79 protein-coding genes, 6 tRNA genes, 4 rRNA genes and 6 pseudogenes (1 of these 95 cut by a window edge) are annotated in these 115,343 nt (G+C 49.7%); 64 read left to right on the top strand and 31 right to left on the bottom strand.

All coding sequences use genetic code 11. The features are described 5' to 3' along the window. Nucleotides 1-201 carry the 5' portion of a formate dehydrogenase accessory sulfurtransferase FdhD gene (fdhD, locus tag PT300_01695; GenBank protein MDF7679393.1) on the bottom strand. It extends 603 nt beyond the left edge of the window, so 201 of the gene's 804 nt are visible here — the first part of the coding sequence; its start codon is at nt 199-201; its stop codon lies beyond the left edge, outside the window. Nucleotides 202-380: 179 nt separating this feature from the next. Between fdhD and fdnG the strand changes: the two genes are divergently transcribed. Beyond that, nucleotides 381-3,431: a formate dehydrogenase-N subunit alpha gene (gene fdnG / locus PT300_01690; protein MDF7679392.1), complete on the top strand. Its 3,051-nt coding sequence runs from the start codon at nt 381-383 to the stop codon at nt 3,429-3,431. Nucleotides 3,432-3,468: 37 nt separating this feature from the next. Beyond that, on the top strand, nt 3,469-4,398 hold the full coding sequence (fdhE, locus tag PT300_01685) for a formate dehydrogenase accessory protein FdhE (protein ID MDF7679391.1): 930 nt from the start codon (nt 3,469-3,471) through the stop codon (nt 4,396-4,398). A 481-nt stretch (nt 4,399-4,879) separates the two neighbouring features. Here the strand turns inward: fdhE and PT300_01680 are convergent. The 3 genes and pseudogenes from PT300_01680 to PT300_01670 form a co-directional block, all read right to left on the bottom strand. Next, nucleotides 4,880-5,215 (bottom strand): annotated as a pseudogene (locus PT300_01680) (transposase). A 364-nt stretch (nt 5,216-5,579) separates the two neighbouring features. Beyond that, a pseudogene (locus PT300_01675) lies at nt 5,580-5,890 on the bottom strand (hypothetical protein). A gap of 130 nt (nt 5,891-6,020) precedes the next feature. After that, the gene (locus PT300_01670) at nt 6,021-7,004 is read right to left on the bottom strand and encodes an oxidoreductase (protein ID MDF7679390.1); all 984 of its coding nucleotides are present in this window, start codon (nt 7,002-7,004) and stop codon (nt 6,021-6,023) included. 403 nt (nt 7,005-7,407) lie between these two features. Here PT300_01670 and metF point away from each other — a divergent pair, with 403 nt between their 5' ends. Together metF and PT300_01660 are read left to right on the top strand one after the other, a co-directional pair. Continuing rightward, a complete protein-coding gene (gene metF / locus PT300_01665; GenBank protein MDF7679389.1) occupies nt 7,408-8,298 on the top strand; it encodes a methylenetetrahydrofolate reductase in 891 nt (296 codons plus the stop codon). Nucleotides 8,299-8,442: 144 nt separating this feature from the next. Further along, nucleotides 8,443-9,354 carry a DMT family transporter gene (locus PT300_01660; protein ID MDF7679388.1) on the top strand — a complete coding sequence of 304 codons (912 nt, stop codon included), beginning with the start codon at nt 8,443-8,445 and terminating at the stop codon, nt 9,352-9,354. 117 nt (nt 9,355-9,471) lie between these two features. On the opposite strand, the gene murI is transcribed toward PT300_01660, so the two are convergent. Beyond that, nucleotides 9,472-10,323, bottom strand: coding sequence for a glutamate racemase (gene murI, locus PT300_01655; GenBank protein MDF7679387.1), 852 nt, complete (start codon nt 10,321-10,323; stop codon nt 9,472-9,474). After that, on the bottom strand, nt 10,268-12,121 hold the full coding sequence (btuB, locus tag PT300_01650) for a TonB-dependent vitamin B12 receptor BtuB (protein ID MDF7679386.1): 1,854 nt from the start codon (nt 12,119-12,121) through the stop codon (nt 10,268-10,270). Before btuB ends, murI begins: the two co-directional genes overlap by 56 nt. 323 nt (nt 12,122-12,444) lie before the next feature. On the opposite strand from btuB, the gene trmA reads away from it, so the two are divergent. Continuing rightward, nucleotides 12,445-13,545, top strand: a complete 1,101-nt coding sequence (gene trmA / locus PT300_01645) for a tRNA (uridine(54)-C5)-methyltransferase TrmA (protein ID MDF7679385.1) — start codon at nt 12,445-12,447, stop codon at nt 13,543-13,545. 43 nt (nt 13,546-13,588) lie between these two features. On the opposite strand, the gene PT300_01640 is transcribed toward trmA, so the two are convergent. From PT300_01640 to argC, 6 genes are all read right to left on the bottom strand, one after another. Beyond that, nucleotides 13,589-13,951 carry a YijD family membrane protein gene (locus PT300_01640; protein MDF7679384.1) on the bottom strand — a complete coding sequence of 121 codons (363 nt, stop codon included), beginning with the start codon at nt 13,949-13,951 and terminating at the stop codon, nt 13,589-13,591. A 12-nt stretch (nt 13,952-13,963) separates the two neighbouring features. Then, nucleotides 13,964-14,599, bottom strand: a complete 636-nt coding sequence (gene fabR / locus PT300_01635; GenBank protein ID MDF7679383.1) for an HTH-type transcriptional repressor FabR — start codon at nt 14,597-14,599, stop codon at nt 13,964-13,966. A 160-nt stretch (nt 14,600-14,759) separates the two neighbouring features. Then, entirely contained in the window at nt 14,760-15,689 is a 930-nt protein-coding gene (gene oxyR, locus PT300_01630; protein ID MDF7679382.1) for a DNA-binding transcriptional regulator OxyR, read from the bottom strand. Between the two features lie 129 nt (nt 15,690-15,818). Then, complete coding sequence (gene argH / locus PT300_01625) at nt 15,819-17,192, bottom strand: argininosuccinate lyase (protein MDF7679381.1); 1,374 nt, start codon at nt 17,190-17,192, stop codon at nt 15,819-15,821. 43 nt (nt 17,193-17,235) lie between these two features. Then, nucleotides 17,236-18,012, bottom strand: coding sequence for an acetylglutamate kinase (gene argB, locus PT300_01620; protein ID MDF7679380.1), 777 nt, complete (start codon nt 18,010-18,012; stop codon nt 17,236-17,238). Nucleotide 18,013: 1 nt separating this feature from the next. Then, complete coding sequence (gene argC / locus PT300_01615) at nt 18,014-19,024, bottom strand: N-acetyl-gamma-glutamyl-phosphate reductase (GenBank protein ID MDF7679379.1); 1,011 nt, start codon at nt 19,022-19,024, stop codon at nt 18,014-18,016. A 180-nt stretch (nt 19,025-19,204) separates the two neighbouring features. On the opposite strand from argC, the gene argE reads away from it, so the two are divergent. From argE to birA, 4 genes are all read left to right on the top strand, one after another. Beyond that, nucleotides 19,205-20,356 (top strand): acetylornithine deacetylase, encoded by a 1,152-nt coding sequence (gene argE / locus PT300_01610; protein MDF7679378.1) that lies wholly within the window; start codon nt 19,205-19,207, stop codon nt 20,354-20,356. A gap of 309 nt (nt 20,357-20,665) precedes the next feature. Beyond that, a complete protein-coding gene (gene ppc / locus PT300_01605; GenBank protein ID MDF7679377.1) occupies nt 20,666-23,317 on the top strand; it encodes a phosphoenolpyruvate carboxylase in 2,652 nt (883 codons plus the stop codon). A 212-nt stretch (nt 23,318-23,529) separates the two neighbouring features. Further along, nucleotides 23,530-24,558 carry a UDP-N-acetylmuramate dehydrogenase gene (murB, locus tag PT300_01600; protein ID MDF7679376.1) on the top strand — a complete coding sequence of 343 codons (1,029 nt, stop codon included), beginning with the start codon at nt 23,530-23,532 and terminating at the stop codon, nt 24,556-24,558. Beyond that, complete coding sequence (gene birA, locus PT300_01595; GenBank protein ID MDF7679375.1) at nt 24,555-25,514, top strand: bifunctional biotin--[acetyl-CoA-carboxylase] ligase/biotin operon repressor BirA; 960 nt, start codon at nt 24,555-24,557, stop codon at nt 25,512-25,514. Before murB ends, birA begins: the two co-directional genes overlap by 4 nt. Before the next feature lie 201 nt (nt 25,515-25,715). Here birA and coaA read toward each other — a convergent pair whose 3' ends face one another. Continuing rightward, nucleotides 25,716-26,642 carry a type I pantothenate kinase gene (coaA, locus tag PT300_01590; protein ID MDF7679374.1) on the bottom strand — a complete coding sequence of 309 codons (927 nt, stop codon included), beginning with the start codon at nt 26,640-26,642 and terminating at the stop codon, nt 25,716-25,718. 395 nt (nt 26,643-27,037) lie between these two features. On the opposite strand from coaA, the gene PT300_01585 reads away from it, so the two are divergent. From PT300_01585 to PT300_01520, 14 genes are all read left to right on the top strand, one after another. After that, a tRNA-Thr gene (locus PT300_01585) sits at nt 27,038-27,113 on the top strand. Nucleotides 27,114-27,123: 10 nt separating this feature from the next. Next, nucleotides 27,124-27,208: transfer RNA gene (locus PT300_01580), tRNA-Tyr, on the top strand. Between the two features lie 119 nt (nt 27,209-27,327). Further along, nucleotides 27,328-27,402: transfer RNA gene (locus PT300_01575), tRNA-Gly, on the top strand. A 5-nt stretch (nt 27,403-27,407) separates the two neighbouring features. Then, nucleotides 27,408-27,483: transfer RNA gene (locus tag PT300_01570), tRNA-Thr, on the top strand. 111 nt (nt 27,484-27,594) lie between these two features. Next, on the top strand, nt 27,595-28,779 hold the full coding sequence (gene tuf / locus PT300_01565; GenBank protein MDF7679373.1) for an elongation factor Tu: 1,185 nt from the start codon (nt 27,595-27,597) through the stop codon (nt 28,777-28,779). 221 nt (nt 28,780-29,000) lie between these two features. Then, entirely contained in the window at nt 29,001-29,384 is a 384-nt protein-coding gene (gene secE / locus PT300_01560) for a preprotein translocase subunit SecE (protein MDF7679372.1), read from the top strand. A gap of 1 nt (nt 29,385) precedes the next feature. Next, the gene (nusG, locus tag PT300_01555; protein ID MDF7679371.1) at nt 29,386-29,931 is read left to right on the top strand and encodes a transcription termination/antitermination protein NusG; all 546 of its coding nucleotides are present in this window, start codon (nt 29,386-29,388) and stop codon (nt 29,929-29,931) included. Between the two features lie 155 nt (nt 29,932-30,086). Next, nucleotides 30,087-30,515 carry a 50S ribosomal protein L11 gene (gene rplK, locus PT300_01550; GenBank protein ID MDF7679370.1) on the top strand — a complete coding sequence of 143 codons (429 nt, stop codon included), beginning with the start codon at nt 30,087-30,089 and terminating at the stop codon, nt 30,513-30,515. Between the two features lie 3 nt (nt 30,516-30,518). After that, nucleotides 30,519-31,223: a 50S ribosomal protein L1 gene (gene rplA / locus PT300_01545; protein ID MDF7679369.1), complete on the top strand. Its 705-nt coding sequence runs from the start codon at nt 30,519-30,521 to the stop codon at nt 31,221-31,223. A 317-nt stretch (nt 31,224-31,540) separates the two neighbouring features. Further along, nucleotides 31,541-32,038: a 50S ribosomal protein L10 gene (gene rplJ / locus PT300_01540; GenBank protein MDF7679368.1), complete on the top strand. Its 498-nt coding sequence runs from the start codon at nt 31,541-31,543 to the stop codon at nt 32,036-32,038. Between the two features lie 66 nt (nt 32,039-32,104). Beyond that, nucleotides 32,105-32,470 carry a 50S ribosomal protein L7/L12 gene (rplL, locus tag PT300_01535; protein ID MDF7679367.1) on the top strand — a complete coding sequence of 122 codons (366 nt, stop codon included), beginning with the start codon at nt 32,105-32,107 and terminating at the stop codon, nt 32,468-32,470. 323 nt (nt 32,471-32,793) lie between these two features. Then, nucleotides 32,794-36,822: a DNA-directed RNA polymerase subunit beta gene (gene rpoB / locus PT300_01530; protein ID MDF7679366.1), complete on the top strand. Its 4,029-nt coding sequence runs from the start codon at nt 32,794-32,796 to the stop codon at nt 36,820-36,822. A gap of 76 nt (nt 36,823-36,898) precedes the next feature. Further along, the gene (gene rpoC, locus PT300_01525; protein MDF7679365.1) at nt 36,899-41,119 is read left to right on the top strand and encodes a DNA-directed RNA polymerase subunit beta'; all 4,221 of its coding nucleotides are present in this window, start codon (nt 36,899-36,901) and stop codon (nt 41,117-41,119) included. A gap of 423 nt (nt 41,120-41,542) precedes the next feature. Continuing rightward, the gene (locus tag PT300_01520) at nt 41,543-42,883 is read left to right on the top strand and encodes an anaerobic C4-dicarboxylate transporter (protein MDF7679364.1); all 1,341 of its coding nucleotides are present in this window, start codon (nt 41,543-41,545) and stop codon (nt 42,881-42,883) included. A 75-nt stretch (nt 42,884-42,958) separates the two neighbouring features. Here PT300_01520 and rsd read toward each other — a convergent pair whose 3' ends face one another. After that, entirely contained in the window at nt 42,959-43,456 is a 498-nt protein-coding gene (gene rsd / locus PT300_01515) for a sigma D regulator (protein MDF7679363.1), read from the bottom strand. Nucleotides 43,457-43,526: 70 nt separating this feature from the next. On the opposite strand from rsd, the gene nudC reads away from it, so the two are divergent. The 6 genes from nudC (at nt 43,527) to PT300_01485 (ending at nt 47,891) form a co-directional block, all read left to right on the top strand. Continuing rightward, entirely contained in the window at nt 43,527-44,300 is a 774-nt protein-coding gene (nudC, locus tag PT300_01510) for an NAD(+) diphosphatase (protein MDF7679362.1), read from the top strand. 40 nt (nt 44,301-44,340) lie between these two features. Next, nucleotides 44,341-45,405, top strand: a complete 1,065-nt coding sequence (gene hemE, locus PT300_01505; GenBank protein MDF7679361.1) for a uroporphyrinogen decarboxylase — start codon at nt 44,341-44,343, stop codon at nt 45,403-45,405. Nucleotides 45,406-45,414: 9 nt separating this feature from the next. Beyond that, nucleotides 45,415-46,086, top strand: a complete 672-nt coding sequence (gene nfi / locus PT300_01500; GenBank protein MDF7679360.1) for a deoxyribonuclease V — start codon at nt 45,415-45,417, stop codon at nt 46,084-46,086. A 44-nt stretch (nt 46,087-46,130) separates the two neighbouring features. After that, entirely contained in the window at nt 46,131-46,721 is a 591-nt protein-coding gene (locus PT300_01495; GenBank protein ID MDF7679359.1) for a YjaG family protein, read from the top strand. Between the two features lie 189 nt (nt 46,722-46,910). Then, nucleotides 46,911-47,183: a DNA-binding protein HU-alpha gene (gene hupA / locus PT300_01490; protein ID MDF7679358.1), complete on the top strand. Its 273-nt coding sequence runs from the start codon at nt 46,911-46,913 to the stop codon at nt 47,181-47,183. A gap of 12 nt (nt 47,184-47,195) precedes the next feature. Then, nucleotides 47,196-47,891 (top strand): DUF1481 domain-containing protein, encoded by a 696-nt coding sequence (locus tag PT300_01485; GenBank protein MDF7679357.1) that lies wholly within the window; start codon nt 47,196-47,198, stop codon nt 47,889-47,891. A gap of 29 nt (nt 47,892-47,920) precedes the next feature. Here the strand turns inward: PT300_01485 and purD are convergent, their stop codons facing one another. Next, a complete protein-coding gene (purD, locus tag PT300_01480; protein ID MDF7679356.1) occupies nt 47,921-49,216 on the bottom strand; it encodes a phosphoribosylamine--glycine ligase in 1,296 nt (431 codons plus the stop codon). A gap of 15 nt (nt 49,217-49,231) precedes the next feature. After that, the gene (purH, locus tag PT300_01475; GenBank protein ID MDF7679355.1) at nt 49,232-50,821 is read right to left on the bottom strand and encodes a bifunctional phosphoribosylaminoimidazolecarboxamide formyltransferase/IMP cyclohydrolase; all 1,590 of its coding nucleotides are present in this window, start codon (nt 50,819-50,821) and stop codon (nt 49,232-49,234) included. Between the two features lie 550 nt (nt 50,822-51,371). Here purH and PT300_01470 point away from each other — a divergent pair. The 8 genes from PT300_01470 (at nt 51,372) to metH (ending at nt 61,688) form a co-directional block, all read left to right on the top strand. Then, a 16S ribosomal RNA gene (locus tag PT300_01470) occupies nt 51,372-52,914 on the top strand. A gap of 84 nt (nt 52,915-52,998) precedes the next feature. Next, nucleotides 52,999-53,074, top strand: a tRNA-Glu gene (locus tag PT300_01465). 182 nt (nt 53,075-53,256) lie between these two features. Next, nucleotides 53,257-56,260: ribosomal RNA gene (locus PT300_01460) — 23S ribosomal RNA — on the top strand. Nucleotides 56,261-56,361: 101 nt separating this feature from the next. Then, nucleotides 56,362-56,477, top strand: a 5S ribosomal RNA gene (gene rrf / locus PT300_01455). Between the two features lie 15 nt (nt 56,478-56,492). Continuing rightward, nucleotides 56,493-56,568, top strand: a tRNA-Thr gene (locus PT300_01450). 32 nt (nt 56,569-56,600) lie between these two features. After that, a 5S ribosomal RNA gene (gene rrf / locus PT300_01445) occupies nt 56,601-56,716 on the top strand. Together the 16S, 23S and 5S rRNA genes with 2 tRNA genes alongside form the textbook arrangement of a ribosomal RNA operon. Before the next feature lie 197 nt (nt 56,717-56,913). Next, complete coding sequence (gene metA / locus PT300_01440; GenBank protein ID MDF7679354.1) at nt 56,914-57,843, top strand: homoserine O-succinyltransferase; 930 nt, start codon at nt 56,914-56,916, stop codon at nt 57,841-57,843. 161 nt (nt 57,844-58,004) lie between these two features. Next, on the top strand, nt 58,005-61,688 hold the full coding sequence (metH, locus tag PT300_01435) for a methionine synthase (protein MDF7679353.1): 3,684 nt from the start codon (nt 58,005-58,007) through the stop codon (nt 61,686-61,688). A 249-nt stretch (nt 61,689-61,937) separates the two neighbouring features. Here the strand turns inward: metH and lysC are convergent, their stop codons facing one another. Next, nucleotides 61,938-63,287, bottom strand: a complete 1,350-nt coding sequence (gene lysC / locus PT300_01430) for a lysine-sensitive aspartokinase 3 (protein ID MDF7679352.1) — start codon at nt 63,285-63,287, stop codon at nt 61,938-61,940. Nucleotides 63,288-64,036: 749 nt separating this feature from the next. On the opposite strand from lysC, the gene pgi reads away from it, so the two are divergent. Next, nucleotides 64,037-65,686 carry a glucose-6-phosphate isomerase gene (pgi, locus tag PT300_01425; protein MDF7679351.1) on the top strand — a complete coding sequence of 550 codons (1,650 nt, stop codon included), beginning with the start codon at nt 64,037-64,039 and terminating at the stop codon, nt 65,684-65,686. Nucleotides 65,687-65,859: 173 nt separating this feature from the next. Here pgi and PT300_01420 read toward each other — a convergent pair whose 3' ends face one another. Beyond that, on the bottom strand, nt 65,860-66,018 hold the full coding sequence (locus PT300_01420) for a hypothetical protein (protein ID MDF7679350.1): 159 nt from the start codon (nt 66,016-66,018) through the stop codon (nt 65,860-65,862). 126 nt (nt 66,019-66,144) lie between these two features. Between PT300_01420 and ubiA the strand changes: the two genes are divergently transcribed. After that, complete coding sequence (gene ubiA, locus PT300_01415) at nt 66,145-67,008, top strand: 4-hydroxybenzoate octaprenyltransferase (GenBank protein MDF7679349.1); 864 nt, start codon at nt 66,145-66,147, stop codon at nt 67,006-67,008. Nucleotides 67,009-67,072: 64 nt separating this feature from the next. On the opposite strand, the gene plsB is transcribed toward ubiA, so the two are convergent. Then, complete coding sequence (gene plsB, locus PT300_01410) at nt 67,073-69,496, bottom strand: glycerol-3-phosphate 1-O-acyltransferase PlsB (GenBank protein ID MDF7679348.1); 2,424 nt, start codon at nt 69,494-69,496, stop codon at nt 67,073-67,075. Between the two features lie 129 nt (nt 69,497-69,625). Here plsB and PT300_01405 point away from each other — a divergent pair, with 129 nt between their 5' ends. Both PT300_01405 and lexA read left to right on the top strand, forming a co-directional pair. Further along, on the top strand, nt 69,626-69,994 hold the full coding sequence (locus tag PT300_01405) for a diacylglycerol kinase (GenBank protein MDF7679347.1): 369 nt from the start codon (nt 69,626-69,628) through the stop codon (nt 69,992-69,994). A 125-nt stretch (nt 69,995-70,119) separates the two neighbouring features. Next, nucleotides 70,120-70,728, top strand: coding sequence for a transcriptional repressor LexA (gene lexA, locus PT300_01400; GenBank protein ID MDF7679346.1), 609 nt, complete (start codon nt 70,120-70,122; stop codon nt 70,726-70,728). Between the two features lie 37 nt (nt 70,729-70,765). Here lexA and zur read toward each other — a convergent pair whose 3' ends face one another. The 3 genes and pseudogenes from zur to PT300_01385 all read right to left on the bottom strand — a co-directional run bounded on the left by zur (nt 70,766) and on the right by PT300_01385 (nt 72,196). Further along, nucleotides 70,766-71,281 (bottom strand): zinc uptake transcriptional repressor Zur, encoded by a 516-nt coding sequence (gene zur / locus PT300_01395; GenBank protein ID MDF7679345.1) that lies wholly within the window; start codon nt 71,279-71,281, stop codon nt 70,766-70,768. Between the two features lie 509 nt (nt 71,282-71,790). Further along, a complete protein-coding gene (locus PT300_01390) occupies nt 71,791-72,033 on the bottom strand; it encodes a hypothetical protein (GenBank protein MDF7679344.1) in 243 nt (80 codons plus the stop codon). 49 nt (nt 72,034-72,082) lie between these two features. Continuing rightward, nucleotides 72,083-72,196, bottom strand: a pseudogene (locus PT300_01385) (site-specific integrase). 55 nt (nt 72,197-72,251) lie between these two features. Here PT300_01385 and dusA point away from each other — a divergent pair. The 4 genes from dusA to PT300_01365 all read left to right on the top strand — a co-directional run bounded on the left by dusA (nt 72,252) and on the right by PT300_01365 (nt 77,436). Next, a complete protein-coding gene (gene dusA / locus PT300_01380) occupies nt 72,252-73,289 on the top strand; it encodes a tRNA dihydrouridine(20/20a) synthase DusA (protein ID MDF7679343.1) in 1,038 nt (345 codons plus the stop codon). A 212-nt stretch (nt 73,290-73,501) separates the two neighbouring features. Continuing rightward, on the top strand, nt 73,502-74,917 hold the full coding sequence (gene dnaB / locus PT300_01375; GenBank protein MDF7679342.1) for a replicative DNA helicase: 1,416 nt from the start codon (nt 73,502-73,504) through the stop codon (nt 74,915-74,917). Nucleotides 74,918-74,933: 16 nt separating this feature from the next. Next, complete coding sequence (gene alr / locus PT300_01370; protein MDF7679341.1) at nt 74,934-76,013, top strand: alanine racemase; 1,080 nt, start codon at nt 74,934-74,936, stop codon at nt 76,011-76,013. A 229-nt stretch (nt 76,014-76,242) separates the two neighbouring features. After that, nucleotides 76,243-77,436, top strand: coding sequence for an aspartate/tyrosine/aromatic aminotransferase (locus PT300_01365; GenBank protein MDF7679340.1), 1,194 nt, complete (start codon nt 76,243-76,245; stop codon nt 77,434-77,436). Nucleotides 77,437-77,492: 56 nt separating this feature from the next. Here PT300_01365 and uvrA read toward each other — a convergent pair whose 3' ends face one another. Beyond that, the gene (gene uvrA, locus PT300_01360; protein ID MDF7679339.1) at nt 77,493-80,318 is read right to left on the bottom strand and encodes an excinuclease ABC subunit UvrA; all 2,826 of its coding nucleotides are present in this window, start codon (nt 80,316-80,318) and stop codon (nt 77,493-77,495) included. A gap of 282 nt (nt 80,319-80,600) precedes the next feature. Here uvrA and ssb1 point away from each other — a divergent pair, with 282 nt between their 5' ends. Continuing rightward, nucleotides 80,601-81,128 (top strand): single-stranded DNA-binding protein SSB1, encoded by a 528-nt coding sequence (gene ssb1 / locus PT300_01355; protein ID MDF7679338.1) that lies wholly within the window; start codon nt 80,601-80,603, stop codon nt 81,126-81,128. Between the two features lie 623 nt (nt 81,129-81,751). Here ssb1 and PT300_01350 read toward each other — a convergent pair. Beyond that, nucleotides 81,752-81,844: pseudogene (locus PT300_01350) on the bottom strand (hypothetical protein). 93 nt (nt 81,845-81,937) lie between these two features. On the opposite strand from PT300_01350, the pseudogene PT300_01345 reads away from it, so the two are divergent. The 3 genes and pseudogenes from PT300_01345 (at nt 81,938) to PT300_01335 (ending at nt 83,800) form a co-directional block, all read left to right on the top strand. Further along, nucleotides 81,938-82,246: pseudogene (locus PT300_01345) on the top strand (IS66 family insertion sequence element accessory protein TnpB). Next, nucleotides 82,233-82,592: an IS66 family insertion sequence element accessory protein TnpB gene (gene tnpB, locus PT300_01340; protein MDF7679337.1), complete on the top strand. Its 360-nt coding sequence runs from the start codon at nt 82,233-82,235 to the stop codon at nt 82,590-82,592. Before PT300_01345 ends, tnpB begins: the two are co-directional and overlap by 14 nt. 71 nt (nt 82,593-82,663) lie before the next feature. Beyond that, nucleotides 82,664-83,800, top strand: a pseudogene (locus PT300_01335) (IS66 family transposase). Nucleotides 83,801-84,162: 362 nt separating this feature from the next. Here the strand turns inward: PT300_01335 and soxS are convergent. Beyond that, the gene (gene soxS, locus PT300_01330) at nt 84,163-84,492 is read right to left on the bottom strand and encodes a superoxide response transcriptional regulator SoxS (protein ID MDF7679336.1); all 330 of its coding nucleotides are present in this window, start codon (nt 84,490-84,492) and stop codon (nt 84,163-84,165) included. Nucleotides 84,493-84,569: 77 nt separating this feature from the next. Between soxS and soxR the strand changes: the two genes are divergently transcribed. The 12 genes from soxR (at nt 84,570) to PT300_01270 (ending at nt 102,603) form a co-directional block, all read left to right on the top strand. Continuing rightward, complete coding sequence (soxR, locus tag PT300_01325; GenBank protein MDF7679335.1) at nt 84,570-85,055, top strand: redox-sensitive transcriptional activator SoxR; 486 nt, start codon at nt 84,570-84,572, stop codon at nt 85,053-85,055. A gap of 753 nt (nt 85,056-85,808) precedes the next feature. Further along, nucleotides 85,809-86,546: a YMGG-like glycine zipper-containing protein gene (locus PT300_01320; GenBank protein MDF7679334.1), complete on the top strand. Its 738-nt coding sequence runs from the start codon at nt 85,809-85,811 to the stop codon at nt 86,544-86,546. 229 nt (nt 86,547-86,775) lie between these two features. Then, nucleotides 86,776-87,213: a hypothetical protein gene (locus tag PT300_01315; GenBank protein ID MDF7679333.1), complete on the top strand. Its 438-nt coding sequence runs from the start codon at nt 86,776-86,778 to the stop codon at nt 87,211-87,213. Nucleotides 87,214-87,329: 116 nt separating this feature from the next. Continuing rightward, nucleotides 87,330-88,724 carry a tellurite resistance domain protein gene (locus tag PT300_01310; GenBank protein MDF7679332.1) on the top strand — a complete coding sequence of 465 codons (1,395 nt, stop codon included), beginning with the start codon at nt 87,330-87,332 and terminating at the stop codon, nt 88,722-88,724. A 51-nt stretch (nt 88,725-88,775) separates the two neighbouring features. Beyond that, a complete protein-coding gene (locus PT300_01305) occupies nt 88,776-90,290 on the top strand; it encodes an SrfA family protein (protein MDF7679331.1) in 1,515 nt (504 codons plus the stop codon). A 4-nt stretch (nt 90,291-90,294) separates the two neighbouring features. Continuing rightward, the gene (locus tag PT300_01300; GenBank protein MDF7679330.1) at nt 90,295-93,366 is read left to right on the top strand and encodes a virulence factor SrfB; all 3,072 of its coding nucleotides are present in this window, start codon (nt 90,295-90,297) and stop codon (nt 93,364-93,366) included. Further along, a complete protein-coding gene (locus PT300_01295) occupies nt 93,366-96,065 on the top strand; it encodes a virulence factor SrfC family protein (protein MDF7679329.1) in 2,700 nt (899 codons plus the stop codon). The genes PT300_01300 and PT300_01295 overlap by 1 nt, the downstream gene beginning before the upstream one ends. After that, entirely contained in the window at nt 96,059-97,108 is a 1,050-nt protein-coding gene (locus PT300_01290) for a hypothetical protein (GenBank protein MDF7679328.1), read from the top strand. Before PT300_01295 ends, PT300_01290 begins: the two co-directional genes overlap by 7 nt. Further along, a complete protein-coding gene (locus PT300_01285) occupies nt 97,108-99,069 on the top strand; it encodes a VWA domain-containing protein (protein MDF7679327.1) in 1,962 nt (653 codons plus the stop codon). Before PT300_01290 ends, PT300_01285 begins: the two co-directional genes overlap by 1 nt. Next, a complete protein-coding gene (locus PT300_01280) occupies nt 99,069-99,782 on the top strand; it encodes an ATP-binding cassette domain-containing protein (GenBank protein MDF7679326.1) in 714 nt (237 codons plus the stop codon). The genes PT300_01285 and PT300_01280 overlap by 1 nt, the downstream gene beginning before the upstream one ends. Beyond that, nucleotides 99,772-100,986, top strand: a complete 1,215-nt coding sequence (locus PT300_01275) for an FtsX-like permease family protein (GenBank protein MDF7679325.1) — start codon at nt 99,772-99,774, stop codon at nt 100,984-100,986. The genes PT300_01280 and PT300_01275 overlap by 11 nt, the downstream gene beginning before the upstream one ends. 48 nt (nt 100,987-101,034) lie before the next feature. Continuing rightward, nucleotides 101,035-102,603 (top strand): SUMF1/EgtB/PvdO family nonheme iron enzyme, encoded by a 1,569-nt coding sequence (locus PT300_01270; protein ID MDF7679324.1) that lies wholly within the window; start codon nt 101,035-101,037, stop codon nt 102,601-102,603. A gap of 50 nt (nt 102,604-102,653) precedes the next feature. Here the strand turns inward: PT300_01270 and PT300_01265 are convergent, their stop codons facing one another. The 3 genes from PT300_01265 to PT300_01255 form a co-directional block, all read right to left on the bottom strand. Further along, complete coding sequence (locus PT300_01265; GenBank protein ID MDF7679323.1) at nt 102,654-103,355, bottom strand: response regulator; 702 nt, start codon at nt 103,353-103,355, stop codon at nt 102,654-102,656. Continuing rightward, nucleotides 103,339-103,635, bottom strand: a complete 297-nt coding sequence (locus PT300_01260; GenBank protein ID MDF7679322.1) for a hypothetical protein — start codon at nt 103,633-103,635, stop codon at nt 103,339-103,341. The genes PT300_01265 and PT300_01260 overlap by 17 nt, the downstream gene beginning before the upstream one ends. Before the next feature lie 479 nt (nt 103,636-104,114). Next, nucleotides 104,115-105,419 (bottom strand): sugar-specific permease SgaT/UlaA, encoded by a 1,305-nt coding sequence (locus tag PT300_01255; GenBank protein MDF7679321.1) that lies wholly within the window; start codon nt 105,417-105,419, stop codon nt 104,115-104,117. A gap of 421 nt (nt 105,420-105,840) precedes the next feature. Between PT300_01255 and acnB the strand changes: the two genes are divergently transcribed. From acnB to cbpM, 3 genes are all read left to right on the top strand, one after another. Further along, a complete protein-coding gene (acnB, locus tag PT300_01250; GenBank protein MDF7679320.1) occupies nt 105,841-108,444 on the top strand; it encodes a bifunctional aconitate hydratase 2/2-methylisocitrate dehydratase in 2,604 nt (867 codons plus the stop codon). A gap of 237 nt (nt 108,445-108,681) precedes the next feature. Further along, entirely contained in the window at nt 108,682-109,611 is a 930-nt protein-coding gene (cbpA, locus tag PT300_01245; GenBank protein ID MDF7679319.1) for a curved DNA-binding protein, read from the top strand. After that, nucleotides 109,604-109,909, top strand: a complete 306-nt coding sequence (gene cbpM, locus PT300_01240) for a chaperone modulator CbpM (protein MDF7679318.1) — start codon at nt 109,604-109,606, stop codon at nt 109,907-109,909. The genes cbpA and cbpM overlap by 8 nt, the downstream gene beginning before the upstream one ends. 59 nt (nt 109,910-109,968) lie before the next feature. Here the strand turns inward: cbpM and gltP are convergent, their stop codons facing one another. The 3 genes from gltP to PT300_01225 form a co-directional block, all read right to left on the bottom strand. Beyond that, nucleotides 109,969-111,270 (bottom strand): glutamate/aspartate:proton symporter GltP, encoded by a 1,302-nt coding sequence (gltP, locus tag PT300_01235; GenBank protein MDF7679317.1) that lies wholly within the window; start codon nt 111,268-111,270, stop codon nt 109,969-109,971. 508 nt (nt 111,271-111,778) lie between these two features. Then, nucleotides 111,779-113,425: a Na+/H+ antiporter gene (locus PT300_01230; GenBank protein MDF7679316.1), complete on the bottom strand. Its 1,647-nt coding sequence runs from the start codon at nt 113,423-113,425 to the stop codon at nt 111,779-111,781. A 293-nt stretch (nt 113,426-113,718) separates the two neighbouring features. Then, on the bottom strand, nt 113,719-115,068 hold the full coding sequence (locus tag PT300_01225) for an NCS2 family permease (GenBank protein MDF7679315.1): 1,350 nt from the start codon (nt 115,066-115,068) through the stop codon (nt 113,719-113,721). Nucleotides 115,069-115,343 lie beyond the last annotated feature (275 nt).

Raw genomic sequence — 115,343 nt, 5'->3', positions numbered from 1 at the left:
GTTTTCGATAATGCCCTCCGAGAGCGAAAAACCGATGGCAAATTGCTGTAAATCCTTCGGTGTGGTCATCATGACGACATGCGAGATACCGTTATAAACCAGCGCTACTGGCACCTCTTCTGCCAGCTCATCCGGCTGAGGATGTTGTAAATCATCGCGCTTCCAGAGCATTATCTGACGATAACCCTTAATGTTTTTCATTGTTTCAGAAGTGCTTTTATCCACTTTGTCTCATCCATTCCACAACCGGCACGCGGCTAATATGGTATTATCTCTTTTTCCCTCCAAATCAAAGGGAACTTTTCACGATTGTGAACTTTTGCGGACTTTAGCGCAAAATAAATCAGTTAATGTGACAATGTTGATACAAGGAGTAACGTATGCAGGTCAGCAGAAGGCAGTTCTTCAGGATCTGCGCTGGCGGAATGGCAGGAACAACGGTAGCAGCACTGGGATTCGCCCCGGCCACTGCCCTTGCGGAAACCCGGCAATATAAACTGTTGCGCACCCGCGAAACCCGCAATACCTGTACCTACTGTTCCGTGGGCTGTGGCTTATTAATGTATAGCCTCGGTGATGGCGCAAAAAACGCGAAAGCTTCTATCATTCATATCGAAGGCGATCCAGACCACCCGGTTAACCGTGGCGCACTGTGTCCCAAAGGGGCAGGATTAATCGACTTCATTCATTCAGAAGGTCGGCTGAAATTCCCGCAATACCGGGCACCCGGCACTGATAAATGGCAGCAAATCAGCTGGGACGAAGCCTTTGATCGCATCGCGAAACTGATCAAAGAAGACCGCGATGCTAACTTTGTGGTTAAAAATGACGCCGGAACCACCGTTAACCGTTGGTTAACCACCGGGATGCTATGTGCCTCTGCGGCCAGCAACGAAAACGGCTATTTAACCCAGAAATTTACCCGGGCGCTCGGCATGCTCGCGGTTGATAACCAGGCGCGTGTCTGACACGGACCAACGGTAGCAAGTCTTGCTCCATCATTTGGTCGCGGTGCGATGACAAACCACTGGGTAGACATTAAAAATGCCAATCTGATTGTCGTTATGGGCGGGAATGCAGCAGAAGCACATCCTGTCGGCTTTCGCTGGGCGATAGAAGCCAAAATTCATAATGATGCCAAAATTATTGTTATCGATCCGCGCTTTACGCGCACCGCATCGGTAGCCGATTTCTATGCGCCTATCCGTTCCGGTACAGATATTGCTTTCCTGTCTGGCGTGATTCTGTATCTGTTGAATAACGAAAAATTCAACCGTGAATATACCGAAGCCTATACCAATGCCAGCCTGATTGTGCGCGAAGACTACCACTTCGAAGAAGGGCTGTTCAGTGGCTATGACGCAGAGAAACATCAGTACGATAAGACCAGCTGGAATTACGAGCTGGATGAAAACGGTTTTGCGAAACGCGATACCACCCTGCAACATCCACGCTGTGTCTGGAATTTGCTGAAACAACACGTCTCCCGCTACACCCCGGATGTGGTGGAAAACATCTGTGGTACGCCGCAAGCAGACTTCCTGAAAGTCTGCGAATACATCGCCGAAACCAGTCAGGCCGATAAAACGGCCTCCTTCCTCTATGCGCTGGGCTGGACCCAACACTCTATCGGGGCACAGAATATCCGCACCATGGCGATGATCCAGTTACTGCTGGGTAATATTGGTATGGCGGGCGGCGGGGTGAATGCCTTGCGTGGCCACTCCAATATTCAGGGACTGACCGATCTTGGCTTATTGTCACAAAGCCTGCCGGGTTATATGACGTTGCCGAGTGAGCACCAGACCGACCTGCAAACTTATCTCGCGGCTAACACCCCCAAACCGTTGCTGAAAGGTCAGGTGAACTACTGGGGAAACTACCCGAAATTCTTTGTCTCAATGATGAAATCCTTCTTTGGCGATAAAGCGACAGCGGAAAACAGCTGGGGCTTTGACTGGCTGCCAAAATGGGATAAAGGCTATGATGTTTTACAGTATTTCGAAATGATGCATCAGGGTAAAGTCAATGGTTATATTTGCCAGGGCTTTAATCCGGTCGCCTCATTCCCGGATAAAAACAAAGTGGTCGCATCCCTGTCGAAACTGAAATTCCTGATCACTATCGATCCGCTGAATACCGAAACGGCCACCTTCTGGCAAAATCACGGTGAAGCCAACGATGTTGACCCGGCGACCATTCAGACAGAAGTCTTCCGTCTGCCATCAACCTGCTTTGCGGAAGAAAATGGCTCCATCGTCAACTCCGGACGCTGGTTGCAATGGCACTGGAAAGGCGCCGATGCCCCAGGGGACGCGATAACTGACGGCGAAATACTGGCTGGCATTTTTATGCGGCTACGTAAAATGTATGCCGAAGATGGCGGCCCGGCACCAGAACCGGTGCTGAACATGAGCTGGAATTATGCCACACCTCACGAACCTGCGGCAGAAGAAGTGGCGATGGAGACCAACGGTAAAGCGCTGGCGGATATTATCGATCCGACAACCGGGGCGGTTATCGTCAAAAAAGGGCAGCAGCTGAGCTCCTTTGCGCAACTCCGTGATGATGGCACCACCGCCAGCGGTTGCTGGATCTTTGCCGGTAGCTGGACACCGGAGGGCAACCAGATGGCGCGCCGCGATAACGCTGATCCTTCAGGCTTAGGCAATACCTTAGGCTGGGCGTGGGCATGGCCGCTCAATCGTCGCATCCTGTATAATCGCGCCTCCGCTGATCCGCAAGGTAAACCGTGGGACCCGAAACGCCAGCTTCTGAAATGGAACGGCACAAAGTGGGCGGGTGTGGATATCCCGGACTACAGTACTGCCGCACCCGATACCGACGTCGGGCCCTTTATCATGCAACCGGAAGGCATGGGGCGCTTGTTTGCGATTAATAAGATGGCAGAAGGTCCATTTCCGGAACATTATGAGCCGTTCGAAACACCGCTGGGCACGAACCCATTGCATCCGAATGTGGTGTCCAACCCGGCCGCGCGTATCTTCAGCGATGATCAGCGGCAGCTGGGGAAAGCGGATCAATTCCCGTATGTCGGCACAACGTATCGCCTCACCGAACATTTCCACTTCTGGACTAAGCACTCACGGCTTAACGCGATTGCGCAACCAGAACAGTTCGTGGAAATCGGCGAAACCCTGGCGAATAAGCTCAACATTGCCCAGGGGGATACGGTAAAAGTCTCCTCGCATCGCGGATACATTAAAGCCAAAGCGGTGGTGACCAAGCGCATCCGGACGCTGAAAGTGGATGGTAAAGATATCGATACTATCGGTATCCCTATCCACTGGGGTTATGAAGGGGTCGCGAAGAAAGGCTTCCTGGCGAATACACTGACGCCGTTTGTCGGTGATGCGAATACGCAAACGCCAGAGTTTAAAACCTTTCTGGTCAACATAGAAAAAGTGTAGGGTATAAGGCTGGTAACACAATGGAAAACTAACTGTAATGAGTATTCGTATTATCCCGCAAGATGAGCTGGAAAAACAGGAAACCCAGGCGGCGGAATATATTCCGCCACTCCTGTTCCCACGGCTCAAAACGCTGTATAACCGTCGCAGTGAACGGCTGCGCGAACTGGCGGAAAATAATCCGTTAGCGGATTATCTGCGCTTCGCGGCGCAGCTGGCTCAGGCCCAGGCGATGGTGCTCTCGAAGCACCCGCTGCAGGTCGATCTGACCGCACATCTGAAAGCGGCGAACAGCCAGGGTCGGCCACCACTGGATATTCATGTCCTGCCACGTGATAAACACTGGCATAAATTATTACATGCGCTGATCGCCGAACTAAAACCGGCGATCAGCGGCTCGGCGCTGGCGGTGATCGAAAATCTGGAGAAAACGTCGGCACAGGATCTGGAAGCAATGGCCAGTGCGCTGTTTGCTGCTGACTTTAGCCAGGTCAGCAGTGATAAGGCGATCTTTATCTGGGCAGCATTGTCACTCTACTGGGCACAGATGGCCAGCCAGATCCCCGGTAAAGCGCGTGACGAATATGGTGAACAGCGGCAATACTGTCCGGTTTGTGGCGCGATGCCGGTGGCCAGTGTGGTACAAATTGGTACTACACAGGGGCTACGCTATCTTCACTGTAACTTGTGCGAAACGGAATGGCACATGGTACGCGTGAAATGCAGTAACTGTGAGCAAAGCCGGGATTTGCACTACTGGTCACTGGATGATCAACAGGCGGCTATTAAAGCTGAAAGTTGTGGCGACTGTGGCTCTTACCTGAAGATTATGTATCAGGAAAAAGATCCTCAAATCGACCCTGTTGCCGATGACCTTGCCTCTCTGATGCTGGATGCGCATATGGAGCAGGAGGGCTTTGCCAGAAGCTCGATTAATCCATTGATGTTCCCGGGTGGCGAGGCGTAGTGCCACCCGCTTTCCGGGCGGTTCCGATCGCCCGGATCACTTTCTGATCCGCTGTCTGTTGATCCTTCGCGATCACGCTTTCTCTTAGAACACTTCTGTCTGCCACAGATCTCGCCTCCCGCCGGTTGCGCAACGTTATAATATGCTACCGTATCTTTTCCATGCTCTATAACCTGTTGTCAGATAATAAAAAAACGCGACGATATCGTGACCATAAAACGATATTCTGTTATCACGCTAATACTGTCTGAGAAAAGCTATTGCAGAATGGTGGCGCGTATCAGACAGCTAAAACAAAAATGACAACTTGCTATCGATCATGCGCAACAGGCGCTGATAAGGCACGGTCATTGATAATATATTTCAGCACAGGGAACGGTCATGCGCAAAGGCAACACCATCGGTAAGCTGCAGTATGTGCCGCCGCCGCTCGGCACGGTCGATGGCGGCAGCGCTAATCCGCCGGTAAAAAACGACTGGTGGCATACAGGGACAAAATCTGGCTGTCCATCTGTGTGATACGGGTCTGGTTCTTCTTAATAAGCTGAGGTTCAAAGGTATTTTCGCGGTCACGTGGCGTACTGATTTCAATCTGGCCATCGTCGCAAAGCAGGGTTTTAGACGAGTAGCCATTGCGGGTATTTGTGCCTGATTTTCTGGTGTTTTTATCATACCCGAGGTGCTCAGTTAACTCCGCATTGAGCGCTGTTTCGACGGTCAGCTTCGTTAGCATCCGGGTAAACTGACTGAGGTCAGCTTCAGTTTTCAGGTTTTTGGCCAGTTCAGTTGCCAGTGCCCTGAGTTTTTTTTCGTCCATAATTTACCTGCCTCTGTTGTTGCAGTGAAGATATCAAAAACAGGCAGATACACAATTTAAATTACAGGCTCGCTGCTGAATGAAATCAGCGACCAGCACAGCCATCTGTGGATTTACGAAGACGAGCACGGCTTCGCCCCGCTGGCTCAGGTCACCTACCGGGCAGGCGAGGACAAACAAGCGGCGCGGATATACTGGTATCACAACGATGCCTCCGGCCTGCCGCGTGAACTGACCGATGCCCAGGGCAATATCGTCTGGTGGGCCGACTACCACGGCTGGCGCCGCGCCGCGCAGGTGAGAGCCCGCAGCGGAGAGGAAATCCACCAGCCGCTGCGTTATCAGGGACAATACCATGACACTGAGGGAACAGGACTGGACGGAATCCACGATTTTTATGGGAGCCGATAGCACCATAGTAGTCCCGGCGGCGGCATAGCTCACAGGCTTGACACGATAACCATACCGACCCGGTATGATAGCCCGATAGAACACGAACAGGTCAGACACCAAATCCTCACCGCTAAAGCCGCTGTCGGTATACCAAGAGAATACCCTCAAACTTTGCAGCCCTTCGAATCTGGATGCGGTGTTCATCATCGCAAGCATGATTCTGTTAATGTCTTCTGTGCTCCGACCACACTGAATTTCCTGGCGAGAAAACTTCTCGACACCAGGCATCCCGGGCTTTTTCTTCGCTACAGTGGCAGGGGAAAGACAATGGCTGTTGTAACCGAAAACGACGTGCCCGTCCATCAACTGCTACATTTTTCATGTAACGATAACCATCATCACGCGATCAGATTCAGGCACATTGAATGATGGCGCGTCCACGGATCTCGCCATTCAGTAATTTTTCAGCCACACTGATTGCCTCGTTAAGAGGATAAACGGTGATCATATTTTCCAGTTTTTCCATTGGCAAATAGTGTAACGCTTTCTGCCAGATAGCGGCTCTTTTCTCTTTCGGGAACATGACACTGTCAATACCTTTCAGGGTTATGCCACGCAGGATAAATGGTGCGATATGTCCCGCCAGATCCATACCCTGAGCCATACCGCAGGCAGCAACAATGCCGCCATATCGAACCCCTGCACAGGCGTTACAGAGTGTGTGACTGCCCACCGTATCAATCACCGCTGCCCAGCGCTCTTTCTGCAACGGTTTGCCCGGACTGGCGAGTTCGCTGCGAGGAATAATCTCGCTTACGCCAATGATATTATAAAGCCAGGTGTCTTCTGTTGCCCGACCGGTGGAGGCCGTAACAGCGTATCCCATAGATGAAAGGATCATCGCGGCCAGGCTACCTACACCACCGCTGGCACCAGTGACCAGGATCGAACCGTCTTCAGGTTTAATGCCATGCTCCAGTAGTGCTTCAACACACAACATCGCGGTAAAACCGGCGGTGCCGATAGCCATAACATGCTTGCTGCTGACTCCTGCCGGAACAGGTATCAGCCAGTCACCCTTTACCTGGGCTGTTGTGGCAAGTCCACCCCAGTGTTTTTCTCCTGCCCCCCAACCGGTCAGCAGGACATGATCCCCTGGCTGATAGCCCGGGTGTAAGCTGGCAGAAACAGTGCCGGCAAAATCAATGCCGGGCACCATAGGGAAGTGACGGACAATGGGACCGCGCCCGGTGATAGCCAGCGCATCTTTGTAGTTGATGGATGAGTAGTCAATCCTGACCGTGACATCACCTTCAGGCAGTTCACTTTCAGCGATCTCGGTAAAAAGTGTTGTATAATTATCATCTATTTTATTGATTAATAATGATTTAAACATATTTTCCTCAGTATCATCTGATAAAAATACTCACGGCCTGAACAGCCTGCGAAAAATATTGACTGATAATCTGTAACAAGAGAAATATCGTGATATTTCTGCTCTTTTTCATGATATTACGAGCTTTGTTGAATAAAGCAAACTTTCAGGCGATGATCGGATTCTGATGGTGATAGTCGCTTCAGTTTCAGCGTCAGGTGGCTATCGTTAATAACAGGATGTGATCTCGCTAGCCAATGAGATGAAATATTTTCATTCTGCCCTGAATATTCCTCTCTTTTTGCCGAAATTTTTCTATTGACGGCTCTTTATTTTTCCGTCATCTTGCATTTGGACGTCTAAACGTATAGAAGTTCACAACACAATATATAATTAATACAGCATACGATTAATGAGGTAAGGTATGAGTCTTTTTCACGCGAGTCAGTGGGAAGCCCTGAATCAGGAGCTGGCAGAAGAAATACAGGGTCAGATTGGCGTTTCTTTTGAATTTTTTCCACCGCGCACGAGTGAAATGGAACACACCTTATGGCAGTCTATCGATCGTTTAAGCAGTCTGAAACCTGATTTTGTTTCCGTGACATATGGCGCTAACGCCAGCGAGCGTGATCGTACCCATGTTATCATCAAGGCGATTAAAGAAAGCACTGGTCTGGAAGCCGCTCCTCATCTTACCTGTATCGATACCAGCCGTGATGAATTGCGTGCTATCGCTCAGGATTACTGGGATAACGGTATTCGTCATATTGTGGCTCTGCGTGGCGATTTGCCGCCGGGCAGTAACAAGCCCAATATGTACGCCCGCGACCTGGTGGCGCTACTGAGAGAAGTGGCCGATTTTGATATTTCTGTTGCGGCCTATCCCGATGTACATCCAGAGGCAAAAAACGCCCAGGCCGACCTGTTAAATCTGAAGCATAAAATTGAGGCCGGTGCTAACCGTGTGATCACGCAGTTCTTTTTTGATGTTGAAAGTTACCTGCACTTTCGTGACCGTTGTGTGGCTATTGGTATCGATGCCGATATTATTCCAGGTATTCTTCCGGTCTCTAACTTTAAACAGGCGCAAAAATTTGCCAGCATGACCAATGTGCATATTCCCCGCTGGTTATCGAATATGTTTGAAGGACTGGATAATGATGCGGAAACCCGTCAGCTGGTGGGCGCTAATATCGCAATGGATATGGTGAAAGTATTAAGCCACGAGGGCGTGAAAAATTTTCACTTCTACACATTAAATCGTGCTGAATTAAGCTACGCCATTTGTCATACCCTGGGGGTTCGCCCTTCCTGACATTATCCTGGATAGATAATCGCGGGCGGCAATATCTGATCTGTCGCCCTGGGTTCGAGCGCGCCAAAAATAGCGACTAATCTCAGTTCTAAAATCATTAAAGCGAGTATAATATCGCCAAAAATAAACATGGCGAAATAGGTTATGGCTGTCGTAAGGAAAAGTGGTTTTCTGGCCGGGGGTGGGCTGGTGCTACTGACGCTGATCTGGAGTTATAGCTGGATTATCATGAAACAGGTCACCCTGTATGTCGGTGCCTTCGATTTTACCGCATTGCGTTGTTTCTTCGGCGCAGTGGTCATGATGGTCGTACTGCTGTTGCGTGGACGTGGTATACACCCCACTCCTTTTGGCTATACCCTGGCCATTGCTCTGTTGCAGACATGTGGCATGACCGGGCTGGCACAGTGGGCGCTGGTGAGTGGCGGGGCAGGTAAAGTCGCTATTTTGAGTTATACCATGCCATTCTGGGTGGTTATTATGGCCGCCCTGTTTTTAAACGAGAAGATGCGACGCTTGCAGTATGCCGCGATTATGCTGGCAGCATTGGGTTTATTGCTGGTGTTGCAGCCGTGGCAACTCGATTTTTCGTCCATGAAAAGTGCTCTGCTGGCAATCCTTTCCGGTGTCAGCTGGGGGGCCAGCGCCATTGTCGCTAAACGTATGTATTTGCGTTATCCGCATGTTGATTTACTGGCGTTAACCACCTGGCAGATGCTGTATGCCTCCCTGGTGATGGGCATGGTTGCCTGGCTGGTGCCGCAGCGTGATATTGACTGGCAACCTACGATCTTTTGGGCGCTCGCTTATAGCGCGATTTTAGCGATGGCTGTCGGCTGGAGTTTGTGGTTGTTTATCCTGCATAATCTACCTGCCAGCATTGCCGGGTTAAGTACCCTGGCGGTGCCTGTTTGTGGCGTGCTGTTTTCCTGGTGGTTATTAGGTGAAGATCCAGGCGCGACAGAAATGGGGGGGATTATACTGATCATTCTGGCGCTGATACTGGTCAGCCTCAAGCCGCGTGAAGGTAAAACGCATCGTCATCGTGTTCCGTAATCACGCTGATAGCATGACAGATTGTTTTCATCTTATCCCGCTATCGCGGGCGCGATAAGCGGTGCCGCTTCATCCGATAACCAGGCATACATCGACATGTGTCTGGTTATCTGTGGCTTAAAGCGGCAATCTTTCCAGTGTCGCAAAGCCATAACGCTGTAAAACAGCGAAAAGCCGTTCGGCTTCCGTCGTCAGCGCCATGCAGTATGCGCGGTTAGGATCACAGCTTTTCACATCCGGTGCTTCATGATCCAGCAGCCAGGCAGCACGACAAGCGATAGCGGCGCCGGAATCAACCAGTCTCGTCCCGGCGGGTAAAATCTGTTGTAGTTCTGTGCGAATTAAAGGGAAATGTGTGCAACCCAGGATAACGGTATCGGGGGGTTCTGCCATACGTAACCACGGACGTAAAACACGGGATAATACCTCCAGCGATACAGGCTCGCCATGCAGTTTTGCCTCGGCCAGTTCCACCAGTTCTGATGAGCCCAGCATCTCTATCCGGCATTCGTGTGCAAAACGATTTATTAATTCATGGGTATAGGCGCGTTTAACCGTGCCCCGTGTTGCCAATAGTCCAACAATGCCATTTGCTGTTAAACGGGCCGCAGGTTTAATCGCCGGAACCACGCCGACCACAGGAAATGCAAACCGGCTACGAAGCGCGGGAAGAGAAACGGTACTGGCCGTATTGCAGGCAATGACAGCCAGTGCCAGTGGATAACGTTGCTGCACGGCAGTGACAATACTTAGCACACGTTCAACGATAAACGTTTCACTCTTTTCACCGTAGGGAAAAGCAACATTATCAAAAGAGTAAATATAATGCAGATTGGGCAGTAACTGCCGGATCTCGTCATAAACCGACAACCCACCGACACCGGAGTCAAATACCAGTACGGTGGGACGAGGTTCAGAAGGTATAGCTGCCAGACAGGCTGTATTCCCGTCCTGCAGTGTGGTAGCCATAAACTGTCTCGTAATCTTTATCGAATAAGTTAGCTATTTTACCACGAACTGTAAGATGTGAGGTGACTGGATATGAAACCGCGAGATCCCATAGGCTGACGCCGCCCATTTTCACTTTTTGCGGCGCATAAGTGACCGGATCGTAGACACGGTCATAGCGCGTACCGAGATAGTGATAGGCGACATTCCAGTCGAAATCATAAACCTGCCAGTCAAGCTGATATTTGAGCTGTTGTTTTGCCCGGCGTACCAGTATTTCATTGGTGTTTGCATCGCGCGAATCAATATAGTCATAACTTATCTGATGGGCTAAAAATCCGGTATCGAATGAGGCGGTTGCTTCGATACCTTTAATATTTGCCCTGCCGACATTGTAATATTTCATTAATACCGCATCGTAGTCGATCAGATGATCAATCTCATTACGATAGCCTGACAGACGCCAGTTGACGTTAGCGGTTAACCCTTCGAAGGCACCTTCCCACTGCTTGCTCTGTTCGGGTTTGAGGTTGGGGTTACCGAAGAAATCGCTGTAAAGCTGTCCGAGATTAGGGGCTTTATAGGCGGTTCCGTAAGAAGCGATAAAACGATAACCGTTGATGAACTCCCATCCGGCGCTGCTCTGCCAGGTGCTATGCTGACCAAACTGCGAGTTGTCATCACTACGCACCGCGCCTTCTAAGGTCACGTCTCCCCATTTTTGCAGTCCGGTAACAAAAAAACCGCTATTACGGATTTGATAACCATTTACCACATGGCCGGTGCCCGGCTCGGTGGTTTGTTTCTGCCAGTCAATACCACCACCCAGATGACCCTGCCCGACATCGACCGTATTCGCCCACTGTACGTTATATTGTTTCACATCATCCAGTGAGGCGGATGTGTCATAACGTCCCCGTTGTGGGCTGTAGTTATAATCTTTGCTGTGGCTATAGCTGGAGGTGAGTTGTGAATGGAATATCTCGTGATTCAGGCGCAGGCCCGCATCCCAGTTCTGACTATACAGCTGCCGAGTATCGGCGATGACACCGTTGAAATCAGGTGAGCCGTCATAGGCGGTACGATTATCATAGCCATAGCCACGGATAAAGCCGCTCCATTCACTGGAAAAGTGATGGGTCAGCGCACCATAAAGCGTTTTACTCATAAAACCATCGCGATCGGGCTGGCGAACTCCACCAGTATTGCCATCGGCGACCACATCGAATCCTCTGGTATAAGTGTAATCCCCCAGCAGTGTGACCTGGGTATTATCATTGATTGTCTGTTGCGTGCTGACACCGTAATTTTGATAGCCATTTGATGCTATACCGGCATTCAATGTGCTGCCATCCTGTGCATGGCGGGTAATAATGTTGATCACCCCACCGATTGCATCGGAGCCATAGACAGCCGAACGTGGCCCACGAATATATTCTACCCGTTGTACCAGCGAAACAGGGAACTGACTTAAGTCAGAAGAACCACTGATTCCGGCCTGATTCAGACGAATACCATCAATAAGAATCAATACATGGCTGGAGTTAGTACCACGCACAAACAGCGCGCTGTTTTGTCCCAGGCCGCCATTTTTCGCAATATCTATTCCGGGTAAACGGCGCATGACATCGATGAGCGAACGCGCCTGCCAGCGATCAATATCCTGGCGCGTTACGGTACTCACCGGTGCCAGAACGGTCTCGATCGGTTGTGCGGTACGGTTGGCAGTTACCACAAGGTTACTGGTGTTGTCGTCCTGTGCCCAGGCTGAGAAGGCGACAGCAGAAAGTGTCGTAATCAGAGAAACTTTTTTTATCATTGAAAAAATATCCATTATCAACAAAGCGTATTGCCGGTTTTATCATAAGAGATTAGCCTGTAGTGCCAGGCGTTTACGCGAAAAATCCATCCGTTTTGGGCTGGCGTAAAAAGGGTGTTCATGTCAGGCTTTCTGTCGGGCTATGTCCGCCCACTGTTTGCATGAAATCTCCTTTTTATTCACACAGTTGAACGCGCGATGCTATAATTTTTGCCTTATCGGTGTCCAGACGCTTATGGCTGGATTGTGATCCGACATCCATACTGGACTTCTCTGGCGCTTTCCCTACAATCCCCGGCAACCTATTTTACTCAGGATGTATCATGACCCCCGAGCCTCTTTCAGCCGAACATTATGAAGCGCAGTTAGCGGAAAAAATCGCTGGTTTACAACGCATGATGGTGCCTTTTTCGGCACCGGCTGCCGAAGTGTTTCGCTCACCGGTCAGTCACTATCGTATGCGGGCAGAATTTCGCCTCTGGCACGATGGTGATGATTTGTACCATATTATGTTTGATCCAGAGACAAAATCGCGCATTCGTGTAGATAGCTTTCCTGCCGCCAGTCAGCTGATTAATCAGTTGATGACGGTGATACTGGAGGGGGTGCGCAATAATCCGGTGCTACGCGATAAGTTGTTTCAGGTCGACTATCTGACCACCCTGAGCAATCAGGCTATTGTCTCGTTGCTTTATCATAAAAAACTGGATGATAGCTGGTATCAGCAGGCAGCTCTGCTACGCGATGCCTTGCGACAACAACATTTCAATGTGCATCTGATTGGTCGGGCGGCCAAAACTAAAATCGTGCTTGATCAGGACTATATTGATGAGCGCCTGCCGGTTGCGGGACGGGAGATGGTTTATCGGCAGGTAGAAAATAGTTTCACTCAGCCTAATGCGGCGATGAATATTCAGATGCTGGAGTGGGCGCTGGATGTGACCGCAGGATCGAGCGGTGATTTACTGGAGCTGTATTGTGGCAACGGAAATTTTTCGCTGGCGCTGGCGCGTCATTTTGATCGGGTACTGGCCACCGAAATTGCCAAGCCCTCCGTCGCAGCAGCACAATATAATATCGCAACCAATCATATTGATAATGTACAAATTATTCGTATGGCGGCCGAAGAGTTTACCGAGGCGATGAATAATGTGCGTCCATTTCATCGTCTGCGTGATATTGACCTGCACAGTTATCGATGTGAGACGATCCTCGTCGATCCGCCACGCAGTGGGCTGGACAGCGAAACAGTAAAAATGGTCCAGGCTTATCCCCGGATTTTGTATATTTCCTGTAATCCGCAAACGCTGTGTCACAATCTGGATGTTTTAACCCAATCTCATGCGATAACACGTCTGGCGCTGTTTGATCAGTTCCCTTACACTCATCATATGGAGTGTGGGGTACTGTTAACCCGCAGATAGCGGATCTGCTCTCCCGGCAGCGTGCCGGGAGAGCGTAGTCAAATTATTCCGCCTGTTGAGCGTTCCGGTAATGACGCAAGCGAGGGCCAATCCATAACAGGATGATGCCAGACAGTAAAACTGGCAGGAAATTAGAACCGATTTCAGGATATTCCACCCGTACTACGGCGCTATAAAGTAGCACTCCGAAGATAAAACAGGCCGCCGCCAGTCCCGGTAACCCCGCGGGCATACTCTGGTTCTGATAACGCTGATGCAGGCAATAAATTGTCAACAGTAAAGATAATATAGGAAAAATAGAAAACTGAATAAATGAACTGAATAGAGCAGAAAAAGTACCATTAACTGATAAACCTGCACTCAATGCCAGTAGCAGCGTATATTTATCCTGATCTAAATTTTTCATTTTGCATCCTTATTATTCTGAATGATTTAATATTTTTTCTTGTTCGCGCCGATACCAGTAATAGGCACCCTTTGAGATCATCCGCAGCTGCAATACTAATCGCTCTTCCAGTTGTCGACGTTGTTCAGCGCCGATATCCAGTGCTTCAGCACCGGCGCTAAAAACGATGGTCACCATCGCTTCAGCCTGTGCTTCGATAAAGGTACGCGGCATATGATTTTCTATTTCCAGATAGTCAGCCAGCTCTGCGATGAAATGCTGTATTTCACGGGCGACAGCAGCACGAAATGCGGCAGAAGTGCCAGAACGTTCCCGTAATAATAAACGAAAAGCATTGGGGTTATGGTCAATGAATTCCATAAACGTGGATACCGAGGTACGTATTACGCTGCCGCCTTTGGCAATGCGCTGACGTGCCTTGCGCATCAACTGACGCAACATCAGGCCACTTTCATCGACCATCGTCAGACCCAGTTCATCAACGTCACGAAAATGGCGATAAAAAGAGGTCGGAGCAATCCCGGCTTCGCGTGCCACTTCACGCAAGCTCAGACTGGCGAAACTACGTTCAGCGCTCAGCTGGCTGAATGCCGCTTCCACCAGTGAAAGACGGGTTTTCTCTTTCTGTTGCGCTCTTACGCCTGCCACGTTGTCTGAGTCCTTCCTGTCGCTTTGTGAGTACTTACCCAAAATTAAAATTTAATGGATGACGCCAGCTTATTGATGATTGTCACGATATCACAACGCGATAATCGTCGCGCGTCACAAGGGTCGTTAGCCAGTAATCTATTCTCTTGCCCGATAGATATTACTGACCCGCACCATTTGCCTGTTTCAGGTTACTGTTGAAATAATCATTCATCGTGTTACGAATAGATTCTGCCAGATGTTCATAGCGGTTTCGTAGTGGTGAACCTGGGCGGTAAACTAAGCAGATCGTCCGTTTCGGTTCCGGGTTAATGCACGGAATATAGACCACACCGTCGCGTTCTCTTTCTGCCGGAACCGCTAATGCCGGTAATAGTGTGATGCCACTGCCTGCCGATACCATATTGCGCAATGTTTCAAGACTGGTAGCCCGAAAATGGGTGTCTTCATCTGCGCCAGCCTGAAAACAGTAACCCAGGGTTTGATCACGCAGACAGTGACCATCTGCCAGCATTAACAGTTTTTCGCCATTTAAATCTGACATCTGGATGTGATCGCGCCGGGCCCATGGGTGGTTGTCATAGACAGCCAGTATCATGGCTTCATCATATAATGGCACTTCGATAAAATCCTCACACTCTTTGACCTGGGCGAGGATCGCACAATCCAGTTTGCCACTATCCAGTTGAGCTAATAGCTGATGGGTTTGCGCTTCGTGGAGATACATCTCCAGTTTGGGAAAGGTGCGGTGCAGCATTGGGATAATATGGGGTAACAGATAGGGGCTCACTGTTGGGATCAGGCCAATATGCAGCGGGCCTGACATGTTTTCCCCTTGCTGGCTGGCCATTTCTTTGAGTATTTTGACTTCACGTAAGATAGTACGTGCTTGATTTACCAGTAATAACCCAGCCTGGGTAAATAAAACTTTACGGCTGGTACGTTCCAGCAGCATGACCTTAAGTTCATCTTCCAGTTTACGAATTTGTCCACTGAGGGTGGGCTGGCTAACGTGACAGGCATCCGCCGCACGGCGAAAATGGCGATGCTCAGCGAGTGCAACCAGATATTCAAGATCGCGAATATTCATTAATTCCTTCTCCGTCCCCATGATAGTCCATTTCGATAAATAGAATAGCAATGAGTGATAATATCTATCAAATTTTCTATAATACTACAACAGAAAGCCTCTTCTGTTCACCCGGCAGTGATAAAATGATCATATCAGGCGCTTTCTGGCGTCAGTGATGGCCTGTGCCACCTGTTGGGGAGCAACACCGCCTTTCGCGGCGCGTTTCTCAAGGCAGGATTGTAGCGACAGGATCGAATAAACATCATCCGCAATGACGTGGCTGAATTTTTGCAGATCAGCCAGCGCCAGGGCTTCCAGCGGTTTCCCCTGTGCGATAGCAGCCACCACTACCTCACCGACAATATGGTGTGCTTCGCGGAAAGGTACACCTCTGGCGACCAGATAATCGGCCAGTTCAGTCGCATTGGCATAGCCTTGTTGCGCGGCTTGTACACAACGCGGACGTTTGATCTGGATACCATCCAGTACCAGTGCTGCCATATGCAGGCAATCCAGCCATGTGTCGAGGGCGTCAAATAATCCCTCTTTATCTTCCTGCATATCTTTATTATACGCCAGTGGCAGTCCTTTTAATGTGACCACTATCGCCGTGAGGGCACCTTGCACACGACCACATTTACCCCGAATAAGTTCGAGGGCGTCCGGGTTTTTCTTTTGTGGCATCAGGGAAGAGCCGGAAGTCACCCGGTCAGAGAGTTCAATAAAGCCAGCCTCGCCGCTATTAAAGAAAATCAGATCTTCAGCAAAGCGTGATAAGTGCACCATGCTGATGGCGGCGGCAGAGAGCAGTTCTACCACATGATCGCGATCAGAAACGCTGTCGAGGCTATTGCGGGTTGCCGAAGCGAAACCCAGCCAGCCCGCCAGTTGTTCACGATCAATGGGATAAGCGGTGCCCGCTAATGCCCCACATCCCAGCGGACTGACATCGAGGCGTTTGAGTGCATCCTGCAGACGACTTTGGTCACGCATCAGCATTTCAACATAAGCCAGACACCAGTGAGCAAAGGTGATCGGTTGCGCGCGTTGCAGATGTGTATACCCCGGCATGACAGCATCCTGATGGTGATGTGCTGTCTCCAGCAGCCTGTTTTGCAACTGACCGATCGCCGTCAGGAGCTGTGCGATCATCTCCTTGCACCACAGTTTTAAATCGGTGGCGACCTGATCGTTACGACTGCGGCCGGTATGGAGTTTCTTGCCCAGTTCGCCGACTTTATCGATCAGTTTACTTTCCACCCAACTGTGAATATCTTCCGCGTCGCTCTCCAGCAATTGCTGTGGCTGGGTGCGAACCTCTTCCAGCAAGGTGGTTAGCGCTTCCGTCAGCTGTTGTTGTTCCGTAGCGCTCAACACGCCCACCGTCACGAGTGCTTTAGACCAGGCGATAGATCCGATAATGTCCTGTTCTGCCAGGCGATAGTCGAAGCGTAAAGAGTCATTGAATTGTTTAAATCGCTGATCGGCTGCCTGAGTAAATCGTCCGCCCCAAAGTGCCATAGTGTGTATCCTTCCATTTAATTTAATTATAAATTTTTTAATATTACGCCAGAATGCGTGTCCCGACAGGTGTGCCGTTAAACAATGCGGGTAGCTGATCAGCATGGCGCCAGGAGGCAATATCCACCGGGCGATTGAGTGTTCGTGCTGCTTCCAGCGCCGCATTGACTTTGACGATCATCCCGTCAGTGATAATACCTTGCGCAATGAGTTGCTCTGCTTTGTCTGCGCTTATTTGTGCAATACGCTGACCTTTACCGTCAAGAATACCACTGACATCAGAGAGCAGGATCAGGTCTGCGCCCAGTGTCACCGCCAGTGCCGTCGCCGCCTGGTCAGCATTGACATTCATCAGACGACCATCATCCGTGACGCCAATGGGGCTAATGACTGGCAGATAATCTTCTGCCAGCAGGGTATTGAGCAAAGCAGGAGAGCCCGGATGGGCTAAACCCACATGACCCAGCTCTTCATCAAGCTGAGTCACTTTAATACTGTTGCCATCAGCAAGAAACAGGCCAACGGCGGCGATAGCATACTTTTTCGCCCATGATAATAAAACTTTATTTGCGGTGCCTGCCAGTGCGCCGGTAATGATTTCGATTTGATCCGCCGGTGTTATTCGCAAACCGTTTTTTTTGTTGACCGACAGATTGAGCCGTCTCATTAGCTCATCCACGAGGCAACCACCGCCATGCACGATAACCAGCGGGCGATGACAGGTTGCCCGGTATGCCACCAGAGCGCTAAACAAACGTGCCAGAGCCTCTTCGCTATCGAGTAATACACCACCCAATTTTATAATTAATGGATTCATTATGTTACCTCTCAATAAGAGACTGCGTTTCCGCAAAGCCGAAACGAATATTTGCACACTGTACCGCCTGTGCCGCCGCGCCCTTCAGCAGATTATCTTCCGTGGCGACCACGATAAGATGTTGTCCCTGAATGGCAAAGCCAATATCGCAAAATGGCAGACCGACAACATTTTGCAAAGCGGGTAATCCGTTCCCATATAAACGAATCAGCGGTTTATCGGTATACGCCTGACGGAAAGCATCAGCAACCTGTTTTTCACTTATCCCGGGCTGCAGGCGACAGGTAATGGTTTCCAGAATCCCCCGCTTAAAGTTACCCAGATGGGGTGTGAAAATAACCTCTGCGCCAAGATGGGCGCTAATTTCTGGCGCGTGACGATGAGTGAATACGCCATAAGGCTGAAGGCTGACTTCGCAAAAGCTATTGCTGAGCGTTGCTTTGCGGCCTGCACCGCTGACGCCACTGATCGCGTTGATCACCGGCCAGTGGCTAAGATCCAGCAATTGTGCGGCGATCAATGGTCGCAACGCCAGTTGCGCCGCGGTCGGGTAACATCCGGGGACCGCAATTAAACGCGCCTCGCTTAGCGACTCAGCCTGCCATTCCGCAAGGCCGTAAACCGCCTGCTTGAGTAGCGCCGGATGCTGATGCGTCATGCCATAATATTTTTCATAAAATGCCCGATCATTAACGCGGAAAGCACCTGATAAATCAAACACCACACAACCTGCCGCCAGAAATGATGGCACGAGATCATGGCTGACTTCATGGGCTGTCGCGAGAAATACCACATCGACATCGTGGCTAAATTCACTGGCAGCAGACATCGGCTGCAGGGGTAAATCGATAATGCCTTTCAGTTGTGGATGCAAATCAGAAATTAATCTTCCTGCATCATGACTTTGTGCCGAGACAGTCAACGCGGTTAAGGCCAGTTGGGGATGACGATTAACATAGCTCACCAGTTCTGCACCGGCATAACCACTGGCACCAGCAATCAGTGTTTTTAACATCATATTCTTCACTCTTTTGCGTCATAAAACAGGCCCGGAAAGCGTTATGCTTGCTCATTCCATAATTGAAAGGTAAGAATGATTCGGGTCCGTGATGGATTTTTATGCGGAATAAATTGTATTTTTATTCAAAAAAAGTGCATCAATATTGATGTTATCACTCTCTGAGGTGGGTCAACAATGAAAAATAATTTACCATCATTTATCGAAATTTATCGCGCCTTGATCGCCACACCATCGATCAGTGCCAGCGAAGAGGCACTGGACCAGAGTAATGAAGATTTAATCAATTTACTGGCGGGCTGGTTTGCGGATCTTGGTTTTCAGGTTGCTGTGCAACCGGTGCCTGGGACACGCAAGAAATTTAATATGCTGGCCAGTACCGGTCAGGGGGCAGGGGGGCTGTTGCTTTGCGGACATACAGATACGGTGCCTTTTGATCAGGGGCGCTGGACGCGTGACCCCTTCGTGCTCAGTGAACATGACAATAAGCTGTATGGGTTGGGAACGGCCGATATGAAAGGCTTTTTTGCTTTTATTCTCGATGCGCTGCGTGATGTTGATATCAGTCAGCTAAAGAAACCGCTTTTTATTCTGGCGACCGCGGACGAGGAAACCAGCATGGCGGGTGCCCGTTACTTTACCCAGACGACCTCACTGCGGCCGGATTGTGCCATTATTGGTGAGCCGACCTCCCTGCGACCAGTCAGAGCACACAAAGGTCACATGGCGAGTGCCATTCGTATTCAGGGCAAATCGGGTCACTCCAGCGATCCGGCCAGGGGTATCAATGCGATTGAGCTGATGCATGACGCGATTGGTCATATTCTGCAACTCCGTGATAACCTGAAAGAGCGCTACCATCACGATGCCTTCACGGTTCCCTATCCGACACTTAACCTCGGTGCCATCCACGGTGGCGATGTCTCCAATCGCATCTGCGCCTGCTGCGAGTTACAAATGGATATTCGCCCGTTACCCGGTATGACGCTTAATGATCTCAACGGACTGCTGAATGATGCGCTGGCGCCTGTCAGTGAGCGCTGGCCAGGACATCTGAGTATTCACGAGCTGCATCAGTCTATTCCCGGTTACGAATGCCCACCGGATAGCCAGCTGGTTCAGGTGATTGAAAAGTTGCTCGGCACACCCGCGGAAGTGGTTAATTACTGCACGGAAGCCCCGTTTATCCAGACACTGTGCCCCACTCTGGTCCTGGGGCCAGGTTCGATAAATCAGGCACACCAGCCGGATGAATATCTGGAAACCCGGTTTATTCAGCCAACACGAGCACTGATTACTCAGGTGGTACATCATTTCTGTGGAGAGTAAATAAGCGCCTGGTTCACCAGGCGCTTAATCCAGGTGATGGCCGCCACTCCTTCATGTGCTGAATCGATTTCGTCACGATTGACGAAGGTTTTTTTACGTGGCTTTATAGACTTTATAAGAAAGGAGTCACTGAGAGCCTGGCCCATCAGGCTACTTTACTTGCCATTGTGGCCCTGGACAGTGCCCGAACGTTTCTCTGCGCTGTCTGTGTCCAGAGTGGTTACGCCAATAACTCAGTGGGTCAGGCTCTTATTTGCTGAGTCACGGATATTACACACCATTTACAGAGAGGGAGTATCAGGGATAATTATGAACGAACAATATTCCGCTTTACGCAGCCACGTCAGTATGCTCGGCAAAGTGTTAGGCGATACCATCAAGGAGGCGCTGGGAGAGAATATTCTTGATCGTGTCGAAACCATTCGGCAATTGTCAAAATCTTCTCGTGGTGGTAATGAGGCCAGCCGTCAGGCGTTACTGACCACCCTGCAAAACTTATCCAGCGATGAGCTGTTGCCCGTTGCTCGTGCTTTCAGTCAGTTTCTCAACCTGGCAAATACCGCAGAGCAATACCACAGCATCGCGCCCGCTGACGAAACCGCCAGCGATCAGGGGGTGATTGCCCGGACATTACGCAAACTTAAAACCCATCCGCAGCTGAATGAAGATTTGATCAAAAATGCGCTGGCCTCTCTCTCTCTGGAGCTGGTACTGACCGCGCATCCCACAGAGATAACCCGACGTACCCTGATCCACAAAATGGTGGAAGTGAACAACTGCCTGAAGCAGCTTGATAATCAATCCCTCTCTGATCATGAACACTACCAGCTTATGCGTCGTCTGCGTCAGCTGATCGCCCAGTCCTGGCATACCGATGAGATCCGTAAAAGCCGCCCGACTCCCGTCGATGAAGCGAAATGGGGATTTGCTGTCGTTGAAAATAGCCTGTGGCAAGGTGTGCCAGACTATTTACGCGTGCTTAACGAACAACTGGAAGAAAACCTTAACTATCAGCTGCCGGTAGACTTTGTGCCGGTTCGTTTTACCTCATGGATGGGGGGAGACCGGGATGGTAATCCCAATGTGACCGCCCGTGTGACTCGCGAGGTGCTGTTGCTTGGTCGCTGGAAAGCGATGGATCTGTTCCTGAAAGATGTTCAGCTGTTGGTTTCCGAACTGTCGATGGTCGAATGCAATGATGAGCTGCGCAAGCTGGTGGGCGAGAAGGGATATCAGGAGCCGTATCGCTATCTGATGAAAAAGCTGCGTAGTCAAGTCATGGAGACGCAAAGCTGGCTGGAAGCGCAACTAAAAGGGCAGGATCTGCCACCACCGAAAGGTCTGATTACTCAGAATCAACAATTATGGCAGCCACTGTATGCCTGTTATAAGTCGCTACATGCCTGTGGAATGGGCATTATTGCCAATGGCGAACTGCTGGATACCCTGCGGCGGGTGAAAGCGTTCGGTGTCCCGCTGGTGCGTATTGATATTCGTCAGGAGAGCACCCGACATAGCGAAGCGCTGGGTGAAATCACCCGCTATCTTGGTCTCGGTGATTACGAAAGCTGGTCAGAAGCCGATAAACAGGCTTTTCTGATCCGCGAACTCAATTCCAGACGCCCGCTGTTGCCCCGCCAGTGGCAACCGGGTGATGAAACCCGGGAAGTGCTCGATACCTGTCAGGTGATTGCGCAAGCGCCACAGGGTTCTGTCGCGGCGTATGTGATTTCAATGGCCAGAACCCCCTCCGATGTTCTCGCGGTACATCTGTTGCTGAAAGAATCCGGCGTCAATTTCGCTTTACCGGTTGTCCCCTTGTTTGAAACATTGGACGATTTGAACCATGCGAATGACGTCATGACCCAGTTGCTCAATATCGACTGGTATCGTGGCTTTATTCAGGGTAAGCAGATGGTGATGATCGGCTATTCCGATTCGGCAAAAGATGCCGGGGTGATGGCCGCCTCCTGGGCGCAATACCAGAGCCAGGATGCATTAATTAAAACCTGTGAAAAAGCTGGCATTGCCCTCACCCTGTTTCATGGCCGTGGTGGCTCTATCGGGCGTGGTGGCGCACCGGCACATGCCGCTTTGCTTTCTCAGCCGCCAGGCAGTCTGAAAGGAGGATTGCGGGTTACCGAGCAGGGAGAGATGATCCGCTTTAAATATGGCTTGCCGGAAATCACTATCAATAGTCTGTCGCTGTATACGAGTGCGATTCTGGAGGCTAACCTGTTGCCTCCTCCTGAACCCGCACCGGAATGGCGTCATATCATGGCGATCCTTTCTGATATCTCTTGTGATATTTACCGCAGTTACGTGCGTGAAAATAAAGACTTTGTTCCCTATTTTCGTTCCGCGACGCCGGAACAGGAGCTGGGGAAACTGCCGCTGGGTTCCCGGCCGGCAAAACGTCGTCCTGCGGGGGGCGTCGAGTCGCTACGCGCGATTCCGTGGATTTTTGCCTGGACGCAAAACCGGCTGATGTTACCCGCGTGGCTGGGGGCCGGGACGGCGTTACGGAAAGTGATTGCGGAAGGTAAACAAAATACGCTGGAGACCATGTGTCGTGACTGGCCCTTCTTCTCAACACGGCTTGGAATGCTGGAGATGGTGTACTCGAAAGCGGATCTGTGGCTGGCAGAATATTACGATCAACGACTGGTCAACGCCGAATTATGGGGATTAGGGGCTGAACTACGGGCATTGTTGAAAGACGGCATTGATGTGGTGCTCGCTATTGCGAATGATTCTCATCTGATGGCTGATCTGCCGTGGATTGCTGAGTCTATTCAGTTGCGTAATATCTATACCGACCCGCTGAATGTGTTACAGGCTGAACTTCTGCATCGTTCACGCCAGGCAGAAGAAAAAGGCCAACAACCTGACCCTTGTGTCGAGCAAGCGTTGATGGTGACGATTGCCGGGATTGCTGCGGGGATGCGCAATACAGGTTAATGGACGGCAGGACAAATGGTTAGCGTCTGGCCCATCAGGCTACTTTAGTTGCCATTTTGACCCTGGACAGTGCCCGAAATCCTCACGTACTACCTGTACGCTGCGGTTTCTACGCACTGTCCATGTCCAGACTGGCGGCGTCAATAATGCCTGGTGAGCCTTCTCGCTGAAGATGCGGTAAACTAGCGCAGATTTTGCATCAGGACGTCCATATGAATCACTCCCTTAAACCCTGGCATACCTTTGGTATTGATCATGCCGCCAAAGCAATTTTATGTGCTGAGACGGAATCGCAGTTGTTATCAGCCTGGCAAAAGGCCACGGCCGCCGGTGAGCCGGTTTTGATTCTTGGTGAAGGCAGCAACGTCCTTTTCCTCGAAGATTTCGCCGGTACGGTCATTATTAATCGCATTATGGGCATTACCGTGACAGAAACAGCCGATGCCTGGCATTTACATGTCGGCGCGGGAGAGAACTGGCATCAGCTGGTGCAGTTTACGCTTCAGCATGGCATGCCGGGACTGGAAAATCTGGCGTTGATCCCTGGGCGTGCGGGCTCTTCACCGATTCAGAATATCGGTGCTTATGGTGTTGAATTACAGCATGTTTGTCAGTATGTCGATGGCATTGCGCTGGATAGCGGTTATCGGCGACGACTGTCAGCCAGCGAGTGTCGTTTCGGTTATCGCGACAGTATTTTCAAACATGAATATCAACAGCGCTATGCGATTGTCGCTATTGGACTGAGTCTGGCGAAAGTCTGGCAGCCGGTATTAACCTACGGTGACTTAGCCCGTCTTAATCCTCAAACAGTGACGCCACAACAGGTATTTGATACCGTCTGCCATATGCGGATGACCCGGCTACCTGATCCGAAGATAAACGGAAATGCGGGAAGTTTTTTTAAAAATCCGCTGGTCAGTGAGGCGCAGGGGAACGCGCTACTGGCGCAATTTCCGGATATTCCCTATTATCTCCAGGCCGATGGCAATATGAAACTGGCTGCCGGATGGCTGATTGATCAATGTCAGCTGAAAGGAAAAACGATGGGCGGCGCGGCGGTACATCGACAACAGGCATTGGTGTTAATCAATCATCATCATGCCAGTAGTGAAGATGTACTGAAACTGGCGCATGAGGTCCGTCAGCAGGTGGGTGAGAAATTTAATGTCTGGCTACAGCCGGAAGTTCGCTTTATTGGCGCAATGGGTGAAGTGAATGCAGAGATGATGATCGCATGAAAGATACAACTATCCCATTAAAATTAATCACTATTTTGGCTAATGGTGAATACTATTCTGGTGAGCAGTTAGGTAAAGATTTGGCGATGAGTCGGGCGGCGATCAATAAACATATGCAAACGCTGCGCGACTGGGGAATAGATATATTTACTGTTCCTGGTAAGGGATACTGCTTATCCGCGCCTATCCAGCTACTGAATGAAGAGAAAATTAGCGTTCAGACTGGCCATGGGCGGGTGATGGTGTTGCCGGTGATTGATTCAACCAACCAGTATTTGCTCGATCGTCTCAACGACTGGCAATCGGGTGATGTATGTATTGCCGAATATCAACAGGCGGGTCGTGGTCGACGCGGGCGTAAGTGGTTTTCACCCTTTGGCGCAAATCTTTATCTTTCGATGTACTGGAAATTAGAACAAGGGTCAGCCGCCGCTATTGGTTTGAGCCTGGTCATTGGTATTGTGATTGCTGAAGCGCTCAGAAGTCTTGGTGCCGATGAGGTTCGCGTAAAATGGCCTAATGATCTCTATCTGCAGGATCGCAAACTGGCCGGTATTCTGGTTGAGTTAACAGCAAAAACAGGTGATGCCGCACAAATCGTCAGTGGTATTGGCCTCAATCTGGCGATGCAACATGTTGAAAGCAATATCGTCAATCAGCAGTGGATCAGTTTGCAGGAGGCGGGCGTGCAGGTGGATCGCAATAGACTGGCGGCACATTTGATTAACGAGCTGCGTGCCGGTTTTCTGCTGTTTGAACAGCAGGGGCTGCAACCCTATCTTGCCCGCTGGGAAAAACTGGACAATTTTATCCATCGTCCGGTGAGATTAATTATCGGAAATAAAGAAATATCAGGTATATCCCGTGGTATTAATGCACAAGGTGCATTATTGCTTGAACAGAATGGTGTCGTCACCCCCTGGTCTGGCGGTGAAATATCCCTGCGCAACGGGTGACAAAAGCGCGGATTTATATTGATAGCTGTCATTTGCGGGTAACGGGCAGTACACCTGGCGTGCCAGGGTACTGCTGCGAACTTTTTCACTAACAAGCGGGCCCATCAGGCTATGTGACTCGCTATTCTGGCCCTGGAGTCCCCGCTCTCGCTGGCTACCCGTATCCAGACAGCCTGTGCCATAAACTTAAGAAGATAAAATTTATTTTCGTAATCTCACCTGATCAACGGAATGATTGCTACTTTTGGTCATAATCAGGCTTGCACGTTCGCGCGTGGGCAAAATATTTTCTTTAAGATTGCGTAAATTAATTTCATTCCATAAAGAGGTGGCAATTTCTATGGCTTCATCTTTAGAAAGCTTCGCGTAATGATGAAAATAAGAGTCTGGATCAGTGAATGCACTTTCACGAAAATTTAAGAAACGATTGATATACCATGTTTTCAGCAAATCTTCCGGCGCATCGACATAGATAGAAAAATCAACGAAATCAGAAACAAAAACATGATGCGGATCATGAGGATAATCCATCCCACTTTGCAAAACATTCAATCCTTCAAGAATTAAAATATCTGGCTGGGTGATGGTTTTATCACCATCAGGAATGACATCATAAATAAGATGTGAATAGACGGGCGCGGTTGTATTGGGAATACCCGATTTTAAATCAGCCACGAATCTGACCAGGCGATGCATATCATAGGATTGCGGAAATCCTTTCTTCTTCATCAGACCGCGCTCTTGTAGGACTGCATTGGGATGCAGAAAACCGTCGGTTGTTATCAGCTCAACATGGCGATGCTCTGGCCAGCGGCTGAGAAGCGCCTGTAACACGCGGGCGGTGGTACTTTTTCCGACCGCGACGCTACCCGCGATGCTGATGATATAGGGGATGCGTTGATTATCCGTACCGAGAAATTGCTCCAGTACCGCCTGGCGGCGCAAGTTAGAACTGATATAAAAGTTAAGCAAACGTGACAAGGGTAAATAGATCTCGGCCACTTCTTCCAGCGAGAGATCCTCATTGATGCCTTTTAACTGCATGATCTCTTTCTGTGTCAGTGTCATGGGAACGGAGTCACGCAGCGCAGACCACTGGCTGCGGCTAAATTGCAGATACGGTGTCATTAACGTTTACTCTTTTGGGTTTATTAGCATGTTTTTAGCATCACCAAATTAAATGTGGCGAGAGACGTTTCACACAAATTAATCACGACAATGGGCTGGAGGGTAACATCACAAAGTGAAAAATAATAAGAAAAACTTAGCGTCTGTCTTATAAGGCTATTTTACTGACCATTCTGGCCCTGGACAGCCCAAATCAGCAAATTTATTTTTATCGCGTTCGCTATGATCGGATAGCTCACGCTAATCTGCCAGCAATGAGTGCTTTTTTTGTACGTCATCGCCTGAAAAGCCATCTTTTCCCCTCGCGCAAGCTCAAAATATAAGCAATGGATAACTTTATGCAATTTTTTAGTTGCATCAATGAATCGCTCTCCCTAAAATGCGCGCTACTTGATGCCGACTTAGCTCAGTAGGTAGAGCAACTGACTTGTAATCAGTAGGTCACCAGTTCGATTCCGGTAGTCGGCACCATCAAGTACAAGGTGGGGTTCCCGAGCGGCCAAAGGGAGCAGACTGTAAATCTGCCGTCTTCGACTTCGAAGGTTCGAATCCTTCCCCCACCACCATCTTTCGGTAACGCTTTGCGGGGCCAGAGTGGTTAGGTTAGACTAACTAACTCAAACATAAGAAAAGAAAAATGTCTTTCTTATGTTGTAGAAAAAACTGGGTAGCCGAGTTTCAGGATGCGGGCATCGTATAATGGCTATTACCTCAGCCTTCCAAGCTGATGATGCGGGTTCGATTCCCGCTGCCCGCTCCAGACGTGCTGATATGGCTCAGTTGGTAGAGCACACCCTTGGTAAGGGTGAGGTCCCCAGTTCGAATCTGGGTATCAGCACCATTTCTTTAATCTCTTCTCCCCTGTTTTTCTCTGTCATATTCAACAGTTGGGCATGTTGCCCGGTTGATGTGGTGATATCACCGATTTATCCGTGTCTTAGAGGGACAATCGATGTCTAAAGAAAAGTTTGAACGTACAAAACCGCACGTTAACGTCGGTACTATCGGCCACGTTGACCATGGTAAAACAACGCTGACTGCAGCGATCACGACCGTACTGGCTAAAACCTACGGTGGTGCTGCACGTGCATTTGATCAGATCGATAACGCGCCGGAAGAAAAAGCCCGTGGTATCACCATCAATACCTCCCATGTTGAGTACGATACCCCAACCCGTCACTATGCGCACGTTGACTGCCCAGGGCATGCTGACTATGTGAAAAACATGATCACCGGTGCAGCACAGATGGACGGTGCGATCCTGGTGGTCGCCGCAACTGACGGCCCGATGCCTCAGACCCGTGAGCACATCCTGCTGGGTCGCCAGGTGGGTGTACCGTACATTATCGTGTTCCTGAACAAATGCGACATGGTGGATGACGAAGAGCTGCTGGAACTGGTTGAGATGGAAGTGCGTGAACTGCTGTCTCAGTATGATTTTCCGGGCGACGATACACCTATCGTTCGTGGTTCAGCCCTGAAAGCGCTGGAAGGAGAAGCGGACTGGGAAGCGAAGATCCTGGAACTGGCGAACTACCTGGATACCTATATTCCGGAGCCGGTACGTGCGATTGATCAGCCATTCCTGCTGCCGATAGAAGACGTCTTCTCAATTTCAGGACGTGGTACAGTCGTCACCGGTCGTGTAGAACGCGGTATCATCCGTGTGGGCGAAGAAGTTGAAATCGTCGGTATCAAAGACACGCAGAAATCGACCTGTACGGGCGTGGAAATGTTCCGTAAGCTGCTGGACGAAGGTCGCGCGGGAGAGAACATTGGTGTTCTGCTGCGTGGTATCAAGCGTGAAGAAATCGAACGTGGTCAGGTACTGGCGAAACCGGGTTCAATTCATCCGCATACCAAATTCGAATCAGAAGTATATATTCTGTCGAAAGATGAAGGTGGCCGTCATACGCCGTTCTTCAAGGGCTATCGTCCACAGTTCTACTTCCGTACAACAGACGTAACAGGCACGATCGAACTGCCGGAAGGCGTAGAGATGGTTATGCCGGGCGACAACATCAAAATGGTTGTCACACTGATTCACCCGATTGCGATGGCAGATGGTCTGCGTTTTGCAATCCGTGAAGGTGGCCGTACTGTTGGTGCAGGTGTGGTAGCGAAAGTTATCAGTTAATCGCTGATAATATTTGACGCAATACGCAAGAAAAGGGCATCATTTGATGCCCTTTTTGCTCGCTTTCGTATCAGAATCTGACTTATCAGTGATTTTTCTGTCATAATCGCTGCCTGGACAGGCTCTGTAGAGAGCATGAGTCCGAAACACAATTTCGGTTTGGATCGCTTCGCCAGCGCGGGGTGAAAAATTTTTGTAGAATACTTCTGACAGGTTGGTTTATGAGTGCGAATACCGAGGCGCAAAGAAGTGGGAAAGGCCTGGAAGCGATAAAGTGGATTAGTGTTGTCGTGCTAGTGCTCGTGGCGATTGTGGGAAATATCCTCTATCACGATATCATGATGCCGTTGCGGGTGGGAGCTATAGCCGTTTTGATAGCTGTGGCCATCGGAATTGTATTGTTAACAAAAACAGGTAAAGCACTTCTTGTTTTTTCCCGTGAGGCGCGCATCGAAGTCCGTAAGGTTATTTGGCCGACTCGGCAGGAAACATTGCATACTACGCTGGTTGTGGCCGCAGTCACTGCAATAATGTCACTGATCCTGTGGGGACTGGATGGTATTCTGGTTCGACTGGTATCTATTATCACTGGCCTGAGGTTCTGAGATGTCTGAAGCCCCTAAAAAACGCTGGTACGTCGTTCAGGCGTTTTCCGGTTTTGAAGGTCGCGTAGCTACTTCATTGCGCGAGCATATCAAATTACATGATATGGAAGAGTTATTTGGTGAAGTGATGGTGCCGACCGAAGAAGTGGTCGAAATCCGTAGCGGTCAACGTCGTAAGAGTGAACGTAAATTCTTCCCCGGTTATGTTCTGGTTCAGATGGTCATGAATGATGCCAGCTGGCATCTGGTACGCAGTGTACCGCGTGTGATGGGATTTATCGGTGGGACTTCTGATCGTCCGGCTCCCATCAGCGATAAAGAAGTTGACGCGATTATGAATCGTCTGCAACAAGTGGGTGATAAGCCGCGTCCGAAAACACTGTTTGAACCGGGTGAAATGGTGCGTGTCAGCGATGGGCCGTTCGCCGACTTTAATGGAGTGGTCGAAGAAGTTGACTATGAAAAGTCACGCCTGAAAGTGTCGGTATCTATCTTTGGCCGTGCGACACCGGTGGAGCTGGATTTTTCTCAGGTTGATAAAGCCTGATCGACGGTTGAAAAAGAAACGATTTTGCCGTTGTAAAAAGGGCGAAACTGACGTATAATTTCGCGCTTTTTGTTTTTATGGATGGATGATCCGTAAAGCGAATTTAAAACGGGGGAGCCTTTTAAAAGGCGTTATACCCAAACGAGGAAACAGAAATGGCTAAGAAAGTACAAGCCTACGTTAAGCTGCAGGTTGCGGCTGGTATGGCAAACCCAAGTCCGCCAGTGGGTCCAGCACTGGGTCAGCAAGGCGTTAACATCATGGAATTCTGTAAAGCATTTAATGCGAAAACAGAATCCATTGAAAAAGGCCTGCCTATTCCGGTTGTTATCACCGTTTATGCCGACCGCTCTTTCACTTTCATTACCAAGACGCCTCCGGCGGCTGTTTTACTGAAAAAAGCAGCGGGTATTAAGTCGGGTTCTGGTAAACCCAATAAAGAAAAAGTAGGTAAAATTTCCCGCGCTCAGTTGCAGGAAATCGCGCAGACCAAAGCTGCCGACATGACCGGTGCCGATATTGAAGCGATGACGCGTTCTATCGAAGGCACTGCACGTTCCATGGGCCTGGTAGTGGAGGACTAAGAGATGGCTAAACTAACCAAGCGCATGCGCGTAATCCGTGAAAAAGTTGATGCAACGAAACAGTATGATATCAACGAAGCGATTGTTTTACTTAAGGAACTCGCCACGGCTAAATTTACTGAAAGTGTCGATATTGCTGTTAATCTCGGCATTGATGCACGTAAGTCTGACCAGAATGTTCGTGGTGCAACAGTGTTGCCGAATGGTACGGGTCGTTCTGTTCGTGTCGCCGTGTTTACTCAGGGCGCTAATGCAGAAGCTGCAAAGGCTGCGGGCGCTGAACTGGTCGGTATGGAAGATCTGGCTGATCATATCAAAAAAGGCGAAATGGATTTTGATGTCGTTATCGCTTCGCCGGATGCCATGCGTGTTGTTGGCCAGTTAGGTCAGGTACTTGGCCCGCGTGGTCTGATGCCAAATCCGAAAGTCGGCACCGTAACCCCTAATGTGGCTGAAGCAGTTAAAAATGCGAAAGCGGGTCAGGTTCGTTATCGTAATGATAAAAACGGCATTATCCATACCACTATCGGTAAAATCGATTTTGATGCAGATAAACTAAAAGAGAACCTCGAAGCTCTGCTGGTTGCGCTGAAAAAAGCAAAACCTGCTCAGTCGAAAGGGGTATATATCAAGAAAGTTAGCATCTCTACGACAATGGGTGCCGGTGTTACGATCGATCAAGCAAGCCTGTCTGCTGCGGTAAACTAAGATTAGCTTTACGTGGGCGGTGAATTTGTCTACAATCCCCGCCCATAATTTCTGCGTGTAGCAGCGTTATCGTCGCAATCCTGATGATAACAGAAAGAATATGTTCGCTGGAGCCTGGCCTACCCAGGCCTCCGTCGAAGACCGTAGGTGTTTCAGCAGAAACTTAATTCCCTGCGTAGACGGTGACAGAACGCTAAGATTATTTTTGCGATATTCTGGCTTGTTTCTGCTCGCCGTATTTAAAGACGCTCTTTCATTGTGAAGAGTGAAGTGAGTCCCGGAGCGTAAGCTCTGGCAAACATCCAGGAGCAAAGCTAATGGCTTTAAATCTTCAAGACAAACAAGCGATTGTTGCTGAAGTCAGCGAAGTAGCCAAAGGTGCGCTATCAGCAGTCGTTGCGGATTCTCGCGGTGTAACTGTTGATAAAATGACTGAACTGCGTAAAGCAGGTCGTGAAGCTCGTGTTTATATACGTGTTGTTCGCAACACGTTGCTACGCCGGGCGGTTGAAGGTACTGAATTTGAGTGCCTGAAAGACACGTTTGTTGGTCCGACCCTGATTGCATACTCTATGGAACATCCGGGCGCTGCGGCTCGTTTGTTCAAAGAGTTCGCGAAAGCGAATGCAGAATTTGAGGTCAAAGCTGCAGCCTTTGAAGGTGAGCTAATCCCGGCGTCCCAAATCGATCGCCTGGCAACGCTGCCGACCTACGAAGAAGCAATTGCACGCCTGATGGCAACCATGAAAGAAGCTGCGGCTGGTAAACTGGTTCGTACTCTGGCGGCTGTTCGCGATGCGAAAGAAGCTGCATAATTGCAGTTATCTTTGTAAAACGCACGCTTACATATAAACTTATTCTGATATTCAGGAACAATTTAAATGTCTATCACTAAAGATCAAATTATTGAAGCAGTCTCCGCTATGTCCGTTATGGACGTTGTTGAACTGATCGCTGCAATGGAAGAAAAATTCGGTGTTTCTGCTGCTGCCGCTGTTGCCGTTGCTGCTGGCCCGGCTGAAGCTGTAGAAGAAAAAACTGAATTCGACATCGTTCTGAAAGCAGCTGGTGCGAATAAAGTTGCCGTTATCAAAGCTGTTCGTAGCGCAACTGGCCTGGGTCTGAAAGAAGCGAAAGACCTGGTAGAATCTGCACCTGCTACCCTGAAAGAAGGTGTTAGCAAAGATGATGCAGAAGCACTGAAAAAAGCTCTGGAAGAAGCTGGCGCTGAAGTTGAAGTTAAATAAGCCTGCTTTTTCAGTTGCAGCCTGAGAGATCAGGCTGAGGCTGGTGGCGTTTAGTCACCAGCCTTTTTGCGCTGTGAGGCAGCAGTAGCGTTTCACACTGTTTGACTACTGTTTTGTCTTTTCAATGCTTGTTTCTATAGATGACTTAATATACTGCGACAGCTCAGATGGCCTGAACTGTGTAAATCGCAATGAAATGATTTAAGCATGATAGAAACAGGCATTGCGGAAAGTGTCCTGTTTTCCGATCAACAAATAGTGTTGCATAAAAACTGTCCTGGGTGGGCAGTCGGGTCGACTTGTCAAGTAAGCTGAGGAGCCCTATGGTTTACTCCTATACCGAGAAAAAACGTATTCGTAAGGATTTTGGTAAACGTCCACAAGTGCTGGATGTCCCCTATCTCCTTTCTATCCAGCTTGACTCGTTTCAGAAATTTATCGAGCAAGATCCTGAAGGGCAGTATGGTCTGGAAGCGGCTTTCCGTTCTGTATTCCCGATAAAAAGCTATAGCGGTAATTCTGAACTGCAATATGTCAGTTATCGTCTGGGTGAACCTGTTTTTGACGTTAAAGAGTGTCAGATCCGTGGTGTGACCTATTCGGCACCACTGCGTGTTAAGCTGCGTCTGGTCATTTACGAACGTGAAGCACCAGAAGGAACCGTCAAAGATATTAAAGAACAAGAAGTCTACATGGGCGAAATTCCGCTCATGACGGATAACGGTACCTTTGTTATCAATGGTACTGAGCGTGTTATCGTATCTCAGTTGCATCGTAGTCCGGGTGTCTTCTTTGACTCTGACAAAGGTAAGACTCACTCTTCCGGGAAAGTGCTGTATAACGCGCGGATCATTCCTTACCGTGGCTCCTGGCTGGATTTCGAATTTGATCCGAAAGATAACTTATTCGTTCGTATCGATCGCCGTCGTAAATTACCGGCGACGATTATTCTGCGTGCACTGAACTACACCACAGAACAGATCCTTGACCTGTTCTTTGAGAAAGTGGTTTTTGAGATCCGCAATAATAAATTGCAGATGGAGCTAGTACCAGAACGTCTGCGTGGCGAAACCGCCTCTTTCGATATCGAAGATAATGGCAAAGTTTACGTCGAAAAGGGGCGCCGGATTACCGCGCGGCATATCCGTCAACTGGAAAAAGATGGCATCAAGCATATTGAAGTTCCGGTTGAGTATATTGCGGGTAAAGTGGCAGCGAAAGATTATGTTGATGAGTCAACCGGTGAGCTGATCTGCGCGGCAAACATGGAACTGAGTCTGGATCTGCTGGCTAAACTCAGTCAGGCAGGTCATAAACATATCGAAACGCTGTTTACCAATGATCTCGATCATGGCCCTTATATTTCTGAAACACTTCGTGTCGATCCCACGAATGACCGCCTGAGCGCACTGGTAGAAATCTACCGTATGATGCGTCCAGGAGAGCCGCCGACACGCGAAGCGGCGGAAAGCCTGTTTGAGAATTTATTCTTCTCTGAAGATCGTTATGATTTGTCTGCTGTCGGGCGCATGAAATTTAATCGCTCGCTGTTGCGCAAAGAGATCGAAGGTTCGGGTATCCTGAGCAAAGATGACATTATTGATGTGATGAAAAAGCTCATCGACATTCGTAATGGTAAAGGTGAAGTCGATGACATTGACCACCTCGGTAACCGTCGTATCCGCTCCGTAGGCGAAATGGCAGAAAACCAGTTCCGTGTTGGTCTGGTGCGCGTAGAGCGTGCAGTGAAAGAGCGTCTGTCACTGGGCGATCTGGATACGTTGATGCCGCAGGATATGATCAACGCTAAACCGATTTCTGCAGCAGTGAAAGAGTTCTTTGGCTCCAGCCAGTTATCGCAGTTTATGGATCAGAATAACCCACTGTCGGAAATTACGCATAAACGCCGTATCTCTGCGTTAGGGCCGGGGGGGTTAACCCGTGAGCGCGCAGGCTTTGAAGTGCGTGACGTGCATCCGACTCACTATGGTCGGGTATGTCCTATCGAAACGCCAGAAGGGCCAAACATCGGGCTGATCAACTCACTGTCGGTATACGCGCAAACCAATGAATATGGTTTCCTCGAAACGCCATATCGTAAAGTGACCGATGGTGTGGTAACTGACGAAATTCACTATCTGTCGGCTATCGAAGAAGGTAACTTCGTTATTGCTCAGGCTAACTCTAACCTGGATGAAAACGGCCATTTTGTTGAAGATCTGATCACCTGCCGTAGCAAGGGTGAATCCAGTCTGTTCAGCCGTGATCAGGTTGATTACATGGACGTTTCCACGCAACAGGTGGTTTCCGTCGGGGCATCGTTGATTCCGTTCCTTGAGCATGACGATGCGAACCGTGCATTGATGGGTGCGAACATGCAACGTCAGGCGGTGCCAACGCTGCGTGCTGATAAGCCGCTGGTGGGAACCGGTATGGAACGTGCTGTGGCGGTCGACTCAGGGGTAACAGCGGTAGCCAAACGTGGCGGTGTTGTTCAGTATGTTGATGCCTCGCGTATCGTTATCAAAGTTAACGAAGACGAGATGTACCCAGGTGAAGCGGGTATCGATATCTATAACCTGACTAAATACACGCGCTCCAACCAGAATACCTGTATCAACCAGATGCCTTGCGTCTCTCTGGGTGAACCTGTTGAACGGGGTGATGTATTAGCCGATGGCCCATCCACCGATCTGGGGGAACTGGCGCTGGGTCAGAATATGCGCGTCGCGTTCATGCCGTGGAACGGCTACAACTTCGAAGACTCCATTCTGGTCTCCGAACGCGTTGTCCAGGAAGATCGTTTTACATCGATCCATATTCAGGAACTGGCGTGTGTTTCTCGTGACACGAAACTGGGGTCAGAAGAGATCACGGCTGATATTCCGAATGTCGGTGAAGCTGCGCTGTCTAAGCTGGACGAATCCGGTATCGTTTATATCGGTGCCGAAGTTACGGGCGGCGATATTCTGGTCGGTAAAGTCACGCCGAAAGGTGAAACGCAGTTAACACCAGAAGAGAAACTACTACGGGCGATTTTTGGTGAAAAAGCGTCTGACGTAAAAGATTCTTCTTTACGTGTGCCAAACGGTGTGTCAGGTACCGTGATTGACGTTCAGGTCTTTACCCGCGATGGTGTGGAAAAGGACAAACGAGCGCTGGAAATTGAAGAAATGCAGTTGAAACAGGCGAGAAAAGACTTGTCTGAAGAGTTGCATATCCTTGAAGCGGGCTTGTTTAGTCGTATTCATGCCGTGCTGCTTGCCGGGGGCGTTGAAGCTGAAAAACTGGAGAAACTACCACGTGATCGCTGGCTGGAATTGAGCCTGACTGATGAAGAGAAACAGAATCAGCTGGAGCAGTTAGCAGAGCAGTATGATGAACTGAAGCAGGAGTTCGAGAAAAAACTCGAAGCCAAACGTCGTAAAATCACCCAGGGCGATGATCTTGCACCCGGTGTGCTGAAGATTGTTAAAGTTTATCTGGCTGTTAAGCGTCGTATCCAGCCAGGCGATAAGATGGCAGGTCGTCACGGTAATAAAGGGGTGATTTCTAAGATCAACCCGATTGAAGATATGCCTTATGATGAAAATGGCACGCCCGTGGATATCGTACTGAACCCACTGGGTGTTCCGTCTCGTATGAATATCGGCCAGATCCTCGAAACCCATCTCGGGATGGCAGCAAAAGGGATTGGCGATAAAATCAACGCGATGATCAAACAGCAACAGGATGTTGCCCGACTGCGTGAATTCATCCAGCGTGCTTATGATTTAGGTGCAGGTGTGCGCCAGAAAGTTGATTTGAGCACCTTCAGTGATGAAGAAGTGCTGCGTCTGGCGGAAAATCTGCGTAAAGGCATGCCGATCGCCACACCAGTGTTTGATGGTGCGAAGGAAGCGGAAATCAAAGAGTTATTACAACTCGGTGATTTGCCGACTTCTGGTCAGATCACTCTGTTTGATGGTCGTACTGGTGAACAATTCGAACGTCAGGTAACCGTTGGTTATATGTATATGTTAAAACTTAACCACCTGGTTGATGACAAAATGCATGCACGTTCTACCGGTTCTTATAGTCTGGTCACTCAACAACCGTTGGGTGGTAAGGCGCAATTCGGTGGGCAACGTTTCGGGGAAATGGAAGTGTGGGCGCTGGAAGCCTATGGCGCAGCCTATACCCTCCAGGAAATGCTCACTGTTAAGTCTGATGATGTTAATGGCCGTACTAAGATGTATAAAAACATCGTCGACGGTAACCATCAGATGGAGCCGGGAATGCCAGAGTCCTTCAATGTATTGTTGAAAGAGATTCGTTCACTGGGCATTAACATCGAACTGGAAGACGAGTAACTCTTGCTCACACAGGTCACTGGCATTAGGGTCACTCCTGATGCCAGATTGTGCTAACTCTGACGGGAGCAAATCCGTGAAAGATTTATTAAAGTTTCTGAAAGCGCAAACTAAAAGCGAAGAGTTTGATGCGATCAAAATTGCGCTGGCATCGCCAGATATGATCCGTTCATGGTCTTTTGGTGAAGTGAAAAAGCCGGAAACCATCAATTACCGTACGTTCAAACCTGAACGCGACGGTCTGTTTTGCGCCCGTATCTTTGGGCCAGTAAAAGATTACGAATGCCTGTGCGGCAAGTACAAACGCCTGAAACACCGTGGTGTGATTTGTGAAAAATGTGGCGTCGAAGTGACCCAGACCAAAGTGCGTCGTGAGCGGATGGGACATATTGAGCTGGCGTCTCCGACGTCTCATATCTGGTTTCTGAAATCGCTGCCGTCCCGTATTGGTCTGTTGCTGGATATGCCGTTGCGCGATATTGAACGGGTGCTGTACTTCGAATCTTATGTAGTTATCGAAGGTAGCATGACAAATCTGGAACGTAATCAGATCCTGACTGAAGAACAGTATCTGGACGCTCTGGAAGAGTTTGGTGACGAATTTGATGCCAGAATGGGCGCCGAAGCTATCCAGGCCTTGTTGAAAAACATGGATCTGGAAAAAGAGTGTGAACAACTCCGTGAAGAGCTGAACGAAACCAATTCTGAAACCAAGCGTAAAAAGCTGACTAAGCGGATAAAACTGCTGGAAGCATTCGTACAATCCGGAAACAAGCCAGAATGGATGATATTAACCGTTCTGCCAGTGCTGCCGCCGGATTTGCGTCCACTGGTGCCGCTGGATGGTGGCCGTTTTGCGACCTCTGATCTGAATGATCTGTATCGTCGGGTGATTAACCGTAACAACCGTCTGAAACGTCTGCTGGATCTGGCGGCACCTGATATTATCGTGCGTAATGAAAAACGTATGTTACAGGAAGCCGTTGACGCCCTGCTGGATAATGGTCGCCGTGGTCGCGCAATCACGGGCTCTAACAAGCGTCCACTGAAATCTCTGGCTGATATGATCAAAGGTAAACAGGGTCGTTTCCGTCAGAACTTGCTGGGCAAACGTGTTGATTACTCTGGTCGTTCGGTGATTACGGTTGGTCCATATCTGCATCTGCATCAATGTGGTCTGCCGAAGAAAATGGCACTGGAGCTGTTCAAACCGTTTATTTATGGCAAGCTCGAATTGCGTGGTCTCGCCACCACGATCAAAGCCGCTAAGAAAATGGTTGAGCGTGAAGAAGCGGTTGTCTGGGATATCCTTGATGAGGTTATCCGTGAACACCCTGTATTGCTGAACCGTGCGCCGACGCTACATCGTCTGGGTATTCAGGCATTCGAACCGGTGTTGATCGAAGGTAAAGCGATTCAGTTACATCCGCTGGTTTGTGCAGCTTATAACGCTGACTTCGATGGTGACCAGATGGCTGTTCACGTACCGTTGACGCTGGAAGCTCAGCTGGAAGCGCGTGCGCTGATGATGTCGACCAACAATATTCTTTCTCCGGCCAATGGCGAACCGATTATTGTTCCGTCTCAGGACGTTGTTCTGGGTCTGTACTATATGACACGGGATTGTGTTAATGCCAAAGGCGAAGGCATGGTGCTGACGGGTCCGAAAGAAGCGGAACGCATTTATCGTGCCGGGCTGGCTTCATTGCATGCACGGGTTAAAGTCCGTATTACGGAATACGAAAAAGACGATAATGGTCAATTCATCGCGAAAACCAGTCTGATCGATACCACCATTGGACGGGCGATTTTGTGGATGATTGTGCCGAAGGGATTACCATTCTCTATCGTTAATCAGCCACTGGGTAAGAAAGCTATCTCTAAGATGCTGAATACCTGCTATCGCATTCTGGGTTTAAAACCAACGGTTATTTTTGCTGACCAGATCATGTATACCGGCTTTGCTTATGCTGCACGATCAGGGGCATCTGTTGGTATTGATGACATGGTCATCCCTGATAAAAAACAAGGGATTATCGCTGAGGCTGAAGCCGAAGTTGCTGAGATTCAGGAACAGTTCCAGTCGGGTCTGGTCACGGCGGGTGAGCGTTATAATAAAGTTATCGATATCTGGGCTGCAGCGAATGATCGTGTCTCCAAAGCGATGATGGACAACCTGCAAACTGAAACGGTAATTAACCGTGATGGCGAAGAAGAGCAGCAGGTTTCTTTCAATAGCATCTATATGATGGCTGACTCTGGTGCCCGTGGTTCTGCGGCACAGATACGTCAGCTGGCGGGGATGCGTGGCCTGATGGCAAAACCGGATGGTTCGATTATCGAAACACCGATTACGGCAAATTTCCGTGAGGGGCTGAACGTCCTCCAGTACTTCATCTCGACACACGGTGCACGTAAAGGTCTGGCAGATACCGCGCTGAAAACCGCGAACTCTGGTTATCTGACTCGTCGTCTGGTTGATGTGGCACAGGATCTGGTGGTAACGGAAGATGACTGTGGGACGCATGAAGGCATCATGATGACTCCGGTTATCGAGGGCGGTGATGTTAAAGAGCCGCTGCGTGATCGCGTACTGGGACGGGTAGCGGCGGAAGATATTCTGAAGCCGGGTACGGCTGATATTCTGGTGCCACGTAATACATTGCTGGATGAACAGTGGTGTGATTTGCTGGAAGCCAATTCAGTTGATGCCGTTAAAGTTCGTTCTGTGGTTTCCTGTGACACGGATTTTGGTGTTTGTGCTCATTGCTATGGTCGTGATCTGGCTCGTGGTCATCTGATTAACAAAGGTGAATCCATCGGTGTTATCGCGGCGCAGTCTATCGGTGAGCCAGGTACACAGTTAACAATGCGGACATTCCATATCGGGGGTGCAGCATCTCGTGCGGCGGCTGAGTCCAGCATCCAGGTGAAGAACAAGGGTAGCCTGAAACTGGTTAATATTAAGTCAGTGACAAATTCCTCAGGTAAACTGGTGATTACTTCCCGTAATACTGAGCTGAAACTGATTGATGAATTTGGCCGGACGAAAGAAAGCTATAAAGTCCCTTATGGTTCGGTTATGGCGAAAGGGGATGGTGAGCAGGTCGTCGGTGGTGAAACAGTGGCCAACTGGGATCCACACACCATGCCCGTCATCACAGAAGTGAGTGGTTTTATTCGCTTTACTGACATGATTGATGGTCAGACGATTACCCGCCAGACCGATGAATTAACCGGTTTGTCTTCGCTGGTCGTGCTTGATTCCGCAGAGCGTACTACCGGTGGTAAAGATTTGCGTCCAGCGCTGAAAATCGTTGATGCTCAGGGTAATGATGTTCTGATCCCCGGCACTGATATGCCTGCTCAGTATTTCCTGCCAGGTAAAGCCATTGTGCAACTGGAGGATGGTGTAGAAATTAGTGCAGGTGACACCCTGGCACGTATTCCACAGGAATCTGGCGGTACCAAGGATATCACCGGTGGTCTGCCGCGTGTTGCTGATCTCTTCGAAGCGCGTCGTCCAAAAGAGCCCGCTATTCTGGCGGAAATCAGCGGTATCGTTTCTTTCGGTAAAGAAACGAAAGGTAAGCGCCGTCTGGTTATCACGCCAATAGATGGTAATGATCCTTATGAAGAGATGATTCCAAAGTGGCGTCAGCTTAACGTGTTCGAAGGCGAACGTGTGGAACGCGGTGATGTTATCTCTGATGGTCCGGAAGCACCGCAGGATATTTTGCGTCTGCGTGGTGTGCATGCTGTGACACGTTATATTGTTAACGAGGTGCAGGATGTCTATCGTTTACAGGGCGTGAAGATTAACGATAAACACATTGAGGTTATCGTTCGTCAGATGTTGCGTAAAGCGACGATTGCCAGTGCCGGTAGCTCTGACTTCCTCGAAGGCGAGCAGGTCGAATATTCCCGGATCAAGATAGCGAATCGTGAACTGGAAGAGAACGGTAAAGAAGGCGCGACATTTACCCGCGATCTGCTGGGTATTACTAAGGCGTCTCTGGCAACAGAATCCTTTATTTCTGCTGCCTCGTTCCAGGAAACCACGCGCGTACTGACCGAAGCTGCTGTAGCGGGTAAACGTGATGAACTGCGCGGGCTGAAAGAGAACGTTATCGTAGGACGTCTGATTCCGGCGGGTACCGGGTATGCGTATCATCAGGATCGTATACGCCGTCGTGCGGCAGGTGAACAGCCTGTTGCACAGGTGAGTGCCGAAGAGGCTTCTGCCAATCTGGCAGAACTGCTGAATGCAGGACTCGGAAACAGCGAAACTGAGTAATCATTAATCGATGACTAAAAAGCCAGTCAGAGACACCTGACTGGCTTTTTTTATGCTCGTTTCTCAGGAAGGTAATGAGTAAAAGTTTTATGCATATCAAAAAATAAATAAAGCAAAGGCGATATAGTCAAAAACTATAATAAGAGCCTATTCCATTAGGCTATTTCACTTGCCATTTTGGCCCTGAGCAGTGCTCGAAATCCTCACGTACTACGTATACGCTGCGGTTTCTTCGCCCTGTCCGTGTCCAAACTGGCTGCGTCAATAACGCCTGGTGGGATAGGCTCTAAATTTTCAGTTGAGACCTATTATCTCCAGTCTGACATGATGGCACATTCCTTCTATCAATACAGGATGGAAATAAAGAGTAAATTGCTAATGCAGGGCATCTTTTGATTCTGGTGAGCATGTTCGGGGGGATGTATGGAGTTTGCAATACAGCTTATTATTATCTTGATTTGTTTATTTTATGGCGCCAGAAAAGGCGGGATCGCACTGGGCCTTTTAGGCGGTATTGGACTGGTTATTTTAGTTTTTATTTTCCATCTGCCACCGGGAAAACCGCCTGTTGATGTTATGCTGGTGATTATCGCGGTCGTTGCGGCTTCGGCGACATTACAGGCATCCGGTGGTTTAGACGTGATGCTTCAGCTTGCTGAAAAACTATTACGACGCAATCCTAAATATATCTCTATCGTCGCGCCTTTTGTCACCTGTATACTGACCATTCTTTGTGGTACAGGTCATGTGGTCTATACCATCCTGCCGATTATCTATGATGTCGCGATTAAAAATAATATTCGTCCTGAACGGCCAATGGCAGCCAGTACCATTGGGGCACAAATGGGCATTATTGCCAGTCCGGTCTCTGTCGCGGTGGTTTCATTAGTGACGTTACTGAAAGATGCTACCATTAACGGCAGACATCTGGAGTTTCTCGACCTGCTGGCTATCACCATTCCATCAACCCTGACAGGGATACTGGCAATCGGTATCTTCAGCTGGTTTCGTGGCAAAGACCTGGACAAAGACGAAGTATTTCAGAAATTTATTTCGACGCCAGAAAATCGTCACTATGTTTATGGCGATACGGCCACTTTGCTGGATAAAAAACTGCCTATGCATAACTGGGTAGCGATGTGGATCTTTCTTGCCTCGATAGCTTTAGTCGCTATTCTGGGTGCATTTCCGAATTTACTCCCGGTCGTTAATAACAAACCATTGTCAATGGTGCTGGTTATTCAGATGTTTATGCTGTTTTCTGGGGCCGTGATTATTATGGTCACTAAAACAAATCCGGCTTCGATTTCGAAGAATGAAGTTTTCCGTTCGGGCATGATTGCTATTGTCGCGGTATACGGTGTCGCCTGGATGGCTGAAACAATGTTCGGGGCGCATCTGGAAGAGATTAAAGATGTGTTGGGCGAAGTCGTCAAAGTCCATCCCTGGACTTACGCGATAGTATTATTAATCGTATCTAAATTCGTCAATTCCCAGGCGGCAGCGTTAACTGCGGTGGTTCCTGTGGCGCTGTCTATCGGGGTTAATCCCGCCTATATTGTCGCTTCTGCGCCTGCCTGTTATGGCTATTATATTCTGCCTACCTATCCCAGTGATCTGGCGGCTATTCAGTTTGATCGTTCAGGTACGACGCATATTGGTCGTTTTGTCATTAACCATAGCTTTATTCTGCCAGGATTAATTGGCGTCAGTGTCTCATGTACGATGGGATGGATACTGGCGTCGCTGTATGGATTTTTGTAATAAATCGCAGTATATATCAACAGGTGTGCTCTCCCCCCTTCAGAAGAGGGGGGAGATTTATTTTTAAATAGCCAGTCAGAATATTGATACAGCAGGATAGTGAATGATACGGCTTCGTCTGTGTGATACGGCCTGAGCTATCAGTCTGTCTTCGAGCACGAATCGTGCCTCCAGTGCTTCGCCAATATCAGATAACACTTGCTGAAATCGCATATAGTTATCATCATCAATAACATTTATGAGACATGAATCGTAGTCATCCATGAGCTTCTGGGTATTGGTTTCCAGTTGCGGATAGAGCTGGTTGATGACTAAAAATGGGATATTGCCTTCCATTTCCTGGAGAATAAGTTCATAAATATGAAAATGTCCGGAGGAGAGGTAGTCAACCAGACTTTGGCAAAAGTTATGCAATGCCTTTTCGTTAAGTCGTATATAGGAACTTTTTCCTGGTTTCAGACCAACTAATCCGTAGTAAGCCACGAGTAAATGCTTACGCACATGTAGCCACTCATCAACAACTTTATATTTGTCTCCAGAATGCAATACCCGATATTCCAGCTGCTTTAACATAGTTGATTCCGTCACATAAATGTAAAACTAATGTTAAATATGTCATCAAAAAAGATGATATGCAATAGATATGTATCATATTGTTGAAAAAATGGACCGTGGATGGTGGGTTGTGACTGATGGTCAGCAGCTATGGTTACCCGATGGAAAATTACCCTATGGTGAAGCGGTGAGTTTTAATCTCACTGGTCGGCATGCTTTACATATTGGCGAATGGCAGGGTGAAGCTGTATGGATGATTGACCAGGACCGCCAGCATAATATGGTGTCCTTACGTCAGTTACTGGATCAAGCGCCTGGACTGTTTCAACTGGCAGGACGCGGTGTTCAGCTGTCCGGATTTTATCGCTCACATAAATATTGTGGCAGTTGTGGTCACCCGATGCGTTCAGGTAAGAATGAATGGGCGATGCAGTGTGATCACTGTCATGAGCGTTACTATCCACAAATTGCCCCTTGTATTATTGTGGCAATTCGTCGGGAAGATTCTATTTTACTGGCACAGCACACCCGCCATCGTAACGGCATACATACCGCATTAGCGGGTTTTGTCGAAGTCGGTGAGACCCTGGAACAGGCGGTGATCCGTGAAGTGATGGAAGAGAGTCAGCTCCAGGTGAAAAATATCCATTATGTCACTTCCCAACCCTGGCCCTTTCCCCAGTCGCTGATGGCGGCGTTTATCGCGGAATATGAGAGTGGCGAAATTATTATTGATAAAAAAGAGCTCCTTGAAGCCGGGTGGTATCGCTACGACAATCTCCCCTTACTTCCGCCCGTGGGTACGGTGGCGCGTCGTCTGATAGAAGATACTGTGGCAATGTGTCGGGCTGAGTATGAATGACATGATACACTGGTGAGCTGACGCATACAGGAACTGTAAAATGATCGAATTAAAGAATGACCGTTATCTGCGCGCACTACTGCGCCAGCCCGTTGATATGACGCCAGTATGGATGATGCGCCAGGCTGGCCGTTATCTGCCAGAATACAAAGCAACACGCCAGCAAGCCGGTGACTTTATGTCATTGTGTAAAAACGCTGCTCTGGCCTGTGAAGTGACACTACAACCATTACGTCGCTATGCGCTGGATGCCGCGATCCTTTTTTCAGATATCCTGACAATTCCTGATGCAATGGGACTGGGGCTCTATTTTGAAGCCGGAGAAGGACCGCGTTTTGCTTCGCCCATCACCTGTAAAACGGATGTCGATAAGTTGCCGATCCCGGATCCAGAAGATGAACTTGCTTACGTTATGGATGCCGTACGGCTCATTCGCCGGGAACTCAACGGCGAGGTTCCGCTGATTGGTTTCTCCGGTAGCCCGTGGACGCTGGCCACTTATATGGTGGAGGGCGGAAGCAGTAAAGTGTTTACTACTATTAAAAAAATGATGTATGCAGAGCCGCAGGTATTACATACGCTGCTCGATAAACTGGCGCAAAGTATCACGCTGTATCTTAATGCCCAGATTAAAGCCGGGGCGCAATCAGTGATGATATTCGACACCTGGGGCGGTGTTCTGACCCATCGTGATTATCGGCAGTTCTCCCTCAATTATATGCATAAAATTATTGATGGTTTATTACGTGAACAGGAAGGTCGTCGGGTGCCAGTCACTTTATTTACTAAAGGGGGTGGGCAATGGCTGGAAGCAATGGCAGAAACAGGGTGCGATGCACTGGGCCTTGACTGGACGACGGATATTGCCGATGCGCGCCGTCGTGTCGGTCATAAAGTAGCACTACAGGGCAATATGGACCCCGCTATACTCTATGCACCCGCCACCCGCATAGAAGAAGAAGTCGCGACGATTCTGGCGGATTTCGGTCATGGTGAAGGCCATGTCTTTAATCTTGGTCATGGCATTCACCAGGATGTAGAACCACAACGAGCCGGTACTTTTGTCGAAGCAGTACATCGAATATCGGCACAATATCATCGTTAAGGATGGCTTATGGATCTGGCATCACTCAGTGACCAGCAGCGCAAGCTGGCCGCATCCGTTATTCATCAGGACCAGCTGGATTGCGATCCCCCGGCGATGATTGGTGGTGCCGATGTCGGTTTTGAACAACAAAATACCATCGCGCGAGCGGCAATAGTGCTGCTCGCCTATCCATCACTGGAGTTAGTCGAATATCAGATTGCGCGTGTTCCTGTTGTTATGCCTTATATTCCTGGCTTTCTATCATTTCGTGAAACGCCAGCATTACTGGCCGCGTGGCAACAACTGACGCAGAAACCCGATATACTCTTTGTCGATGGTCATGGTATTTCACATCCACGCAGGCTGGGGGTGGCGAGCCATTTTGGCCTGTTAGTGGATGTGCCAACGATTGGTGTGGCAAAAAAACGGTTATGCGGGAAATTCACCTTTTCCACAGATGAATCAGGGGCACTGGCACCGCTGATGGATAAAAACGAACAGCTGGCCTGGGTCTGGCGCAGTAAAGCGCGTTGTAATCCGTTATTTATTAGTACGGGACATCGCGTGTCACTCAACAGTGCATTACTCTGGGTACAACACTGTATCAAAGGTTATCGTTTGCCAGAGCCAACGCGCTGGGCTGATGCGGTTGCTTCGCAGCGCCCGGCATTCGTGCGCTGGCAGGCAAATCACAACTGATTCAGGTACACTTGCACACAATTTCTCAATCCACGGGACTTATTATGTTACAAAACCCAATTCATCTGCGTCTGGAGAAGCTGACAGACTGGCAACATGTGACTTTTATGGCCTGTCTGTGTGAACGTATGTACCCCAATTACGCGCTCTTCTGCCAGCAAACTGAATTTGCCGATAGTCACCTGTATCGCCGTATTCTTGATTTGGTTTGGGAAATATTGACAGTCAAAGAGGCTAGAGTGAATTTTGACAGTCAGTTAGAAAAACTGGAGCAGGCTATTCCGGTGGCTGACGACTATGATTTATACGGTGTCTATCCAGCCATTGATGCCTGTATTGCATTGAGTGAATTGGTTCATTCCCGTCTCAGTGGTGAAATGCTTGATCATGCCATTGCGGTGAGTAAAAGTTCCGTTAATACGGTCGCGATGCTGGAAATGACACGTGCAGGACGTGAAATGACGGATGCCGAGCTCAAAGAAAACCTGGCCGTTGAGCGGGAATGGGATATCCAGTGGGAGATTTTTCGCCTGCTTGCTGCTTGTGAAACGCGCGATATTGATCTGATCAAAGGGCTGCGAACTGACCTCAGGGAGATTGGAGAAAGCAATATTGGTGTGATTTTTCAGCAATAGGAGTAGAAATATGATTTATCATCTGAATTGTGGTGTCGGAAAGCTTCCATTTCTCCCCTTGTCTGGTCTACATTTGGAAAGCACGAAGTAAAAGTTGCTATCGATGCACATATGCTGGAGAGTGCCTTGTTCGGCATTTTGGTCGCACTCGGTATTTAGCAAGCGATAAACACATTGTAAGGATAACTTATGAATAAGACTCAACTCATTGATGTAATTGCGGCCAAAGCTGACCTGCCAAAAACACAGGCAAAAGCTGCCCTGGAATCGACGCTGGCTGCAATTACTGAGTCTCTGAAAGAGGGCGACGCTGTACAACTGGTAGGATTTGGCACTTTCAAAGTGAACCACCGTGCTGAGCGTACAGGGCGTAACCCACAAACAGGTAAAGAAATCAAAATTGCTGCCGCTAATGTACCGGCGTTTGTTTCAGGTAAATCCCTGAAAGACGCAGTTAAATAACACGGCATGGCAATATATGGTTTTTACGAAGGAGCCCTGGGGCTCCTTTTGTCTGCGGGTCGTTATATGTTGACATCGGCTGCTGTCATATCCGTTCTGGCAGGATGCAGCCAGCATAATGTACTGCCATCCTTCACGGCCAGTGGTTATGCAGACGACCAGGGTGCTGTGCGTATCTGGCGTAAAGACAACCAGAATGAAGTTCACCTTCTTGCCATCTCAGATGCATGGAATAACGGCGAGACATCAACCAGTGAATACCGCTGGCAGGGCACCCGACTTACATTTATCGAACTCAATACCTCTGGCAAACCAGCGGAACATATCCGGGTTCATTTTGATGAGCGAGGAGAATTGAGTTTTATGCAGCGTGAAATTGATGGACAGAAATTCCCTCTTTCTGACGATCAAGTAGCACTGTATCGTTATCGTGCCACCCATATTCGTCAGACCAGTGATGCATTGTATCAGGGGCGTGTTACGCTGCATCAGGGATACTGGCGTACTCATCAGACGATCACGACTTGTGAAGGTCAGACGGTAAGCCCGGCTTTTGATGATGATACGCTGGCCTATATCGCGAGCCGTCAGCATCGCGCTGCACAAGCGATAAGTGTGGCATGGCTGGAATCATCAGACGGTGTACAGCTTCTGATGGTCGACAATAGCGACTTTTGTGCCAGACAGCCACAGGAAAAAACTTTCTGAATCGTGATTTTTGCTGAAGTGAAAGCCAGCTATTCCTGTTGCTGTTCATGGGCAATCGCGCGCCAGCCAATATCGCTACGGCTGAAACAATTTTTCCAGTGAATGCCTCCGACGATCTGATAAGCACGTTGTTGTGCCTGGGAAACAGTATCTCCCAGTGCTGTCACACAGAGCACGCGTCCGCCGTGGGTGACGATACGTTGATCCTCCGTCAGCTGGGTTCCGGCATGAAATACTTTTCCATCCGTGAGTTGCTGGCCTGGCAGACCAAAGATTTCATCGCTGGTATGATAGTGACCTGGGTAGCCGCCTGCCGCCATGACCACACCCAGTGCGGCACGATCATCCCATACGGCGGTTTTCTCATCCAGTTTTCCATTGCAGGCAGCCAGACACAATTCCACGATGTCGGATTTCAGGCGCAGCATAACAGGCTGTGTCTCTGGATCACCGAAACGGCAATTGAACTCAATGACCTTCGGATTGCCTTGCTTATCGATCATCAGACCCGCATAGAGAAAACCGGTATAGATATTGCCTTCTGCTGCCATACCTCTGACGGTTGGCCAGATGATACGACTCATGATCCGTTGGTAAATCTCATCGCTCACTACTGGTGCAGGGGAACAGGCCCCCATTCCCCCCGTATTTAGCCCGGTATCACCATCGCCTGCGCGTTTATGATCCTGGCTGGTGGCCATTGGCAGGACATGTTCACCATCGACCATAACAATAAAGCTGGCTTCTTCACCATCGAGAAATTCCTCAATAATAATGCGGTGACCGGCATGACCAAAAATATTGCCTGCTAGCATATCTTTCACCGCGCTTTCCGCTTCTTCAGGCGTCATTGCGACGATAACGCCTTTACCGGCGGCAAGGCCATCTGCTTTGATAACGATAGGGGTGCCTTTCTCTCGTAGCCAGGCCAGTGCCGGTTCAATTTGGGTAAAATATTGATAATCAGCAGTTGGGATATGGTGCCGTGCAAGAAAATCTTTACTAAACGCTTTAGAGCCTTCCAGTTGCGCTGCTTGTTGGGTCGGGCCAAAAATTTTTAGCCCTGCTGCGCGAAATGTATCGACAATTCCCATGACCAGCGGAATTTCCGGCCCGACAATCGTCAGATCTATCTCTTGGTTTTGGGCAAAATTGAGTAAGGCGGGAATATCAGTAATATCAATAGCAACATTTTGCAAACCAGGTTCCAGCGCGGTACCGGCATTACCTGGCGCGACATAGACCGTATCGACTCCGGGAGATTGTGCGACTTTCCATCCCAGGGCATGCTCACGGCCACCACTGCCGATCACTAATACTTTCATAGATTTCTCCGTGAATTAATGGCGAAAATGGCGTATGCCGGTGAAGATCATCGCCATATCATGCTCATCAGCGGCGGCAATGACCTCTTCATCACGAATCGATCCCCCCGGCTGGATCACACAGCTCACGCCTGCTGCGGCTGCCGCATCAATGCCATCGCGGAATGGAAAGAAAGCATCGGATGCCATTACTGAACCTTTCACCTCCAGCCCCTCATCGTTAGCTTTCAGGCCGGCAATTTTAGCAGAGTAAACGCGACTCATCTGACCTGCGCCAATACCGATAGTCATGTTATCTTTCGCGTAAACAATGGCGTTAGATTTGACAAATTTTGCCACTTTCCAGCAGAAGAGTGCATCATGCAGCTCTTGTGTTGTCGGCTGGCGTTGAGTGACGACATGTATTTCATCTACCGTGACCATTCTCAAATCACGATCCTGAACTAACAGGCCGCCATTAACACGTTTGAAATCCAGTCCTGGTTCAGCGTGTGTGCAGTTACCGCAGATCAGCAAACGGATGTTCTGTTTAGCGGAAATAATGTTCAATGCTTCCTGATTGACCGCTGGGGCAATAATGACCTCGACAAATTGTCGGGAAAGAATAGATTGTGCAGTTGTCGCATCCAGTTCGCGGTTAAAAGCAATGATACCGCCGAAGGCAGAAGTTGGATCCGTTTTCCACGCCCGATCATAAGCATCAATCAGTGAATGACTGACAGCCACTCCGCAGGGATTTGCATGTTTTACGATAACACAAGCCGGTTCGCTAAATGTTTTCACACACTCTAATGCCGTATCAGTATCCGCAATATTATTAAAAGACAGTGCTTTGCCTTGTAATTGTTGCGCAGTGGCGACAGAGGCCTCTTTAACATTTTCTTCGGTATAAAAGGCGGCCTGTTGATGGCTATTTTCGCCATAGCGCATATCCTGCTTTTTAATGAAATTCAGGTGTAGCGTTCGTGGAAAGCGGCCTGAGGCTTGTTGGATATCACCGTGATAGGGGGGAACCAGACCACCAAAATAATTAGCAATCATGCCATCATAAGAGGCCGTATGCTCGAAAGCCTTAATGGCGAGATTAAAACGTGTTGCGGGGGTTAACGATCCTTTATTGGCATCCATTTCATTAATAACAGTATTATAATCGCTACTGGCAACGATAATGGTCACATCTTTATGATTTTTCGCCGCCGCACGTATCATCGTTGGACCGCCGATATCAATATTTTCTATTGCCTCCTCCAGAGAGCAGTCATCATGAGTAATGGTTTGTGCGAACGGATAGAGATTAACAACGACCAGATCAATAGGGGCGATAGCATGTTGCGTCATAAGATCATCGTCCAGACCACGACGAGCAAGAATACCGCCATGTACTTTGGGATGCAGGGTTTTAACACGGCCATTCATTATCTCAGGGAAACCGGTATAGTCAGAAACCTCGGTGACAGATAACCCTTGTTCTGCCAGCAGATGAGCCGTGCCTCCGGTAGAGAGTAACTCAACACCACGCGCAGACAGTGCCTGAGCAAATTCGATAATACCGGTTTTGTCAGAAACACTGAGCAGAGCACGGCGGATGGGACGATATTGCTGCATAAGATGAATTTCCCCGGAAATTGAATCGTATTTAGCTATCAAAAGGGTTAGCTGAACAGGTTATTCGATGTTCGCCGTTCACCCGATAGCGCTATGTGATAGCGCCAAATTGTAACGAAAACGTTTGCGTGACGCTCGTAAATTTTTATCTTTTCTGTCCGTTTGTGGATAAATCTGTGTATAACGAGGTATAAGGTGTTTTATTGCTGTGGAATGCAGCAGATGGTTAATTTTCTACAATATTTCTATTGCAGATAGCCGTGAGCTCCCTATAATACGCAGCCACTGACCCGGCATATGTGAAACAGTTCGCAGTGCTGGCCGGACAGGAAAGAGGAAAATACTAAAAAAGTACTTGACTCTGAAGTGCATGAGAGTATTATATGCGCCCGCTTCATTGAAGCACTGCTCTTTAACAATCAGTCAGACAATCTGTGTGGGCACTCAGGAAGACAGAGCCTGACCGTCGGTGACGGTCAAGCAAATTTAAAAAGTCTCTGAGTGAACACGTAATTCATTTACGAAGTTTAATTCACGAGCGATCAGACCTGAATTGAAGAGTTTGATCATGGCTCAGATTGAACGCTGGCGGCAGGCCTAACACATGCAAGTCGAACGGTAACAGGAAGCAGCTTGCTGCTTTGCTGACGAGTGGCGGACGGGTGAGTAAAGTCTGGGAAACTGCCTGGTGGAGGGGGATAACTACTGGAAACGGTAGCTAATACCGCATAATGTCGGAAGACCAAAGTGGGGGACCTTATGGCCTCACGCCACCGGATGTGCCCAGACGGGATTAGCTTGCAGGTGAGGTAATGGCTCACCTGGGCGACGATCCCTAGCTGGTCTGAGAGGATGACCAGCCACACTGGAACTGAGACACGGTCCAGACTCCTGCGGGAGGCAGCAGTGGGGAATATTGCACAATGGGGGAAACCCTGATGCAGCCATGCCGCGTGTATGAAGAAGGCCTTCGGGTTGTAAAGTACTTTCAGCGGTGAGGAAGGATGGAAGTTTAATACACTTTCATTTTGACGTTATCCGCAGAAGAAGCACCGGCAAACTCCGTGCCAGCAGCCGCGGTAATACGGAGGGTGCGAGCGTTAATCGGAATAACTGGGCGTAAAGGGCACGCAGGCGGTGTGTTAAGTCAGATGTGAAATCCCCGGGCTTAACCCGGGAACAGCATTTGAAACTGACAGGCTGGAGTCTCGTAGAGGGGGGTGGAATTCCAGGTGTAGCGGTGAAATGCGTAGAGATCTGGAGGAATACCGGTGGCGAAGGCGGCCCCCTGGACGAAGACTGACGCTGAGGTGCGAAAGCGTGGGGAGCAAACAGGATTAGATACCCTGGTAGTCCACGCTGTAAACGATGTCGATTTGGAGGTTGTTCCCGTTGAGGAGTGGCTTTCGAAGCAAACGCGATAAATCGACCGCCTGGGGAGTACGGCCGCAAGGTTAAAACTCAAATGAATTGACGGGGGCCCGCACAAGCGGTGGAGCATGTGGTTTAATTCGATGCAACGCGAAGAACCTTACCTGGTCTTGACATCCACAGAACCTTCCAGAGATGGAGGGGTGCCTTCGGGAGCTGTGAGACAGGTGCTGCATGGCTGTCGTCAGCTCGTGTTGTGAAATGTTGGGTTAAGTCCCGCAACGAGCGCAACCCTTATCCTCTGTTGCCAACGGTTTGGCCGGGAACTCAGGGGAGACTGCCAGTGAAAAGCTGGAGGAAGGTGGGGATGACGTCAAGTCATCATGGCCCTTACGACCAGGGCTACACACGTGCTACAATGGCGCATACAAAGGGAGGCGAGCCTGCGAGGGTGAGCGGAACTCATAAAGTGCGTCGTAGTCCGGACTGGAGTCTGCAACCCGACTCCACGAAGACGGAATCGCTAGTAATCGTGGATCAGAATGCCACGGTGAATACGTTCCCGGGCCTTGTACACACCGCCCGTCACACCATGGGAGTGGGTTGCAAAAGAAGCAGGTAGTTTAACCGAAAGGGGGGCGCCTGCCACTTTGTGATTCATGACTGGGGTGAAGTCGTAACAAGGTAACCGTAGGGGAACCTGCGGTTGGATCACCTCCTTAAACTGAGGGTTCTGGATTTCTGAAGTGTTCACACAGATTGTCTGACGAGAGATTGAGCAAGGCGTCTTGCGAACGAGACAGAGAGTCCCCTTCGTCTAGAGGCCCAGGACATCGCCCTTTCACGGCGGTAACGGGGGTTCGAATCCCCCAGGGGACGCCACTTGCGGGTTGTGGGTGAAAGGCACAGCCGGATTGTATTTCAGAGATGGCCGGGAGGTCATTTGTGAAATATATTGCTCTTTAACAAACTGGATCAAGCTGAAAATTGAAAGAGGACACACGAAGAAGTGTGTCCGGGTCTCTCAAAGCGAAGCGACCGGAAGAGACATCTTCGGGTTGTGAGGTTAAGTGACTAAGCGTACACGGTGGATGCCCTGGCAGTCAGAGGCGATGAAGGACGTGCAAATCTGCGAAAAGCGCCGGCGAGGTGATATGGGCCTGTGACCCGGCGATGTCCGAATGGGGAAACCCGGTGTGAGTAATCACATCATCGTTAACTGAATTCATAGGTTAACGAGGCGAACCGGGGAACTGAAACATCTCAGTACCCCGAGGAAAAGAAATCAACCGAGATTCCCCGAGTAGCGGCGAGCGAAAGGGGAGGAGCCCGGAGTCATAATCAGCATGGGTGTTAGTGGAACGGTCTGGAAAGTCCGGCAAAAGAGGGTGACAGCCCCGTACACGAAAGCGCGCATGCTGTGGACTCGAAGAGTAAGGCGGGACACGAGAAATCCTGTCTGAAGAAGGGGGATTCATCCTCCAAGGCTAAATACTCCTGACTGACCGATAGTGAACCAGTACCGTGAGGGAAAGGCGAAAAGAACCCCGGCGAGGGGAGTGAAAGAGAACCTGAAACCGTGTACGTACAAGCAGTGGAAGCCCCACCACTAAGCCAGTGGTGAGATTCCACGAGGCATCCTTTGCTGTAAGGCAGGGCAGGCGGAGCGTGAGCGACGCCCAGCCGCCAAAAGAAGCAGAGGGGGCTTAGTGGTGGGGTGACTGCGTACCTTTTGTATAATGGGTCAGCGACTTGTATTCTGTAGCGAGGTTAACCGAATAGGGGAGCCGCAGGGAAACCGAGTCTTAACTGGGCGACTAGTTGCAGGGTACAGACCCGAAACCCGGTGATCTAGCCATGGGCAGGTTGAAGGTTGGGTAACACTAACTGGAGGACCGAACCGACTGATGTTGAAAAATCAGCGGATGACCTGTGGCTGGGGGTGAAAGGCCAATCAAACCGGGAGATAGCTGGTTCTCCCCGAAAGCTATTTAGGTAGCGCCTCGTGGGTTCATCTCCGGGGGTAGAGCACTGTTTCGGCAAGGGGGTCATCCCGACTTACCAACCCGATGCAAACTGCGAATACCGGAGAATGATACCACGGGAGACACACGGCGGGTGCTAACGTTCGTCGTGGAGAGGGAAACAACCCAGACCGCCAGCTAAGGTCCCGAAGTCATGGTTAAGTGGGAAACGAAGTGGGAAGGCTTAGACAGCCAGGATGTTGGCTTAGAAGCAGCCATCATTAAAAGAAAGCGTAATAGCTCACTGGTCGAGTCGGCCTGCGCGGAAGATGTAACGGGGCTAAACCATGCACCGAAGCTGCGGCAGCGGCGCAAGCTGCTGGGTAGGGGAGCGTTCTGTAAGCTGAAGAAGGTGTGCTGAGAGGCATGCTGGAGGTATCAGAAGTGCGAATGCTGACATAAGTAACGATAATGCGGGTGAAAAACCCGCACGCCGGAAGACCAAGGGTTCCTGTCCAACGTTAATCGGGGCAGGGTGAGTCGACCCCTAAGGTGAGGCCGAAAGGCGTAGCTGATGGGAAACGGGTTAATATTCCCGTACTTTATGTTACTGCGAAGGGGGGACGGAGAAGGCTATGTTATCCGGGTGACGGAAGTCCCGGTTTAAGCGTGCAGGTGGGTGTTTCAGGCAAATCCGGAACACTATAACACTGAGGCGTGATGACGAGGCACTGAGGTGCCGAAGTAACAGAAGCCCTGCTTCCAGGAAAAGCCTCTAAGCGACAGGTAACATGAAATCGTACCCGAAACCGACACAGGTGGTCAGGTAGAGCATACCAAGGCGCTTGAGAGAACCCGGGTGAAGGAACTAGGCAAAATGGTGCCGTAACTTCGGGAGAAGGCACGCTGACGCAAGGTGAAGCGCTTAACGCGTGGAGCTGAGGTCAGTCGCAGAGACCAGCTGGCTGCAACTGTTTATTAAAAACACAGCACTGTGCAAACACGCAAGTGGAAGTATACGGTGTGACGCCTGCCCGGTGCCGGAAGGTTAAATGATGCTGTAATCTGAAAGGAGAAGCAGCTGACTGAAGCCCCGGTAAACGGCGGCCGTAACTATAACGGTCCTAAGGTAGCGAAATTCCTTGTCGGGTAAGTTCCGACCTGCACGAATGGCGTAATGATGGCCAGGCTGTCTCCACCCGGGACTCAGTGAAATTGAACTCGCTGTGAAGATGCAGTGTACCCGCGGCAAGACGGAAAGACCCCGTGAACCTTTACTACAGCTTGACACTGAACCTTGAGCCTTGATGTGCAGGATAGGCGGGAGGCGAAGAAGTGTGGACGCCAGTCTGCATGGAGCCGCTGTTGAAATACCGCCCTTTAATGTTTGATGTTCTAACGCGGAAACCTGAGCGGGGTTGCGGACAGTGTCTGGCGGGTAGTTTGACTGGGGCGGTCTCCTCCCAAAGAGTAACGGAGGAGCACGAAGGTCAGCTAATCCTGGTCGGACATCAGGAGGATAGTGCAATGGCAGAAGCTGGCCTGACTGCGAGCGTGACGGTGCGAGCAGGTGCGAAAGCAGGTCATAGTGATCCGGTGGTTCTGAATGGAAGGCCATCGCTCAACGGATAAAAGGTACTCCGGGGATAACAGGCTGATACCGCCCAAGAGTTCATATCGACGGCGGTGTTTGGCACCTCGATGTCGGCTCATCACATCCTGGGGCTGAAGCGGGTTTTGCAAGGGTATGGCTGTTCGCCATTTAAAGTGGTACGCGAGCTGGGTTTAGAACGTCGTGAGACAGTTCGGTCCCTATCTGCCGTGGGCGCTGGATAACTGAGGGGGGCTGCTCCCAGTACGAGAGGACCGGAGTGGACGCATCACTGGTGTACGGGTTGTCATGCCAATGGCACAGCCCGGTAGCTAAATGCGGAAGAGATAAGTGCTGAAAGCATCTAAGCCCGAAACTTGCCCTGAGATGAGTTATCCCTGATATGAAAATATCCTGAAGGGACGTTGAAGACGACGACGTTGATAGGTCAGGTGTGTAAGCGTGGTGACACGTTGAGCTGACTGATACTAATGACCCGTGAGGCTTAACCTTACAACGCCGAAGGTGTTTTATCGGAAGCGTGGAGCGGAGAGAGAGAGAAAGATTTTCAGCGAGGTCCGGAAGAAGAGCGAGGAAGGATTAGAAAGAATCAGCCTGGCGGTGACAGCGCGGTGGTCCCACCTGACCCCATGCCGAACTCAGAAGTGAAACGCCGAAGCGCCGATGGTAGTGTGGGGACTCCCCATGCGAGAGCAGGGAGCTGCCAGGCTTTAAAATTTAATGTGCTGATATGGCTCAGTTGGTAGAGCGCACCCTTGGTAAGGGTGAGGTCCCCAGTTCAACTCTGGGTATCAGCACCAGTGTTTATAGTAAAGAATATTAAAAGAATTAGTCTGACGGTGATAGCGCGGTGGTCCCACCTGACCCCATGCCGAACTCAGAAGTGAAACGCCGAAGCGCCGATGGTAGTGTGGGGACTCCCCATGCGAGAGCAGGGAGCTGTCAGACTTTAAAACAGAGCAAAAGGCCCAGTTGAATGACTGGGCCTTTTGCTTTTTTGTTACTTATCTCTTGTGAATCATTTCCTTTCTGAAGCTGAAATTTTTTCACTTTCCATTTGCAGACTCGACATTTTACCGGTTTCTAAGTATCTTTGGCTATCTGGATGTCTAAACGTTTATACGTATATTGTGGAGTGATTGGTTATGCCGATTCGGGTGCCTGATGAACTACCAGCCGTTAATTTTTTACGTAATGAAAATGTTTTTGTCATGACGACCACTCGGGCAACAACGCAGGAAATTCGGCCATTAAAAGTACTGATCCTTAATCTGATGCCAAATAAGATTGAGACGGAAAATCAGCTTTTACGTTTGTTGTCGAACTCATCATTACAGGTTGATATTCAGCTCCTGCGTATCGATGTCCGCGAATCCCGTCATACCCCCATGGAACATCTGAATAATTTTTACTGTAGCTTCGAAGATATTTATGACAAAAATTTTGACGGATTGATTGTAACGGGAGCACCGCTGGGTCTGGTCGAGTTTAATCATGTGGCTTACTGGCCACAGATCCAACAGGTGTTAATGTGGGCGAAAGGTCATGTCACCTCAACCCTTTTCATTTGCTGGGCAGTACAGGCAGCACTCAATATCCTGTATGGTATTCCTAAACAAACCCGTACTGAAAAGCTATCGGGTGTTTATAACCATCATATTTTGCATCCACATGCCTTGCTGACTCGCGGTTTTGATGATTTTTTCCTCGCGCCACACTCTCGTTATGCTGATTTTTCGGCAACGTTAATTGGTGACGAGACTGATTTAGACATTCTGGCAACGACGGAAGAGGGTGATGCTTATTTATTTGCCAGCAAGGACAAACGAATGGTATTTGTCACCGGTCACCCGGAATATGACGCTAACACACTAGCAGGCGAATTTTTTCGTGATACCGCCGCAGGTTTATGTCCGGCGATCCCACATAATTATTTCCCGCTCAATAATCCACAAAATAAACCCCATGCCACCTGGCGTAGTCATGGTAATTTATTGTTTACAAACTGGCTTAACTACTATGTTTATCAGATTACCCCCTACGATTTACGGAATATGAATCCCACGCTGGATTAATGATGACAGACACCCCTTGTCGCTGCTGACGCAACTTCTGTCCGCAGGTTGTCCATCTTTCAACGTGAACATGGCTTTTATTCTCTTTTTCCCTTTTCAGGGTTATGCCATGATGCTTTATTGCACTTTACCTGTTTAATTGAACGCTGTCGGGAGCCAATGTGAATAATAAAGTTGATCAGCTACGCACACAGTTAAATAAACGTATCCTGATACTGGATGGTGCCATGGGAACCATGATCCAGCGTTGTCGTTTCAGTGAAGAAGATTTTCGTGGTGAACGTTTTGCGGCCTGGCCTTGTGATTTAAAAGGTAATAATGACTTGCTGGTACTTACTCAACCACAAGCTATCACTGCTATCCATGATGCTTACTTTGCCGCAGGCGCTGATATTATTGAGACTAATACGTTTAACTCAACGGCGATTGCAATGGCAGATTACCAGATGCAATCTCTGGTGACTGAAATCAATCTGACTGCCGCCAGACTGGCGCGGGCCTGTGCCGATGAATGGACATCTCGAACCCCGGAAAAACCGCGCTATGTCGCAGGTATTCTTGGCCCGACTAACCGTACAGCCTCTATTTCCCCCAAAGTCAGTGATTCATCGTTTCGCAATATTACTTTTGATCAACTGGTGACGGCCTACTGTGAATCTACCCAGGCGTTAGTGGAGGGGGGCGTCGATCTGATTATGATTGAAACGGTGTTCGACACACTGAATGCTAAAGCCGCCATCTATGCCGTAAAAGAGGTGTTTGCGCAATCAGGCATTACGCTGCCGATTATGATCTCCGGTACGATCACCGATGCTTCCGGGCGCACGCTTTCCGGCCAGACAACGGAAGCATTTTATAATTCATTACGCCACGCCGATGCGCTGACTTTTGGCCTGAATTGCGCCCTCGGACCAGAACAGTTACGCCAGCATGTGCAGGAGCTCTCGCGGGTTGCGGAATGTTATGTCAGCGTTCATCCAAACGCGGGGTTGCCTAACGCGTTTGGCGAATATGATCTGGATGCTGAAACGATGGCGAAGCAGATGCGCGAATGGGCAGAGTCGGGTTTTTTGAATATTGTCGGCGGTTGTTGCGGCACGACACCGGAACATATTGCTGCTATCAGCCAGGCTGTCGAAGGGCTGGCACCACGAAAATTGCCCGAAATTCCAGCTGCCTGCCGTCTGGCAGGGCTTGAGCCGCTGAATATTGGTGCTGACAGCCTGTTTGTTAACGTCGGAGAACGTACTAATGTTACAGGCTCCGCTAAATTCAGACGTCTGATCAAAGAAGAGAAATATGATGAAGCATTAGATGTGGCTTGCCAGCAGGTGGAAAATGGTGCCCAAATTATTGATATCAATATGGATGAGGGGATGCTGGATGCCGAATCTGCGATGGTACGTTTCCTTAATCTGATTGCTGCTGAGCCAGATATTGCCCGGGTGCCGATAATGATTGACTCCTCGAAATGGAGTGTGATTGAAAGGGGTCTGAAGTGTATCCAGGGGAAAGGGATCGTCAACTCTATCTCGATGAAAGAAGGTATCCCGGCTTTTATTGAACATGCGAAAAAAGTACGTCGTTATGGTGCGGCAATAGTCGTCATGGCTTTTGATGAGCAGGGACAGGCCGATACCCGCGAACGTAAAGTGGATATTTGCCGACGGGCATACAGGATCCTGACGCAGGAAGTCGGCTTCCCGGCGGAAGATATTATTTTCGATCCCAATATTTTTGCTGTTGCTACGGGGATTGCCGAACATAATAATTACGCGCTGGATTTTATCGCTGCCTGTAAAGACATTAAACGTGAATTGCCGCATGCGTTAATTTCTGGTGGCGTCTCTAACGTCTCTTTTTCATTTCGTGGCAATGATGCAGTGCGTGAAGCGATTCATGCTGTGTTTCTTTATCACGCAATTCGTAATGGCATGGATATGGGGATCGTGAATGCTGGACAACTAGCGATTTATGATGATCTCTCTGCCGAATTACGCAATGCAGTAGAAGATGTGATCCTCAATCGTCGTGATGATAGCACTGAACGCTTACTGGTTCTGGCGGAGAAATATCGTAGCAGTAAAACGGATGAGGATACCCACGTTCAGCAGGCGGAATGGCGTAGCTGGGCGGTAAATAAACGTCTGGAATATGCACTGGTAAAAGGCATTAGTGAATTTATTGCCCAGGACACTGAAGAGGCACGCCAGCAGGTAGCACGTCCGATAGAAGTGATCGAAGGGCCCCTGATGGACGGTATGAATGTGGTCGGGGATCTGTTTGGCGAAGGAAAAATGTTTCTGCCGCAGGTGGTAAAATCTGCCCGTGTGATGAAGCAAGCGGTGGCGTATCTGGAGCCTTTTATTGAGGCCAGTAAAGATAAAGGGGCCAGTAATGGCAAAATGGTCATCGCTACGGTGAAAGGTGATGTTCATGATATCGGCAAAAATATCGTTAGTGTCGTATTGCAATGTAATAATTATGAAGTCATCGATCTTGGTGTCATGGTGCCGGCCGAGGTGATCCTCAAAACGGCACGTGAAGTCAACGCTGACCTGATTGGCCTTTCCGGATTGATTACCCCGTCGCTGGATGAAATGGTTAATGTCGCGAAAGAGATGGATCGCCAGGGCTTTACAATCCCGTTATTGATCGGGGGCGCGACAACCTCTAAAGCTCATACAGCCGTAAAGATTGAGCAGAACTACCGTGGCCCGACGGTATACGTACAGAACGCCTCGCGTACTGTAGGGGTCGTCGCGGCATTGCTTTCAGAAACACAACGCGATGATTTTATCGCGCGCATTCATAAAGAATATGACATTGTACGTGCCCAGTATGCGCGTAAGAAACCACGAACATCTCCCGTGACACTGGCGGTAGCGCGCGATAACGATCTGGCATTTGACTGGCAAAATTACACGCCGCCGATTCCCCATTATCCTGGTGTGCAGGCGGTAACCGCGAGCATTGAAACGCTGCGCCACTATATCGACTGGACACCTTTCTTTATGACCTGGTCACTGGCCGGAAAGTATCCTCAAATTCTCGAAGATGATATTGTCGGTGAAGAAGCACGCCGGTTATTTAAAGATGCGAATCAGATGCTGGATAAACTAAGCGCAGGAAAAAAGCTCAATCCGCGTGGTGTTGTGGGATTATTTCCGGCGAATCGGGTAGGGGATGATATTGAAATTTATCATGATGAAACCCGCACTCAGGTGTTAGCCATCAGTCACCATTTACGCCAGCAGACTGAGAAAACTGGATCGACTAACTATTGCCTGGCTGACTTTATTGCGCCAAAGTTGACTGGAAAAGCCGATTATCTGGGCGCTTTTGCCGTAACCGGTGGCCTGGAAGAGGATATGCTGGCACAGGCTTATGAGACAGAGCATGATGACTACAATAAAATCATGGTGAAAGCACTGGCCGATCGTCTGGCAGAAGCGTTTGCTGAATATCTCCATGAGCGTGTGCGGAAAGTCTACTGGGGATATGCCGCCAATGAAAACCTCAGTAATGGGGATCTGATCCGCGAAAACTATCAGGGTATCCGTCCCGCACCTGGTTATCCGGCCTGCCCGGATCACACAGAAAAGGCCACTATCTGGCAATTACTGCAAGTTGAAGCTCATACGGGAATGAAAATAACCGAATCATTCGCTATGTGGCCAGGGGCGTCAGTATCTGGCTGGTATTTCAGTCATCCGGACAGTAAATACTATGCGGTGGCGCAGATTCAGCGTGATCAGGTGGAAGATTACGCTCGTCGTAAAAATATGACCCTGGCAGAAGCGGAACGCTGGCTGGCACCGAATCTGGGATATGATCCCGCCTGAGACAATGCGTTATCCCTGTCGCGGAGAGGAAAAATTATCCGGACAGGGACATAAATTTGGACGCTGAGAGGTTCGGTTTAACATCAAAAGCCGGTGATGAGATGGACGGAAAACAGCAGAGAAAGCACCGAACGATCCTGTTTTCAGGGCTTTCTCTTTTCTGGCGGCCGACTGATATCCTTCACCGGAGGCGCCGTATCCTGCCCGCTGGCTGAGCCCAGTCAGCGGGCAGGATACAAGGCAGAAGCGTTATTCAAACAGATTCTGATGCAAATTCTGCACCACCTGTTCGGCATCCGCCCCCGGCACCAGGAAACAGAGATTATGGCTGGATGCACCATAGCAAATCATCCGGATATTAAAGGGCTCCAGAACGCTAAATATCTCTTTACCGACACCACAGGCACGTGATAAGTCATTACCGATCAAGGCAATCAGTGCCAGGTCCTGTTCGACTTCCACGCGGCACAGCGTGGAAAGTTCTGCCAGCAGTGCTGGCGTCAGCAAAACATCCGTGGATGAAGTCGAACCGGTGGTATCCAGCGTTAGTGCAATATTGACTTCAGACGTGGTGATCAGATCGACCGAAATATTATGGCGCGCCAGGATACTGAAGATTTCTGCCAGAAAACCACGAGAGTGCAACATATTCAGACTGTGCAACGTCAGTAATGTCTGCCGACGGCGGAGTGCCAGCGCCCGAAATAATGGCGGATTTTCCGTTTTATTGCACACTAATGTCCCGCCAGCCTCAGGTGCCTTGCTGGAACCAACGAAAACCGGAATATCGCTGCGTATCGCCGGGAGTAACGTGGCGGGATGCAGGATTTTTGCCCCAAAAGTTGCCATTTCTGCGGCTTCGGCAAAAGTAATGGCATCAATACGTTTTGCCGCTGGCGTGATACGTGGGTCTGTCGTGTAAATGCCAGGAACATCCGTCCAGATATCGACCCGACTGGCATTGAGCACTTCACCTAACAATGCCGCCGTATAATCACTCCCGCCACGACCCAGGGTTGTCGTTCTGCCTTTCTCTTCACTACCAATAAATCCCTGGGTGATCACCAGGCTATCTTTAATGCGTGGAATCAGCTGTTGCTGTGTCAGTTCAGTCAGTGCAGTAATATCAGGTTCTGCCCGGCCAAAATGATCATTGGTGCGCATAATTTTACGCACATCAAACCATTGTGCCGTGATACCACGCTGGTGAAGTATTTCGACAAACAGCAGGCTGGACATCAGCTCACCGTGGCTGACCAGCTCATCGGTTAATGCTGTCGAACTGGCCAGGGTTGCGGCTTCTGCAAGGGTGGTAATATTTTCCAGCAGACGATCGATCTCTTTGCGGATCATATCAGGATTGCGGAGGTGTTTGAGAATATTGTATTGGATCTGGCGTAGCGACTCGAGCTTTGCGAGCCGCTCTATTGTCTCCAGTCCTTCCGCCAGCGCGACCAGAAGATTTGTCACGCCCGCAGAGGCGGACAGTACGACAACGCGCGTACTTTTATCAAGTTGTACAACGTCAATGCTACGGCTCATCGCATCAAAATCAGCAACGCTGGTGCCGCCAAATTTGGCGACCACTAAATCTGTCATAACAACCTCGTATCAGCGACCTGACTTATTAAAACCATTCCGCCATAAAATCACCTGGGAAGGATACAGGTCAGCATAAAAATGTCTTAATAAGCCAGGTCAGATTATTCAGTCATAGCACAAATAGAAAGTGAGACCAGTGTGAATACCGTGCAGGAAAGCGCGACGGCAACTTCTGGAAACATGCCTGACTGAGAACGTTTTTCTGGTGATAATTCAGCGAGGCCAATCCTGCAAGTTGATGAAGAACATGACCCGCCATGCTATTACTTCGGTGTTGCGCCCTGTCAGATGTTATCACCGAAGTGTGACGCCTTAGAGCCTGGCCCACCAGGCTATTTTACTTGCCATTTTGGCCCTGGGTAGTGCTCGAAATCCTCAGGTACGACCTGTACGCTGCGGTTTCTCCGCGCTGTCCGTGTCCAGACTGGCTGCGCCAATAACGCCTGGTGAGCCAGGCTCTTATACGCCACGTTATCGGGATAACGTGTCTCTTCTGGCCTGCATTGTGCAGCTAGTCCTTTTATAAATAAAGGGTTAGCAGTCTGGTTGTCAATCATCGAATTATACGGATTTTTCATCGCTGCCAGGTTTACAGAAAAAAGCCTTATGTCCATTATTTTTCCGCTTGTCAATGAGTCGCACGGGAAAACAATATGATCGGGATAGCGTAAAAAGCATCACAATTTTTTATCGCCAGGGATACAATTGTCTTTAGTTATCATTATTAATACAGACAGGTATTGTTCATGAAAAATATCAATCCGACACAGACCCAGGCGTGGAAGGCGTTACAACAGCATTTTGCTGAAATGAAAGATGTCACGATCAGTGAATTATTCGCGAAAGAGCCTGATCGTTTCTCTCAATTCTCCGCAACATTTGATGATCTGATGCTGGTGGATTTTTCTAAAAATCGCATCACTGAAGAGACGCTGGCTAAATTGCAACAATTAGCCAGAGAGACCGACCTGGCGGGAGCCATTAGCGAGATGTTTGCCGGTGAAAAAATTAACCGTACAGAAGATCGCGCAGTACTCCATGTCGCCCTGCGTAATCGTAGCAATACCCCCATCTTAGTTGATGGCAAAGATGTGATGCCGGAAGTGAATGCTGTGCTTGAGAAGATGAGAACATTCTCTGACGCCATTATCTCTGGTCACTGGCGAGGCTATACCGGTAAAGCGATAACCGATGTCGTCAATATTGGTATTGGCGGTTCCGATCTCGGTCCATTGATGGTCACTGAAGCGCTGCGACCCTATAAAAACCATCTGACAATGCATTTTGTCTCTAATGTCGATGGTACTCATATCGCCGAAGTGCTGAAGAGTGTAAACCCGGAAACAACCCTGTTCCTGGTGGCATCGAAGACTTTTACAACACAGGAAACCATGACCAACGCACATAGTGCACGTGACTGGTTACTGCGCCATGCGGGTGATGAAAAGCACATAGCGAAACATTTTGCTGCCCTCTCCACCAACGCAAAAGCGGTCGGTGAGTTTGGTATCGATACCGGCAATATGTTTGAATTCTGGGATTGGGTCGGCGGACGCTATTCATTATGGTCGGCGATTGGCCTGTCGATTGTTCTTTCGGTGGGTTTCGATAATTTTGTCGAACTGTTATCCGGCGCACACGCGATGGATAAGCATTTTGCTACCACGCCAGCAGAAAAAAATCTACCAGTGATACTGGCCTTGATCGGTATCTGGTATAACAACTTTTTCGGTACTGAAACCGAAGCGATTCTTCCTTATGATCAATATATGCACCGCTTCGCTGCTTACTTTCAGCAGGGCAATATGGAGTCTAACGGTAAGTATGTTGACCGTAATGGTCATCTTGTTGATTATCAAACGGGACCGGTTATCTGGGGTGAGCCGGGGACGAATGGCCAGCATGCATTTTATCAATTGATTCATCAGGGAACGAAATTGGTGCCTTGTGATTTTATCGCCCCGGCGATAACCCATAATCCACTCACCGATCATCACCAGAAACTGTTATCCAACTTTTTTGCCCAAACGGAAGCGCTGGCATTTGGTAAATCGCGGGATGTTGTTGAGCAGGAGTATCGTGACCAGGGGAAAGATCCAGCAACCCTTGAGAATGTCATTCCCTTCAAGGTCTTTAAAGGAAATCGTCCGACTAACTCGATTCTGCTACGTGAAATCACACCATATAGCCTCGGGGCGTTGATTGCCTTGTATGAGCATAAAATTTTCACCCAGGGAGCGATCCTGAACATTTTCACCTTTGATCAGTGGGGAGTGGAACTGGGTAAACAACTAGCTAATCGTATCCTGCCGGAATTAGCAGGCGCTAATAGGGTAAACAGTCATGACAGCTCCACGAATGGTCTGATTAATCGTTACAAAGCCTGGCGTGACTGAGTGAGAGTATCAAGGCTGATTTCGGTGCCGTGAATTGAGCGCCTTCTGATGCCTCATTCGTCAGTTAACAGCAATAATCGCGAATGAGGTGTCAGATCCTGAATCTACGGGCCAGGCTCTGAATATCAGCCTTTTAGCCTTCTTGTTATGCCACCTACCGGTTAGCGAGTATTTCACCCCGGAAACGCCACAAACTCCGGCTTGCCAAAGCGCATCACTTTTTCTATAGCGCGTTTGCACCATAGCGCCATGACACCGTTATGATTTGCCCGCGATGAATCGCTTATTCTGAGATACAATATTTGCAGACTATACACAGGAACATCGCCCATATTACATCCTGCGCTGATACCATTTATGTGCAGTATTATTTTTCCTGTTATGCCCGCAGGAGCGGCGCTTGTATCTTGAGGGTGCTTTTTCTGCCTGTATCGCCATTGTATTAAGAGGAAGAGAAAATGGAGTGGAGTCTAACGCAGAATAAGCTGTTAGCATTTCATCGCCTGATGCGCACGGATAAACCGATTGGTGCGTTATTGCTGCTATGGCCGACGCTATGGGCGCTGTGGCTGGCGACGCCGGGCGTTCCGCCATTGTCGATCCTGATTGTTTTTATTGCAGGTGTCTGGCTAATGCGTGCTGCCGGTTGCGTGATTAATGATTATGCCGACCGTAAATTTGACATCCACGTGAAACGTACCGCCCACCGCCCGTTACCCAACGGGGAGATCAGCGGCCAGGAGGCCAGAGTATTATTTATCGTACTGGTGCTGTTTTCATTTCTGTTAGTGCTGACGTTAAACACGATGACCATTTTGTTATCGGTGGTGGCGCTGCTACTCGCCTGGATTTACCCGTTTATGAAGCGCTACACATACCTGCCTCAGGTGGTGCTGGGCGCGGCTTTTGGCTGGTCCATTCCAATGGCCTTTTCTGCGGTAAGTGAATCTTTACCGCTCAGTTGCTGGTTACTGTTTTTCGCTAATATTTGCTGGGCCGTGGTTTATGATACCCAATATGCGATGGTTGACAGAGATGACGATATCAAAATTGGAATTAAATCGACGGCGATTCTGTTTGCCGAACATGACCGCCTGATCATTGGCATTTTTCAGGCTGGCGTGCTGGTGCTAATGTCAGCGGTTGGCGGGTTATATGGACTGCGTTGGCCATATTATGCATCGTTGTTAATTGTGGCCGGGCTATTTTGCTGGCAACAAAGACTGATTTATCATCGCCAACGTGATGATTGCTTTAAAGCTTTTTTAAATAATAATTACGTTGGCATGGTGTTATTTCTTGGCCTGGCGGTCACCCATTGACCTTCATGATTGCTGACGTTTTTTCTCCCCCGGTAGATATCATCCCGGGGGAGGTAGAGCAGGATTAAGTGTTATCCTGAATCGCGCTTTCAATCGTCAAACGAACATCCGGCGCTATCAGAGCTGCCAGCATTTGATAAACCTTTAGCGTCTCCTGGGGTTCAGCATCGCCAGTATCGCTGATGTAACCTTCATCGCACAGCGTCAGCACCAGTGTGCTGAATACGGCTTTATCAAAAAACTCAGGCGCATTAATGCCATGCAGAACAGACAAACGCTGAGCCACAGTCCGGCTCTCTTTTTCCAGAGAACTGCGATTAATCGAAGGGTTTGAGCTCAATAGCCAGAAAGTAATCGCATAACGCTGGATAGTTTCACGCACCCCGGCAGCCAGCAGTTGCAGAATACGTGAGCGTGCGGGGTTAATGCTTATCTCATCATCGTTGAGTACAACCAATTCCTGGCGCTGCATTTCAGTGAGCAGGGCATCAATCACTTCTGGCAGTGCCTCTTTCTCCCAGCGCAGGAATAACTCCGCTTTCAGCAACGGATAGAGGATCGTGACATGGCGCAGGACTTCGTGGCGAGAAAGATGCCGACTCTGGGTCACGATAGCGGCCAGCAATGATGGCATGATCAGCATATGCGCAATATTATTGCGATAGTAGGTCATCAATACCGCCTGTTCACGTGGCAGAACGATGATATCGCCAATCGTATCTTTCTCGACTTCGAACTTATCCATCTTCAGTGTGTGGTCAATCAGTTCTTCCGCTGAGGTTGAAGGGGTCGTGGTGTCCGGCGAATAGGGCACATGACGTAACAGATCGAGATAACAATTTATTTGCTGCGTGAGCTGCTCCCGGGTCAGCGAATGCTGGCGAGAAGCCAGCAGTGCGGTACAGCACAGATTCATGCCATTGGCTGCCCCGGCGTTATTAATACGCACCATCAAGTCGTCGGCAATATGGTTGACTGACGGGGTTAGCCACTGCGGCCGCACAGCTTCGATAGGATCGATATCGTCGCGCCATTGCGGAACATGCTGATTCAGCCAGTTCATTAGCGGCAGCGGTTCGCCAAAATTCACATAGCCCTGACCGAGATTACGCAGTTTGCTCAGGCCGCGTAGCATTTGTGACAGGCTCTCTTTCTCTTTCGTTGCACCGCGAAGTTCTTTAGCGTAAGTACCCACTTCCATCACATGTTCGTAACCAATATAGATAGGTACGAGCGTAATAGGACGGGTTCCACCGCGCAGCATCGCCTGGAGGGTCATCATTAGTGTGCCGGTTTTAGGATTCAGTAAACGGCCTGTACGTGAACGTCCGCCTTCGACAAAATATTCTACAGAGTATCCCCGGCTAAAAAGTTCACCCAGATATTCGCGAAACACGGTCGAATAGAGTTTATTTCCCTTAAAAGTACGGCGGATAAAAAATGCGCCCAGACGCCGAAACACCGGCCCGGCTGGCCAGAAATTGAGGTTAACACCGGCCGCGATATGTGGCGGCACCAGCCCCTGGTGATACAACACATAAGAAAGCAGCAGATAGTCCATATGGCTACGATGACACGGCACATAAACAATTTCATGCCCCTCATGTGCCAGCCGACGGACACGTTCAGCATGATTAACATTGATGCCCTGGTACAGACGATTCCAGGTGAAACCAAGAATACGATCAGTCAGCCGGATCATCTCGTAGGAGAAATTGGCAGCAATTTCCTCCATCAGGAGAGTGGCATTGCGCTGGGCTTTATCGTGAGAGATTTTCTTGCTACGCGCCTCATCATCTATCGCGCGCGCAATGGCTTTTGATGCCAGTAATTTATTGAACAGATCCTGACGAGCAGGCAAACGCGGGCCAACAGCAGCCAGACGCTGACGCGAAAAATGTATGCGTGCCACCCGTGCCAGCTTTTGCGCAATAATTTTATCCGTGCCATGCTCATCGGCGATACGGCGTAAAGATACGGAGGGTGAAAAACGGACAAAGCTATCACGCCCCAGCCACAAAATGGCGAAGAACTTCTGAATGCCATTGAGCATGCGCAGTGGCGGGTTAATCTCACCTTTTTCACGTCCCGGTGCCCGACCAAACATCACCGAAACAGGCACCATTTGCACATCCAGATCGGGATTGTTGCGGTGAAGATCCAGATAGTCGTGGAATAATTTGATCGACTCTTCTTTTGGCGTGTAGTAAGTAAATACACGCGGTCCACCGTGAATAAACACATAGCGCGGTAGCAGTACGCCATCGATTTCCAGTGGGATCAGAGGATCGGGTAAATCGTGCTTTTGGCACTGGGCTCGCAGGGTTAACAGATCCGCTTTCGAGTTATAGGGTAAGACATACATAATCGGACATGACGTGTCCAGCCCTAACTCCTGAGCAGGCTCTGTGGGAATCGATTTGCTTTTTACCCATGCTCGTAATGGTAAACTCAGTAATTTATAGTAAATACGTTGCCAGCCGGACATAAACAGTATGAGGCCTCTGGTTAATCATGTAATGCGGCTATGAGAATAACAGAAAGTGCACAAAATTTCTGGTGCCATATAGCAAACATGTACATTGATTGATGTCATTGAGATAAAAAGGAGCTTTTGATGAGCAATAGCACTCACGGGTTATCCCGCATCATCAAGGCGGCGGGCTACTCCTGGAAAGGCATTTATGCGGCATGGCATCATGAAGCCGCGTTTCGTCAGGAAGTGATTATTGCCGTTATTGCCGTGATAATCGTGGTCTGGCTGGATATTGATGCTATTTCGCGCGTATTGCTGATAGGTTCCGTTTTGCTGGTGATAATCGTTGAAATAATAAACAGCGCGATTGAAGCGGTGGTGGATCGTATTAGTCTGACCCCCCACGAGTTATCCGGGCGTGCTAAAGATATGGGATCAGCAGCAGTCTTGCTGGCGATTATCATGGCTCTTATCACCTGGGTGATGCTGTTATGGGCACATTATTGTTAATACTTCCCCCGGCTATCTTCACAAAAGAGAAAATAACAGGCTTATTTTTGTGTACTGCGCGGTTTTCAAATCCCGACTGACTGTATATACTCACAGTATAGCTGTATATAAAAACAGGGGGCGAAATGAAAACATTAACGACCAGACAGCAAGAGGTGTTTGATCTCATTCGGGATCACATCAACCAGACCGGAATGCCGCCAACACGTGCGGAAATTGCTCAACGCCTGGGATTCCGTTCTCCCAATGCAGCTGAGGAACATCTAAAAGCGCTGGCACGTAAAGGTGCCATTGAAATTATTTCGGGTGCTTCGAGGGGCATTCGTTTATTGACCGAAGAAGAATCTGGTTTGCCATTGATTGGCCGTGTCGCAGCGGGTGAGCCACTTCTGGCACAGCAACACATTGAAAATTACTACCAGGTTGACCCGGAGATGTTCAAACCTCATGCCGATTTTTTATTACGTGTTAATGGTATGTCGATGAAAAATATTGGCATTCTGGATGGCGACTTGCTGGCAGTCCATAAAACCCAGGAGGCGCATAACGGCCAGGTTATCGTTGCGCGCATTGATGAAGAAGTCACCGTTAAACGGCTGAAAAAGCAGGGCGATACGATTGAGCTTCTGCCAGAAAATAGCGATTTCTCACCGATTATCGTCGATTTACATCAACAAACTTTTGCTATCGAAGGCCTGGCGGTGGGCATTATTCGCAATCGCGAGTGGTGGTAGCCTCTTTACTCGCACAGCATCCATTGGCGTTATTGTATCATCGGCCTTTCTTTTTATGGTATCTGGATGGGTCATGATCACAATGTTGTGGTGTCACACGGGTTTCGACCGCGACACAGGCGGCACACAGGCCATGTGCTTCAATCACATTATGGCGTAATGCAAAGCCGGTTTGAGCCGCGAGAGTATGCATAATATCTTCAATGTTTTCTGCATGTTCTTCTTTTACTACGCCACAGTGGCTGCAGATAAAGATGACAGAGCTATGGGCCGGTTGATCGAAAAGGTGGCATAAAACATAGCTATTGGTTGACTCCACTTTATGCACAAATCCCTGAGCAAGCAGAAACTCCAGTGCCCGATAGATCGTCGGTGGCTTAGCCTGTGGTTCTTTCTCCCGTAACAGATCAAGCAGATCGTAGGCACTGATTGCGCCATCCTGTAGGCTCATTAAACGCATCACTTCAAAACGTTGTGGAGTTAGCCGCACACCGCGTTGCACACAAAGCTTTTCAGCATGCGCTAATATTTCCTGCGAAGTGGTCTTATCCATAAACATTCTCTGACTATGTGGGTATGACATTTTTACTTTATCACGAACCACAAAAAACGCCGAGAAATGGCAATTTTGTCGCGGTGATTTATATTGATCCTCAGTACTGCCAGTATTGATTATTATTTGTACTGGTAATGCCTGCAGGGCCAGACGCTAAACAGGTGGTATAAAAATATCTGATGCTCCAGGCTTTTAGTGCTATAAGTGTTTTCTCTGTTTTTTAACCGGTGTATATATTAAGCAGAAATATCTGTTCATTTGATAGCTAAAGGAGCGATTGTAAAATGGCAGTTAGCAAAGTACAGATGCTGATTATGAGCATGTTACTGGTGACATCGGTGGCTTATGCTGATTACTGGGATGGACGAGATCCTTATGGTAATTTAAGAAGTACATCACAACCCAATTATACCGGTGACACGCATAGAAGGTTAGATGCAACGCCTCAAACCGATTATTCTGGTAAAACACGATACAAAGATGCGCAGGGAAAGGTTATAGGGACATCACAGACCGATTATTTTGGTAAAACCACATACCGGGACGCACGCGGTAATGTCATTGGCTCTTCGCAAACCGACTATTTTGGTACAACCCGATACCGAGATGAACGAAGACATCAGACGGGTCACCGGCACCGCAAATGATTGATGGCTTATCATGCCGTCATCGGAGAAGCCGCCCGGCATATCGGGTAGGTGGATGCGGAAGGATGAATCGTCTTTATTAATAGCAATGGAATACCTCATCTCACTTCCCTGGCAGGAAGTGGGGGAGTATTAATGGGCGAACGTTGCGATATGTTCGGTTCTCCCGGTAGATGTATTTTCCACCTTCTTTTACGCCCACAGTGCAGCGATAGTGTAAAGTCCCATCGGAGCGTTAACATGTTTCTATGGTATAGTACGCCATCTAAGTGTCCTCAGTGGTGCCCTGATAAAGAAAAAATACGACATAAAGACAAAAAATGCCCGAAAATAAACAATCTCCCAACCCGCACCAAACCAGCGTAAACAGTGATATAGCGACAAATTATCCCCCTTATCGCCTATCCATTGCCCCGATGCTCGACTGGACTGATCGGCACTGTCGCTATTTTCTGCGTCTGTTGTCACGGCGGGCGCTGCTGTATACCGAAATGGTAACGACCGGGGCGATCCTGCACGGTAAAGGCGATTATCTGACTTATAACGAAGAGGAACACCCGCTGGCTTTACAGTTGGGCGGTAGCGACCCGGCCGCGCTGGCGCAGTGTGCCAAACAGGCAGAAGCACGTGGTTATGATGAGGTCAATCTCAATGTAGGGTGTCCCTCTGATCGTGTACAGAATGGCATGTTTGGTGCCTGTCTGATGAAAAATGCACAGCATGTGGCCGATTGCGTTAAAGCGATGCGTGATGCGGTGTCGATCCCGGTGACCGTCAAAACCCGTATTGGCGTGGATGATCAGGACAGCTATGCATTTTTAAGTCACTTTATCGATACCGTCTCCGGTCAGGGTGAGTGTGAACACTTTATTATCCATGCCCGTAAAGCCTGGTTATCCGGCTTAAGCCCAAGGGAAAACCGGGAAGTTCCACCGCTTGATTATCCGCGTGTCTACCAGTTAAAACGTGACTTTCCTCATCTGACCTTGTCGGTTAATGGTGGGATTACGTCGTTAGCAGAAGCAAAACAGCATCTTGTTCATATGGATGGCGTGATGATAGGACGCGCGGCCTACCATAACCCCACAATATTGACGGCAGTTGATCGGCAAATTTTTGCCCTGGAAGGGGCCGACAGTGATCCGGTGGCGGTGGTGCGAGCCATGTATCCCTATATTGAACGTGAGTTAAGTCGTGGTACCTGGCCTGGGCATATTACCCGCCATATGCTGGGGCTGTTTCAGGGACAACCTGGCGCTCGTCAATGGCGCCGGCACTTAAGTGAAAATATGCATAAAGCGGGAGCGAATATCCACGTTCTGGAGCAGGCGCTACGCTACGTCACAGAGGCACGCTAACCGTTTAGCGAGCCGGTTTTCTTCGCGCGTCTTATGCGGGTGTCGGGTCGTTGCCGAAATCCTGATATCCTTAGGTATATGCGACGATTTATCCACTCCATCGCTCACCCGGCACCAGCAATAACGCCTGATGGGCCAGGCGCTTATTCTTTTATGGCCTCACTCTGTGGTAATCTTGCTCGTCAGTCACTACTTCTGGAATTCCATGCAATATGGCAGCCAATAAACCTTTCAATAACTCTCAGCATGAATCCCGCGAACGCGATCCCCAGGTTGCCGGGCTGAAAGTGCCACCGCACTCGATTGAAGCGGAACAATCGGTGCTGGGGGGCCTGATGCTGGATAATGAGCGTTGGGATGATGTTGCTGACCGTGTGGTGACAGAGGATTTTTATACCCGTCCCCACCGCCATATCTTTACTGAAATGGCGCGATTGCAGGAAATGGGCAATCCGATTGATCTGATTACCCTGGCTGAATCACTGGAACGGCAAGGGCAACTGGATAGCGTCGGCGGTTTTGCCTACCTGGCGGAGATGGCGAAAAATACCCCCAGTGCGGCGAATATCGGTGCCTATGCTGATATTGTGCGTGAACGTGCCGTTGTGCGTGAAATGATATCGGTGGCGAATGAAATCGCTGCGGCAGGTTTTGACCCACAAGGGCGTAGCAGTGAAGACTTGCTCGATATGGCCGAATCCCGGGTCTTTAAAATCGCAGAAAGCCGTGCGAATAAAGACGAAGGCCCGAAAAATATCGCTGAAATCCTTGATGCAACCGTCGCGCGGATCGAACAGCTGTTCCAGAAACCGCATGATGGTGTTATCGGCGTGGATACTGGCTATGAGGATCTGAATAAAAAAACCGCAGGATTACAGCCATCAGATTTAATTATCGTCGCCGCGCGCCCTTCAATGGGTAAGACAACATTTGCAATGAATCTTGTCGAAAATGCCGCGATGTTACAGGAAAAACCGGTACTGGTCTTCAGTCTTGAGATGCCAGCTGAACAGATCATGATGCGTACCCTGGCCTCGCTATCGCGGGTAGATCAAACCCGTATTCGTACAGGACAACTGAATGATGAGGACTGGGGGCGCATTTCTGGTGCTATGGGTTTGCTGCTGGAAAAGCGTAATATCTATATTGATGACTCCTCCGGCCTGACGCCTGGTGAAGTTCGGTCACGCGCCCGACGTGTTGCCCGTGAACATGGCGGAATTGGCCTGATCATGGTCGACTATCTGCAACTGATGCGTGTACCGTCACTTTCCGAAAACCGGACACTGGAAATTGCCGAAATTTCCCGTTCGTTAAAGGCGCTGGCGAAAGAGCTGGCGGTGCCGGTGGTGGCGTTATCACAGCTTAATCGTTCACTCGAACAACGTGCGGATAAACGCCCGGTCAACTCTGATCTGCGTGAATCCGGCTCTATTGAGCAGGATGCTGATTTAATTATGTTCATTTATCGCGATGAGGTGTATCACGAAGACAGTGACTTAAAAGGTATTGCGGAAATTATTATTGGTAAACAGCGTAACGGGCCTATCGGAACGGTACGCCTGACATTCAATGGCCAGTGGTCACGTTTCGATAATTACGCTGGCCCGCAATATGATGATGAATAATTTCTAAGGAATGTAAATGCAAGCGGCAACCGTTATCATTAACCGCCGCGCTTTGCGACACAATCTGCAACGTCTGCGGCAACTGGCACCTGCCAGCAAGCTGGTTGCAGTAGTGAAAGCGAACGCTTATGGACATGGCCTTCTGGCAACCGCGCATGCGCTTCCTGATGCTGATGCTTTCGGCGTTGCCCGTCTCGAAGAGGCGTTATGTCTGCGGGCTGGCGGGATCACTCAATCGATCCTGTTACTGGAAGGTTTTTTCGATAGTGCTGATTTACCGATCATCTCAGCACAGCAGTTGCATACTGTCGTCCACAACCTCGATCAATTGCTTGCCCTTGAGAAGGCAGTGCTTACTGATCCCGTCACTGTCTGGCTGAAACTCGATACCGGGATGCATCGGTTGGGCGTTTTACCAGAACAGGCAGAGGATTTTTATCAGCGCCTGAGCCGATGTAAAAACGTGCGTCAGCCGGTTAATGTTGTCAGCCATTTTGCCCGGGCAGATGAGCCACAGAGTTCTGCGACGGAAGACCAACTGGCGATCTTTCGCGCATTTACGGCGGGAAAACCCGGTTTGCGTTCTATTGCCGCGTCTGGCGGCATTTTGCTCTGGCCGTTGTCCCATTTTGACTGGGTACGTCCGGGGATTATTCTTTACGGTGTCTCACCGCTGGAGGCTCCTTCTGTTGGCGCTGATTTTGGCTGCCAGCCAGTGATGTCGCTGACATCGGTATTGATTGCTGTACGTGAACATCAGGCCGGTGAGCCGGTGGGTTACGGCGGTACCTGGGTCAGTGAGCGGGACACCCGGCTTGGGGTGGTGGCGATGGGATACGGGGATGGTTATCCGCGCGCCGCGCCATCCGGCACGCCGGTACAGGTGAATGGTCGTGAAGTGCCGATTGTGGGTCGCGTAGCGATGGATATGATTTGTGTCGATCTGGGGCCGGATGCGCAGGATAAGCCCGGTGATCCTGTCATGTTGTGGGGGGAGGGGCTGCCTGTGGAACGTATTGCCGCAATAACAAAGGTAAGTGCTTACGAACTTATTACGCGCCTCACTTCACGGGTGGCAATGAAATATATCGATTAACCATTTTCCCCATCAGCGCTAGTTTGACTGGCGGTTCTGATGCCGGGCTGATGTCATCAGAACAGAGAGGCGATATATCTGCTGTCCACTGTGGCAGTATGCCGTCAGCTATTCGGCTCTTTTTCCGGCTGCATTGCGTGCCCGAAGTGTCTGTTAATCTGCTCGATCTTCTTATTTGTTCGGTTTATTGTGTCTCAAGTGGTTCACAATAAACCTGGAGAAATTCCTCGTGTTTCAGAACGTTGATACCTACGCTGGCGATCCGATTCTCTCTCTGATGGAGCGTTTCAAACAGGACCCGCGTGGTGACAAAATAAATCTGAGTATTGGTTTGTATTATAACGAAGAGGGCATCGTGCCGCAGTTACAGGCGGTGGCGGAAGCACAAGCACGGCTCAACGCGCAAGCGCATGGTGCTTCGCTCTATCTGCCGATGGAGGGGCTGGCTGCTTACCGGCACGCGATTGCACCGCTGTTATTTGGTGATGACAATCCCTTACTGACACAAAATCGCATCGCTACTATTCAGACGCTGGGAGGATCGGGGGCACTGAAGGTCGGCGCTGATTTTCTGCACCGCTACTTTCCGGATGCCAGAGTATGGGTGAGTGATCCCACCTGGGAAAATCACATCGCGATATTTGAAGGCGCTGGATTCGAAGTTAGTACTTACCCCTGGTTTGATTATAACGGCAATGGTGTGTGCTTCGCGGCTCTCCTCGAAACGTTACAGCAATTACCGGAACATGACATCGTGTTACTGCATCCCTGCTGCCATAATCCGACGGGAGCCGATCTGACTCAGGCACAGTGGGATGAGGTGGTAAGTGTACTGAAACGTCGCCAGCTGCTCCCTTTTCTCGATATCGCGTATCAGGGACTGGGTGCCGGGATGGATGATGATGCTTATGCGATCCGGGCGATAGCGCGTGCCGGGCTCCCTATGCTGGTCAGTAACTCTTTCTCGAAAATCTTTTCACTGTACGGTGAACGGGTGGGGGGACTCTCCGTGGTCTGCGAAGATGCTGAGATAGCGAGCCGGGTTCTCGGGCAGTTAAAAGCCGCCGTGCGCCGTATCTATTCCAGCCCCCCCAATGCGGGTGCCCGGATTGTGGCAGAAGTGTTGAATGATAGCCGACTGAAAGCACTCTGGCTGGCAGAGGTCGAAGAGATGCGCCTTCGCATTCTGACGATGCGCCAGGCGCTGGTGGAGGCCCTGCGAACAACGTTGCCTGATGTGAATTTTGATTACCTGTTGCAACAGCGCGGAATGTTCAGCTACACCGGTTTACGCGCCGACCAGGTTGATCATCTGCGTGAAGAGTCGGCTGTTTACCTGATTTCCAGTGGCCGGATGTGTATGGCGGGTCTGAATTCACGTAATGTTCAGCCAGTCGCACAGGCGATTGCCCGCGTTATCTGATTGACGGGATCACGCTGCCTTGCACATTGGCTGGCAAGGCAGCATGTATGCTGCGATTATTGCAGTAACGGTTTCAGGAACCGCGCGGTGTGTGAAGTGGCACATTCTGCAACGGTTTCTGGCGTTCCTGCAACGAGGATTTCACCGCCACCGCTTCCTCCTTCAGGCCCAAGATCAACAATCCAGTCTGCGGTTTTAATCACATCGAGATTGTGTTCAATCACCACGATAGTATTGCCCTGATCACGCAGCTGATGCAGGACATCCAGCAGTTGCTGAATATCGGCAAAGTGCAAGCCGGTTGTTGGTTCGTCGAGAATATACAGGGTCTGTCCGGTGCCGCGTTTAGATAATTCACGTGCCAGCTTGACACGCTGAGCCTCGCCACCCGAAAGCGTCGTCGCTGACTGACCGAGGCGGATATAGGTCAGTCCCACATCGATCAGCGTTTGCAGTTTACGGGCGAGGGCTGGCACGGCGTCGAAAAATTCACGTGCCTCTTCAATCGTCATATCCAGCACTTCATCGATGCTCTTGCCCTTATATTTAATCTCCAGCGTCTCGCGGTTATAGCGTTTACCCTTGCATTGATCACACGGAACATAAATATCGGGCAGGAAGTGCATCTCGACTTTAATGACCCCATCCCCCTGACAGGCTTCACAGCGACCGCCACGGACATTAAAACTAAAACGTCCCGGCGTATAACCACGCGTCCTCGACTCCGGAACACCGGCAAACAGTTCGCGCACCGGCGTAAAGACCCCGGTATAGGTCGCCGGATTGGAACGTGGGGTACGACCGATCGGGCTCTGGTCGATAGCGATCACCTTATCGAAGTGTCCCAGCCCCTGTATATCACGATAGGGTGCCGGTTCCGTGAGCGTCGCACCGTTAAGCTGACGCTGCGCGATGGGATATAACGTATCGTTAATTAACGTCGACTTACCTGAGCCAGAGACGCCGGTAATACAGGTAAACAACCCTACCGGCAGGGTGAGGGTCACATTCTTCAGATTATTACCACGCGCGCCTGTCAGCTTCAGGACTTTTGCCGGATCAGCCGGTACGCGCTGTTCAGGCAGCGCAATTTTACGTGTTCCGCTCATGTACTGGCCGGTCAGAGACTGTGGTACTGCCATAATCTCTTTTAGCGTTCCGGCAGCCACCACCTCACCGCCGTGTACACCGGCTCCTGGGCCAATATCGATGATATGGTCGGCAGCGCGAATGGCGTCTTCGTCATGCTCGACGACAATCACGGTATTTCCCAGATCACGCAGATGGATAAGCGTTTCCAGCAGACGTTCATTATCCCGTTGGTGCAGACCGATGGAGGGTTCGTCAAGCACATACATCACACCCACCAGTCCGGCACCAATCTGGCTGGCCAGACGAATACGCTGTGCTTCGCCGCCGGAAAGGGTTTCCGCTGAACGGGAGAGTGTCAGATAATTCAGTCCGACATTCACCAGAAATTTCAGGCGATCACCTATCTCTTTGAGCACTTTTTCGGCAATTTTTGCTCGCTGACCAGAGAGTTTCAGATTATTGAAGAACGCCATGGCGTGACCAATGCTCATGTCCGAAATGGCGGGCAGAGGTGTATCCGCGACAAACACATGACGCGCCTCGCGGCGCAGGCGTGTGCCGTCACAGCTTGTACAAGGGCGGGTACTGATAAACTTCGCCAGCTCTTCACGTACTGCGCTGGACTCTGTTTCTTTGTAGCGACGCTCCATATTGTGCAACACACCTTCAAACGGATGTCGGCGCACAGAAGTATCACCACGATCATTGATATATTTAAATTCAATACTTTCTTTTCCTGACCCATACAGCACAATGTTTTGTATGCTGCCAGGCAGGGTGCCCCATGGCGCTTCGACATCAAACTGATAGTGCTCAGCCAGTGACTTCAGCATCTGAAAATAGTAGAAATTACGTCGATCCCAGCCACGGATCGCGCCGCCTGTCAGTGACAGCTCGCCATTCTGGATGATCCGATCAGGATCGAAATATTGCTGGACGCCGAGGCCATCACAGGCCGGGCAAGCGCCAGCCGGATTATTAAATGAAAACAGACGTGGCTCCAGCTCACGCATGCTGTAGCCGCATATCGGGCAGGCAAAATTGGCAGAGAAGAGCATCTCTTCTACGTTCGCGTCATCCATCCTGGCAATAATCGCACTGCCCCCAGAGAGTTCGAGGGCAGTTTCAAAGGACTCTGCCAGTCGTTGTTTAAGGTCAGCGCGTACCTTGAAGCGATCGATAACGACTTCAATGGTGTGTTTCTTCTGCAATTCCAGCTTCGGCGGATCGGAAAGATCGCAGACTTCGCCATCGATTCGTGCGCGGATATAGCCCTGGCTGGCGAGATTTTCCAGTATTTTACTGTGTTCGCCTTTACGCGCTTTAATCACCGGTGCCAGCAGCATTAAACGCTCACCCTCTGGCTGGGACAGCACGTTATCCACCATTTGGCTGACCGTTTGTGCCGCCAGCGGAATATCATGGTCCGGACAACGTGGCTCACCCACGCGCGCATAAAGCAGACGCAGGTAGTCATGAATTTCAGTGATGGTACCTACGGTTGAGCGTGGATTATGGGATGTTGATTTCTGTTCGATAGAAATGGCGGGCGATAACCCTTCGATATGATCAACATCGGGTTTCTCCATCAGCGACAGAAACTGGCGTGCATAAGCGGAGAGCGACTCAACATAACGGCGCTGTCCTTCGGCATAGAGTGTGTCGAAAGCCAGTGAGGATTTACCCGATCCTGACAGCCCGGTGACGACAATAAGTTTATCACGCGGAATGTCGAGGTTGATATTTTTGAGATTATGGGTACGGGCGCCCCGAATTTCGATCTTATCCATTTACCTTTCCCGGTAGGTACGCGAACTGCCTGATTTGACTGCATCCGTTATATTTCAGACCCTAAAAGACACAGCACAACACACGGCAACAGTGGTTAATTATGGCACAATCAAACCTGTTTTAATATACAGTACTGGAATCGCCATCGATAACAGTGATGCAAAATGTTCCCTTGTTACGATCTTTTGCTGAATCTCTGTTGCGATTGCCAAAATAGCGCTTTCCGATGTTACACTTATCAGCTTATATTGATAAAAAATTTTACTCAGGAGATTCGAACAATGGCCAGCAGAGGCGTAAACAAGGTGATTCTCATCGGGAATCTGGGCCAGGAGCCAGAAGTACGCTATATGCCGAGTGGCGGTGCTGTCACTAACTTTACTCTGGCAACCTCCGAATCCTGGCGCGATAAGCAGACGGGTGAAATGAAAGAACAGACGGAATGGCACCGTGTCGTGCTGTTCGGTAAGTTAGCTGAAATTGCAGGAGAATACTTACACAAAGGGTCACAGGTCTATATTGAAGGCCAGTTACGTACCCGTAAATGGACAGATCAGTCGGGTGCAGACAAATACACCACCGAAGTTGTGGTGAATGTGGGTGGCACTATGCAGATGCTGGGAAGTCGTCAGGGGGGAGGTACCGCTCCCGCAGCGGGCGGCCCACAGCAAGGGGGTTGGGGTCAGTCTCAGCCGCCACAGGGGGGCAATCAGTTCAGTGGCAGCGCACCTGCGCGTCCACAACAGCCTGCACCGGCAGCGCCATCTAACGAGCCGCCGATGGATTTTGACGACGATATTCCGTTCTGATATTGCGCTGAAATCGTCTGGAACACTGGCGACAGATAGCGTGCGATAGTTTTTATCCCGGCCACTGTAAAACCCCGCCCTTCAGGGCGGGGAACCGTCGGTCTTATCGTCATTCAAAGCCTGTGATATTTTCGCTGATGGTACGATTATAACGATCGTATTCATCAGCTATATGACTATGCTGGAAGATCTTTCAGTTTGAATGGCTCGCTGATACAGCGCGCTGACAATCTCTGTCACAATGGGAAATGGGGGTAGAGATATCGCTTATGGCGAAGCGGGCTTCCGCAGGCTACTGTTCACTATTTTGGTCTGCACTGGGCACCAGATTTCCCTGATTGCGCCAATTATAAAAGATAGCTTCTGATATTCCTGTCATTTGTACAACGGCGGAAACCGCCATGTTGTAAGGAGAGCGTCATTTAGCCAGTATCGCTGCTTTACGTTCAGGGGAAATACGTTTCATTTGTCACTCCATGCCCTCGGACTGATTTTTAAGAGGGGGTGACAACTATCCTGACACTGAGGGCACTCGTTTTAGTTTTAACTGAAGAAGCACCAACAGCTTTCCAAAAACCACTATCAAAAAGTATCTCATTCCCGACCAGCCCCCACGGATCAATCTACGTCACCGGTTCCGGCGCATACTGATACGGGTTCAGTCCACCGGCCAGGCCTATCGGGTCCTGGCTGATAAAACGTCCGCATTCCGGATCGTAGTAACGTAACCATCCGGTAAACTCATATTTTCTTAATTATTTCATCAGGTACTATCAGCCTCTCCTTTAACTGACGAGAGGCGTTTACCAATGAAAAGAAAATGGTGCATTGAACAAAAAAAGCAACATGTCGCTGACTGGCGCGCCAGCGGTCTTACCCGCAGACAATACTGCGAGCTTAACGACATTTCCTTTGCTTCCTTTCGTGACTGACCCCGGGATGTCGCCCGGGCTGAACAACCTGCCAGGGCTCCCGCTGTACTGCCTGTTCATCTCTCCGGCTCATCATCCCCTGTGGCTGGAACCGTGACATTCTTTCTGCATGGCGGAATTCAGCTGCGCTGTCTTCCTTCACAATTAACCGATGTCTTCAGGGCGCTAAAATATGCTGATGCCTGAAAATGTTTTTCTCGCCATGAAGCCCGTTGATATGCGGCGCGGAATAGATTCCCTGACACAGTATGTTCAGGATGAACTCCACTCATCGTGGCACGAAGGTGCCGCGTTCGTTTTCACCAACAAATCCCGCTCGCGCATCAGGGTTCTGCGCTGGGATAAGCATGGCGTCTGGCTGTGCGTTTGCCGTCTGCACAGGGGCCATTTTCGCTGGCCACGGCAGAATGATGTCGTCTGGCATCTGACGCCCGATGAGTTTACCTGGCTTGTCAGCGGCATTGACTGGCAGCAGGTGAAAGGTTATGACCTCGCAAAATGGGTCTTCCGGGATACCGCTGAACAGGCATGAAAAAACAGTATAACTGCATGAGTAATCATTATTATCCATGCAGGGTGTGGTATAATCACCCGCATGGATATCTCCGCACTCTGGCTCTGGCCATGGTGCAAAAAATGGTGTCTGAAAAAGAGAAACTCCGTCAGCGCATTCTGCTGCTGGAGGAAATGCTGAAACTGGCCCGCCAGCAGCGCTTCGGTAAAAAAGGAGAAACGCTGGCAGGTATGCAGCGTTCCCTGTTCGAAGAGGAGCTGGATGCGGATATCGCGGCTGTGGAAGCGCAGCCCGACAACCTGCTTCCCCCCGAAGAAAAAGCTGTCCCGGAACGCCCGGCAAGAAAACCGCTGCCGGCGCATCTTCCGCGGGTAACAAAAATCATCGAACCCGCCTCAGCTGAACGCTGCCCCGACTGCCAGGGTGCCCTGCGTCACATCCGCGATGAAGTGAGTGAAAAGCTGGAATATATTCCGGCACGCATCGTGGTTAACCGTTATGTCCGACCGCAGTATGGCTGCACCTGCTGCCAGCGGGTGGTCAGTGGCGATATGCCTGCCCATATTGCCCCGAAGGGAATAGCCGAGCCGTCGCTCATCGCTCATCTGGTGATAAGTAAATACTGTGATCATATGCCGCTGCATCGTCAGCAGTCAGTGTTCGCCCGCTCTGATATTCAGCTTCCTGTCAGTACGATGGCCGATACAGTCGGCCGTGCGGGCGCGGCGCTGACACCACTGGCAGAGTTACTGCACCAGAAACTGCTGAACTGTGATGTGCTTCATGCCGATGAAACACCGCTGCAGATTCTGGACACGAAAAAAGACGGCAAAACGCACTCCGGCTATCTGTGGGCTTACGTCAGCGGCGAAAAAAGCAGCCTGCCGGTCGTCTGCTTCGACTGTCAGCCCGGGCGGAGCAGCAGATATGCGGCACACTACCTGAAAGGCCGGGCCGGAAGTCTGGTCGTTGACGGCTATCCGGCGTATGAAACCCTGGCCGGACAAAACAAAGGGATAACGCTGACCGGATGCTGGGCGCATGCCCGGAGAAACTTCGCTGATATTTATAAAGCGAACAGGGATCCGCGTGCGGCAACAGCGATCAGGCAGATCGCCGGGTTGTACCGGCTTGAAAGGAAGATCCGGCACCGGCCGGTGGAAAAAATCCGGCAGTGGCGACAGCGTTATGCGCGGCCGGTACTGGAAAAGCTGTGGCACTGGCTGGCGCTGCAGAAGGATGCGTGTGCGGAAAGCTCCGCGCTGGGTGATCAACGTATCAATAAGTGTGAATGGCGAGTTTTGATAGTCTGAGTCTGCGATTCTGTCACAGGTTTATAATAATCACGATGATATTATTATGAGATTAATTATTTTCAGGCTTATTTTGCGATCAGTTTTACATCGGGAGGGGATTGACGATTGCCTGTGAGCAGGCGGCTGTGCCGGAAGCACGGTTGCTGTGAATGAGCTGATATTCAGATGCCATCCCACCAGGCGTTATTAGCGCTGTCGTGTCCAGACTGACTATGCCAGCAACGCCTGGTGGGCCAGTCGCTTACAGCGCCTCTCTTGTTACTGGCAAGTCGTCAGGAAGAGATATGTTGACGATAATCACTGGGTGTGCGATCAAACTTTCGGCGAAAGACACGTGAAAATGTTTGCTGTGAGACATAACCAAGATCCATCGCGATATCAAAAATAGGGCGTTGCGTCTCTCTGAGTGCTTCTGCAGCCAGCGACAGGCGACGCTGACGAATATAATGACCGATTGTCTGGTGCATAACCTGGCGGAAGATACGTTGCAGATACCATTTTGAGTACCCTGATTTTCTGGCAACAATATCAATACTCAGTGGTTGATCAATATGTTCATCAATCCATTCAGTCAGCGCCTGGATAATATCGTGATGGGACATAAAGCGGCCTCCCTTGCTTCATCATTTTATGCTTTTGCCAGTATAATTCCTCAAGTTAACTTGAGGTAAAGCGCTTTATGGAAAAACAACTGCCACAGATCAAAATGTTATTGACGCCAGGCGAAGTCGCAAAACGGACCGGGGTTGCTGTCTCCACGTTACATTTTTATGAAAGTAAAGGACTGATTCATAGTCAGCGCAATGCAGGTAACCAGCGACGCTATCAACGCGACGTTTTGCGGACTGTCGCGATTATTAAGATTGCTCAGCGTATCGGGATCCCGCTGGCAACGATTGGTCAGGCACTGGCGGTGTTACCACAAGGTGCGACACTTAATACGCAAGAGTGGCAACAGCTCTCTTCACAGTGGCGGAAAGCGCTGGATCAGCGAATTGATACGTTAATCGCGCTGCGTGATCAACTGGATAATTGTATTGGCTGTGGCTGCTTATCCCGAGGGGATTGTCCGTTGCGCAATCCGGGTGATAAGCTCGGTCATCAAGGAACCGGTGCGCGGCTACTGGATAAAACAACGGCTGAAGACGAGGGCGATCTGTCTTAGCGCCAGGACTATTAATGCGGAAGCCACGTGGGTTATCTGATACCTGCTGTTGCCGCAAAGCGGCATTTTCGAGGGTGACAGATGTTTCATATTTTTTTCATTATTGTGAAATATAGTGACATTCAGGTATGTTTTTTTCACTGAAATGCTATTTTTCAGCATAAAAAAGATGAAAGTACGTGCCTTTTTTGGGTAAAATATTCTGTGGCAGGTGACATATCCTGGATGCTTTAATATTTAATTAATATTAATTGCACTAATTAAAAAATTTAATTAAGGAAAAGTCTGCTATTAATAGCAATGTTAAATAAATACGATGCGATGTCTACTTCGGTTTATATCAGCTATTCCGCGATTTATCTGGGTGTGGGCAATCTTATTTTAACAGTGCGTTATGAATATATTTACTATTTGTAAATTATTTTGATCAATGATATCCGGTGCAGATAAGGGACATCCTTTTTCTGTTATTCAGAATATTTCCTCAGGAGAGGAACATTATTGCTGATGAATTTGTCTTAGTAGTGTGGATTTCGGTTAATGTTAATTTTTATGTTGTAAGTGAGATTATCTGTAGTATATCGATAACGAGTAAAACTTAGCGTCTGGCCCATTAGGCTATCTCTCTTGCCATTCTGGCTCTGGGCGGTGCCCGAAATCTTTACGCATTACCTGTGCGCAGCGGTTTCTCCGCGCAAACTGGCTGCACCAGGCGTTTAAATCGTTTAGTTATAAATTAGTTAAGGACAGGCCATGATGATTATTCATCGCAGAAATATATTATGTGTTCTTATCAGTGCAACGCTGTTTCTCAGTGGGTGTGTCGATACCGGAAGCTCATTGCTGAATAAAGCTGATACCCGACTGACAAGCGGAGAGCAGGCAAAGTTCTTCAGTTCATCGGGTGCCGAAGGTTGTGGTGTTGGTGCATTGCTAGGCGCGGGAGTGGGGGCTTTAGTCGGAGCACTGGCAGGAGATGATAGCAGCGATGTGGTTACGGGTGCGGTAGTGGGCGGTGCGGCCGGGTGTGCGACAGGGATGGCGACAAACTACTATCTGGATAGCGTACAGAAAAATTATGCGACGACTTCAGACCGCCTGAATGGTATGGAAAGAGGGATCAGAGAAGAAACTGCCGCCGTCAAAAAAACCGCTTCGGTCATGAATCAGGTGATCAGGGATAACCGGGCAACGCTGAGTCGAATCAGCCAGCAAAAAGATAAGGCGGGCTTTAATACTGCCAGCGCCCGAAAAGAACTGGCGAAGATTGATGCCAACATTAAAGTCATGAAAGATAAAATCAGTATGATGAAGGAACAGGATGCTGGCTTTAAAAATGCGTTAAAAAATCAGCGCACAACAACAAAAGCAGAAAAAGAGAAACTGGCCTCCATGAATCAGCAATATAATGATCTCAACAGTCAGATTGCGGCTCTGGAAAATGAGGCAAATGGCTTATTTGCTCAGCGTAAGGCGCTGTCTCTTGGCTAAAACAGCAAGTTGATGGCACTATCAGATTCGGGTTATCGCCATCATTATTTGTATTAATCGCATTCTCCTCTTCGGCTTAGTCGCTTCGGGTCGAAGAGGGGAAGCTGTTATTTCCCGGCGATATTACTGTTCAGGGTATATCGTTGTTTTGATATCGGATATCTTTTTATTACGGTTCATGATGATGAAAAAATACGCGCTTTTCACCGCCCTGTTACTGACGGGCTGTATGAACACTTCACAGGATTGCGACTTACACGCACAAGATCCAGGTTTTCTGACCAAATTAGGTTGTGTTTCCTCCGGGGGGTATAGAGAAAAAATTACTGACCAGGAACGGCAAGTCAGACAAAGCCAGCGTGATAATCAGAATGAGAAACAAAGGCTGGCAGATTTACGGATCAGAGAGCAGGAGTCCAGTCAAAAACTCGCCGATGAGCAAGCCAGGCTGGCAGAGGTTCGCTCCGATTTAAATCAGACGCTAAAACGTCTGCAGACACAAAAACGACAAAGCAAGGCCAGCCAGGCAGAGATCGCGAAACTCCAGGAGCTGCAACAGCAATCTCAATATGCCAGTGGTAGTGATGAAATCGAAGCGATTGAGAAGAAAATTGCTGAGGCGAAAAAGAGAATTGATACTCTGGAGCAAGCCAATATGCTTCATTAACAACCGTTCATGTTGTTAATGGTGAAGTTGAACATCATGGGTTGCTGATCCCGCTGGTCACGATAATCAGCAACATAATGCGCCATATATCGCGTTAAAAAAATAATACTGATTCTATGCAACGTTTAAGTCGTGCCGCACATATTGATGAAGCCACACTGGCAACATATCAGGGGACGCTGGCTATCATCCAGCGCTATCTGCCACCACCGCTAGCATTTCTTTATGCGACGGTTCGTCGTAGTAGCGCAGGGGAGCTGGAATGGTGGACAGCGCGCCAGGGGCTGGCGAGATCGCTGGCGGAGTTAAGCCAGGAGGAACAGGCTGCCTTACAAAATAAACGCCAGCAGTATCAGACCGTCATTGCTGATCTTATCGATAAGCTGGATGGTATCGGTGAGGATAAATCAGCCGCCGCCTTACGTACATTGCTCAATCACTCGCAGGGACTGGATTGTTTTGATGTAGCGGGTGAGCCAGTACTGATTAACTGGAGCCCTTTATCGGAAGAGACGCCTTTTGTCAGACCGGTTAAGCCGACAACTGAACCTGTCACCCCGGCTATTGCCCCTGAAACCGCGATGGCCGCTACCCCAGCGGTTGCGCCGACTTCCCGCTGGAAACGGTGGCTTGCGCTGTTGTTATTATTGTTACTGTTGTTATTGCTGGCGCTGGCGGGATGGCTGTATTACCTGCGTCACAACACACCTGTAGCGGCCGGGCCATCAGAACCTAACATCGATATGCCAGTTATTCCTGCATTGCCGAAAATCGATGTCCCCGAAACGTTACCGCTGGATGAGGCGGGCGTCATACCGCCAGTACCGGAGGTCACAAAGCCGGTGGAGCCTCCTGAACCGGAAGTGGTAGCGCCAGTCGCACCTCCGGAGCCGGTCGCAGAGCCAGCACCTAAACCGGAGCCAAAACCGGAACCCAAACCTAAGCCCTATATTGAGCTAACTAAAGATAACCCTGAGGTGAAAATTGCCAAACGTGACAATTTTGATTTCATCAAGGTTAATCTGAAGTGGAAGCAAGGAAAGAAAAAAGAGGGGGTTGATCTGGATGTTGGTGCCATTGTACGGCTTAAAAACGGGAAAACTACCGAGATTGATGCATTAAGCGGCTGGGGAGACTATTACAGCCCCCCTTATGTTGTTTTGCCACAAGACTTGCGTGATGGGACGAATAGAACTGGCGAGTGGCTGTATGTTAATGGCAGTCACTGGCAGGAAATTGACGAGATCATGGTTCACAGCCTGGTTTATTCAGGATCAGAAAGCTGGAAAGGAACTGGTGCGACAGTCACTATCTATATTCCCGGAGAAAAACCGATCACCACTACGCTGGTGGGGAATAGTAAAGACAGCATCAGTGCCGCGATCGCGAAATTAAAAAATGTCAATGGCAGTCTTGTGGTACAGCGACTTGGGCGTACTTTCCCGGACCGAAGATCGATGTCTGATTATTACGGTTATGGTCTGCCGTGGGTCGCAGCGGAAAAAGATTAATCACTCAGTTGAAATAAAGAAATATAAGGGAAACATCACAGGGTTGAGACCATGCGAAATTCAGTTCAGGGGCCTTTATTGCGTACCGGGCATAACTCTTCATTTAAGGCGCTCGGTGAAACCGGATATCCGGTGTTCAAAATGGCTTTTCAGCTACGGGAAGCCATCCATCGTCTTGATGCCGGACACGATCTGGCGCGCCATCTGGCGGTGCCGCAAAATGATCAGGGGGGTGATCGCACGGACTGGTACAGCAGTTTTCCGGGTGATGTGATCCCGTGGAATAAAGCCAGTGAAAGTGAACAGGCTTCTGCCCGACAGCAGTTCAGTGAATTTCAGACTGCGGTACAGGCATTAAGTGAGCAGATGAGCAGCCGGCAAAATGATGCGGGCGGTGATCGTCAGGTTTTTGCCCGGTTATTAAAGCTGGTCGTCTATTTTCCGGATTATGATTTTGTTTATCTGGTCGATGGTGTGCTGGTGATCACTTTCTGGGGATTTATTCATGCCACCGATCAGCCGCGTAATCCGATGCACTGGCTGGAATCCTCTTCTGTGGTCGCAGAGAGCACCCCTGCACTGACCGAGCCTCCTCCCCAGGTCGAAGCAGAACCGGAACCAGACCCAGTTGTCGCGACACAACCCCGGCGCTGGCGCTGGTTACTATGGCTGCTGCTGGCCCTGTTATTACTGGCGCTATTGCTGCTGTTATTACGTCGCTGTGCCCCCGCGGCATTGCCGACAACCCATGACGATAGCCCCCCCTCGACACAGGTGTTGCCGCAGCCATCTGAGCATGCTGAGCCTGAGACGATAACTGCACCACCGATGGTCAGCGAGGTCAAGCCTGATCCAACGGTCACGGCGCCCGTTGTTGTCGAGCCACGGGACGATTCAGAACGGTTGATTGATCATCAGTTAACCGATCCCCGGACAACAGAGCATGAAATCCCTTCGCTGACTAATAAACCCCTTATCGGTGATGATACGCATCGCCTGGTGACTGACCCGACGGACACAACCACCACCGGGCTAAGAGATCCGGCGCTGGATCCGGCCACTACGACCACTACCGAGCTAAGGGATCCGCGGCTGGAACCGGCCACCACTACCACCGGGGTAAGAGATCCGCGCTTAAATCCTGTCACTCACCCCACCGTGACCGCACCCCGGGGAAAACCGTTGACGCTGCCTGCCACAATGCCTGAGGGCCCGGCAACGTTTCTGAATGGTCAATGGCAGATCAATGGTGGTATTCAGGATAAGCTGACCGGACATCCGTTACAACTTCAGTATGACTTTAAACAGGGTCAGGGCTCGGTCAGTCTGCGTCAATCGAATGGGGTGACCTGTTCGGGGTCAGCGAATGGCAATATTAAGCAAGGGGCGCTGAACATTACCAATGCTGAGAAAATGACCTGTAGCGATGGTTCGAGTTTCATTATACCAGTGATTAAGTGCCAGTCGCCTACGGCGAATCAAACGGATTGCGTCGGTAATAGTGGTGGGGACACGACTTTCCCTATCCAGATGTTGCAACCTACTTCTGAAACCAGGAACGAATGACACTATGTTACCTGAGATAGTCTCTTATGATCGTCAAGTCACGCTAGTGGCTGATACCGGGATCCAGTTTATGGATTTTGGTTTTACACCCGGGCGGCAGCCTGCGGGCGAATTTATCAAATTAGCCAATGGGATGCTGACGCGCCTTATTTATAACGAACAGCGTGATTACTATTTTTATCAGCCTGAAGCTGACAAAATTGAAAAGGCGAAAAGCCTGTATGATGTGCCGCTGGAGCAGAGCCTGAAGTTACTGGATGGCGTCTGGCTGCCTTTACCGCTGTTCCGCTTTATTCCACCACACAGTTATCAGGAAGGGCCGCTGAACTGGGCGCGTTTTCGTCTGATTAAGCTGGCTCAGCCTGATATCGACGGCCATAGTTACCGTATGACGCTGGCCATTGATACCCGTGTCATGGCCAAACAGCATGACACCGCCGATCTTGGCCCCAACCAGGAAGATGTTAATGCGGGGGCGATATTTGCCGTGGCAACGGCGACCTATGCACTCAACTGGTATCTGAGTCAGGAGTGGATAACAGACTGGCTGGTGGAAGTATTTAAAGAGGCGAACAAGGGGCTGGACATTGATGAACGCGAACAACAGCTCGAACAACACTTTCCCCAGGCACATTATCTCAACCTGTTGTCATTAATGGCTGTGCCGGTTGAGGGACTCCAGGCCCAGAGCCGGCCGATGATTGATCTCCCCCAATTCAGGATGATCGCGAACCGGGAAGTGAATGCGATTAAACCGATCGCTGTTGATTTGATTCTTGATGTTGGCAATTCGCGCACCTGCGGTATTCTGATTGAGGATCATGGCCAGTCTGCGGGGCCAGGATTGCAGCATAATTATGTGCTGAAACTGCGTGATCTGAGTGCGCCGGAACAGGTTTACACCGATCCGTTTGAAAGCCGGATCGAGTTTTCGCAAGCTTTTTTTGGTAAAGATCACTGTTCCGTGCGCAGTGGCCGTCACGATGCTTTCCAGTGGCCGACGATCGCCCGTATCGGTCGCGAAGCCAGCCGCTTAGCCGCTCATCGACGTGGCAGTGAAGGCTCTACCGGTCTCTCCAGTCCGAAACGCTATTTATGGGATGAGAAGTTTTATGGTCAGGGCTGGCGTTTTAATGGCAGCTATGTTCAGGACAGCAACCCGTTAGCGACAGCGGCACCTTTTGCCAGCTTAATTGACGAAAGGGGCGAGGCGCTGCATACCATTGAAGACGAGATGGATCGTATTCCGGTATTCACTCCCCGCTATTCACGTAGCTCACTGATGACCTTTATGCTCGCGGAAGTGTTAACCCATGCCATCAGCCAGATAAACAGTCCCGAGCAACGAATTCGTCAGGGTCATGCCGGAATACCACGGCAATTACGGCATATCATTCTGACCGTACCGCCAGGTTTGCCGATGGCAGAACGCTGTATTCTCAATGAAAGAATGCACCAGGCGGTAGGATTGATCTGGAAAGCCTTACGCTGGCATAGTGGTGAGAATGATCCCTATCAGGATCAACAGGACGGCCAGACGGAGACGACGCTCAAAATTCCTCTCCCTGAGATCCGTGTTGAGTGGGATGAAGCGTCCTGTGCCCAGCTCGTCTATTTATATACCGAGATCAACCAGAATTTTGCCGGTCATCCGGAGGTTTTTTTCAACACTCTGGGGCGACCGGATCGCCAGCAACGGCAAACACTGACGATTGCGTCGATCGATATTGGTGGCGGTACCACAGATCTGGTGATTTCTGATTATTGCCTCGACAGTAATGGGGTCGCTGGCGGGGGGACGAATGTACATATCATCCCGCATCAGCGCTTCCGTGACAGCCTGAAGATGGCGGGCGATGATATTTTGCTGGATGTCATTCAATGCTATGTTCTGCCCGCTTTTGAACAGGCGCTGCGTGAAGCAGGTGTCGTGTCGGTGGCGACACTGATGTCGCAACTCTGTGGTTCACAAAATATCAGCGCGGCGGAAGCGGTGTTGCGTCAGCAACTTAACTTACAACTCTTTGTGCCACTGGCGCTCTATATTTTGGGTTGTTACGAGCAATTCGATCCGCAGGATCAGCAGACGCATCTGGTTATCAATCAACACATTGATGAACTATTACCGGCGGGAAGTATCAGTGAAGAGGTCGAAGGGTTTGTTCGTCGTGAAGTCCACAAAGCGGGCGGCGAACAAACATTTAGCCTCGCGTCAATAATGCTCAATTTACCGCTCAGCCGTATCCATCATGATCTCTGTAGCGGAAAATTCAATATCGATAAGGCGCTGACCGCCCTGTGCGAAGTCTTGTCTTATTACGATTGTGATCTGCTGTTGCTGACCGGGCGTCCGTCACAATTGCCGGGGATTCAGGCGATTATTCGCCGCAATCTGCCTTTACCTGCCGGACGGATCTTAGCATTGCATGGTTATCAAACCGGCACCTGGTATCCGTTCCATAAGAATGGTCAGGTTGATGATCCGAAAAGCACCGCCTCGGTGGGGGCTATGCTGCTCCAGCTGTGTGCCAGTCATAGTATCCCTAACTTTCATTTCCACACATCAGCGTTGCGTCCATACTCGACGATTCGCCATATCGGGATCATTGATATGGATAATCTGATCCGTGATGCCGACGTGATCTACCGCAATATCAGCTCGGAAAATGGCCAGATTATCCTGCCGGTGACTGAAGATGAAAGCGGAGAGAAACACACCGATCAGATCATTATGCGTGGTGATCTGCGGCTGGGTTATCGCCAGTTAGATGCTGAACGCTGGTCAGCAGCGCCCTTATATACCTTACGTTTTAGCGAAGAAGGACGGGAAAAATTCTCCCGTGCCACCTCAACAGATAACGGTTCACCCTATCTTAAAGTCAGGCTGATGGTGGATAAAGGGATTCGCGCACGGCAGTTAGGCTTAATCAGTGATCGCCTGGCAGTGGCAGAGGTCAGCAGCAATACGGATAAATCATTTAACAAGCGGGATGTCGAACTGGAACTGAATACCCTGCCTGATACCGGGCTCATTAACAGTCAGCATTGGCTCGATAGCGGGAGTGTTAAAAAATAATGACCAATCAACAACAAGCTCTCATTCAGGGTTGGGCTGCTGTCGCCGAAGGATGTCAGCAGGCGCTTGGCTGGGTGGATACCGTCAGGGTAGGCTCCCGGCGACTGGAAAATGAGGCGGATAAACTCAATCTCAGTCTGCTACGAACCCGTAATCTGGCGACGACCCTGACAGATGTCGCAGGTACGCCGATGACCGTGGGGATCTTCGGTATCTCGCAGGCGGGTAAATCTTACTTGATTTCAGCGTTAGCCGCCGACAGCAGCGGCGGGCTGGAGGCGCTGTATGGTGACCAGCGGATCGATTTTATTCAACAGGTCAACCCGGTCGGTGGCGGGAAAGAAGCCACCGGACTGGTGACCCGTTTTACCGCCCAGGCTCCTGTCGCGCCCGCAGACTATCCTGTGCCGCTACGTCTGTTTAGCGAAATTGATCTGGCAAAAATTCTGGCGAATACCTGGTTTAATGATTTCAACCATGAGCAGTTGAGTTATCAACTGGATCAGAGCCGTATTGACGCCTGCTTACAGCCGTTCCTGCAACGCGCCACTCAGCCCACGGCAAATAATGGCGTCAGTCGTGAAGATGTGGTGGCATTGTGGGATTACCTGAATGCCTCGTTCAAAAAGTCGGTGGAAAAGCTGGAACATGCTTACTGGCCGCAGGTATTAAAAATCGCCCCCGCCCTGACCTCGGGCGAGCGGGCAGAGTTATTCTCTCTGCTCTGGGGAGAGCAACCTGCCTTAACGGAAACCTACCGTACCCTTGCCCGGGTACTGGAAAAACTCAACCATGCCAGTCTGGTTTTTGCGCCGCTGCCCACCCTGATCGATCACAGTCACGGCAGTATCATGAATGTTGACAGCATCAATCGCCTCGGTTCCGGCGAGGATCGGCAGGTTGAGATTGGCTACTGGAAGGAAGATCAGCAACTCGCACGCACCACACTGTTACAAGCGGAACTGACCGCGCTGACGGCGGAACTGATCTTTCCACTGGCAGAAGTGAGTGACGGTAGCGTCATGACGCAGATGGACTTACTCGATTTTCCCGGCTATCGTGGTCGGCTGAAAATAACCGCGCTGGAAGAGGCGGGCAGAGAGGGGCTCAACCCTATCTCACAACTTCTGTTGCGCGGCAAAGTGGCCTATCTGTTTGAACGCTATACCGATAACCAGGAGATGGATGCCCTGGTGGTCTGTGCCAGTTCAGCGAAACAGAGTGATGTGGCGGATGTTGGCCCGGTGTTAAATCGTTGGGTAGAAAAAACCCAGGGTAAAAATGCCCAGCAGCGTGAAGCGCGGCAACCCGGACTGTTCTGGGCGATTACCATGTGTGATATGCGGATCAATAACAGCCTGAAACTCAGCGAAGCGCAGTTAAAAGAGGGCTGGGAAGGCATGTTACATATGACCTTACTGGAGCGTTTTGGCCAGTACGACTGGCTGCAACAGTGGACGCCAGGCAAGCCGTTTAATAACTGCTTCCTGGTGCGTAAACCGGGGCTGGATAACCCATTCCTTACCCTCGAACCTGTCGCCGGTAGTGAAGAAAAACTCCATGAAGTGGCCTTTGCGGAACGCTATCAGGGGGTACTGGACCAGATGGGGGCCACTTTTATCAGTGGTAAAAATGTGCGCTGTCATGTCGCGGAACCGCAGATGGCATGGCAGGCGATGCTGAAGCTTAATGATGGTGGCATATCGCGCCTGACAACAGCATTACAGGGCGTGGCGCACCTCGATTTTAAATTGCAGCATCTGCATGCGCAGCTGCTCCAGTATCGCGAAGAGATAGGCGAACAGAAACTGGGTCGCTGGTATGAACGGGATGGTGATGGTCAGCAAGCCCGAAAACAGGAGATCGCCAAAGTGCTATGGCAGAGCCTGTCGGAAAATACCCATAATATTGGTGAATTGATCTACCGCCTGGCATTACCGGTGCACGAACTGGATAATATTTATCTCAGTATTCGCGATCAGCAGCAGACATCGCCTACCACAGAAGATGCCCCAGCGCAGCCGTTACTGGCGGCCAATCCGTTTGGTGCCAACCCCTTCGCGCAAGAGGCCACCCGCAGCGCGGAAACCGACACCGCCTCTGCGATGGGGGCAACGGTACTGCCACCAGGCAGCAGCCTGGATGATGAATTTGCTCATCAGGTCTTTACCGCATGGATTGCCCATCTGCGCGAGCTGGCGCAACAGGGTGCCTACTGGGCTCCCCCCGGTCTTTCAGCTGAATCGCTGAATTTACTGAGTGAAGAGTTGATTACCGCTGCCAGCCGTCAGGATCTGGAAAACACCCTGAGACAGGTGCTGGCAGGTCAGCAGCAGATCAATACCCGACGTGAACAATTAATGGCTCGTCAGGTGCTGCGCGCACAGCTGACGATCAGTGATTTTATTGCCTGGTTTGGTTATCTCACCCTGCCAGCCGAACAGATCCCCGCCAGTTATCTCGGTGATAAAGAAAAAGTGTTTAGCAAAAAAATGGCGCTGACCAGCGATGGCTTGCCACAGTTGCCGTCTGTCGCCGCCACCCCAGGGATCGCCTACATTGGCGACTGGGTCTCGGCATTGATGACCCAAATCCTTAACAATGCGGGCCACAGTGCGACGCGCGATATCTCCTTCGAACAGAATCGCCAGCTGGGTCAAATCATCAGTCATCTGAAACAAGAGAGCGTGTCATGCTAGCGAAAATCATTGCCTGTCAGCCAGCAATACCGGGAACTGCACAATTGATGATTCGCCTGCGTGGCGATCAAAGTATTCTGCCGGATCTGACATTTACCCTCGGTAATAATGAACAAAACTATCTGCAGCCGGACGGTAGCTGGAGCACCGCCCAGCACTGGTTTAAGATCAGCGGTGGTTATCCACTGGACAAAGGCACCGGTTTTCGTATTGGTGCTGTGGTGCTTGATCCGTTACTGGCGAATACCAGCCAGGTACAGATTCAGGTCGCGCTGCCGAGCGGAGAAACACGCAATACCACAGTGCAACTGGCGCGTGATGAATTGCTGTCATCCGATGCGATCGGTTGTACTGACGACTATGGTAGCAGCGGTGAATTAAAGGTATCTGAGCCGGTGGTGCCGGTGGCGGCAGAACCGGTATTACCGCCTGAGCCTGTCCCACCTGTTGAGCCGATGGTGACAGAACCTGCGCCGTTAATCGTCGAAACCCCAGAGCCGGTTGCCGAAGCAGAACCGGTGGTGGAACAAACAGCGCCACGATCACGTAAACCCCTGATCCTTGTTTTTCTGCTGTTACTGCTACTGTTGCTTGTGGGGGGGGCGTTATGGTGGTTTTGGGGACATCATCCAAAAGAAAGCATCGCCCCTGTGGTCAACACCCCACCCCCCGCAGCCGAGACAGAGCAGCCAGTGGTGACGGAATGCTCCTCTGCGAATCTCGATAAACTCAGCGAAATGGAGTTTGTCCAGCTGTGTGTCCAGCAAAAAATGGACAGTGACAAACTGCTGGCGATCATCAGCGAGGCGAAAAAGGCGAAAAAATGTGGTGTGGCACAACGTCTGTATGCGAACCGTGCCCAGGGGGGAGACAGTCAGGTGGCGCTCGCTTATGCCGGTGAATATGACCCTAAAGATCATCAGCCCAGCGACTGTTTTAACGCGCCGGACGCTGACACTGCGGCGTACTGGTATGAAACGGTATTGCAATTCGATCCTGAAAATCAAAAGGCCAAACAACGTCTTGAGGAGTTACGTAAATGATGAAGAGATCGCGCTGTCTGGCACTGTCTGTATGCGGTCTGTTGTGCGCCAGCTATGCGCTGGCGGCGGATGGCGATAAGCCGCTTCTTCAGGAAGGGAAAAAGACTTTATATCAGCGGGTGTTAACCACTCCGGGTTGCAAGCTGGCGAAAAATGCCGGTGATGAAGAGGGAGAGCTACAACCTGCGTTTAGTCGGTTGTATGTCTATCAAAAAGCCGATGCCAATGGTAAAAGCTGGCTCCAGGTCGGCCCGGACAGTTACGGTAAAATCAGCGGCTGGTTGCCACAGGCGTGCACCGTTGACTGGAAAATGCAGTTAACCCTGGCCTTCACCAATCCGGCGAATCGTGATCGCTTGCTGTTTTTTAAAGAGAAAAAAAGCCTTGATACGATCCTGGCAGCCGCTGATCCGGTATCGATTGTCGCCCCGCTGCGTGCCAGACTCAAACGTGAAGGACTCGTCGAAGGGGTCGTGGCGCAGGAGCCGGAATATTTTGTTGATCTGCAAAAACAGTTTTATCTGTTACCGATTCTGAGTGGTGAGGAGGTGATGACGGAAAATGGTTTCTACACCCGTCTGCTTAACGTCGCCTCCGTGAGCAAGGTGGCGGAACCGGATAAAGATAAAAAAAATGATGATGTTAATCAGCTCAAGGGTTTTAAAGCGTCAGTGGTCTTTGTTATCGATTCGACGATCTCAATGGGACCTTATATTGAACGCACCAAACAAGCGGTTAATAAAATCTACGACAAAATAAAACAAGAGAACCTGCAAAACCAGGTCAAGTTTGGTTTGATCTCTTTCCGCTCTAATACCAAAGCGGTGCCTGGGCTTGAATATACCACCAGAACGTATGTCGATCCGAATAAAGTGAAAGATGGCGCCGATTTTCTCCATCAGGTCGCTGCGCTGAAAGAGGCGAAGGTCTCCAGCTCGCTGTACGATGAAGACGCCTATGCGGGTGTGCTGTCAGCGATTGACACCATCGACTGGAACGCTTTTGGCGCCCGCTACATCGTGCTGATTACCGATGCTGGCGCAATCGAAGGGAGCAATAAACTGTCGTCTACCGGGCTGGATGCGAAGCAACTTCGTCTGGAGGCTGGCAACCGGGGTATCGCTATCTATACGCTGCACCTGAAAACAGCATCCGGTAAAGATGATCATGCTAAAGCGGAAGAGCAGTACCGTGATCTGTCCGTTTTTGACAGCACGCAATCCAGCCTTTATCAGGCGGTGGATGCTGGCGATCTGAACGTTTTTGGTCGGCAAGTGGATACCCTCGCCTCGGCGATTACCGCCCAGGTTAAAGCTGCCTATATGGGAGAAAGTGCGATTGGCAGTGCCATCTATGCCAAAGACGAGGGTAAAAAGCTGACTTCCGAGCAGAAATTATTACAGGATACCGCACTGATTGGTCATGCGATGCAGTTAGCTTATCTGGGGAAACAAAATAATACGCAAGCGCCACAGGTTTTTCAGGCCTGGATCAGCGATCGTGATCTGATTAAACAGAATATTCCGGTGACCGATGTTCGCGTGCTATTAACCAAAGGTCAGTTAAGTGATTTGAGCGATGTGATCAGTCAGATCCTGCAGGCGGCAAATGAAGGCATCATTTCACCGACGAAAATGTTCGATCAACTGCGTGCCGTCGCCGCGACGATGGGCGCTGATCCCAATCAACTGAAACAGAAGGATCAGGCTAAAATCGGTGATCTTGGCGTATTAGGCGAATATCTTGCGGATCTGCCCTACCGCAGTGATGTGCTTAATCTTGATGAGGACACCTGGAAGAGCTGGGATGGTTTATCTCAGGAGAAATTTATCCGTACCCTGTCAACCAAGCTGCGTTACTACCAGAAATATAATGCCGATGTTGACCGTTGGGTGCCACTGGCGAAAGACAGTGACGCCCGTGACCGGGTTTACCCGGTACCACTGGAAATGATGCCCTGATGTTACAGATTAATCAGCTGCACGTTATCCGTGGCAGCGGGCCACAGGCTCACCATGTCTGGCTGCCGCAACTGGAGTTACAGCCCGGTCAGGTGATTGCGGTGACCGGGGAAAGCGGCTGTGGCAAAAGCACACTACTGGAGGCGATAGGATTATTGCTACGCCCGGCGACGGTGGAGCGTTTCCTGTTAGATGACACGCAGCAACAACAGGATGTGGCCGCGCTGATCAGGTCGAATCAACAGGCAGAACTGGCCGCTATTCGGGCGCGCCAGTTGGGTTTTGTCCTGCAAAATGGGGGCTTGCTACCCTATCTGACCGTGCGCGATAACATCCAGTTGCCTGGCCAGTTGCTGAATATGGCCGTGGATAAACAACGGCTCGACAGAGTGATTGAGCGCTTAAAACTGGCGCCTTTGCTGACGCGATATCCGGCACAACTCTCGTTTGGTGAACGGCAACGCACGGCATTTGCCCGTGCTGTTGCTCATCACCCTTGTCTGGTTCTGGCCGATGAGCCGACCGCCGCCCTCGATCCTCACAACGCTCGGCAACTCTTCAGTCTGTTTATCGATCTGGTGAAACAGGAGGGCATGATGGCGCTGGTGGTATGTCATGACTGGCCGCTGGTACAGCGTTTTAATTTACCGTGCCTGACTGCCCGTTTTAACCACGCAGAGTCCACGTCAGGGGGAACTTATTTTGTCCTGTAAACCTATTTTGTTGCCAGCCCGGCTGGCGCTGCAGGATCTCTGGCATGATCGGATTATCTCGTTTTGTATCATCTCCTCGCTGGTGGCGGTCATTGCGCCGCTGTTGTTGCTGTTCGGTCTGCGCTTTGGGATCGTCAGCCAGTTGCAGGAGGCGCTGGCTCGCGATCCGCGTAACCTGGAGATCCGTATGCTCAGTAGCGGGAGCTATCCAGCTGAGTGGATTGAGCAATTACGCCAACGGCCTGATGTCGGATTTGTGATCGGTCAAACCCGCTCCCTGAATACGCTGGCTGACTTACAGAGTGATAGCAGCCATTTTATTGAAAATGTTGAAGTTATCCCGACCGCAGCAGGCGATCCCTTGCTGGAAAAGCTGACTATCGCGCGTCATGATGAGGTGATCCTGACCCAGGAGGCCGCGCGTAAACTGGCGGTCAAAGTAGGCAGTACAATCACCTTGCGGGTCAGCCGCCAGCTAAAAAATCGTCAGGAATGGGGGCGTAAATCGCTGACAGTAAAGGGAATACTGCCTGCCATCTATTTTAACCGTGCCGCTATTTTTACTCAGCCTGACTTACTGATGATGCTGGAACATTTCCGGGATGGTGATATCAGCCCTGAACTTGGTATCACCAGTGGGAATCGTCCGGATGGTAAACCGCCGCGCTACGCACGTGCCCGGCTCTATGCCAGCGATATCGATCAGGTGGCGGCGCTGGAGAATGATTTACGCAGCTGGCATATCGAAACCGCCAGCCGACTGGCCGATATTGAGAATGTAAAAAGTATCAACCGGGTGCTGGGGGTGATCTTTAACATTATTGCTGGCACGGCACTGGTGGGGTGTATTGCCTCGCTGGCCGGGTCATTTATTGCCAATGTGGATCGTAAACGTAAGCATATTGCGGTGCTGCGCCTGCTGGGATTCACCCGCTCGTCGGTTGTCTGGTATGTGCTGTTTCAGGGCGCTATGCTCAGTCTGGTGGCTTATATCGGGGGTTACAGCCTCTATCTTCTCGCCAGTCAGATTTTTAATCATTCACTGGCGACCAGTCAGGCGACAGATCATATGCTATGTAAAATGACCCCTGTACATGGCCTGATGGCGATGGTGTTGACACTGATCATCGCACTGCTGGTCGCCGGTATCGGTGCCTGGCGGGCGATTAATATTGAACCGGCGCAAAGCCTGCGTGAAGTGTAAGCCCGCTGTGGACATGCGGGTTAATTTGTTGATTGACGGAGATTATTTGTGACTATTACTCCCTCTTTATTATCTTGCGGGTTAATTGTCAGCCTGCTGGCTGGCCTGTCATCCGTGCAGGCTGCATCCTGGGATGTAAAAACCTGGAATCCTAAACCTGCGGATGACGATATCATCCTGCCCATGCCTTGCGAAGGGGCGATGGCCTTTCGTCAGGTTGTCATTCCCGCCTCAGATCCGCTGGATGATCTGCCGGTTAAATTAGGCCAGGACGGTGGCGACTGGGGGGTTGTTGAACACAGCTACCCGGCTTTTATCGCAGGCAGTTTCAGCCAGCAGAAAGGAAAAGGGCGTTACTATCTGATAGGTAAATATGCGCTGACCACGCTGCAATATCAGGCACTGATGGCTGGGGAGTGTCCCACACCATCGCGTCAGCTCAGTACGCCAGCAACCGGCATGAGCTGGTTTGATGCGATCAATGCCACAGATAAATATAACCAGTGGTTACGTACCCATGCGCTGGATAAGCTGCCAAAAGAGGATGGCAATCCTGGTTTTGTCCGCCTGCCGACCGAAGCTGAATGGGAATTTGCCGCTCGTGGTGGCTTGAAAGTGAACAGTGCGGAGTTTCGCGATATCCATTACCCTATGGATGAAATGACCAACTATGAATGGTTTGCTGGCGCGCAATCTTCCAATGGCAAGCTACAGCTTATTGGCCTGCTTAAGCCAAATCCGCTCGGTCTGTATGATATGCTAGGAAATGTCTCCGAGATGATGTTTACCCCTTTTTATCTCAATAAACTCAATCGGCTACATGGCCAGGCCGGGGGATTTGTGGTTCGTGGTGGTAATTTTCAGTCGCAACAGGCGGGGATCCGTAGCGCGGCGCGTGAAGAGATTAATTACTATCATGAGGCGACCCCGACAAGCAGTAAAACAACCGGTTTACGCTTAGTGCTGGTCGCGCCGACGATTACGTCGGCAAACAGGGCAAAACAGCTGGAAAAGAGCTGGCAACAGCTGGGAAATGACAGTCAGAAAGAGACACAAAAGGGCGATGAAACGGAAAATAACACCGTGAAAGCGCTGGGTGATCTGGCTTCTGATGTTGGGGATGAAGCACTGAAGCAAAAACTGAAAGATCTGGAAAATCAGTTGCGCGCCAGTAACCAGAGCCAGCAGGAAGAACGGGCACAATCAATCCGTGCCAGCCTCAATCTTGGTTCTTTTCTCTGTACCAAACTGCAGGACGATGGCCGCTTCCTCGATTTTTTACAGCAAAATTATGCTGCACTGTGTAAGGATAAAGAGGCCAGTGATGCGAACTGCATCAGCCGCAAAGCAAAACTGGGGGAGAGTGCTGACCGGCTCCAGCAACTGACCAGCTACTATGCCAGCAGCCTGGTTGATGCCGCCACGCTGTATGGCCAGGAAGGACTGCAGCATGAAGTCAGTGTATTTGATCAAATGCTGACGCTGAATAAGCGGCTGACTGCGCTGAAGCCCTTCCTTGTGGCTCACTGGCAGAATCAGCAAAAATATATGCAAAATGGTAAAATTGATATGCCAGCCTGGCTGGAAAACTGCAAGCAGGTATCAGAGAGTCACTAATTAATGCTGGTGGCACGCTGTTGCCTGACAAACAGCCGCGTGCCGGGAATCTAATGGGTATCCATTTTTCCCGTTAAACGGTATATCCTTTCTGGCCTGCCGACTGCGCCATAAACAATATGTGCCTCCAGCATTCTTATTTGTTTACAATATTCGAGATACCGCCGGGCAGTAGATTTACTGATCCCTATACATTTACCCAGACTTCCAGCACTATGTTCAGTCTGCTGACCATGAAACGCAGCACAAACCTGTAGTAAGGTTAATTTATCAATACCTTTCGGGTAGGATAAGCCATTTTCATGATAATGATTTAAATTAGCATGAAATAATTTATCAATATCCTGCTGCTGCCACTGGTGATGATTATATTGATGGCTGTAAATCAGGTAATTAGTCAGTGATTCATTGAGCCGATCGATCATGAAAGGTTTGATCAGATAATCAAAAACACCGTGACGGAATGCTATTTTAATCGTATCAATATCATTAGCGGCAGTAATCAATATAACATCGATTGAGGGATGAGATATTCGTAAATATTTCAGTAGATCGATACCTTTACCATCCGGTAAAAAATTATCAAGAAACAGCAAATCGGGTTTTAATGCGGCAATGATCACTTTCGCTTGCTGAATGGTATTGGCATTGCCCAGTAAGCGATATGAATGATTATGCTTAATAAAATTTTCAATGAAAAACAACATGTTAGCATCATCTTCCACTACAATGGCATTAATTAGATTCTTCATTTTTAATCCTTTTTTCCATGTGCAGGCTATTTACTGGATTGCTGATGAGGATGTAAATGGAGAAAACAGTGCCTGAATTATTTGCCACAGGCGCAATAATACCCGTACCATTCACACGTGTTAAAAGAGAATGAACAAAATAATATTTTTTTTCGTAGATTGCTTTTTTTACCGCATTATCTTCTGAGCAGATAATAAGAGAGTAAATAACAATACAGTATTGACAGAAAGTTTGCGCCTTTGTGGTATTAGTCCATGTGACCAGCATAGTGTTTGTCATTCATAATGATTGTCTCCACCAATATTACATATCATTGATTAATGTTCTCATCTATCAGAATTGCTTCAGAACTCGACAGGCGTAGCCAGGTACTTTATCTGCTTGCGCACATTGCGGTTTCTCCGCGCAGTCGGTGCCTGGTATGCCGACGGGACAGGCTTTTATCTGGCAGTATCAGGAGAAATACAGATAGTGACGACTCAAGTACCCATTGCACAAGACTTCGACAGCTTATCACAGGTATCATGGTGATAACATCTGAATTTAGAACCTGGCCCATCAGGCTATTTTACTTGCCATTTTGGCCCTGGGCAGTGCTCGAAATCCTCACGTTACCTGTACGCTGCGGTTTCTCCGCGCTGTTCGTGTCCAAACTGGCTGCGCCAATAACGCCTGCTGGGCCAGGCTCTTAATCATGACAAAATAGATGAATACTGTCCAGAATGGACAGTATTCATATTAGCGATGAGGACGTTGTTTTAGCGGAATAATGACAGGATACCATTTAATGTATTGCCTAACAGGGTAAAATCTGTTGTCGAATACACGGTGGGTGAATCCACTCCGGCATCCTGTAGCGGCTGAAAGAGCAAAGCAGAACCGGCTGTTGAAATAATGCCACAGATAACCGAGCCGATTATTGCGCCTCGTATTCCGCCTGTCGCATTACCGATAATCGCCGAACCCCCTCCGCTGGCAAACGTAAACAACAGACTAGGAATGATGACCGGATACCCGAGGAAAGGTAAGGCGATCATGGTCAGAAAACCGCTCAGCGTACAGCATACAAAGCCGATAAAAACCGCATTAGAGGAGTAGGGAAACAAGGAAAAAATCTCAACCGCCGGAATAGAGTTCTTGACGATCTTATTGCTGATCCCTTTGAATGCGGGCATTAATTGTTCAATAAACATACTTACACCACGTGTCAGGACGTAGACACCGGCAGCGAACATCCCCGCCTGTTTGAACAGATAAATGACAATGTTGAAATTATGTCCACGATTTGCGACGCTTCCCTGAATATTTTCTGTTCCAGCAATGAGGGTAGAAATAACAAAAAATAACAGCATTAATAAAAAGGTTGAAACTTGTTTATCTTTCAGGAAACCAATGCTGTTTGGAATAGAGATGGATTCAATATCATTTTTCTTATTACCAAACATTTTCCCCAGCAAGCCCGCCAGGAAATAGCTGATTGAGCCGAACTGACCGATAGAAAAATCACCTGATTTTCGTAGCTCATCACATTTTTTTATCTCTCGACAATATTTCATTAACATTGCGGGTGAAATCACACACCAGCACCCAGTGATAACTGTCGCGATAAAGGCCGAGGTGTAAATTGAATATTGATGTAGCATACAAATAATCGTCAGGCAGCTGACCATGAAAAAGATATGGTGGCCTGAGAGGACAATAAATTTTAATGGTGTAAGGCGCGCCAGAAGAATATTTAATAACATCGCGCCAATCAACCCAATGGCAATTGCTGAGGTATATACATGCCCCAGCTTTTGCATTGCTTCAACCACCACCACTTCATTACTCGGAATAACGCCATTGATGCTGAATGCCGAGACAAATATTTTTGAAAAGCTCTTCAGCGCGGGTGAGATCATCAGGCTTGCGCCAGCAAACAGTAATGTAAATCCTAAATAAGTTTTTACTGCGGAAACAATGATATCGTTAAAACTTTTCTTTAATGCAATATTACCGACGATAGTAAAGATACTGACCAGAATGGAAGCATCCTGTAATAAACCAACGATGAATTGCAACACAATGATTACTCCCTCTGAAAATAATAAGCTGATAACCATGAATACTGTATGGTAAAAGAATACCCATCCGTATGATGTAATTCACATAATCAGATAAATTTAAAGATTTTAATTATTTTAAAAATCTTAATTAACAAACGCTTGCCAACATAGGGAGCAATATCTATTTTATTTCCATTTAAATTGTAGTGATAATGTTATCATCCTGTCTGATAACCCGATGTGAAGATAGCAAGTTATTTTCTGAAAAACAAATGTTGCAACAGAATCACGATGCATGTTGACGGAATGACTATGTAACTGGCATGAATTGATTCTGTTACTAATGATGGGTTTTATCAGCAAAAAATATGATAAAGAAGGTGCGGGTCGGGAGTGTGTTCAACGCTTGTTTTAATCATTAAAAAAGGAGAAGACAACAATGTTGAAGCAATATCGTCAGCAGATGGCTGAGCGTGCCGCAATGGGGATTGTGGCCAGGCCGCTGGATGCCAGTCAGATGACCGGGCTGGTTGAGCTGTTAAAACAACCGCCCGTGGGCGAAGAAGCACTCCTGTTAGATTTATTAATCAACCGTGTGCCCGCCGGTGTCGATGAGGCTGCTCAGGTGAAGGCCCATTTCCTTGCGGCGATCGCCAGCAGTGATGTCGTCTCACCTCTGGTCACGCCGGAAAAAGCCATTGAAATATTGGGTACTATGCAGGGAGGTTATAATATTCAGCCACTGATTGCCGCGCTGGATGACAGACATCTGGCACCGATTGCGGCAAAGGCACTTTGCCACACACTGCTGATGTTTGATAACTTTGGCGATGTAGAAGCAAAAATGCAGGCAGGTAATCAATACGCCAGACAGGTTATGCAATCCTGGGCTGATGCGGAGTGGTTTCTGAGTCGCCCCCCGCTGGCGGAAAAAATCACCATGACCATCTTTAAGGTATCGGGTGAAACCAATACCGATGATCTCTCACCGGCCCCTGATGCCTGGTCACGCCCGGATATCCCTTTGCATGCGCTGGCGATGCTGAAAAACGCCCGAGAAGGTATTGAGCCGGACGAGCCTGGGGTGATCGGGCCAGTCAGACAAATTGAGGCACTGAAGCAAAAAGGCTTCCCGCTGGTTTATGTCGGCGATGTGGTGGGAACCGGATCGTCGCGTAAATCTGCCACCAATTCTGTATTGTGGTTTATGGGCAATGATATTGCCTGCGTACCGAATAAGCGCAGTGGCGGTGTGGTACTGGGAGGCAAAATCGCGCCCATTTTCTTCAATACCCTCGAGGATGCTGGCACGTTACCGATCGAGGTGGATGTCAGTGCGCTGAACATGGGAGATGTTATTGATATTTATCCCTATAAAGGCGAAATACGTGATCATGATAGCGATACGCAACTGGCAACATTCAGATTGAAAACCGATGTGCTGCTCGATGAGGTACGTGCCGGAGGGCGTATTCCGCTGATTATCGGTCGCGGGCTGACCGCGAAAGCGCGTACCGCTTTGGGGCTCACCGCCAGTGAGGTATTCCGTCAGGCAAACGCGGTCGCGGAAAGTGACAAGGGTTATACACTGGCGCAGAAAATAGTAGGGCGTGCCTGCGGTGTCGCCGGTATCCGTCCCGGCATGTATTGTGAACCGAAAATGACGTCTGTAGGTTCACAGGATACGACAGGCCCGATGACCCGTGATGAACTGAAAGACCTGGCTTGCCTCGGCTTTTCGGCTGATCTGGTCATGCAATCCTTTTGCCACACCGCGGCTTATCCCAAGCCGGTTGATGTCACCACGCATCATACCTTGCCTGATTTTTTTATGCATCGTGGTGGTATTGCGCTGCGTCCGGGCGATGGCGTGATCCACTCCTGGCTTAACCGGATGCTGTTGCCGGATACCCTCGGTACCGGGGGAGATTCACACACCCGCTTTCCGATCGGCCTCTCTTTCCCGGCAGGATCTGGCCTGGTGGCCTTTGCGGCAGCGACTGGCGTCATGCCACTGGATATGCCGGAATCGGTACTGGTACGCTTCAAAGGCCAGATGCAGCCTGGGATAACGCTACGTGACCTGGTACACGCCATTCCGCTCTATGCCATCAGACAGGGGTTGCTGACGGTTGAAAAGAAGGGGAAAAAGAATATCTTTTCTGGCCGTATCCTGGAAATTGAGGGCTTGCCTGAGCTGAAAGTAGAACAGGCGTTTGAACTGACAGATGCTTCCGCTGAACGCTCTGCGGCGGGCTGCACAATCAGGTTAAATCAGGCATCCATCACGGAATATCTCAGCTCAAATCGGGTACTACTGAAGTGGATGATTGCAGAAGGGTATGGTGATCGCCACGCCCTGGAGCGCCGGATCACAGCGATGGAAAAATGGCTGGCAGATCCGCAATTGCTGCAAGCGGATGCGGATGCACAATATGCTGCGGTCATTGATATTGATCTGACGGAGATCAAAGAGCCATTTCTCTGTGCGCCCAACGATCCCGACGACGTCCGTCCACTCTCTGAGATCGAGGGCACGAAGATTGATGAAGTTTTTATCGGCTCCTGCATGACCCATATCGGCCATTTCCGTGTTGCAGGTAAACTGCTGGATAACCATCAGGGTGCGCTACCGGTCAGGCTCTGGCTGGCACCCCCCACCCGTATGGATGCGGCGCAACTTACTGAAGAAGGGTATTATCGTATCTTTGGTCAGCGTGGTGCCCGGGTTGAAATTCCCGGCTGTTCGTTGTGTATGGGGAATCAGGCTCGGGTTGCTGATGGGGCAACGGTGGTGTCTACCTCTACCCGTAATTTTCCTGATCGTTTAGGTACTAACGCCAGGGTTTATCTGGCTTCGGCGGAACTGGCAGCGGTTGCTGCGTTGCTGGGGAGATTGCCGACACTGGCAGAATATCATGCGGTTATCTCTGCAGCAGGCAACACCGGACAACAGACGGGTCAATATCTGAATTTCGATAAGCTTAATCAGTATACGGAAAAAGCCGATCGCGTGATTTTCCATACGGCAGTATCCGGTTAAGCGGTGTTATCATTTCGTCGCAGGATAGCGGGCTGGGCTGATATTAGCCGTGGGACGAGGCGGTAATCGTTGGGTGCAAAGGGTTTAATAACTGGCTGGCATCCAACGTAAAATTATGCTGTTAATGCCAATTAGCACAATTTTTCGCGATATTCCTCCCACAGACATCGTCATTTTGCCCTAAGATTAGTAATGAAAACAGCGACCATCGCCTCACACCCAAAATGAGATAATATCATGCAATTAAAGGATTATTATGCCATTCTCGGGGTCAAACCGACAGACGATTTAAAAACCATCAAGACAGCTTATCGTCGTCTGGCGCGTAAATATCACCCCGATGTCAGCACTGAAGCCAATGCTGAAGCGCAATTTAAAGATATCGCTGAAGCCTGGGAAGTATTAAAAGATGACCAGCGACGTGCAGAATATGACCAGCTCTGGGCTCACCGTAACGATCCGCACTTTGGCCATCAGCAGCAATCTCAATCCTATGAACACAGTTATAATCAGCAGGATTTTGACGATATCTTCTCATCAATGTTTGGCCAGCAGGCACACCATACCAGACGTCAGCGTGCTGTACGTGGCCATGATGTGGAAATTGAAGTGGGCGTATTCCTCGAAGAAACCCTCGCCACCCAGACCCGTACTATCAGTTATAACCTGCCGGTGTATAACGCTTTCGGCATGGTCGAGAAAGAAATACCCAAAACGCTGAATGTGAAAATTCCGGCCGGTGTCACGGATGGCCAGCGTATTCGTCTGAAAGGCCAGGGTACGCCGGGAGAAAATGGTGGCCCGAATGGCGACTTGTGGCTGATTATCCATATCGCGCCTCACCCGTTATTTGATGTTGTGGGTCATAATCTGGAAATTGTCCTGCCACTGGCACCGTGGGAAGCTGCATTGGGTACGAAGGTGACAGTACCAACACTGAAAGAGAGTATTCGGCTGACCATTCCGGCAGGGAGCCAGGCGGGGCAGCGTCTACGAATCAAAGGAAAAGGGCTGGTAAATAAAAACACCACCGGTGATTTATATGCGGTTATCCGGATTGTGATGCCGCCTAAGCCCAATGAAAAAGCCAGCGAACTCTGGCGACAGCTAGCTGATGTGGAGTCGGGTTTCGAGCCACGTAAAGAATGGGGAAAGCGTAATGACTAGCATGACCGTGACATTAACGATACCGGAGTTTTGTTTACATACCGGCGTTTCTGAAGAAGATTTGCAGGAGATCGTTGGTCTGGGGGTCGTTGAGCCGACGCCACCGCAGGGTGAAATCTGGTTATTTGACGATCACGCGGTGATCGTGGTGACACGTGCGGTTCGTCTGCGCCGGGAACTGGAACTGGACTGGCCCGGTATTGCTGTCGCCCTGACGCTACTTGATGAAAATGCGCGTCTCCATCGTGAGAATCGGCTATTACAGCAGCAACTGGCTCGCTTTCTGACCCATAATTAACTCATTATCCACTGCCAGCGTATCACTGGCAGTGGATAACCCTGAAACACTATCCTCCGTTAGTCCGCTTTGCCCAGCACTTCACGCTCATAAGCCAGCGCTTTTTTATGGTCAAACTTATGTTCCCAGCGCGCGATAATCAGCGCCGCCAGTGCATTACCGACAACATTCAACGCGGTACGCGCCATATCGAGGATACGATCAACACCGGCAATAAATGCCAGACCTTCCAGCGGAATACCCACACTGCCTAGTGTTGCTAACAGCACCACAAAAGAGACGCCGGGGACTCCGGCGATGCCTTTCGACGTCACCATCAGGGTCAGTACCAGCGTAATTTCCTGCCACAGTGACAGATCAATACCATATAACTGGGCGATAAAGATCGCCGCAATACTCTGGTATAGCGTCGAACCATCAAGATTAAAGGAGTAACCCGTTGGTACGACAAAGCTGGTAATCGATGCCGGTGCGCCGTAAGCCTCCATCTTCTCAATAATACGTGGCAAGACGCTTTCAGAACTGGCGGTGGTGTAGGCGAGGATCAACTCTTCTTTCAGAATACGGATTAGTGTCCAGATATTCAGCCCCCCTATCCGTGCCACGATCCCCAGTACCACCAGCGCGAACAGTAAAATGGCGAAATAGACCAGTATCACCAGTTTAGCCAGCGGCAGCAAAGAGGTAAAACCAAAGGTCGCTACGGTAGTTGCGATTAATGCAAATACGCCGATTGGCGCGTAGCGCATCACCATATGAGTGACTTTAAACATGGTTTCAGAAATGGAACGGAAAACAGTAACCAGCGGCTCACGATGCGTAGCGGGTAATGAAGATAACCCCAGGCCGAACAGCACCGAGAAAAAGATAATGGGCAGCATATCGCCTTTTGCCATCGAGGCGACAATATTGGTAGGCACCAGTGACAGAATTGTTCCTACCAGACCATGACTATGACTGGCCACTTCTGCGGTGGTGCTTTGATATTTTGAAATATCGACTACCGCCAGTTGCGTCATATCGATACCGCTTCCTGGCTGAAAGAGATTAGCCAGCGTGATCCCGAGAATAATCGCCACTGTGGTGATCACTTCAAAATAGATAATCGTTTTGGCACCGATGCGCCCTAACTGTTTGGCATCGCCGACGCCCGCTATCCCAACCACCAGCGTAGAAATGACAATAGGGACGACGATCATTTTGATCAAATGAATAAAAATATCACCTGCTGGTGTCAGTAAACTGGTCACCAGCCAGTCACGATTTTCGGCATGATAGTGCAGGTAACTTCCCAGAATAATACCCAATACCAAAGCCAGCAATATTTGCCAGCCCAGGCTGACGGTTGTTTTTTTTGTCACGACAAACTTCCTTCATAAAAGGCGCCCTTGTTGTGAGTGATACAGTTCATCACAAGGGTTATGAATTGTATTGCGTCTCTTTATGGGGTTTTTAAACGCCCGGTATCATTATCAGTATCATTGGCATAGCATACTATGCAAGTCTTAAGGAAAAGTGCTTTCTTTTATTTTTTCCTGTAAATAGATCAAATTTGCCAGATTTCACTTAATAACTATTTGTTATACATCAATTTTATAAATTTTATTTCTATTGATTAACAACGGTGATTATTGTATTGCGATACAATTATTTGGTTATTTTTTAAACATAAAGTGATTGAGCAGACAAGTAATTGGGAATTAATCAGGCGTTATAGTTTCTATAAAAAACAGCGAATTGATATATTTTTGTTAAAAAATTTTAACAAAAATAGAGATCAATGTCATTTTTCCATTAAAAATGATGAGAAAATTCGAACTCTGCACAGACGCCCCGATCAGCAGAGACTGATCGGGGAAGGGCAAGAAATTAGCGGTTTTCTATTAATAGTGTTTCCATCAAATCAAGGTCGTACAGCAATTTTTGCAATGTTTCATTGCTGATTTGCCTGGTCGCACGCAGATGATACAACTCACCCCGTTCTGAACGTAACGCGGTCAGAAGAAACCGACGCTCAAGTTGTTCTTTAACCATCGATGTTTCGATATCGTCACGCCCTTCAATCCGACGGCTCAACGTACCGATGACCTGAGAACTGACTTCAGTAAGTAACTGATTATCAATATTCTCTTCACTGTTTGTCGTCAGTCGTTCCACCATTTTCTGGACAGCGACAATCGCAACATTGGCGGTTGCTACACGTGCCAGCCGCTCTTCATTGACTTGCTGCACATGATCACCCGATTTGATATTCTGCAACAGCAACGGCAGGATAATCACCCCAACCAGCAGGGAAAATATAATCACGCCCGTGGCAAGGAAGATGAGCTCGTAACGTGCCGGAAAGTCATCACCATTTTTTAATAACAATGGAATTGATAAAACACCTGCGAGTGTGATGGCACCACGTACCCCGGCGAAAGTGGCGATCAGCATCTCACGGATAGACCAGGAGCCAAACTCCATCGGTCTTTTCTTCATGACACGCTGACTTAATTTACGCATCGTCCACAGCCAGATAAAACGTACCACCATCAGAGCGATATAGATCATGACGATATCGCTAAACAGTACCCAGGTTTCGACGTTAGGATCTTCCTGCGCCTTGAGCAGTGAATCGGATAAAATGCTCGGCAATTGTAAACCTAGCAGCAAAAAGACCATGCCGTTAAAGACAAACTCCAGCATCGACCAGGTACTGTTGGCACGCAAACGCATCGCCAGTGGCGCGGTACGCATACAGCCAGAACGGGTAATCGTCATTCCCGCTACCGCCACCGCCAGGATGCCGGAAACGCCGATATGTTCCGCAACCAGATAGGACGCGAAGGGGAGCAGGAACAGCAGGACAATTTGCGTGGCAGGCTCATCGCCTCCCCAGCGGCTGAGAATACGCATGGAACGGCCATATAACCAGCTGCCGATAAACCCGGCAAGGATCCCGCCAATCGCGACTTTCAGGAACTCTATCGTCACGCCGCTCACCGTGAACACCATCGTGCCCATCGTCATAGCAACGGCAAACTTGAGGGAAACCAGACCAGAAGCATCATTCATCAATGCCTCACCCTGTAAAATCCCCATGATTTTTTTCGGGATACGCCCCTCGCCGACGATCCCTGACAGTGCGACGGCATCGGTTGGCGATAGCACCGCAGCCAGTGCGAAGGCCGGAATCAGTGGGATACCCGGAACCGCCAGGTAGATCAGGAAACCGATACCAACGACAGTGACCAGCACCAGGGCGAGAGCGAGGCCAAATATTTCCCGTCCGTGTTCAATAAATTCCCGGGTAGGTGTTTTCCAGCCATCCGCGAAAAGCAGTGGCGGAATAAACAGTAACAGAAACAGCTCCGGGTCAAACTCGACATGTAAACCAAAGGTCGGCCATGCGAGCAGCGCACCAATGGCAATTTGCATCAGCGGGAGCGGCACCTGAAAAGGCAGTACCCGGGTCGCGACCCCGGAGAGGGAGACGACGAGAGTCATGATGAGTATTGTGAAGAATATTTCCATATGTTCCTTGTTTGCAGCGTTTATTAGAGTCGGCCTGTAGGGACGCTATCACGTGCTACTTCTGTTCGTGGTCAGTGCCCGAAATCCTCAGCTACTTCATGTATACTGGGGTTTTCCGTGCTGCCCATGTTCATCGTATGCGCGTGAATAACATCTGGTGGGTCAGGCTCTGATTTTGTGTTTGAGGCGTCATGCTCTCCTGCTATATGTTACCCAACTTCACACGAAAAAAACCACGGTATTTATGAAAAATAAAATGGACAGACTGGAGCTGCCCATTTTTGCAAAAAAGCTTAAATTGCCCAGCCACCGACATAGAAGATAACCAGTGCTACCGCAATAATCACCGTACCTGGATTGAGTTTACGCCATTCGCCAGCCACCAGGCGACCAATGACCAGGGTCGCGAAGCCAATCATAATACCGGTAACGATATTGCCGGTCAGAACAATCAGCACTGCGGTAATCAATCCAGTCATCGCATCAACGAAATCAGCAAAGTCAATTTTTGCCACATTACTTAGCATCAACAAACCGACATACATCAATGCGGGTGCGGTGGCGTAGGCAGGAACCAGTCCGGCGAGGGGAGAGAGGAATAAAATCAATAAAAACAGCACACCCACCGTGACCGCCGTCAGGCCCGTTTTACCGCCTGCGGCTGTCCCCGCAGCCGATTCGATATACACCGCCGCAGGTGATGCACCGACAATACCAGAGAAGATGCTACTGAGCGAATCTGTCGTTAACGCTTTACCGCCATTGATGATTTGGCCGTCTTTATCCAGCAAATTCGCCTGACCTGCAACCGCGCGAATGGTTCCGGTGGCATCAAAGGTTGCCGTCATCACCAGCGCCAGCACCGCAGGCAATACCGCTGGATTCAGGGCACCAGCAATGCTAAGGCTACCAATCAAGGAGTGGCCCTGATTGTCACTCAATGAAGGTAACGCAAAAATGCCGGAAAAATGGACGCCTGGATCGAAAATCAGGCCAATAACAGAAATGGCGATAATCGTCAGCAGGATCCCGCCCGGCACTTTCATTTTTTCAAGGCCGATAATCGCTGCTAATCCAGCCAGTGACATCATGGCCGGGAAACTGACAAAATCTCCCAGTGCAACGGGTAAACCATCGATCGGGTTTTTAATCACCAGGCCGACACCATTGGCAGCGATCAGCAATAAAAATAAGCCAATCCCAATTCCTGTGCCTTGCGCAATCCCCTGTGGCAGATTACGCAGGATCCAGCTACGGATCCCGGTAGCGGAGATGATCGTAAACAGCACCCCCATCAGGAACACGGCGCCGAGAACCACCGGGATAGCAATATGTTGCCCCAGTACCAGGCTAAATGCGGTAAATGCAGTCAGTGAGATAGCGCAGCCAATCGCGAGCGGCAGATTAGCCCACATCCCCATAACCAGAGAACCGATACTGGCAACCAGGCAGGTCGAAACAAACACCGCGGCTGGCGGAAAACCGGCTTTCCCCAGCATACCCGGAACCACGATAACCGAATAAACCATCGCCAGAAAGGTCGTCAGCCCGGCAATGATCTCCTGGCGAACAGAGCTACCACGTTCTGAAATTTTAAACCAGGTGTCTAGCACACCACCGGTACGCACTGAGGGCGTCGTCATAGGAAATTTCCCCTGAAAATTTAATTTTCCGTCGGACTGCGCAGCGTTCGCTCCTTGCCCGTGAAATGCGACTTCCTTATGCGCCTTCATCGTATTGATACGATAAAAGCCAGTACAGAACACCACTCATACCTTACGGTGTTAAAGTGAATCGACCCAGTGACCTGAAAAGGGTGGATAAAACAGAAACGCAAACGATTATCCAGCCTTTGGATAGACCTTTTCAACAGAACTTTATGCCTGTGCGTAAAATTTAACCTGGCTTCTACATGTGC

It is taken from the genome of Enterobacteriaceae bacterium ESL0689 (assembly GCA_029433525.1).
GTDB lineage: Bacteria > Pseudomonadota > Gammaproteobacteria > Enterobacterales > Enterobacteriaceae > JAQTIF01.
This window is presented reverse-complemented; position numbering and strand designations above follow the sequence as displayed.

Coding starts and splice junctions, on each gene's coding strand:
- fdhE (MDF7679391.1), top strand. CDS start 3,469: ATGAGTATTCGTATTATCCCGCAAGATGAGCTGGAAAAACAGGAAACC.
- PT300_01670 (MDF7679390.1), bottom strand. CDS start 7,004: ATGTTTAAATCATTATTAATCAATAAAATAGATGATAATTATACAACA.
- metF (MDF7679389.1), top strand. CDS start 7,408: ATGAGTCTTTTTCACGCGAGTCAGTGGGAAGCCCTGAATCAGGAGCTG.
- PT300_01660 (MDF7679388.1), top strand. CDS start 8,443: ATGGCTGTCGTAAGGAAAAGTGGTTTTCTGGCCGGGGGTGGGCTGGTG.
- murI (MDF7679387.1), bottom strand. CDS start 10,323: ATGGCTACCACACTGCAGGACGGGAATACAGCCTGTCTGGCAGCTATA.
- btuB (MDF7679386.1), bottom strand. CDS start 12,121: ATGATAAAAAAAGTTTCTCTGATTACGACACTTTCTGCTGTCGCCTTC.
- trmA (MDF7679385.1), top strand. CDS start 12,445: ATGACCCCCGAGCCTCTTTCAGCCGAACATTATGAAGCGCAGTTAGCG.
- PT300_01640 (MDF7679384.1), bottom strand. CDS start 13,951: ATGAAAAATTTAGATCAGGATAAATATACGCTGCTACTGGCATTGAGT.
- oxyR (MDF7679382.1), bottom strand. CDS start 15,689: ATGAATATTCGCGATCTTGAATATCTGGTTGCACTCGCTGAGCATCGC.
- argH (MDF7679381.1), bottom strand. CDS start 17,192: ATGGCACTTTGGGGCGGACGATTTACTCAGGCAGCCGATCAGCGATTT.
- argC (MDF7679379.1), bottom strand. CDS start 19,024: ATGTTAAAAACACTGATTGCTGGTGCCAGTGGTTATGCCGGTGCAGAA.
- argE (MDF7679378.1), top strand. CDS start 19,205: ATGAAAAATAATTTACCATCATTTATCGAAATTTATCGCGCCTTGATC.
- ppc (MDF7679377.1), top strand. CDS start 20,666: ATGAACGAACAATATTCCGCTTTACGCAGCCACGTCAGTATGCTCGGC.
- murB (MDF7679376.1), top strand. CDS start 23,530: ATGAATCACTCCCTTAAACCCTGGCATACCTTTGGTATTGATCATGCC.
- birA (MDF7679375.1), top strand. CDS start 24,555: ATGAAAGATACAACTATCCCATTAAAATTAATCACTATTTTGGCTAAT.
- coaA (MDF7679374.1), bottom strand. CDS start 26,642: ATGACACCGTATCTGCAATTTAGCCGCAGCCAGTGGTCTGCGCTGCGT.
- tuf (MDF7679373.1), top strand. CDS start 27,595: ATGTCTAAAGAAAAGTTTGAACGTACAAAACCGCACGTTAACGTCGGT.
- secE (MDF7679372.1), top strand. CDS start 29,001: ATGAGTGCGAATACCGAGGCGCAAAGAAGTGGGAAAGGCCTGGAAGCG.
- nusG (MDF7679371.1), top strand. CDS start 29,386: ATGTCTGAAGCCCCTAAAAAACGCTGGTACGTCGTTCAGGCGTTTTCC.
- rplK (MDF7679370.1), top strand. CDS start 30,087: ATGGCTAAGAAAGTACAAGCCTACGTTAAGCTGCAGGTTGCGGCTGGT.
- rplA (MDF7679369.1), top strand. CDS start 30,519: ATGGCTAAACTAACCAAGCGCATGCGCGTAATCCGTGAAAAAGTTGAT.
- rplJ (MDF7679368.1), top strand. CDS start 31,541: ATGGCTTTAAATCTTCAAGACAAACAAGCGATTGTTGCTGAAGTCAGC.
- rplL (MDF7679367.1), top strand. CDS start 32,105: ATGTCTATCACTAAAGATCAAATTATTGAAGCAGTCTCCGCTATGTCC.
- rpoB (MDF7679366.1), top strand. CDS start 32,794: ATGGTTTACTCCTATACCGAGAAAAAACGTATTCGTAAGGATTTTGGT.
- PT300_01520 (MDF7679364.1), top strand. CDS start 41,543: ATGGAGTTTGCAATACAGCTTATTATTATCTTGATTTGTTTATTTTAT.
- rsd (MDF7679363.1), bottom strand. CDS start 43,456: ATGTTAAAGCAGCTGGAATATCGGGTATTGCATTCTGGAGACAAATAT.
- nudC (MDF7679362.1), top strand. CDS start 43,527: ATGTATCATATTGTTGAAAAAATGGACCGTGGATGGTGGGTTGTGACT.
- hemE (MDF7679361.1), top strand. CDS start 44,341: ATGATCGAATTAAAGAATGACCGTTATCTGCGCGCACTACTGCGCCAG.
- nfi (MDF7679360.1), top strand. CDS start 45,415: ATGGATCTGGCATCACTCAGTGACCAGCAGCGCAAGCTGGCCGCATCC.
- PT300_01495 (MDF7679359.1), top strand. CDS start 46,131: ATGTTACAAAACCCAATTCATCTGCGTCTGGAGAAGCTGACAGACTGG.
- hupA (MDF7679358.1), top strand. CDS start 46,911: ATGAATAAGACTCAACTCATTGATGTAATTGCGGCCAAAGCTGACCTG.
- purD (MDF7679356.1), bottom strand. CDS start 49,216: ATGAAAGTATTAGTGATCGGCAGTGGTGGCCGTGAGCATGCCCTGGGA.
- purH (MDF7679355.1), bottom strand. CDS start 50,821: ATGCAGCAATATCGTCCCATCCGCCGTGCTCTGCTCAGTGTTTCTGAC.
- metA (MDF7679354.1), top strand. CDS start 56,914: ATGCCGATTCGGGTGCCTGATGAACTACCAGCCGTTAATTTTTTACGT.
- lysC (MDF7679352.1), bottom strand. CDS start 63,287: ATGACAGATTTAGTGGTCGCCAAATTTGGCGGCACCAGCGTTGCTGAT.
- pgi (MDF7679351.1), top strand. CDS start 64,037: ATGAAAAATATCAATCCGACACAGACCCAGGCGTGGAAGGCGTTACAA.
- PT300_01420 (MDF7679350.1), bottom strand. CDS start 66,018: ATGGGCGATGTTCCTGTGTATAGTCTGCAAATATTGTATCTCAGAATA.
- ubiA (MDF7679349.1), top strand. CDS start 66,145: ATGGAGTGGAGTCTAACGCAGAATAAGCTGTTAGCATTTCATCGCCTG.
- plsB (MDF7679348.1), bottom strand. CDS start 69,496: ATGTCCGGCTGGCAACGTATTTACTATAAATTACTGAGTTTACCATTA.
- PT300_01405 (MDF7679347.1), top strand. CDS start 69,626: ATGAGCAATAGCACTCACGGGTTATCCCGCATCATCAAGGCGGCGGGC.
- lexA (MDF7679346.1), top strand. CDS start 70,120: ATGAAAACATTAACGACCAGACAGCAAGAGGTGTTTGATCTCATTCGG.
- zur (MDF7679345.1), bottom strand. CDS start 71,281: ATGGATAAGACCACTTCGCAGGAAATATTAGCGCATGCTGAAAAGCTT.
- PT300_01390 (MDF7679344.1), bottom strand. CDS start 72,033: ATGAGGTATTCCATTGCTATTAATAAAGACGATTCATCCTTCCGCATC.
- dusA (MDF7679343.1), top strand. CDS start 72,252: ATGCCCGAAAATAAACAATCTCCCAACCCGCACCAAACCAGCGTAAAC.
- dnaB (MDF7679342.1), top strand. CDS start 73,502: ATGGCAGCCAATAAACCTTTCAATAACTCTCAGCATGAATCCCGCGAA.
- alr (MDF7679341.1), top strand. CDS start 74,934: ATGCAAGCGGCAACCGTTATCATTAACCGCCGCGCTTTGCGACACAAT.
- uvrA (MDF7679339.1), bottom strand. CDS start 80,318: ATGGATAAGATCGAAATTCGGGGCGCCCGTACCCATAATCTCAAAAAT.
- ssb1 (MDF7679338.1), top strand. CDS start 80,601: ATGGCCAGCAGAGGCGTAAACAAGGTGATTCTCATCGGGAATCTGGGC.
- tnpB (MDF7679337.1), top strand. CDS start 82,233: ATGCTGATGCCTGAAAATGTTTTTCTCGCCATGAAGCCCGTTGATATG.
- soxS (MDF7679336.1), bottom strand. CDS start 84,492: ATGTCCCATCACGATATTATCCAGGCGCTGACTGAATGGATTGATGAA.
- soxR (MDF7679335.1), top strand. CDS start 84,570: ATGGAAAAACAACTGCCACAGATCAAAATGTTATTGACGCCAGGCGAA.
- PT300_01320 (MDF7679334.1), top strand. CDS start 85,809: ATGATGATTATTCATCGCAGAAATATATTATGTGTTCTTATCAGTGCA.
- PT300_01315 (MDF7679333.1), top strand. CDS start 86,776: ATGAACACTTCACAGGATTGCGACTTACACGCACAAGATCCAGGTTTT.
- PT300_01310 (MDF7679332.1), top strand. CDS start 87,330: ATGCAACGTTTAAGTCGTGCCGCACATATTGATGAAGCCACACTGGCA.
- PT300_01305 (MDF7679331.1), top strand. CDS start 88,776: ATGCGAAATTCAGTTCAGGGGCCTTTATTGCGTACCGGGCATAACTCT.
- PT300_01300 (MDF7679330.1), top strand. CDS start 90,295: ATGTTACCTGAGATAGTCTCTTATGATCGTCAAGTCACGCTAGTGGCT.
- PT300_01295 (MDF7679329.1), top strand. CDS start 93,366: ATGACCAATCAACAACAAGCTCTCATTCAGGGTTGGGCTGCTGTCGCC.
- PT300_01290 (MDF7679328.1), top strand. CDS start 96,059: ATGCTAGCGAAAATCATTGCCTGTCAGCCAGCAATACCGGGAACTGCA.
- PT300_01285 (MDF7679327.1), top strand. CDS start 97,108: ATGAAGAGATCGCGCTGTCTGGCACTGTCTGTATGCGGTCTGTTGTGC.
- PT300_01280 (MDF7679326.1), top strand. CDS start 99,069: ATGTTACAGATTAATCAGCTGCACGTTATCCGTGGCAGCGGGCCACAG.
- PT300_01265 (MDF7679323.1), bottom strand. CDS start 103,355: ATGAAGAATCTAATTAATGCCATTGTAGTGGAAGATGATGCTAACATG.
- PT300_01260 (MDF7679322.1), bottom strand. CDS start 103,635: ATGACAAACACTATGCTGGTCACATGGACTAATACCACAAAGGCGCAA.
- acnB (MDF7679320.1), top strand. CDS start 105,841: ATGTTGAAGCAATATCGTCAGCAGATGGCTGAGCGTGCCGCAATGGGG.
- cbpA (MDF7679319.1), top strand. CDS start 108,682: ATGCAATTAAAGGATTATTATGCCATTCTCGGGGTCAAACCGACAGAC.
- cbpM (MDF7679318.1), top strand. CDS start 109,604: ATGACTAGCATGACCGTGACATTAACGATACCGGAGTTTTGTTTACAT.
- PT300_01230 (MDF7679316.1), bottom strand. CDS start 113,425: ATGGAAATATTCTTCACAATACTCATCATGACTCTCGTCGTCTCCCTC.
- PT300_01225 (MDF7679315.1), bottom strand. CDS start 115,068: ATGACGACGCCCTCAGTGCGTACCGGTGGTGTGCTAGACACCTGGTTT.